Here is a 115,343-nt window from a genome sequence, read left to right on the forward strand (position 1 = left end):
AATCATTTTGATGTTTCGCCAAAAAATAATCAACATGTCGACTATTGCCAGTGGGCTAATGGCCACCAATACCGCGGCTTCACCAGACCATTGGCTAATCGCTTGTTTAGCGCGGTCATCGAGTGGTTTTAATACCGTTTCACTGTATAGGCTGACAACCTCGGCATCACTGTGGTTTTCATTTAGCCAGTTTTGCCAAGTGAGGTACTCTTGGCTGTCGTTTAAGCCCTGTAGTTTTGCCAGTTTTTCACAGTAAAACTGGGCGTTGCCACGGCCTTGCCCCTGCAGTAGCAGTTCCCCTTGTTGGTGTTGTTTTTGGTATTTTTTAAGTCGTCTTAAATTTGCCAGTTCTTTGATGAACATTGATAGCAGTGCAAGCACAATGGTGCCGCTGATTGCTGAATAGATCCCTGCTCGGATCGGAGAGCTTTGCCACAGTTCGAATAAACTTAATGTTAGTTCGCCGATGCCCATTGCCAAGGCGGCACCCACCCCATATTTTAGCCAACCATTGCTCTTTTTACTCTGTAGTTCCAATTTTATGGGCTCCAGATCTGGGGCTTCCTGCCATTGTTGTTGGTCGTCGATAACTTGTTTTGCTGCCAGTTGCTCATTACTGTCTTGCTTGGCTAAAGGGTCTAGTATTTTGGCCTGGGACTCGGCATCGAGCACCTGTCGGGGTTTGATTGACGGATTCATCGAAACTTGTCTCCTAATAGAAATTCAATGGCTTGGTCGAGTCGAATATGTGGCAGTGCCGTGTAAGGTGAACAGGCCGGAGGTTGAAAGGGACTAAACTCAAATCCTTGGTTTTGCCAAAACTGTTGTTTCGGTAAACGGTTGGGGACTTCACCGGGAAATAGCATGGTAGTCTTTTGAGTCGCTTGATCGCTTTGTAAGATCCCTTTAATTGCCGCAATGTTGACACCATTGAGCTTGGCAGTACCAGCCTGAGTCGCTTTAATTGAGGCTAAGGCCATCGTTTCGGTGTCGATCCCCTCAAATTTAACATGGCGTTTCCCGTCGGCAACTACTTCGCTAAGCAAGCTCACTAAACGAGTATGTTGCTCTGGTGTGACATGGTCTGCCTTGCTGGCAGCAAACAACAGTTTGTCGATCTTCGGTGAAAATAGGCGGCGTAACAGGCTTGATTGCCCGTAATTAAAACTGTGCAGTATTTGATTAATGGCTAACTGCATGTCGCAGAAGCTATCGTGACCGTTGTTAAGTGGGCTGAGACAATCCACCAATACAATTTGCCGATCAAACTTAATAAAATGCTGTTGGTAAAACCGTTTCACCACATGTTCTTTGTAGTACTCAAAGCGTTCCGTTAGTAAAGCCAAGTTGCTGTTTTTAACTTGCACCTTTGTACTCGCTAAATCAGGCTGAATGGGGAAAAAAGCTAAGACTGGCGCGCCCGCGAGCTCGGCGGGCAATACGAAACGGCCGGGTTGAATGTGGTGCATCCCCAATTGGCTTTTGCAGTCATGTAAATATTGGGTATAGGCCGCAGCGATATCTGCGACTTGTGTTTCGTTAGCTGTGGCGTTTACATCTAAGTGGGCCGCCTGTTGTTGCCAGTGCTCGGCGAGCTTAGCCTTACGTGAGTCTTGTAAGCCTGTATTTATATGTTCGCACCACTGCTGATAGTTCATATTGAGCAGTGGTAAATCAAGTAGCCACTCGCCGGGATAGTCGACAATGTCTAGTGTTAGATTGGCGGTGTGACTCAATTTTCGCCAAATGACGGATTGCGGTTTATAGCGTAATTTTAGACGAATTTCACTCACGCCATGAGTTGGTTTGGGCCAGCTCGGGGGTTGGCTTTGCAGCGCAGCTAAGCCACCTTGATAGTCGAAACTTGCTAAGTGGAGATGTGGCTGAGGGCTGCGTTTTGCCCCTAAAAAACCATGTTCACGAGCCAGTTTCCATAGTGGCAGTTGATGATTTTCTGCCCCTAATAATAATTGGTTTACCAAAGACGTAATAAATGCTGTTTTACCGGCACCACTGAGGCCCGTGACGGCAAGTCGTAAGTGTTTATCCATACTGAGCTTGGCTAAGTCGTCGGCTTTGGTTTTGATGTTCGATAATCGAGAATGATTCATAAATTTAGTGGCAACCGTTCATGGGCGAATATTCGGCTTAGCTTATTTGTCAGGTTTATGTCTAAAGCGTTTACTTGAACAACAGCTGTGAAGCTTAATCGACTAAGCCGTTTACATCCCAAGTGCTTCTGTTAACCAAAGTACGAGAGATTGTTTTTTAGTCAAGGGATCTCGCAAAACACACTCAACTTATTCAATATATCGGGGCATATGCGGCTTTTTCAAGTTGCCACGCCCATTGGCTAAACCATGTGACTGTGATTCAATCTAGCAAAAGTTGGTGCAGAGATGGATTAAATTTTGTTCATGTTGTGGCGGATAAGCGCCACATTTTGCAAGCTTAGTGTGCAGATGGGCTGGCTTTGACTTTGACCAACAGGATGGGGATTGCCAGTGCAGTTAAACTCGCCATAATCAAGAATATGCCACTTCCTAAGGGAGCGTATAAGGCGCTGCATAAGAAAATTAGCAACGCGGTCCCCATATTTAAGGCTATCGCCGAATATAGTGCCTGTAAGGGGATCGCTTGTTCTTTGGGGGCTTCACTCCCGATGTATTTAATTGCTGCTAGTTGAGTTAAGGCAAAGGTTAATGCATGCATCGTTTGCGATAACATCATCATCGGTAATAATTCTGCGCTGCCCAATAAGCCCCAACGGATAACGCCGCCTATTGCAGCAAATAACAACATGCTTCTTGCATCCCAACGGCGAAACCAGCGGCTACCAAAGATGAGAATGCTCATTTCAAAAATGACACCAATCGACCAGAGGTAACCGATGGTTGATTCTGAATAATCAATGCTTTTCCAATATAGCGTTCCATAGGCATAGTAGGCGGCATGGGAGCTTTGAATCAAGGTGGTCACAGCGATAAATCGTAAGGCATGTTTTTGTTTCAATACGGGCCATAAACGCCCTGCATGGGGGTTGCTACTGGTTGCTGGTTCTAACAGTTTTTCGGCAGGAGATAATAGTGAGATCCCCCACAGCACCAACAGTGAGCCTGCGGTGGCATATAAAATTAAGGAATGAGAAAAATAACCAAGTGCGTTGCCGATGATGGTGGACGAGATAACAAAAGCAATGGAACCGAATACGCGAACCCGACCATAGTCAAGCTTGAGCTGATTGACCCATTTGGTTGCGGCTGCATCTCCAAGCGGGATTAAGGTAGCAATGAAAAAGTTAGCGGCCAAGGTGAGTATTGTGAGCCAAATATAGCCCTTTAAATAAAACAGGCAAGTGACCACTAAAATGCTGGCAAAGCTGATCCAACGGATCCCTGGTAGTAGGTGATTAGCCGATTTTATGCGTGGCATCAGTACCACGTTGCCAACAAAGCGGGCGACCATGCTAAATCCAATCAACAGCCCAATTTCACTAGGGTTTAAGCCTTCACCTTCTAACCATAAGGCCCAGAATGGTAAAAAGATCCCCCATACGAAAAATAAACCTGAAAAATATAAACTTATCCAAGTTGCTGCTTTTGGATTTCTCACTTTTACCAAACCTTATACTGCTTAATGGCAGCATTATAGCGCCAATTTTTGAATAACATAGCCGCTTGTTCAATGGGAATCAGCGAGTGAATATATGGTTGTTTCCAAATTCTGATGTCTTTAGATTTTTCATCTATAATTTATTGAATTACATTGCTTTGTAACTGATATTTTGTTGAAGGGTGATTTATTTATCTGGCTTGTGCTTGAAATATAGTTTTGAAATTTTTAATTTGAAGATTTAAATCGCATCCATCAGCAAATAATTTGTATTTGGAATAGCGATGAATGCGCGCTTGTGAGCCCTGTACTCAACAGGTCGATTTGAGAGCAATTTTGTTGGTAACATATCCCTGCGAACCGTTACTTACAGACTGGTATGGTGATCCTCTGACATCGCCTGTGATAAATCTCCGCCGACTCTCATTGTGAAATTTTGGGATGGCTATTAATACAGCACTGGGGATATTTACGTTTATCATGAGCCTGAAGTTGTGATCATAATAGTCGCTTAATTCAATCCTTATGGCCGCTGTTTTCGTCGAGACTTACGCCTGCCGAGGTTTGCTTAAAATAGGGAAGTAAAGTGTGACGAAACAACCATAGCCAATCACCCAAAAGCCAACCGCGATGGAAATGACATACCGATAATCACTTAAAAAGTACCCCAAAAAGACGCGAATCACAAAGCATAGAATGATTGCGATCAATCCGAACGTCATGATTCTTCCAACCTCAATTTTTCTACCCGTATGGCCTAAAGAAACACGCGAAATCATGGATAGGATCATGGTGGCCATCGCGCCAACGGTTAAGGTGTGGATCGCTTGGGAATGATTTACCATGGTAGACACTTCTGATAAACCGTAGATGAATAAGCCGAGCGCAATGCACCAGTAACTGATGTGTAAACTCCAAACTAATGGCGTTTTGATGGTTACCCATATTTTCCAGCGAAATACCCGCACTGCATGTGCAGCGCTGGCGATAAAAAATATTGCAGCGCTCAATGTCGAAGGGAGTTTGATAAATGGTAGGCTGCTGATTAAGGCTAACAAGGTGCTGCCAATAACCACTTTTTCTAAGTAAGCAATTGGCTCCACGCGCGCTGTTTGGGTGCCGTTTGCAGTGAACATAGGGAATACGCGTCCGCCCATAATGCTCATCACTAAGGTGACTAATAACACCATCAGCGTGCTGGAATTATCGATGAATGGCTCAAGTGGTGTGACGACTTTGCTATGCATGCTGATATTGGCAATGCTCATCAGCAATAATATGGGGATAAATATCAAATTACGCCACAATCTAGCTTTTATAATTGGGTAAGCCAGTGCAGCTGTGGCTAACGGCAAAAAAGCAATATCAAGCAGTGCAATCAGCCAATGTGGTACACTATTTGGCAGCAAAAATAACCCCCTGGCAATCATCCAAACCGCAACTAAAAGTAGCAATCCAGTGCTATTTAAACTGCGTATTTTGGTCCAGGTTTGAACCGCCGTTAATAAAAAACCAATAATAATTGCAGCCACAAAACCGAATAGCATTTCATGCATATGCCACCATAAGGGACCGCCATAAACATGTAATGTCACGTCGCCAGTGAAGAATCCGTTCCATAGCAGTAAACTGAGGATACTGAACAGGGAGGCGAGGAGGAAAAATGGACGAAACGCAAGTTCTAAAAACGCCCCTGTTTGTGCTTGCCTTGGCTTGTTATTTTTGGGATCTGAAATCATGATCATCGTTAGGCTCTCAATTGAAGATCGATTGGGTATATGATTAGTGAAAGATTTAACTGGTTCTAGAATCTCGATTTAAAAGCGTCGTCAGTTGATATTGGTTATTGACGCCAAGTAAATCAGCTAAGGTATATGCATCCAAGGTTTTGAAAAAATTCTCTTGAGCTTCGGCAAAAATATTCTTCAATTGGCAACTCGGAGTAATGACACAACGATTATTTTCGCCAAAACATTCGACCAGCTTGCTGTTATCTTCCATTTCCCGAACTAGGCTACCGATGCCAATTTGATTCGTTTGACGATTTAATTTAAGACCGCCATTTTTTCCGCGGACGGCCAATAAGTGACCTTTAGCATTCAGTTGCTGAACAATCTTCATCAGATGGTTCTTGGAAATGTCGTAGCTTTGGGCGATTTCTTGGATGGTACAGAGTCGATCTTTATTGACCGCTAAGTAAATGAGTAGGCGAAGGGAGTAGTCGGTATAGCGAGTGATTTGCATGCTACGCACCCAAAATTTGAGATATATAAAGATGTATTTAAAATACATCTTTTAGTGGGTGTTTGGTAGTTTTTATTCGGAGAGTTAAGCGCCGCTTGGCGTTAGTGGCAACGAGTGCTGATAAATCGAATTGAGTTTGGGATCTTATACTCTGATATTTTTAATGTTTTGACTTTTAATTTATATACTTACCTTGTTGATGCTCTTAGTATTAGTGGTACTCATGAGTCAAAGATTTAAAGGACTAAATGTGCTGAATAATAAACGAATAATTGTTGCGATAGCAGTTTCTCTTGGCTTATGCGGATGTAGCTCCAGCGACGACAGTCACACCTCTGCGGTTAATGTGGACTTGAGAATTATAGAAACCACAGATTTACATACCAATATTATGGATTTTAATTACTACACTCATAAACAGGATCCAAGCATTGGTTTAGCGCGTGCGGCGAGTTTAATTAGTGCGGCACGCCAAGAAGTAAGCAATGCGGTGTTGGTCGATAATGGGGATTTATTGCAAGGTAGTCCAATGGGGGATTACATTGCCAGCGTTGGTTTAAGCGATACACATCCCGCATATAAGGCGATGAATACATTAAATTATGTGGTGGGCAATATTGGTAATCACGAGTTCAACTATGGTTTATCATTTTTAGAGAAAGCCATCGCGGGTGCCAATTTTCCTTATATTAACGCAAACGTTATTTGTGCGAATAAAAATGGCTGTTGGGGAAATGTTGAATTTGGCGAAAATCTGTTTAATCCCTATCTCATTCAGCAGACTTCGGTACGCGATACCCAAGGTAATCTGCACACTGTGAATATTGGTTATATTGGCTTTGTACCACCACAAATTCTGCAATGGGACAAAACCAATTTAAGTGGCGAAATAGCAGTACTTGGTATTACTCAAGCGGCTAAACAGTTTGTGCCAGCAATGCAAGCGGCGGGTGCAGACTTAATTATTGCAATCCCTCATTCCGGTATCGGTTCTAGCGAAAACCCTGGTGATCCACAGGCTGAAAATGCAACCTTTGCCTTAACCTCAGTGGCAGGGATTGACGCGATTATGTTTGGACACAGTCATTCGGTATTTCCAGCCGAACGCTATCGTGACCTGCCAAATACCGATATTGAGAGAGGTTTATTGAACGGTATTCCGGCAGTTATGCCGGGGCGCTGGGGCGATAACATTGGGATTGTCGATTTAAAGCTCACCAAGCAAAATGGTAAGTGGCTGATTCATCATTCTGAATCGCAAGCTGAGGCTCGTCCCGTTTATGATAATGCCAATAAGGTTGCGTTAGTTCGTGGTGAACAGAGTATTCGGGACGCGGTGGCGGTAGAGCACCAAGCCACAATCGATTTTGTGAGCCAGCCGATTGGTGTGGCGGCTTCAAATATGTTTAGCTTTTTAAGCTTGGTGCAAGACGACCCATCGGTGCAGATTGTGTCGTTAGCGCAAATTGCGGGTGTAAAAGCCAAGTTGCCTGATGAGCTTAGAGGGCTGCCTATTTTGTCTGCCGCTGCACCATTTAAAGCTGGTGGTCGCTACCAAGAAGGGGATGCGAGTCAGTTTGTTATGGTCCCTAAAGGGCCACTTTCTTATAGTAATGCGGCTGACTTGTATGTATATCCCAATACCATGGTGGTGCTTAAAGCCACAGGGGCGGAGTTAAAAGACTGGCTGGAGTGCAGTGCCAATCAATTTAATCAAATCGACCCAACTATTAGCACACCGCAAAACCTGATTAATCGTGAGGGCCACCCGACTTATAATTTCGATGTTATTGATGGCTTAAGATATAAAATTGATGTCACGCAACCGAGCAAGTTTGACAGTCACTGTGCACTGGTCAATGCGACGGCCAGCCGGATTGTCGAGTTAAGCTATACCGATGAAAAAGGTGTGGTGATTACTGGTCAAGCACTTGCCAACAAAGAATTTTTAGTTGCATCTAATAACTATCGAGCGTTTGCTGGCATTTTTGCGGGAACCGGTTCTGAACATGTCGTATTAGAGTTACCAGATACTAATCGTGAAGTATTAGCCGCTTATATTTCTGAGCAGTCACAGCCTAATGCCTCCGGTACTTACAAGGGCATGGTTGATCCAACAGCGGATTACAATTGGGATTTTAAAACCATTACGACGGATGTCACCTTAGATGTGCGTTTTGAGACTCAAGATAGTGAACTCGCTGACCAATTTGTGGCCGAAAATCAGCAACGTAAGATGGAAAAACTTAGCGCTGTTGATGCGATGGCAGGTTTTGCGATTTATCGAATTGACTTAAACTCTGAACCTGTTCGCCCTTAACTCGGGGAAATCCTTTGCTCATGTTATTTGCATCGTCACGTGGGTTTCTGGATTTGTAGGATTGGCCCTAGAGCTGCAGCGGTTAGCCGTTTGATATGGCTATTTATGCACTAGGGCTTGATTGAGGAGGCTTCGATAAGGGCTAAATTTTAGCGCTATTAATGTCTCGATAATCGCTCTGCCTTACATCTAACAAGCATTAATGGAGGCTGTTATGTACTCACACTTTCCAGTGAAGGTGCGAACGAAGTCGTGGTTTGAGAACAACTCTGGTAGAAAAATTAGCGGCTAGATACTTGATATGTAGCAGATACCGTTGAAGTTACCCCGTTGAAAAAATAAATCATATCGTTTTGATATATTGAGGGGGCCTTGAATCAATTGATGCAAGCTGAGTAGGCCTATTGTGAATCCGCCATCGTATCAAATTTTTCTGCAGCAAAGCTTTCCCAATAGTCATACGCTATGTACCAGATATTTCATTGGTGTATCAGCGATCGTACTGCGATCTTGTGAAAAAGGTTGCGCGAGTAAACACCGCTTGTGTCGCGGATTCAGTCTCGGTCCATGATTGTCGCATTTCCTGATGTATTTTCGCCGCGCAATGGTCAACCGCTCTTTGGTTGACCTTAATTTAACTCATCAATCGAAATATTATGTGTATTCATTTTCATATAAGTGAAGCTATGGCTCGCTTATTTAAGACCTGTTAATTGTGGTGGATATCGCCTCAACTGGCCGTTAATGGTTTAGGGGAAAGTGAGTATCGCCCTTCATTTGGTGACCCGATGACAGGTCATCAAATTGCTGTCCATTGCCGGTTTACTTTGGAGGAGCTATCCGTTTGATCCTCTCGAACTCAGAAGGTTCAGATGAACAGAGCAATTCCAAATACGATCAGAATGCCGCCAGCGAATCTTTCTATAATGTGAATGCTTCGTTTTAAATAAGTTTGGACTCTCTGTTGACCTATCATTGAGGCAACTAAAAGATCCCAGATAAACACCGCGAAAACCATCCAGATACCGGAGCAGATTTGCTGGGTCAGGGTGACCTCGCTGCCCAGAATAACCGTCATTAAGCTCATATAAAATAACGCGTTTTTGGGGTTTAACAGCGCCGAGTTAATCCCTAGCACTAATTGTTTACTAACCGTAGGAAGGCTCTGTTCCTTGGTTTTGAGAACGGCATCACTTTTTTGACTGCGGAGCAGTTTGGATCCTATCCACAATAGATAGATAGCGCCGAGGGTTTCGACAACAGAAAAAATTTGAGGGGAGTCTCGGATGCTGGTCCATCCGATGATGGCGATTGCAATGTAAATTGCGTTTCCAGCCGCGACACCGACACAGATGTATTTACTTCCTTTCAGTTTATGTCTCACGGAGTGACCAATAATCAGAAAGAAATCTTGCCCCGGGCTTAACAAGGCAACGAAATGGGCAAGAGCCAGCGCAGGAAAAGCGGTCGGTAAAAGAGTACTTAACATGATAAAAGTGACCTATAGCTAATGAATCATCGAACTATAGGTTGATTGAGTCAGGATTTATTGTCGAAAAATGACTTTAACTGCTGATATTGGCGTGGTGTGGAAGCGGTGTAGTTCACAAAAGCTCGATGCAGTTGGCTTTGATCCGAATAGCCCACTTCGCTTGCGACATCGATAATATTTACTCCTGATTTTAAGAGGTATTTGGCCTTCTCAATCCGACTATTATTGAGAAACGATTTTGGCGTAATACCGAAGCAGCGCTTGAAGTTGCGAATGACAGACTCTGTTGAACAGCCTAGTTGTTGAGATATATCGTGGTTCGAAGGCGGAGAAACCATGTTATTTAGTAAATGTTGCTTAATTTGAAGTGCCAAGTTGTTGTCAGTTTTATTGAATACAGGCGCACAGTAGAGATTTAGAATATCAAATAATAGTGAATCTATATGCGAAGCGTTGTTTTTGGTTTTATTGGTCTTTTTTAATAAAGTATTTATTAAAAAAGAAAGCTCGTTTGCGATTTTCAGATCAGTGAGTCGAATATGGGTACATGTGATTTGATCAACTTGACGCTGGTATAATGCCGAGAGTGCTTCACAGCACCAGCTTTCATCAACATAGAGCATGTGGTAGCTACGAGCGTTGCCATTGACAGGGTTACAAGCGTGAACCGCATGTGGTTGAATCAAAACCATATCACCTTGATTTAAAAGTATTTTTTTATCTTTTATCGATAGGCAAGTGGTTCCGACTTCAATCAAGCCAATAGACAATGCTGAATGGCTATGGGCTTTGTAGCCTTGCATGCTGTTGTAGGTTGTTCTTACCTCGAGATGAGGAAGCTGTTGACTGCACCAAAACTGCTGTTCGATATGACGAACGCTGCCACTCACGTGATACTTGCTCCTGAACATTGTGCTGATTGAGCCTATTTTCACCTATATCATTCTAGAGTCAACTGAATGATAAAATATGTGGGCTTATGCTGCGGCATTCAATCAACCCAATACCTACCGCTTTTTAAGCGGCAATGCAGCGCATGATGGTGCTGCATTGCTATTTTATGAAGGCTTATAAGCCTCGTTTTTCCATCCAAAGAGCCAAGTCAACAAGGCGATTAGAGAATCCCCACTCATTATCATACCAAGCGAGGATCTTAACTAAATTGCCACCAATCACTAAAGTTGAGAGGCCATCGACAATTGAAGATCGAGGATCACCTTGATAGTCACTTGAGACTAAAGGCTCTTCACTATAACCGAGGATCCCTTTTAGCGGCCCGTTTTGCGCTGCCTGTTTAAATGCGGTATTAACTTGTTCTACTGTGACCTCGGTTTTTAATGTTACCGACAAGTCGACGATGGAAACGACTGGAACTGGCACGCGAAGTGAGTAACCATTAAGTTTACCGTCTAATTCTGGAATAACCCGGCCAATCGCTTTCGCTGCGCCGCTTGAATAGGGCACAATGGATAACGCCGCCGCCCGTGCGCCACGTAGATCTTTTTCGGGCTGATCATGCAGCGCTTGGCTCGCAGTATAAGCGTGAGTGGTATTCATTAAACCGTGTTCAATTCCAAAGATTTGATGCAGAACCTGAGCTGCAGGGGCTAATCCATTAGTGGTACAACTCCCGTTACTTACCACAAAATGCTGACTTGGATCATACAACTGGTGGTTAATGCCCATCACAACGGTGAGTGCATCATTTTTGGATGGGGCTGAAATAATCACTCGTTTGGCTTTACCAAATTGAATATGCTTTTCGGCTTGCGACTTGTCAGTGAATAAACCTGTGGCTTCAATCACAATGTCTACGTCACAGCGCTCCCAGGGGATCTGCGCGGGCTCGCGTTCATTGAATACACGAATGGCTTGGCCATTGACCCAAATTGTTTCATCGTTGTTTTCAACATCGGCCGCAAGTACTCCCATTAAAGAGTCGTATTTAAGTAGATGTGCCAAGGTATGGCTATCGGTCAAATCGTTAATTGCGACGACTTGAATCCGATCATTGTTTAAGGTTGCGCGAAGAACATTGCGTCCAATACGGCCAAAGCCGTTAATGCCTACTTTTAGCATAACTATTTCCTCATCAGTGTTATTGAGGAAAATTTTAATATGGATGCGGGTGTCATAAATGACAACAAACAATCAATTTAAGACAGATTCTCTGCTGAAGGTTGGCGGATCGCGAAGCGTTCACGATAGGCTTTTGGCGTAACCTGTAGATGCCGTTCAAATACCCGTCGTAAGTTAAGGCTATTACCCAATCCGGTATCTTGGGCGATACGCTCTAATCTATCCATGCTTTGTTCAAGTTTGTCTCGGGCTGCGTTCAAGCGGATTTCTTCAATGTATTTTGCGGGGGTGATGCCCGTTTGCTTGCTAAATACTCGGGCGAAGTTACGCGGACTCATCGAGACTCGGTCAGCCAATCGTTCTATCGATAGATCATGATTGAGGTGTTCCTGGATCCAAATTTGTAGATCTCGGATTGGACCAAGCTCGGGTGTCTCAGGTAAGCGATAGCGACTAAATTGGGCTTGCCCACCGGGGCAGCGTAAAAACATCACCATTTCTTGCGCAACATCTCTTGCCAAGTGGTAGCCACAATCTTGTTCTATCATTGCTAGGGTCAAATCAAAGCCAGCGGTCACTCCGGCCGAGGTCCAGACTGGACCATCTTGAACAAACATTGGTCCGCGTTCTACGCTGACGTTGGGGTATTGTTCTGCCAGTAAATTAATTAGGCGCCAGTGGGTGGTCGCCTTTCTATGCTCCAAGAGTCCAGCTTGAGCAAGCAGTAGCGCTCCTCCGCAAATAGAGGCGGTGCGTATGGCATTAGGAGCGGCAAGTCTTAACCAATCGGCAATAATGCTACGCTCTTGTTCAATTCCCCCACGCCCTGTCACCATAATTGTATGGCGCTTGATGGTCGGGTCTAAGTCAATTAGCCGTGTGTTCGCGAGTAGCTTGAGTCCAGAATAACCATGCACAACATGATGAGACTGGGTGGTGGCGATTGTGACTTGATAAGCGATATCGCCGCCACTATCGGTGAGAAATCTATTTGCCCATTGCAAGAGATCGGCGATCCCGGTGGATTCAAATAGCATTCCACCTTCTGGGACGATAATCAGAAAGTCACGCATGATTTGTCCTTATTTGAATGAATAGACAAATATAGACGTTTTGCGCTGGTTTTGTCTAGCAGGATGGTTTTTCTTTAGTCGCTGATGTTGTGAGCAGTCTTTAGCGAAGCAAGTCAGTGCCAGCAATGCGACTGATGCGGTGGCTAAAATATATTCTGTGTTATTGGGTGAGCCGAAGCAACGGCGCCTTAGGGGGGGGATCGTTGAGGTTTAGAGCCTCATAGCGATCTAACTCATTATTTGTTCATTGTGGCTGGCTTAAATCACCGCTAACGGGGTTATGTATTTTGTAATTAGAGCCTCTAGTTACGGTACTTCATGGCTGGTTACCGACAAATTTATTCTGTGCAATAAGTTGATCACATAATGAATCAGATTGGTATAAACAGCGCATGATGGGGTATAAAGCGGTACTCAGGAAAGGAGCCATATTGACTCAATGAGTTAAATTGCGTTGCTTGTCAAAGGTAAGTTGATTCGGTAAATAAAAAGCATAATCGAACCAACGATTATGCTTCGCTTGAGAGTTGTTTAAACAACTTCAACATTGGCCGCTTGTGGGCCTTTTTGACCGTCTTCAACGTCAAATGCGACTTTCTGGCCTTCTTCAAGTGATTTAAAACCTGTTCCTAGAATCGCGCGGAAGTGAACGAACACATCAGCTCCAGATTCTTGGGAAATAAAACCAAATCCTTTTTTTTCGTTAAACCACTTAACGGTACCAGTGCTTTTAGACATCGTGTCTCCTGAAACAATTGAAATAATACTCTATTTTTTATTTTGCTTAGTATTATTAGGGCTTGTAATTTGTATATTTTATGCTCTACCTAAATAAGCGCTGTCATCATAACACACAATAATGCGGCTAAGCCTAGTGACAAATTGCCGCAAATCAAGTTTTGCTTGATAACGTTTTCAATGCGTGAACTAGTTCACGAAACGTTCGGCTATTTTCTCGTGTTAGGGCGGATGTTAGAGCGTTTTCTACTGAAATGTACTCTTAGTAAGTTAGTGAAATCATTCAACTAATGGTTTCTTCCGGCCAAAGTTAATTGTGTAAATTTAATAAAACGCTGTTCCAAATATTGTGCGTTTTCTCTTTCATCATTTAAGGCGAGTAATTGAGCTGCCACTTCCGCAGTTGCCCATTGTGTTGTGATTGAACTAGAACGTAATCCATAGTTTGAGGCTGTACTGGGATGAATCGATATCACTGGAAATTGTTCCAACCAAGGACTTTGGTGAAACATTTTCCGTGCTTCTCGCCAGCTACCATCGAGCATAATGAACAGCGGTTTTACCCCTTGAGGCAAGCTGAGTTGGTAATTGACTCGCTCTGGTGGGCAAAAATGAGCAGGAAAAACCACATAGGGCTGCCATTGCACTTGTTGGCAAAGAGTGAGTAGCTCTTGACAGGCTTCGGTTCGTTGCCAAATAAAAGCGTAAGTATCAGGGATCACATCGGCGATAAATCGCCCAGTATTGCTCGGCCGAAGCACTTCTTTATTATGCATTAGCAGAGCGAAGCCACTTTGGCTCGCCTGTAATCTGGCTTGTGCGCAGAAGCAATGTGTTTGTGGCAGCTGGCAAATAGCACAGCGGGCTCGGCGGGCACCACGGCCCACAAATTGGGTGGTGGCTGCGGCTTTGCGCTCAGCATACAATTTTAAGAAACGGTTCACGACACGCGGCTCTACGTTATTCAATCAAGGGGCGAGTATAACCGAGCTTAAATCCAAGCACTATGTTCACAAAATCGACTTAGCGAAATAAATAAAGTCGAGGATAACCAAAGTAACGTCGGATCCGGTGATGTTGAAATAATAAGGCTGAAACGAAATGAAGGAGGCCGATAGCCCCAACAACAATCGCTATTTGTAACCATGCTTGAGGCAGGCCTTCTCGTTGAATGTAGATTTGGACGACGCGGTTGATCCACTCGCCACACAATAGCAACATGCCCGCCTGATTGAGCCTTAGGCAAATAGGATGTTTTACTAAGACGCTGCATAAGCTCAATACGCATAGCAATACATAAATCAGTTGCTGTGCTTGATAAAAATGAATCGCACTGAGGAGTAAGCAAAGGCAGCAAGGGCTGAGTAATAAACGGGGATGAGAAGTCATTCAATTACTCTATTGGCTAAAAATGGTGTTGCGATTGTGAATAGCTGTTTTATTCAAAGTACTGATTTAAATCAATATATTTATGTTTACTAGCGCAGTTTTTGTGAAAGTAAGCGTTGGCTCTCACTCTAAGTCGTTCTGGTTTGGCTAGGGGGAACCGACCCGTCGCTATTTTGTGCAATCGGCTGTTGTTTGAATGCGCTATGATAAGCATTAGGGCAATATCTCAGTCGTCGTTTAATGGAGAGTTATCACGATGCGGATCTTAGTGATTGGTGCTTTTGGTACTGTTGGTCGCCAGTTAGTTCCGGCTTTAGTTGCTGCGGGGCACCAGCTGAGGGTGAGTTCTCGTGATGCCAATAAACCTTGGCCTTGGTCTGATTTGAGCTGTCAGCGCGTCACCTTAGATTTACTACAAGCCAATAGCTTGCCTTCGGCCTTGCTTGACATCGAGTTAGTCTATTACTTAATGCATGGCATGAGTGATGGGCAAAGTCACTGCGATCGAGAGATTCGCGCGGCAAGGCATTTAGCCCAGGCGGCCTCAGAAGCTAGCGTCAAGCGAATTATTTATTTGGGTAGCTTAATATCGGCTAAACCAAAATCAGAGCACATGCTAGCGCGGATTGCGACTGGCCAAGCCTTAGCGTCCACTGGTCTTGCGGTGACTGAGTTGCGAGCGGGGATCATTATTGCGCCAGGATCCGCGGCTTTTGAAGTGATGCGGGATTTAGTGGGACATATGCCTGTGGCGCTTGTCCCTCGGGCGATTGAGACCTTAACGCCGCCGATTGCCTTGAGTAACTTATTACACTATTTATTAGCTTTGGCGGAGTTGCCAGAGACCGCAGGTAAGGTGCTGGATGCGGCGGGTCCAGAATGGCTCACTTATCGACAGTTAATGTTAAAAATTGCCAAGGCTTTGGCGGCGCGGATCAAGATTATTGCTGTACCGGGCTTGCCGATCCGTTTGGCTTGCCTGGCTTTAGGCTTGATTACCTCGGTATCGCGCGAATTGGCAACGGCTCTGATTGCTGGGCTTGCTGAGCCGTTGCAAGCGAAACCCGATGAGTTACGGCGCTTAATCCCGCAACATTTATTGTCTGTTGATCAGGCAATTGCTCAGGTACTTCAAGAAGAGCGGGTGCTCTGTTATCCAAGTCGTTGGCGAGATGGTGTGCCAACTTTTCGAAAGTTTTCTCCCTTGCATGGTTTTTACGCTAAGTCAGCCAAACAGCAGCTTGTTGCCGTCGCCAGTCCGTCAGCTATTTGGCAAGTGGTGAATCTACTTGGCGGTAAGCATCGCTATTTTTATTTGAATAGCCTGTGGGCTTTACGCGAGTGGTTCGACTATATATTTGGCGGCCCCGGAAGAGAACATGGCCGAACTGATTACTTAAATCTGAATGTTGGTGAGCGGGTCGACTCGTGGACTATCTTAAGCGCCGAAGAAAATCGTTGTTTGGTGCTTGGTTTCGGAATGAAAGCGCCCGGTGGTGGTGGGATGCAAATTACTATTGAGCCGCTAGATAGTCAGCGTAGCCGTATAGAGGTGGGCTTATACTGGCATCCCGCAGGATTTTGGGGTTTGGTTTATTGGTATTTCTTTGCCCCTTGGCACCGATGGCTGTTATATGGCATGACTAAGAAAATGGCTTCGCTGGCGGAAAATAATGAGCAGGTTGAAGCGGCCTTGCGTAAATCGAAAATCCATTCAGGATCTACCGATGAAGGCCGCTTTGGCTGAATACAGATTTTGACTTTAGACCAGAACACCGAGTGCCCTAGTGATAAGCAACCGTCGCTGAAATCATTGGCGGTTGCTTATGGGGTGTCCAAATCCGATGTTTTAAGCTGCTGCTTAGAAGGGGGCTGGGTAGCGAGTTAGCACTTTACCTATATCGCTTAAGGCCCGAGAGCTAAGTGGTTTCGAAAAGGCCAAAATATCTTCTTCCAATTGCTGCATGTTGGTTGCGCCAATAATGGTAGAGGTGACTCCATCTACTTGGTCACACCAAGCCAAGGCGAGTTGCGCTGGGGTGTAGCCATGTTGCTTGGCAATCTCTACATATTCAGCAACCGCTTCGTGGCAGAGCTCGGTATTACGGAATAGACCCTTACGTTGAGTTAGTGACCAGCGACTCCCTTCTGGGCGCTGCCCATTGGCATATTTGCCAGTGAGTAAGCCTGTACAAAGTGGGGACCAGGGAAGATAGGCGATTTGTTCATGCACACAGTTCTCGATCAAATATGGCCAATCCTTGGTTTGTAGCAGGCTAAACTCATTTTGAATGGATACCATTCTCGGTAAATTATGGCTTTCGCTCAACTTAAGGTAGGTATTAACTCCCCAAGTGCTGTCGTCGGATAGACCACAATGGCGAATTTTACCCGCGTCAATACAACGTTGTAATCCTTGTAAAATATCGAGCATTTGGGCTTGGTGATCGGCCGCGTCTAACTGAGTAAATTGGATTTGATTTGGCCAGTGTTTTCCAAAGTGAGGCATTAAGCGATTTGGCCAATGTAATTGGTATAGATCAATGTAATCGGTATTGAGCCGTTGTAAGGAGGCGTCAACTGCGAGCTCAATGGCTTTTGCATTAATTGGCCCACCGTCGCGAACCCATTCAATGCCTGGCCCAGCAATCTTACTCGCGATAATCAAATCTTTACGCTGGTTTGGATTTTCTTTGAGCCATTGGCCGATGATCTGTTCGGTTTTTCCGTAGGTCTCTGCGGTTGGAGGGATGGCGTACATTTCGGCTGTATCGATGAAATTCACGCCTTGACTGATAGCATATTCAATTTGTTGATTTGCGTCTTGTTGGTTGTTTTGTACACCCCAAGTCATACTGCCTAGGCAAACTCGCGATACCGATAAATTGCTACTTCCTAGCTTCGAAAAATTCATGGATGTTCCTACATCAACTAAGTACTTAAATAATATATTACCGTATCAGAGGGTGATTAAAATAGTCTGAACTTTGGATAAAGCAATCAAGTGTTACCAGAAGGTTTTATTTTATTGTCTTTTTTACCGGTTTTATTCAAGCAAGTTTGTCTTGCCAACGCCTGGCAACCTAAGATGGGGAGGGCATTGAGGCTTGAATGAACAAGCTTCATCTCTTGCGGAGCTGAAAATGGTCCATAAAACCAGCATGACTTTTCTAAAACTAGTATGTCAGCTGAGCTAGGGGTAATATTTGGCCATTATTTGTTGTAGATAGATGTGGGCGTTTGGTGGTTCGGGCAGAAACAAGATCGTTACCGATTGATAGTATTAAGTCGAAATTTTTATCGGATTTAGCGGATAATCATGTGGTGGTGGAAGCGGCTACTGGTTCAGGGAAGTCAACTCGTTTACCTCGTTGGGCGAGTCAGTTTGGTAAAGTTTTGGTGGTGCAGCCCAGACGAATTGCTTGCGAAGCTCTGGCGGCTTATGTGGCGCAGCAAGAGCGTGTAGAACAGGGAACTACCGAAGTTGGCTATGCCATTCGCTTTGCTTCCACGCTGACCTCGACCACCGACATTGCCTATGTGACACCGGGTATTGCCTTGCATTGGTTGGCAGAAAATAACTTAGCCAATTATGCAGTGATCATGATCGATGAGTTTCATGAGCGTCGTTGGGATAGTGATTTATTACTCGCTTTAGTGAAAGATTTACCATTACGGATCGTCGTGACGTCGGCGACTTTGGAAGGCGCGAAATTATGTGATTATTTGGGAGCTAAAGCGATACAGGCCCGTGGACGCGAATACCCCGTGTCGCTCAGTTATATCGCCAAACAAGCCCATCATTTACCCGACTTACAGCATTTGACCGAACGAGTAAGCGCTTGTGTTGAACAAGCCATGCTTAAAGATGACGGCGATATTTTGGTGTTTTTACCGGGGCGCGCAGAAATTCAAGCCTGTCAAACCAGCTTGTCGGGAATCGATGCCGAAATCTTACCTTTGCACGCCACCATTAGCGCCTCAGAGCGTCAGTACTTGCTAACGGCAATCGATGGGGAGCGAGCACGCCGGGTGATCTTAGCCACCAATGTGGCCGAAACAAGTTTAACCATTCCAGCGATTAGCACGGTGATTGATTCAGGTTTAGAGCGGCGAACCAAGCAGCGGGCAGGGCGTACGGTGCTTAGCTTAGAGCGGATTTCACGAGCCAGTAGTGAACAGCGTCGTGGTCGAGCTGGCCGGGTGCGCTCGGGTCATTGTTATCGTTTGTGGGGCGAATACGCACCTTTTGAAGCGGTCACTCCACCACAGATGCAGCGTGAAGAACTGCTGGAACCGATGCTGTTTGCTGCGAGTTGTGGCAAAGCACTCACGCAGTTAGCATTTCTAGAAGCTTTACCGGATAAATCGTTACGGATCGCGAGCCAAAATTTAGCCAAAATGCAGGCTTTGGCGAGTGATAGTCAATTGAGTTCGCTGGGCAAACGACTAATGAATTTACCAATTGATAGTTATTTTTCTTATCTGGTTAATTTAATGCCGCGCGGGGCAGAACAGGAAGCAATGCTTGATTTGACTGCCGCTTTAACCATCAATCGTCGTTTGTGGCAGAAACCCAAGACGGAACATGGTTTGAAACAATTACAGCAGTGGCAACCGCTGGCTTGTGATATGACTGCAACCATCAGTTTGTTGCGTGGCCATTCTTGGCCCGAGGCGTTACAGCTGAACCTTGAAGCCTTAAAGCAAGCGAAGGAAATGGCAGAACAACTACGCAGCGTGATGGGGTTTGCCAAATTGAAACAGGCTCGGCCTTATCGTCGAGAGCTGATTATTGAGGCTTTATTAAGCGGTGCCAGTGAACAGGCTTATGTGCGCCGAGCTAAGCGTCATCAGGCGATGGGCAATGGTTATGCTGAATTACAGGTGGCTAGAGAAAGCTTATTTGATGATGAGCAGGTGGCTGCATTGGTGTTAGATCAATACAGCACGCCGGGACGTGGACTTAAGCAACTGACAAATATTGGCCTATGCTTGTTGCCAGTAAGTATTCAACAATTAATGCGGCATCAGTTAGGCGAGTTGAAGCCCAGCGGTGAGTTGGACGGACAAGGCCAGCAGTTGATGCGGCGCTATTATGCTGGTCGATTCATTGGGTCTGAATATTTGGCGCTAACGGCAGCACAATATCGCCGCTCACTTGCCAAACGGATCTTAGCTCGGCAAGAGTTGTCTTTTACTGAGCTGAGTCTACAACAAGATGTTGATGCCTGGAATTTATGGGTGAGTCTCGGTGAAAAAAATGGCGGTGGCTCCGGTGAGCCCATTGATGCCGAGCTTTGGCTAAGTGAACACTTACAGCAACTTGGACTGGAGAGCGCCGAAGATCTTTGTCTTATTGATGCTAAGGATCTCACTTTTCCGGGGATCCCCGAATGGCAACGTGCAGCATTTGAACAAGCTTTTCCTCAAAGTCTACGCTTAGCCGATCTTCGTGTGCAGGTCGAATATGAGGTTCGCGTTAAGCGAGTGACGCTTCACTATCAAGCGGGGCGACGTAAAGATGGTCCTAAACGCTGGGAGTTGCCGAGTTGGGCTGGCTGGCGGGTGTTTTACCAAAAAGCCAGTAAACGCGTTGCGTTGACTTAGGGTTTATTCATGTTATTCGCTGCTTGTTGTGAAGCGCTAGTCGATGCTTCCAAGGCAATACAGCCGATTGAGCGAGTCAATCAGCTGGGGAATCTTGGTATACCGCTTAACCGGAGGTGATGCGCTTAAGCGTCTCGTCTTTGACCACAAAATGGTGATACAAGGCGGCTAATATATGTGCCGCTAATACTAAGTATAAAACGGTTGCCGCAACCTCATGGATGGTCCCACTAATACTGTTGATGGTCGGTGATTTTTCGGCCCAACCACTAATGGTAAAAAAGTCGAAAAAGTTGATGTTATGTCCACCTGAAACGGACATGATTACGCCGGATATTGGCATGATTAACATGAGTAAATACAAGGCGTGGTGACCTAATTTGGCGAGGCTGAGCATTAACCCCATCCCCAGAGGGACAGGCGCTGCGCTGATTCTATGCCACACTATTCGCGCTAACACACATAACAATAGCAATACGCCGATGGCCTTATGCAAACCGATCATCTCCCATTTATCAGGACCTCTCTGCATTTCGTCCATGTATAAAGCAATGCCAATTTGAGCTATAAATAATGCTGCCATAAGCCAATGAAATAGCTTTGATATCATACCAAAATGGCTCGTGCTATTTTTTATCTTCATCAGTTATTTTTCCTTGAGACGGTTTGTTGATTTAATAAACAATTAATACTTGGGAGTCAAGCGGCTTGTTTGTTATATGGAACATGACGAAAGCAAAAAGCTTATGTTTATTCGATGCTTGAGCTTGTGCTAGCATGGTTGACCTTGTAATTATGGGCGGAGATGTACATTGAAACAATTTCTTGGCGTATTGCTGCTGGTTATCGTAGCGATGTTGCTAAGTCTCGTTGTCATCGACCGTTATATTTCAAAGCAAGTCGCCGGTCAGTGGTTTCGTGACATGGAACAGCTCCCTGCGGAGCCTGTGGCTCTGGTGCTTGGGACCAGTAAGTATGTAGGTAAACGGCTTAATACCTACTATCAGTTTCGTGTGGAAGCGGCAGCAAAACTCTACCATACCCACAAAGTGCGCGCATTGATCCTCAGTGGCGATAATGCCACCCGCTACTATAATGAACCTATTACCATGTTAAACGATGTGTTGCGGTTAAATGTGCCACGCGAGAATATAGCTTTGGACTATGCAGGCTTTCGAACCTTTGACTCAGTTGTGCGGGCAAAACAAGTATTCGGGCAACAAGCCTTGATTATTGTTTCTCAGCAGTTTCATGTCGAACGGGCTTTATACATAGCAAATCAATACGGTATTGAAGCCTATGGCTATGTGGTGGATGATGCGCCTTCTGAGTTTCATTGGCGAGTGCGTTTACGAGAAGTATTGGCTAGAGCCAAGGCTCTAATAGATTTACATATATTTAACACCCAGCCCCACTTCTTAGGTGACCCAGAACCAGTAAACTTACGCGGAGGTGACTCAACCCCCGAACTTTAGGACCAGTGCAATGCTTAAAAAGTTGCTTGTTGTCTTGTTGTTTAGCGTGAGTTTTTCTGTTCAAGCGAAACTTGAATCACCTTCTATTCCTATTGTGACCCCCTTTATTGTTGGTGGTTATGATGCTCCCCAAGTTTACCCGTGGATGGCGCAGGTCTTTTTAGGTAATGTGCGGTGTGGCGGGGTATTAATTGCAGAGTCATGGGTGGTGACGGCTGCGCATTGTACCTATCGGTCTTATGCTCCCAACGCCCAGGTTGCGCCAGAACAGGTTACGGTGGTGTTAGGCGGATTGCTACGAACCACTCCCCTCGATGCGCAGTCGGTGACGGTGAGTGAAATTTATCAGCATCCTCAGTATATTAGTCCCACCATGGATGGCCCCAATTTTGATTATGATATCAGTTTGTTAAGGCTGTCGGAGTTTCAACAAGGTGAATTCCCGATCATTAATCTAAATATGCTTAGTGAGAGTTCCATGCTGGGAAGTTTTATGACGGTGATTGGTTTTGGCAGAATTAATTCCGATCCTTTTCATCCGGTATATCCCGATGTATTGCAGCAAGGTAACTTGCGTTTAATCAGCCCTCAACAATGTGCTAATTATTGGGGAAGCTCAAAATTAACCGATCGAATGTTTTGCGCCTACGGCACCGATCAGGATGCTTGCGCAGGGGATAGCGGTGGTCCGGTATTTGTTAATCAAGGAGAAGACTATCGTTTACTCGGGATCGTGAGTTGGGGGAGTCTCGCTTGTCAGGGGCTCCCTGGCGTTTATACGGATATTGGGCGTGTTTGTGGTTGGATTAGCGATATTCTCAGCCAACAGGATAATATTACTATCGCTTGTGCCGAGATAGCACCTAATGCCTCGTCTGATAGTAGCGGTGGAGGCGCTGCAGCTTGGTTGCTGGTGTTGAGCTTACCGCTTTGGCTATTCAGGAGGGGGCGATTAGGTGCTAATTCACGGCGCTAAACCTTGCTATTACTGACTGCAATCACTAAAATCCTTGGCTTGTAAATTATTATTCATGCCAAAGAGTTGTACCTGTGATGCGCGTTGCCGATTTTTCTTTTGACCTTCCCGATGAGCTGATTGCTCGTTACCCAAAACAGCAACGCCGAGATAGTCGTTTACTTTGTCTCAATGGTCAAACGGGCGAGGTGCAACACCAACAATTTCCAGATTTGTTGGAGCATATTCAAGCTGATGATCTATTGGTGTTTAATAATACCCGAGTGATCCCAGCCCGTTTGTTTGGCCAGAAAGCGACGGGTGGCAAACTAGAAGTACTTATAGAGCGTGTGCTTGATGAGCATCGAGTATTAGCCCATGTTCGTGCTTCCAAATCGCCGAAACCGGGCAGCGAAATACGTTTAGCGGATGCTTTTGATGCGACGATGTTGGCCCGTCACGGCGCTTTATTTGAACTGCGTTTTGATGACTCAGCGACGGTCTTAGAATTACTTGAACAGCATGGTCATATGCCGCTTCCCCCCTATATCGATCGTCCTGACGAAGATGCCGATAAGGAACGCTATCAAACGGTTTATAACGAAAAGCCGGGCGCGGTTGCGGCCCCCACCGCCGGATTACATTTTGATGAAGACTTACTCGCACAGATTAAAGCCAAAGGCGCAGATACTGCCTTTGTGACTTTACATGTGGGGGCTGGTACTTTTCAGCCGGTGAAAGTTGAATCTATCGATCAGCATGTGATGCACTCTGAATATGCCGAAGTGAGCCAAGCGGTGGTGGATAAAATTGTTGCGACTAAAGCAAGAGGAGGGCGGGTGATTGCAGTTGGTACCACTTCGGTACGCTCTCTAGAAAGTGCAGCTAAAGATGCAAAGCTTAAAGGGCAGGCCCTGCAAGCCTACGCTGCAGAAACCGATATTTTTATTTTCCCCGGTTATCAATTTGAGCTAGTGGATGCGATGGTGACCAATTTCCATTTACCCGAGTCAACCTTAATCATGTTGGTGTCAGCCTTCGCTGGCAAAGATAACGTTAGCCGAGCTTATCAGACGGCTATCGATAACCAATACCGCTTCTTTAGCTATGGTGATGCGATGTTCATTACCAGTAAAGAAGCATAATTTAACGACAGTCGGACTGTTTATCTGACCTTGAGGCAAGTAATGAAATACCAGCTATTAGCAAAAGACGGCAAAGCTCGCCGTGGCCGTTTAGTGTTTGAACGGGGGAGTGTTGAAACACCAGCATTCATGCCTGTAGGGACTTATGGTACCGTAAAAGGTATGACCCCTGAAGAAGTATCACAAAGTGGCGCTGAAATCCTATTAGGCAATACTTTTCACTTGTGGTTGCGTCCGGGACAAGAGGTGATGCGCGCGCATGGCGACTTGCATGACTTTATGAATTGGCAGGGGCCAATTTTGACCGATTCCGGCGGTTTCCAAGTCTTTAGTCTGGGTGATATTCGAAAAATTACCGAAGAAGGGGTACATTTTCGAAACCCGGTCAATGGTGCAAAGATCTTTTTGAGTCCTGAAACGTCTATGGAAATTCAAAACGATTTAGGTTCCGATATCGTGATGATTTTTGATGAATGTACACCTTATCCTGCGACTGAAGATGAAGCCGAAAAGTCGATGTTAATGTCGTTACGCTGGGCTGCTCGTTCACGTCAGCGTCATGATGAGTTAGGCAACAAAAATGCTTTGTTTGGGATCATTCAGGGTGGAGTTTATGAGCATCTACGCGATGTTTCTTTGGAAGGTTTGACTCAAATCGGTTTTGACGGTTATGCCATTGGCGGCTTAGCTGTCGGTGAACCGAAAGAAGATATGCACCGCATTCTTGATTATGTTGCGGTTAAGGTTCCTGAAGATAAGCCTCGTTATTTAATGGGGGTTGGTAAACCCGAAGATTTGGTGGAAGGTGTACGCCGTGGCGTGGATATGTTTGACTGTGTTATGCCGACACGTAATGCGCGCAATGGTCATCTATTCACCAGTGACGGGGTGGTGAAGATCCGTAATGCACGCCATCGTGACGATACCAGTACCTTAGATAAAGAGTGTGATTGTTATACCTGTCAAAATTATTCTCGTTCCTACTTGCATCATTTAGATAAGTGTAATGAAATCCTTGGCGCTCGTTTGAATACCATTCATAACTTGCGTCACTACCAACGTTTGATGCAAGGTTTACGTGAGGCGATAGCCGACGGTAAGTTAGACGATTTTGTAGCCGCGTTTTACGCCAAGTTGGGTCGAGAAGTCCCGCCTTTGGCTGATTAATGCTCGATTGACCAGTAAAGCCTTGTTTTTGCTTGGTCAGTCTCCATTTAATAAGATAGTTGTTTTGTATCTTAGTTTTTTTAATTAGTAATGAGGGTAACAATGAGCTTATTTATTTCTCCAGCATATGCCGAAGGCGGCGCCATATCACCAGCTGGTGGTGGCATGGAATTAATTTTCATGATGGTCATCTTTGCGGTGATTTTCTATTTCATGATTTATCGTCCACAGTCCAAGCGTGTAAAAGAACATAAAAACCTAATGTCTTCCTTATCTAAGGGTGATGAGGTGCTAACTACCGGTGGTTTGGTCGGTAAAATCATCAAGATTTCTGATGAGGCGGATTATCTGCAACTGAGCTTAAGTGATGACACTACAGTCACCATTAAGCGCGACTTTGTTTCAGCGGTTCTGCCAAAAGGCACGTTGAAATCTCTGTAGTTACAAATTTGTCACTAGGGATATTATTTTGTTAAACAAATACCCGTGGTGGAAGAATTGGATGGTGATCGTTTTGATCGCCATCGGTTTTCTTTACGCCATGCCAAACTTATACGGTGAGGATCCTGCCGTACAAGTATCAGGCACTCGGGGCGCTCAAGTTGAGTTAGCCCAACTAGATGAGATTCGAAATTACCTTACGCAGCAGTCCATCGATTTTCGCTCTGTTGGCTTTGAAAATGGACTCGCTTTGGTGCGTTTGCGCAACGATGCTGACCAGCTTAAGGTAAAGAGTTTATTACATGATTTGCTTGGTGAAGATTATGTTGTTGCCCTAAACCTTGCCCCTGCAACACCCGGTTGGCTAGATGCCATTGGTGCAGGACCGCTTAAACTCGGTCTGGATTTACGTGGTGGTGTGCACTTTTTGATGGAAGTGGACATGAAAGCGGCCATTAGCAAGGCGCAAGAGGGAATGATTCAAGATTTCCGTACCGATCTTCGCGGCGAAAAATTACGTTATTCTGGGGTTCGTTCACAAGGTGAGGCTGTGGTGGTTAGTTTCCGCGATCAAGCCACTTTGGATAAAGCCGTTAGCTTCTTAAATCGCAAATATAAAGAGTATCAAATCTCTGATATTAGTGAGGGTGAACAGTTTCGTTTGAGTGCGAAAATGACCGAGCAGAAGTTGAAAGAAACTCGAGAATATGCGCTGCAGCAAAACATCACGATTATCCGTAACCGGGTAAACGAGTTAGGTGTTGCTGAACCGCAAGTTCAACGTCAAGGTTCCGATCGGATTGTGGTGCAGCTACCTGGTGTTCAAGATACTGCTCGCGCGAAAGAAATTTTGGGTGCGACAGCGACTTTAGAATTCAGAATGGTCAACGTAGACGCTGATGTTCGTGATGCGATGGTCGGTCGAGTGCCACCAGGATCGCAATTGGCGAAACGAGTTGATGGTTCACCTGTGGTGCTAAAAAACCAAGTAATCCTCACCGGCGATCATATTGTTGGCGCACAGTCAGGCTTTGATGAATACAGTCGACCTCAGGTGAATATTAGCCTCGATAGTCAAGGTGGCAGCAAGATGGCCGCATTTACTAAAGATAATGTGGGTCAATCTATGGCAACGTTATTCATCGAGTACAAGCCGACAGGCAAGAAAGATGAAGAGGGTAAGTCAATACTGAAACGTCAGGAAGAAGTGATTAACGTTGCAACTATCCAATCTCGTTTGGGACGTAGCTTCCGGATCACCGGCATTGACTCACCAGCAGAAGCTAAAAATCTAGCCTTGTTATTGCGAGCAGGCGCCTTGATTGCTCCGATCCAAATTGTTGAAGAACGTACTGTTGGGCCAAGCCTTGGTCAGGACAATATCGATAAAGGTTTCTTAGCGATTGTCTTTGGTTTGATATCCTTGTTGGTGTTTATGCCGCTTTACTATCGTAAGTTTGGCTTGGTTGCGAACTTTGCATTGATTGTGAACGTTGGAATGATTATTGGCTTTATGTCGATGATCCCAGGGGCAACTTTAACCTTGCCTGGTATGGCCGGTATTGTATTAACCGTAGGTATGGCGGTGGATGCCAATGTATTGATCTTCGAGCGTATTCGTGAAGAATTAGCCGATGGACGTAGTCCTCAGCAAGCGATTCATCATGGCTACAGTAATGCCTTATCAACCATTTCTGACGCCAATATTACCACCTTCATTACCGCAATCATTTTGTTTGCGATTGGTACGGGTGCAGTGAAAGGCTTCGCGGTGACACTTGCTATTGGTATTGCGACTTCAATGTTTACTGCTATTGTTGGCACCCGCGTGGTGGTTAACTGGATTTGGGGCGGTAAGAAAATAGACAAGCTGTCTATCTAGGAGCAACAACGTGTTTTATTTATTTAAGCCCAAAGGCACGGTGCCCTTTATGGCGCACCGCAAACCATTTATTTGGTTTACCATTTTGTTAATGGTGGCATCGGTGGCCAGTTTAGCCATTAATAAAATCAATTGGGGGCTAGATTTCACCGGTGGTACGTTGATTGAAGTTGAGTTTCAACAGCCTGCCGATCTACCCTTAGTTCGTGATGTGATGAGCAAGAACGGATATCCAGACATTGTGGCACAGTACTTTGGTTCGCAAACCCAAGTGTTGTTGCGAATGATGCCTCGTGAAGGTCTAGATAGTCAGCACTTAGGCGACAGTATCATGGGATTGCTGCGCGATCAGGTTGATGCTCAGGTGCAAATGCGCCGAATTGAGTTCGTTGGCCCAACGGTTGGAAAAGAGTTAGCTGAGCAAGGCGGTTTGGCGATTATTGCTGCGCTGGCTTGTATTTTGCTCTATGTGGCAATGCGCTTTGAATGGCGTATGGCTGTGGGGGCGGTACTCGCACTGGGACACGATGTGATTGCTACTTTAGGTTTGTTCTCCTTCTTGCAGTTGGAGTTTGACCTAACCGTGATCGCGGCCTTATTAACCGTGGTGGGTTACTCACTGAACGATACCATCGTGGTATCGGACCGGATCCGTGAGAACTTCCGTAAATTGCGTAAGGGTGATCCAGTTGAAATTATTGATGTTTCGCTGACTCAAACCTTTAATCGGACCATCGTAACTTCTTTAACCACGATTATGGTATTAATATCGTTGTTCGTATTGGGCGGTTCGTTAATTCATAACTTTGCTACTGCATTGTTATTTGGTGTGTTTATTGGTACCCACTCGTCGATATACGTCGCTAGTACGCTGGCCTTGTACTTAGGAATTAAGAAAGAAGACTTTATGCCTAAGGAGCTGGAAGAAAAAGAAGGCGCCGACCAAGACCCCATCATGTAGTCACATAAACCCGCCGCTGGCGGGTTTTTTTTAAGGAGAAAAAAATGGCTCACAATCCGCGGTTTTTAGCTTTGGTCGATGACTGTCGTCGTCGTATCAAAGAATGTGATGTGCATCAGGTAAAGCAGTGGCTCGACCAAGGTTTGGCTTTTCATTTGATTGATAATCGTGAACAGGACGAATGGCAGAAAAGCCGCATTCCGGGAGCTCAATACATGGGGCGAGGGATTTTGGAACGTGATATTGAGCAAGTGATTCCCGAGTTAGATAGTATGATTGTTATTTACTGTGGGGGCGGTTTTCGTTCGGCCTTAAGTGCCGATAATTTGGTCAAAATGGGGTATACCCAAGTCATCTCTATGGACGGCGGGATCCGCGGTTGGCGAGAAGCGAATTATCCCTTAGAGGAGTCATAAGATGTCAGCGCTTGCGACGACCATGATTTATGCCTTTGATGTTGCAGAACAGACTCATTATTACTTTGATCAAAGCGAAGCCAACCAGGCTTATGCGAAAGCTGAGTTAGCGGTGGAACACCCGGACTGGCGCGAGCCAATGACCGTTCTTGAACTACTGGAAATCAAAGATGCACTGCTGGGCGAGTTTGTTAAGCGTATCGCTTTTTTGGAGCTGCAGTTAGAGCGTGTTGAGATGGGTAGTGATAGTTTTGATTTAGATGCTGATTAGACGCGCGAAATACTTTTCCTTCATTTCAGCTAAATAACCTTGGTTAAATCGCTTCGGTAAGGCTTAACCAAGTTATTATCTTATTTTACTGCTGCCTCCCTTGGCTTATTTTTACAATGTTGTACCGATACCTGCTTTAGCATTTATTACCGACATCGAGACTTTAATATTGCCAATTTATATTCATCTGGATTGTCGTTTTTAGAGCATTTTGTCTGTTTGAAGCTAATCCTCTTGCGAGTCCCACATTAAGCCTCAATCAATATCCTTTTGGTGGGGACCCGCATCCTATCGATGGCATTTTTATGATGTTGTTTTAAATACAAATTCTATATTTCTACGAAACACCACCTGAACTGTGCGCGAAATTCGCCACTGGCTTAGCATTTGCAATGAGCGAAGGGCTATTTGAGTACCTGGTTTATGTGTCTGAATGACTTGGCTGAGAACTGCTGGATAAGCGTTTTAGCTTAATCGCAATTGGAGCTGGATGTGGTCGTAAATGAGTGTCATCTAGTATGTCGATCGCGTGATGACGCGCTGCGTTCTATCTGGAAGGGAGTCTAATATTTTCACTCTCAGCCGGTAAGGGGCCGCTCATCACTGGTGACGATGGTCGCTTGGGGGCATCTAATTGGACTCAAATGAGCAGTCTTTTAATTACTTACAAGGAATGTTGTATGGCTACTGTGTATTTTTCTTCGCCAGTGATGCGTAAGAACAAGAAAGTAACGGCGGTTGCAGGTAAGCGTGATGCGTTGCTAGGTTTAGCGGAAGATCATGGGGTGAAAATTCCCCACGAATGTAAAGATGGGCGTTGTGGCTCATGTTTGGTGGAAGTGACCCATTTAGATGGTGATCATATTAAAGGTGCTATGTTGACAGATAAAGAACGGGAGGGGCTTAAGAGTATTGGTAAACTATCTGAAAAAGATGCTGAACGTGCATCTGTGAGCGATATGCCACCAAAGTATCGCTTAGCGTGTCAGGCGATAGTGACCGATGAAGATGTATTGGTGAAGTTCACCGGAGAACCAGGAGGAGCTTAGTGCTACTGATGCTGCTAAGCGATTTGGCAGTGGGTCGAACGGTTTGAAGGATTTAAAAAACCAGTTGTGATTAACAACTGGTTTTTATTGCTCGGATATGTGTTTAAGCTTTAATTGCATCGGTTAAATGAGGACGAATGCAAGCCAACATATGTTTGAGTACCTTGGGACTTGCACAAACGACATTACCGCTTTGGTAAAATTCAGTATTACCGACAAAGTCTGTCACTATTGCGCCAGCTTCACGAGCGATTAACTCTCCTGCGGCGATGTCCCAAGGTTTTAGGTTTAATTCGAAGAAACCATCGTGGCGGCCAGCAGCCACATAGGCAAGATCAAGCGCTGCCGAACCCGTGCGGCGAATATCGCTGCATTCGGCGAAAATTGCGGCGAACATCGGCAGATAACTTTCAATGTAGTGTTTGCGCTTAAACGGAAAGCCAGTAGCTATGAGGGTGTTTTCAAGATCTTTTGCTTTGTTTACCCGCAAGCGGTAGCCATTCAGTTGAGCACCTTTACCACGAGAGGCCGCGAATAACTCATTTCGCAGGGGATCATATACGACGCCGTGTTCGGTTTTACCGCGGACACGTAGTGCAATAGAAATGGAAAAGTGAGGAATTCCTTTGATAAAATTGGTGGTTCCATCCAATGGGTCGATGACCCACTGGTATTCATCATCCTTGCCTGTACTTACGCCGCTTTCTTCCGCAATGATCGAATGATCAGGGAAAGCGTTACGTAGCGTGTCGATAATCGTTTTTTCGGCCGCTTTATCAACATTCGTAACGTAGTCGTTAGCACCTTTAGTTGTTGTTTCTATTTTGTCTAACTGTGCGTAAGCTTGAGTTACGACTTTGCCTGCGTTTCGCGCAGCGCGAATCGCAATATTTAGCATAGCATGCATGAATTACCACCAATTTGTAGAAAGAACATTAAATAACCGCCGGATTATAGAGAATCACTGAAACAAACTCAATCGATTATAGACCGTGTAGGTGAACTTTTTCCAACTGAGCCGCTACTGGCTGCTCACACAGAGGCTATGTTACAATCGGCGGCATCAAATTTAGGGTGAAGTAATCATAATGTTGGAAAATGTTCGAGTGGTTTTAGTAGGCACCAGCCATAGTGGTAATATTGGTTCTGCAGCTAGAGCTATGAAAACCATGGGGATCAGTCAGTTATATTTAGTGGCCCCGCAAGCCGAAATTGATGGTAAGTCGGTGGCCTTATCCGCTGGGGCTTCAGATGTTCTGGGCGGTACCACTATCGTTGATGAATTAGCGGATGCCGTTGCCGATTGTCAGTTAGTCATTGGCGCAAGTGCTCGTTCTCGGACTTTAGATTGGCCAATGGTCGATGGCCGAGAAGCCGGAGTTAAATTGGCAACAGAAGCACAGCAAGGTCAAGTGGCAATTGTATTTGGTCGAGAAAGTAGTGGCTTAAATAATACTGAGTTACAGCAGTGCCATTTTCATGTTTGTGTCCCAGCCAATCCCGAATACAGTTCTTTGAATTTGGCGATGGCAGTACAATTACTCAGTTATGAAGTAAGAATGGCTCATCTAGAATTACAAAATACCTATACTTCGAGCGATGTTGTCGTGGACTACCCGCATGCCGATGACTTAGAGCGATTTTATCAACACTTTGAGCAAAGTATCGCCGACAGTGGATTCATTATTAAACCTCACCCCGGTAAAGTAATGGAAAAAGTCCGTCGAATGTTTAACCGTATTCGCATGGAAAAACAAGAGCTTAATGTGATGCGTGGCATTTTGACTTCGTTCGATAAACATATCCCTAAGTCTGAAAAATAAACCTGAGTAATGCATAGGGTTTTATACTTGACTAAAACAGTAGGGTATGAAAAGATTGTGCGCAAGTTCACGCGATAAATAGGTTGATTATGCGCTTAACGTCTAAGGGACGATATGCTGTTACAGCGATGCTTGACGTTGCTCTGCATATGGAAGATGGTCCGGTTTCTTTGGCTGATATTTCTGAGAGGCAAGGGATTTCTTTGTCTTATTTGGAACAGCTTTTTTCAAAGTTACGCAAACAAGGTTTAGTGAGCAGCGTGCGGGGTCCTGGCGGTGGTTATCGTTTAGGGATGGATGCCGATGACATTGCTGTTGGGATGGTGATCCATGCCGTGGATGAGTCGATTGATGCGACTCGTTGTTTAGGCACTGCTGACTGTAAAGGGGGGAAACCCTGTTTAACCCACTCGCTTTGGAATGATCTGAGTGAGCGTATCGCCGATTTTCTGGATAACATCAGTTTAGGTGGATTAATGCGAGAACGGCAAATCGCCAATCTGGCGCTTAGTCAAGACCAATCCAAACATGTTGATACCAATACCATACAAATTAGTTTATGAGGCTTGGCTTGCGCCGAGTTGTAATGGAGAACTTTAATGAAATTGCCAATTTATCTTGATTATTCAGCAACCACTCCCGTCGATCCTCGAGTTGCTGAAAAGATGATGCAGTACCTAAGTGTCGATGGCGTATACGGTAATCCCGCATCTCGTTCCCATCGATTTGGTTGGCAGGCTGAAGAGGCTGTCGATATTGCGCGTAACCAAGTCGCCGAACTGGTGAATGCCGACCCTCGTGAGATTGTGTTTACCTCTGGTGCGACCGAATCAAATAACCTTGCCATTAAAGGTGCTGCACACTTCTATAGTAAAAAGGGCAAGCACGTTATTACCTGTAAAACAGAACATAAGGCTGTGCTAGATACATGTCGTCAGCTAGAGCGAGAAGGTTTTGAGCTTACTTATCTAGAACCAGAAAGTAATGGCATTATTGATTTGTCGAAGTTAAACGATGCGATGCGTGATGACACGGTATTAGTCAGCATCATGCATGTTAATAATGAAATCGGTGTTATTCAAGACATTCAGGCCATTGGTGAGTTGTGCCGTTCTCGTAAGATTTTATTCCATGTTGATGCGGCCCAAAGTGCGGGTAAAATTGACATTAATCTGCAAGCTTTACCAGTGGATATGATGTCTTTTTCGGCGCATAAGGTTTATGGACCAAAGGGCATTGGTGCCTTGTATGTTCAACGTAAACCACGGATCCGCTTAGAAGCACAAATGCATGGCGGTGGTCATGAACGCGGTATGCGCTCAGGCACCTTACCAACTCATCAAATAGTCGGTATGGGGGAAGCGTTTGCGATTGCCAAACGAGAAATGGCTAAAGATGAAGAACATCTTCATGCACTAAGAGACCGTTTCTGGGCTGGTATTAAAGATATCGAAGAAACCTACATCAACGGTGATTTTGAGCAGCGAGTGGTTGGTAACTTAAACGTGAGTTTTGCGTATGTAGAAGGCGAATCATTGATTATGGCCTTGAAAGATTTGGCGGTATCTTCAGGTTCAGCATGTACTTCAGCAAGCTTAGAGCCCTCTTATGTACTTCGAGCGCTAGGCCTTGATGATGAATTAGCCCACAGCTCGATTCGTTTTTCCTTTGGCCGTTTCACGACCGAAGAAGAAATAGATTATGCAGTGAAAGTAATTAATGAAGGAATTGGGCGTCTCCGCGATATGTCTCCACTTTGGGACATGTTTAAAGACGGAGTAGACCTGAGTCAGGTCGAGTGGGCACACCACTAAGCACAATCATTAACGGATTTGGAGAAATATCATGGCTTATAGTGAAAAGGTAATCGATCATTACGAAAACCCAAGAAATGTTGGTGCTTTCGAAGACAAAGAGGACAATCATATCGGTACGGGTATGGTTGGGGCACCTGCTTGTGGTGACGTGATGAAACTACAATTAAAAGTGAGTGATAGTGGTATTATTGAAGACGCGCGTTTCAAAACTTATGGCTGTGGTTCAGCGATTGCGTCAAGCTCATTGGTAACAGAGTGGGTAAAGGGCAAAAGTTTAGCTGAAGCAGAAACGCTGAAGAATACTGATATCGCAGAAGAGTTAGCCTTACCGCCAGTGAAAATCCACTGTTCTATTTTAGCGGAAGATGCTATCAAAGCGGCGATAGCCGATTATAAAAAGAAAAACGCTTAATCGATAAAGGAGCCAGTATGGCTGTATCATTAACCGAAGCTGCAGCAAGCCACGTGAGTCAGTTCTTGGGTAATCGAGGTGTCGGTAAAGGGGTGCGCTTAGGCGTGAAAACCTCAGGATGTTCAGGAATGGCTTACATTTTGGAGTTTGTTGACCAGTTAGCTGAAGACGACAAAGTTTTCCAAAGCCATGGCGTGAATGTGATTGTTGACGAAAAGAGCTTACTTTACATTGATGGCACTGAATTGGATTTTGTTAAAGAAGGCTTAAATGAAGGCTTTGTATTTAATAATCCCAATATATCCGGAGAGTGTGGCTGCGGAGAGAGCTTTAGCGTTTAAATGGAATACGCTATGAATTATTTCGAAATGTTCTCTCTAAAGCCTTCAAATCAGCTAGACCTGCAAGGTTTAGCTGCTTGTTATAGAGAGCTACAACAGAAGTTTCATCCCGATAAGTTTGTGGTTGATGACGCTGAAGCGCAAGCCCTTGCAATGCAACGGGCGACTCAAATTAACGATGCTTATCAAACCTTAAAAGACCCTTTATTGCGGGCACAATATTTGTTGAGTTTGCAGGGCGTTGAAATAGCGGGTGAGCAACAAACCATTAATGACATTGAGTTTTTGATGAGTCAGATTGAACTGCGTGAGCAGTTAGCTGAAATTGAAACTGTCAGTGATCCCGAAAAAGCAATCGAAGATTTAAGTAAGTTACTGAAACAAAAGCGAAGTGACTTGAGCTTGAGCTTTGAAAAAGCCTACAATGAGCAGAATTTTGAGTTGGCGGCCGATCTGGTACGTAAACTTAAGTTTTTTGCACGTTTGCAACAACAGTTGCTACAACTCGAAGAAAAGATCCTAGATTATTAGTCACTATGGCATTACTACAAATTGCAGAGCCTGGGCAATCGGCTGTTCCTCATCAACATAAGTTAGCCGTAGGCATTGACTTAGGTACCACAAACTCATTAGTTGCAACTGTTCGCAGTGGTAAAGCGCTGACTTTAGCCGACCATGCCGGCGATATTTTATTACCTTCGGTAGTGCGGTATCTGACGAGTAGCGTTGAGGTGGGTAAGTTGGCAAAAGCTCAAGCCGTCACCGACCCGTATAACACCATTACTTCAGTTAAGCGTTTATTAGGTAAAAGTTTGGCAGAGGTAGAGCAACAAGCTTTACCTTATCACTTTGCCGAGTCTAGTTCTCCCCAGTTACAAACGGTGGCTGGTGTGGTTGATCCGGTGCAAGTCTCCGCGGAAATTTTGAAGTCGCTGGCGCAACGCGCACGAGAATCGCTGCAAGGCGAACCCGATGGGGTGGTGATTACGGTTCCAGCCTATTTTGATGATGCCCAGCGTCAGGGCACAAAAGACGCTGCACAGCTTGCCGGTTTACATGTTCTGCGCTTATTGAATGAACCCACCGCCGCCGCAATTGCTTATGGTTTGGATAGCGGTGATGAAGGCATTATTGCGATCTATGATTTAGGTGGCGGTACTTTTGATATTTCTATCTTACGTTTATCGCAAGGGGTATTTCAGGTCTTGGCGACTGGAGGCGATTCAGCGCTTGGCGGGGATGATTTTGATGATGCCTTAGTCGAATGGATCGCTAGCCAAGCTGGGATTACTCAGCTTAGATCGGCGCAGCTACAACGTGAATTATCACGGATTGCCAATCAACTAAAAATAACTTTAAGTGATCAGTCGGAAGCAGAAGTTTGTTTGCAGATTGAAGGGCTCAACTGGCAGGGAATACTGCGCCGTGAGCAATTTGATGATCTAATTAGTGAGCTGGTGAAACGCACCATTCGCGCCTGTCGCCGTGCCTTACGTGACGCCGAGGTTGAGCTTGAGGAGGTCAGCAATGTGGTGATGGTTGGTGGTTCCACTCGAGTCCCCAAAGTACGGGGTGAGGTGGCTAATTTCTTTGGTAGAACACCCCTGACCAATATCGATCCCGATCAAGTCGTTGCCATTGGTGCTGCGATTCAGGCGGACACTTTGGTGGGCAATAAAAAAGATGACGAGTTATTGTTATTGGACGTAACGCCTTTATCTTTAGGGATAGAAACAATGGGGGGCTTAGTGGAGAAAATTATTCCGCGTAATACCACCATTCCGGTTGCCCGAGCGCAGGAGTTTACTACCTTTAAAGATGGCCAAACTGCGATGGCAGTACATGTTGTGCAGGGCGAGCGTGAACTAGTTGATGATTGCCGTTCATTAGCTAAATTTAACTTAAAAGGGATCCCGCCTTTAGCCGCTGGTGCGGCACACATTCGGGTGACTTTTCAAGTGGATGCCGATGGCCTGTTATCCGTTACAGCGATGGAGAAATCGACCGGGGTTCAATCTTCGGTGGAGGTGAAACCATCTTATGGCTTGGAAGACGAACAAGTCGTTAAAATGCTCAAAGACTCTGTGAGTCATGCCAAACATGACTTATCGATGCGTATGCTACGAGAACAACAGGTGGAAGCGGCTCGTTTTATTAAAGATATGAGTGCAGCTTTAAGCGAAAGCGGCGAGCGCTTGTTGAATGATGATGAACGACAGCAAATACAAGTAGCGATGCAGCACTTACAAGTCGTGGCCCAAAAAGAAGATGTTGCAAATATAGAACAGGCAATTAAACAGCTTGACAGTATTAGCCAAGATTTTGCTGCAAGACGTATGAATGATTCGATTAAACAGGCCTTAACTGGCCAGCAAGTAGACAGGATTTAGTATGCCTAAAGTAATTTTCTTGCCCAATCCGGACTTGTGTCCAGAAGGGGCGGTTGTAGAAGCCAAGTCAGGTGAAACGGTATTAGACGTTGCGCTGCGTGATGGTATTGATATTGAGCATGCTTGTGAGAAATCCTGCGCCTGTACTACCTGTCATGTAATTGTGCGTGAAGGTTTTGATTCTCTCGACGAAAGTGACGAGTTAGAAGATGACATGCTGGATAAGGCATGGGGTCTTGAGCCAGAATCTCGACTCGGTTGTCAGGCCGTTGTGGCCGATGAAGACCTTGTGGTTGAAATCCCTAAATACACCATTAATATGGTATCTGAACAACACTAAGGAGTCGCTTATGGGATTACGATGGATAGATACGCAAGATATTGCGATAGCGCTAGCCGAACGCTTTCCCGAGCAAGATCCGAAACAAGTGAGGTTCACCGATTTACATCAGTGGGTTTGTCAGCTAGAAGATTTTGCTGATGAGCCTCAACATAGCAACGAGCGTATATTGGAAGCGATCATTTTAGCTTGGATGGAAGAGCTAGATTAATACCTATTTGAGGTCAATCTCTGATCTGTTTGCGGGTTAAAATCGATAATAACGACCTTATAAATTTTGTAATTAGAACCAGCAATTACTTCAATTTCTGCTTTGTTACTCCCGATGTTCCGGAAGCTATGATTTGATCATTGTCTTGTCTAGTTTGCTATTTGTATCACCGCAATGGCTTGTTGTCAGATAAATAAATGAGGAAGTATAGATGACCACCGTGTTGGACGTTGTATTATGCGCGAAAGCCGCTCCTGCTCAATGGGGCAATAAAGCATTAATTAGTTTCACAGCAGATCAAGTTATCGTTCATGTCGTTTCAGAAGGCTCGACAAGGCTTCAAGATATTCAAAAAGCCGCGCGTCGCTTAGATGCCCAAGGTTTAAAACACTTGTCACTGATTGGTGACTCGTGGGATCTGGAAGCATGCTGGGCATTCTATCAAGGTTATTATAATGCTAAGCAGGACAATCAATTAGGTGTCGCGGTGCTAAGTGAGCAAGCGCAACATCAGTTTGAAGCTTTAAAAGCAGCAGCTGATTGGACGCGTGCAGTGATTAACCTTGGCCCCGCTGATATTTACCCACAAAGTTTGTGTGATTCTGCGATTGCATTTTTAACTGAGTTGGCACCAAAGCATATTAGCTACCGGATCATTACCGGTGAAGACTTGCTGGAGCAAGGTTGGGTTGGAACTTACACTGTAGGCAAGGGCAGTTGTCAGGCTCCGGCAATGTTGCAGCTTGATTACAATCCGAGTGGCGATGACGATGAACCGGTCACGGTTGCTTTGGTGGGGAAAGGTATCACCTTCGATTCCGGTGGTTACAGCATTAAGCCTTCCGATGGCATGTCGGTAATGAAGAGCGATATGGGAGGCGCTGCCACCGTAACTGGTGGCCTAGGGCTGGCTATTGCTCAGGGCTTGAATAAACGAGTCAAACTATTTTTGTGCTGTGCTGAAAACTTAGTGTCCAGTAAAGCTTATAAATTAGGCGATGTGATTAATTATAAAAATGGTGTGAGTGTTGAAGTCTTAAACACTGATGCCGAGGGACGTTTAGTTCTCGCAGATGGTTTAATTGCTGCAAGTGAAGTGAAGCCTGGTAAGATCATCGATGCCGCAACTCTTACTGGTGCTGCTAAAATGGCCTTAGGGCGTGATTATAATGCGGTATTTGGTTTTGATAAAAACTTGGTTGAGCAAGCCTTAGTTGCGGCGAAGGCAGAAGCTGAAATGGCCTGGGCATTGCCACTTGAAGATTTTCATAAGCAACAAATAAGCTCATCTTTTGCTGATATCGCGAATGTTTCTTCTGGTGAAGGGATGGCTGGGGCTTCAACTGCGGCAGCTTTTCTTGCCTATTTCGTAAAGAATGCAGATCAGAATTGGTTACACTTTGATCTATCTGGTTGTTATCAGAAATCGGCTAATAGTCTATGGGCGACTGGTGCTAAAGGCCATGGGATCCGTACTATTGCACGCTTGTTAACTGAGTAGAGCTAACTTATTATCATTGGAGTTGTTTAGCTTTCGAAGCGATTTTTTTGCGATGACGTTTCATTTAAATGAGATTGACTCGAAGAACTGTAACTATCGACATTAATGATGAGCTAACGCTACATGAATAAGCGAAAGTTGATGACGAAAGATAAACAGCCTCTAGAGGTGCTATTAATAAATTTTGCAATGGAGCTGATAAATGGCCTTAGAACGGACTTTTTCTATACTTAAACCCGATGTGGTGGCGAAGAATGCGATTGGTGCAGTTTATGCGCGGATGGAAGCTGCAGGCTTGCGTTTAGTTGCTGCAAAAATGTTGCATTTGACTGAACAGCAAGCGGCTGGTTTTTATGCCGAACATGAGGGACGGCCTTTTTATCAACCACTCATTGATTTTATGACATCCGGACCCATCATGGTACAAGTACTAGAAGGAGAGAATGCAGTGCAGGGCTACCGTGAGTTATTGGGTGCGACCAATCCCGCTGAGGCTGCCGCGGGCACTTTACGTCACGATTTTGGGACTGGCATGCCACCAAACGGAACTCATGGTTCCGACTCACCTGAATCGGCGGCAAGAGAAATCGCTTATTTCTTTGATGATAACGAAATTTGTCCAAGATAAAACGAAAGAGGCTAAGGCCTCTTTTTTAATGGAATGTTACAGGGCGTTTTATCAATATGCCCCAAGCTTAAGGATTAGCGATATTCGCTGGTAATGTGCTGTCATTATTTGTACAATTCGGCGCTTTTTTAATGGTCTGTCGTGGAGTTAGGCGATGAGTGAGACAAAAACAAATTTACTTGATTTTAACCGAGAAGGGCTGCGTCGTTTTTTCGCTGAATTAGGGGAAAAACCATTTCGTGCCGATCAAGTAATGAAGTGGATCTATCACTTTGGTGTAGATAACTTCGACCAAATGAACAATATCAATAAAACTTTGCGTGAAAAACTAAACAAAGTTGCTGAGATAAAAGCGCCGGAAATTAGTACCGAACAGCGTAGCGCTGATGGCACTATTAAATGGGCGATGTTGGTGGCAGGGCAAGAAATTGAAACGGTCTATATTCCTGAGGGTGATAGAGCAACGCTGTGTGTATCTTCGCAAGTAGGTTGTGCTTTAGAATGTACTTTTTGCTCCACTGGACAGCAAGGTTTCAATCGTAATTTAAAAGTCTCTGATATTATTGGTCAAGTGTGGCGAGCAGCGCAAGTGATCGGACACAAAGGTGTTGAAGGGAAACGGCCAATTACTAATGTAGTGATGATGGGCATGGGCGAACCATTGTTAAATTTATCCAATTTAGTTCCCGCGCTGGAATTAATGCTAGATGATAACGGCTATGGCCTAAGTAAACGTCGGGTTACAGTGAGTACTTCTGGCGTGGTACCTGCCTTAGATAAGCTAGGTGATCAGCTTGATGTTGCGTTAGCCATTTCCTTGCATGCCCCTAACGATAAGCTCCGCAGTGAAATTATGCCGATCAATGATAAGTATAATATTGAAGCATTTCTGGCGAGTGTTAAGCGCTATATTGGTAAGTCAAATGCCAACCGTGGCAAGGTTACGGTGGAGTATGTTTTATTGAATCAAGTGAATGACTCAATGGAACAAGCGCATGAATTAGCGGCCTTATTGCGCGACACACCCTGTAAAATTAATTTAATTCCTTTTAACCCTTATCCGGGCTCTCCGTTTACTAAACCGAGCAATAGTCGTGTCGATCGGTTTAGCAAAGTCTTGATGGAATATGGCTCTACCGTGGTCGTGCGAAAGACTCGCGGCGATGATATTGATGCTGCCTGTGGGCAATTGGCGGGTGATGTTGTCGACAGAACCAAAAGAAGCATGAGAAAACGGATGCAACAGCAAGAAATTTCAGTCACAATTCAATAACTAAGCTTATCGAAGGATGAATATGAAACGCTGGCTGTTTTTGCTAATACTAATGTTTTCGGTGACTGCTTGTGTTACTGAGACACGGGTAAATGGCCAAGAAGTTAACAATGACAATCGACAGCTAGATAAAGAAGCCGCGGCTAAAACTCGTATTAGTTTAGCGTTACGTTACTTACAGGCGGGTGATGCCGAACAAGCTAAAAGAAATTTAGAGTTAGCTCAACAGCTCGCGCCTAATTCGGTTGATGTATATGTGGCTCAAGCCCACTTCTATCAGCAGGTTCGCCAACCGGAGCGGGCCATCAGTGCCTATAAAAAAGCGCGCTCAATTGCCCCAAATAATGGAGACGTATTAAATAATTACGGTGTGATGCTATGTAAGCAGCAAGACTACGTGGAAGCGGATAAACTGTTTAAAAAAGCACTCGCAAATCCTGAGTATGTGCAAGTGGCTGGCACCAATGAAAATGCCGGTTTGTGCGCATTAAGTGCGGGGCATATTGATGATGCCTTAGAGTATTTCTCGAATGCCTTAGCCTATAATATTCGTCGCCCAGCGTCCTTATTAGGGACGGTTGAGATTTACTTACAAAAAAATAAACCAGAGCAGGCGCGAATATATTTGCAACGGTATGATAGTATGGCTGAAACCACTGCCGAAAGTGCATTTGCTTGGGTTCGTCTCGAAAATGCCGCAGATAACTTTGCCGAAGAAGCGCGTTGGGGCCTTACCTTGCAACAACAATTTCCGAAATCAGAACAGACAAAACGATATATAGCTAATGACTACTAAAGCAGAATTAGAGCCTACCGAGCTTAGCGAGGATATTGAAGTGCTTAGCCCCGGCCAAATGTTACAGGAAGCGCGGGTTGTGGCCGAATTAAGCCAACAACAGGTGGCGGATCGTTTAAAATTACGGATTCAAGTGGTGATTGATATTGAAGCGGATAGCTTTGACAGCGGTCTATCCACAACGTTTATCAAAGGCTATTTACGCGGCTATGCCCGGCTGGTTAATTTATCTGAAGATCTTGTCTTATCTAGCTATCAGCATTTAAACGCTGCGCAAGAACAACGCACCGAAATGCAAAGTTTTTCTAAGCGAATTAAGCAGGAAACCCATGATAGCCGATTAATGAAGTTCACCTACTTAGTGGCGTTAGGGATTGTTGCACTGTTGGTCATTTGGTGGCTACAAGAAAAGCAACTCGATCCGGTGTTTGGCTCATTGAGTTCTGAAAGTGCCAGCGTCGTTGAGCCAGCTGAATCAAATCATGTCGCTATCGAGCCAAGTAGCGTTGATGCTGAGCGAACATCAGAGATCCAAGCACCATCGGAATCGCAACCCGAAGAGAGCGGTGAGCCGTCAGAGGCTGATGCGTCAGTGATGGTTGTTAAGCAAGACACGTTAGTCTCGGAACCAAGCCCTAAACTTAGCGAGACCAATCAGCTCGCGGAAAAAGAGGATGTGGTGGTAGCGGCTAAGCCTAGCTCAGAGGCGCAAGTGCCGGCAGTGCCAGTCCCGCCGCTGAAGACTTTAGTCATGAATTTTGAAAATGAATGCTGGGTGGAAGTTCGGGACGCAAACGGTAAACGTTTAGTTGCTGCGATTAAGAAACCGGGTGATAGCTTGAAACTTAGCGGTGTTGCACCTTACAGTATTGTTTTGGGGACGGCTGCTGGTGTGAACATTCACTATGGACAAGACAAAATAGACCTTTCTTCATTTAAGCGCGGTAAAGTCGTGCGTATGAATATCCCTCAATAATTAATAAAGACCTTCGAGTATTATGAACCAGCCAAGTCCAATAAAACGTCGTAAATCAACGCAGATTATGGTGGGCAATGTTCCGGTCGGTGGCGATGCCCCGATTTCGGTTCAGTCGATGACTAATACCCGCACCACTGATGTTGATGCAACGGTTGCTCAAATTAATCGTATTGCAGCGGTAGGTGCCGATATCGTGCGTGTTTCGGTACCAACCATGGAGGCTGCAGAAGCGTTTAAGTTGATTAAACAGCGAGTATCGGTCCCACTGGTTGCCGATATTCATTTTGATTATAGAATTGCCCTTAAAGTCGCTGAGTATGGGGTAGATTGTTTACGAATTAACCCCGGTAACATTGGTAACGAGCAGCGTATACGGGCGGTTGTCGATGCAGCTAAAGATCGTAAAATTCCGATCCGGATCGGTGTGAACGGCGGCTCCTTAGAAAAAGATATTCAAGAGAAATATGGTGAGCCAACACCAGAAGCATTGGTTGAATCGGCGATGCGCCATGTGGATATTCTCGATCGATTAAATTTCGATCAATTTAAGGTGAGTGTCAAAGCCTCCGATGTGTTTCTTGCGGTTGGCGCTTATCAAGGCTTAGCGTCTCGCATTGATCAGCCTTTGCATTTAGGGATCACCGAAGCTGGTGGTATGCGCAGTGGCTCTGTGAAGTCGGCCGTGGGCTTAGGTATGTTGTTGGCGCAAGGGATTGGCGATACGCTACGGGTCTCGTTGGCTGCAGATCCAGTTGAAGAGATTAAAGTTGGTTTTGATATTCTTAAATCGCTGCGGATCCGCTCTCGTGGTATTAACTTTATTGCCTGTCCTAGTTGTTCTCGTCAAGAATTTGATGTGATTGCTACGGTCAATGCATTAGAGCAACGCTTAGAAGATGTGGTTACGCCGATGGATGTATCAATTATTGGCTGTGTGGTGAATGGGCCCGGCGAAGCCCTTATTTCTGATCTTGGTATTACAGGTGGTCATAAAAAAAGTGGCTTCTATCAAGATGGGACTCGCCAAAAAGAGCGTTTTGACAATGATAATTTGGTGGATGCGCTCGAAGCAAAAATTCGGGCTCGGATCCCCGTCAAAGATATCAGCGGTCGCTAAACGGCAAACAAATTTACCTATTGAGCGAAAGCCCCTATAATCGAGGGCTTTTAGTAGTGATTACCTGTTTTATTCGAGATTAATGTGGCTAAACAAATACAAGCAATACGAGGCATGAATGACTGCTTGCCTAACGACACACCCGCCTGGCAAAAGGTAGAGTCGGTGATTCGTGAGGTGGTGGCTGCTTATGGTTATAACGAAATTAGAATGCCAGTTGTTGAAAGTACTGAACTGTTCAAACGTTCCATCGGTGAAGTGACCGATATCGTTGAAAAGGAAATGTATACTTTTGACGATCGCAATGGTGATAGTTTAACACTGCGCCCAGAAGGCACAGCCTGTTGCGTCAGAGCCGGCAATCAAGCGGGTTTATTATATAACCAAGAACAACGGCTGTGGTATATGGGGCCAATGTTCCGCCATGAACGCCCACAAAAAGGTCGTTATCGTCAGTTCCATCAAGCGGGTGTTGAAGCCTTTGGCATGGCTTCGGCGGATATCGATGCTGAAGTTATTTTACTTTCGGCTCGTTTTTGGAAGGCTTTTGGTCTAGAAAAGCATGTTAGTTTGCAGCTGAATAGTTTGGGCTCAAATGAAGCTCGCGCTAATTATCGCGATGCTTTAATTGCTTATTTGGAAGCGCATAAAGAAGTGCTTGATGAAGACGCAAAACGGCGTATGTACGATAACCCGCTCAGGGTATTGGACAGTAAAAATCCACAGGTACAAGCGGCCTTAGTCAATGCCCCAAGTTTGGCTGAGTATTTGGATCCTGAAAGCCAAGCTCATTTTCAACAGCTTTGTGCCTTGCTCGATAATGCAGGTATTGCTTATCAATTGAATCCACGTTTGGTCCGTGGCTTAGATTATTATAATCGCACCGTATTTGAATGGGTCACTGATAGCCTTGGTTCACAAGGAACTGTTTGTGCAGGGGGCCGTTACGACGGTCTGGTTGAACAATTAGGTGGTAAACCGACGCCCGCGGTGGGTTTTGCTATGGGCATAGAACGATTGGTATTGATGCTCGAAACCTTAGATCTATTAGGTGATTTACCATCGAGTGCTGATGTTTATGTGATCAATGCTGGAGAAGCAACGCTTGGTGCGGCATTTTCATTAGCTGAACAATTAAGAGATGCGTTACCCTCAGTGCGAGTCATGAGTCACTGCGGTGGTGGTAACTTTAAGAAACAGTTTAAGCGTGCAGATAAATCCGGGGCGAGAGTGGCGCTGATCATCGGTGATGATGAGTTGGCTAATCATCAGGTTACCGTGAAATATTTACGTCAAGATATTCAACAGCAGTGCATCGCTCAAGACGAGCTGGTAGCCTTGCTTAACACAGTATTAGCATAGTTAAGGAGATACCGTGGAAATATACTCCACTGAGGAACAGCAAGTTCAAGCCATCAAAGACTGGTGGACGAAAAATGGTACATCAGTCATTGGTGGCTCCGTTCTAGGCTTAGCTGCCGTATTTGGTTGGCGCTACTACGGTGATTATCAAGTCGCGCAACAAGACGCAGCCTCTGATGCTTATCAACAAGTTGTTACTCAAGTGGCGAGTAATTCCGATGAGCTTAGCTCATTAGTGAGTTACGTAGCCGATGAAAAAGGAAATAACTACGCGGTGTTTGCGTCGTTATTATTAGCCAAAGAGTTGGTCGCAAAAGAAGATTTTGCGCAGGCCGAAGAGCAGCTTAAATTGGCTTTAGCGGGAGCTCCAGAAGAGTTAAAAGGGATGATTTATGCTCGGTTGGCGCGGGTGCAAGCTCAGCAACAGTCTTTCGATGATGCCCTTGCAAGTCTCGCCTTAATTAATGAGCCAGCCTTAAGCGCAACGGTTGAGTTAATTAAAGGGGATATCTATTTACAGAAAGGTGAACCTGAATTGGCGCGTCAAGCTTATCAAGCTGCAGTTGCGGCTGGTGCCAGTGAACAAGATCCTAGTGTCAACTTGAAATTGAATGATTTAACACAAGCCGAGGCTGCGAATGGCTAAAGCATGGCGCGGTGCTAGCTTGGCCTTGTTGTTACTTGGGTTGTCTGCATGTTCTTTGTTTAATTCTGAAGAAGATGTGGTGCAAATGTCACCAGTGCCTGAGTTTAGTAATCAGTTTAAGGTAACAAAGCAATGGGAAGTTCGAGTCGGTAGTGGTGTTGAAGGGTATTATTCTGCTTTATCGCCAGTGGTCGCCTACGACTCTGTTTTTGCAGCTGCACGCTACGGTGAAGTGCATGCCTTTGATCTTAATGGCAAGTCCCTATGGAAAATCGACTTATCTAAGCTGGAAAGTAATAATCAATTTTCTGGTAATACTCCTAACGCCCGTATTTCGGGAGGCTTAACGGCCGCTTATCAGCGGATTTATCTGGGGACCGAGAACGCCGACGTGGTGGCTTTAGATGCCCAGACTGGTGAGATAGTTTGGCAAGTTAAAGTTGCTGGTGAAGTATTAGCGAAGCCAGCCGTTGAGGATAGTATTGTGGTGGTGATGACCAGTAATGGTCATTTGATTGCATTGGATGCACACAGCGGTGAGCAAAAATGGGACACCAAGATAGATCAACCCGCTTTGTCATTGCGTAGTAAAGCCCCACCGCTGATCTCCAGTGGTGCGATTATCCTTGGCCGGAGTGATGGTAAAGTTGGTTTATATTTACTGGAAAACGGGCAGTTGATCTTTGAAACGAAGTTGGCTCAACCAAAAGGTTCCACTGAAATCGACCGCATTGTTGATGTTGGTAGTAAGCCGATATTGATTGATTCGCAGCTCTATGCTGTGGCCTATAACGGTAATTTAGTTTCGGTGAACTTACGTAGTGGCGAAGAGCACTGGAAACGCAGTTACTCCGCTTATCAAAATATTGCCTCCGCTGGTTTAAGCTTGTTTGTTACGGATGCTAGCGATACAGTCTATAGTTTAGAACGTAATAATGGTGTTGAAAACTGGGCACAATCGGGTTTAGCGTACCGTATTGTTACCGCACCAGCGATAGACGGTGATCAAGTCTTAGTGGGTGATAGTGAAGGTTATTTATACTGGTTAAATCGTGAGACTGGTGAATTTATGAGTAAGCAGTTGTTAGATAGTAGCGGCTTATACGTCGCACCTGTGGTAACCTCCGATAAAATTATTGTTCAAACACGAAATGGTAAGCTAATTGCGCTAAATCGCAGTTAAATTGTTATAATTGTGTATAAAAGGCTCATGGTGAAATCATCATGAGCCTTTGTCATCTCATCTATTCTAAAAAAGAGGCCCTTATGCTTCCTGTTGTTGCCTTAGTGGGACGTCCTAACGTCGGCAAATCTACATTATTTAATCGCCTTACACGCAGTAGGGATGCACTGGTTGCCGATTTCCCAGGGTTGACTCGTGACCGTAAATACGGCCAAGCAAAAGTGGCTGAGCAAGAGTTCATCGTGATCGATACTGGCGGTATTGATGGGGATGAAGAAGGTATCGATGCGATGATGGCACAGCAATCGTTGCAGGCCATCGAAGAAGCTGATGCGGTACTGTTTTTAGTGGATGCTCGGGCTGGAATGACAATCGCCGATGAAGCGATTGCTCACCATTTGCGTAGACAAGATAAAAAAGTATTTTTGGTCGCCAACAAAACTGACGGTATCGATGCAGATACGGCTTGTGGTGAATTTTATGCTTTAGCCTTGGGGGACGTGCATCATATTGCCGCGGCACATGGTCGTGGGGTTAATATCTTGCTGGAAGAAGCCTTGCGTCCTTTTGTGACCGAACAACATGCGCAACAAGCGCTAGAAGGTGAAGATACCGAACTCGATTTAGACAATGAATTGAGTGAAACTGAGCTCGATCAGTTAGCTCAGCAGTTTGCTGATATGCCTATTAAATTAGCGATTGTCGGCCGACCTAACGTCGGTAAGTCAACACTGACCAACCGAATTTTAGGTGAAGAGCGGGTCGTCGTTTACGATATGCCGGGCACTACGCGTGATAGCATCTATATCCCGATGCAACGTGAAGACCAAGATTATATTTTGATCGATACTGCTGGCGTGCGTAAGCGTGGCAAGGTGACCGAGACGGTTGAAAAATTTTCGGTGATTAAAACCTTGAAAGCCATCGAAGATGCCAATGTAGTGATGTTGGTCATTGACGCACAATCGGGGATTTCTGATCAAGATTTAAGTCTGCTAGGTTTTGTGCTTAATGCGGGGCGCGCGCTGGTTTTAGCGGTCAATAAATGGGATGGATTAGATAACGACCATAAGGAGCGAATTAAGAGTGAATTAGATCGCCGATTAGGGTTTATTGACTTTGCTCGAGTGCACTTCATTTCTGCATTGCATGGAACAGGCGTCGGCCACCTATATGAATCGGTACAAGAGGCTTATAGCAGCGCCACCAAACGTGTTTCAACTTCTTTACTGACTCGTATCATGCAGATGGCACAAGATGATCACCAACCTCCATTGGTTCGCGGTCGTCGAGTTAAGTTGCGTTATGCGCATGCGGGTGGATATAACCCACCAAGAATTGTGGTCCATGGTAATCAAGTGAACTCCTTACCTGATTCTTATAAACGTTACTTAATGAATTATTATCGTAAGGCGCTAGAGATTATGGGAACGCCGATCCGTGTAGAATTTAAGGAAGGCGAAAATCCATTTTCTGATAAAAAGTCAAAATTGACTTTGGCACAAGAGCGTCGCCGAAAAAAAATGCAAAGCGTGAGTAAATATAAAAAATAGCTGGAGTGAGTCATGAGTCATGAAATCGCTTGTCCTGAATGTGACGGTGAGTTAATCCCTGAACATGAACATTGGTTATGTGTTGCTTGCCATCACCGATATTTACAACGGGTCCATTGCGATAAATGTGATGCAGAATTGGAAATACTGAAAGCTTGCGGTGCGGTGGATTATTTCTGTAAGCACTGTAATGAACTAAAGTCCAAAAAGGCGATGATTCAGCGCTTTGAACGCTGTGAATAAACGAAAGGCGGTTTTTACCGCCTTTTTTATATCGTTAAATACCCGCTATGTTTGCTATGAGGTGCGTTTGGCGATGCTATGTAAAATATTTGACCATTGTTGGTAGATCATAAAATGCCCTTGTTTAGGGATGACTTTTAGTTGAGCATTTGGTACCGATGTTGCGAATCGTTCGGCGAGAACTAAAGGAATATGCCGATCAACTTCGCCATGCCATAAGCTTGTCGGAATTTGAATATCGGCAATATTAAAGCCCCAGTCTTTCATGACTCGTTGTACTTCATCAGAAAATGCGCTGCCACCCTGTATTTTGGCTTCTTTGAGGTAACGCGTAAATTTGTCTCGAAACTGCGGGCTATTAAATAACTCGACATCGGCTCCGTCCAAATCTTTGGCTAATACTTTAAACAGCTTATTCGGATCTTTGTGTAAACCTTTTTCTAAGATATTGGTAAATAGTCGGTGCATGCTGGGAAAGTCACGCGCCAATTTCATATGCATTCGGTATAGCTTGGCGGTGGCTTGATAGTCACTATCTAAAACTAGTGCATCACCAGAACTCACCATGGTGAGATGGCTAATTTTACTCGGTATTTTGGCGGCGCAACAGGCTGCGTATACTCCTCCGGTGGCATAGCCAAGTAACTCAACTTGATCAATATTTAGGTATTCGAGCAAGGCACAGAGATCTTCAGACCATTGCACAAAACTATAATTTGGATGGTAGTCGGAGCCGCCAAAACCAGGTCGATCGATGGTGATTAAACGCAGCCCGAGCTGCTTTGCTAAGTCTTGTTCATCGAAGAAGTTCTCTAAGCGACTGCCTAGAATGCTATGGCAGTAAATTACCGGTGTCCCTTTGTCGCTACCAAATTCTTGATAACATAAGCGGCGTTGATCTGGCAGGGTAAAAAACAAGGTTTGATTACTAGCGTTATGCTCGTCTAACGGGAGTAAAGCTCTACTATTTTGCGATAACATTCCCCAAGGTCCAGTAAGTACCAAGCTGGCTAACTCGCTTTGACTACTGACCCCTGTTTTTTTAAAAACCGATTTTAGCTGAGTTCGAACGGTGTTATAGCTGACGTAAATTTTGTCGGCAATATCGGATGGAGACATTCCTTGGGCAATGTAGTTTACAATCCGTGCTTCTTTTGGACTTAAGCTATAGCCTTCGGCAAAAGCGCGTAAATCTAGCTCAATATCCGGCCGTGAGGGCGAGATAAATACCACCACACTGGCATTGCGCTCCAAGGCAGGGTTTTGTAAATGATCGACAGGACTTAAGATCACCATCGTTTGAGCTGTACTTTGATTATCGATTTGGATCGGTAGCCCGCGACTACTTGACTCTCCTGGCCCCAAATTTGATAACTCTGTGACATATTGTTTCAGTAACGCTGTTGATTTGCTTTGCTGTGTGGTTAAGGTTCTGCCTTGTTGATAAAGCCCCTGCTTTAACTGAAGAGTCTCTTCGGCGAGTTCATTGGTTAATAATATTTCGTTTTGGGCATTGACTAAGATCACACCCACAGGAATGTGGTCTAACAGCGAATTTAATGAATGATTTTTTTCTTCCAGCTTATAGATGCGCTTGGCGATGTTTAACGCTTGGTTGAAGTGCTCTAGTAGCAACTGATTGCGTTCTGAATGATGGGTTTGTTCCATCAATAGGGTTGGAGAGACGGCGTTTAGCATTTGGCTTAATTTGGCTGATGAGTTGTCGTGCTCAGTTTCAACTTGAGTTCGTTGAATCTCAGGCATCATATACAGCTGTTCAAGCAGGTCTGGCCAATATTCGGGTTCTGCCGCTGCTCGGTAGATCATGCCGATTAACTGTTCCCGATTATCGACGAAGGTTAGCTCGAGTTCCTTGGTGCTATCCAGAGATTTCATATTTTTACTGCTAATTTACTTGTATTACAATTAATTGATTATATGCGATTGGCATACACTTTGCGTCTTCTTGGGTTTAGATGCTGAGTTTATTTATAGCAAAAATTTCGGCGTCTAGTTTAGCCCCTTTAATTTTAAGATAGTTTTACAAAAAAACACATCAAATTTAACGCTTCACTCATAAGTTGTGAAGCGTACGAAAGATTGTCGATAAGATTAGAGTTTGTTGATTTGTAATGATTATTTTTTCATTGGTTTGTGACTTGTGGGGTAAATTGTTCATATAAAGTGTACCTCTCTAAAACAAAGTAGACCCTGTAGCATCAAGTGTCACAAGCGCTGAAAAAAAGGATTCGCTAAAGCATTTTACTCTTTATTGAGTGGGTTTGCTTGGCGAAATATCTCTGGTTGCGTTGTAAGCTCGCTCCACGAACATGATTTGCTACAAGAGGTTAGCTGTGTTTAAGAACTGATGTTTGCTTTTCGTTGTCCATCGACAAATTGCAGCGTGACTTCGTCTCCAACTTGTAATTCGGCGGCATGATGCACGAGTTGTTGTTTATGACTTACCATTGTAAAACCTCGTTCTAAAACCCGCAGTGGGCTTAGGGCATCTAATTGTCGAGTTTTGGCGATGAGTTGTTGTTGATAACGGGCTTGTTGCTGCGTGATTATTTGTGACATATTTTTTAATAAGTTATCGAATTGATTTGCTTGCTGTGTGAGTTGTGCAGGAAGTTGGCTTTCGATAATGGCTCGACTGACTCTGTTATATCGGTAGTTAGCCTGCGCTAAGCTGCTAGACATCGCGCGCTCCAAGCGTAGTGATAGATGGTCAAACCGTTGTTGTTGTTGTTGCAATACGTGCTCAGGGGATTGTGCATAAATGCGCTGTTGTAAATTTGTCAGTTGCCATTGCTGTTGTTTCAGCAGCTGAGAATAGCGGTTGTTTAGCTGTTGGTTGAGATAGCTTAATCTTTGCTCGATGTGGCTAGCCTGTTGGCTGACGATTTCCGCTGCAGCAGAAGGGGTTGCCGCTCGTACATCGGCAACTAGATCGCTGATACTATGATCAATCTCGTGGCCAACCGCCGAAATGATGGGCAGGTTAGAGTTAAATATGCAATTGGCTAACCGTTCATCATTGAAGGCGGATAAATCTTCTTTAGAACCACCCCCACGGCCAACAATCAACAAATCAACTTCCTGACGTTGATTCGCTCGTTCGATCATGGCGCAAATTTGAATGGCTGCTTGTTCGCCTTGCACTGCTGCTGGGTAGACGATGACTTTGATGGCTGGTGCTCGTCGAGCCAGTACCGACAAAATGTCCTGTAAGGCGGCCCCTGATGCGGAACTTACCACTCCAACCGTTGACGGATACTCCGGTAGTGCTTGTTTAGCTGCTTCGGCAAATAAGCCTTGGGCGGCGAGCTTATACTTTAATTGCTCAAATGCTTGCTGGATGGCGCCATCCCCGGCGGGATGAATGGCTTCAATGATTAACTGGTAATCCCCTCGAGGCTCATACATGGTGATGTTGGCTTTCACTAGCACCTGCATTCCAGACTCGGGCTTAAAAAGTACTTTGCGATTGGTATTTTTAAACATGGCACAACGGACCTGCGACCGTGAGTCCTTCAGGTTGAAGTACCAATGCCCTGAAAATGGCGCTGAAAAGTTAGATATTTCACCTTCCAACCAAACTGTCCCCAAACAACGCTCTAGTAAACGTCTAACTTCCTGGTTTAATTGACTTACGCTGAAGACATTTTGGGTGATTTGATTCGCTTGCATCAGCGCTCTCGTGGGTAAATTGAAAATAATGTAAGAAAATAACATTTTTCAATTTACCTTGACTAGCTTTATACCTATAATCCGTCCGCAATATTTTCCCGTTTATTAACTGATTTAGGCGAATGTTGCTATGCTGAGAATTTCCAAAGAAGCCTTAACCTTCGATGATGTACTACTACTTCCTGCACACTCTGAAGTACTCCCTAACACTGCCAGTTTGGCCACTCGTCTAACTAAAGATATCAATTTAAATATTCCGATGGTTTCTGCGGCCATGGATACTGTTACTGAGGCGAGTTTTGCGATCGCTTTAGCTCAGGAAGGTGGCATTGGCTTCATTCATAAAAATATGAGTATCGAACAACAAGCCAATGAAGTGCGTCGCGTGAAAAAATTCGAAGCTGGGATTGTGCTTGAGCCGATTACGGTGACGCCAGACTTAACTTTGGGGCAGATTGCGAAGTTACGCCAAACTCATGGTTTTGCGGGCTTCCCCGTGGTGACAGAAGCTAATGACTTAGTTGGTATTGTCACAGGACGTGATTTACGTTTCGAAACCGATTTTTCTAAAACAGTTTCGCAGGTGATGACCCCGAAAGAACGTTTGGTAACCACTACCGATACTTCCCGTGAAGTGGTTGAAAAGCTAATGCACGAACACCGTATTGAGAAAATGTTGGTGGTTGACGATGCCTTTAAACTCACAGGTTTAATCACCGTAAAAGATTTTAAAAAAGCAGAGCGTAAGCCGAACGCTTGTAAAGACAGCTTTGGCCGCTTGCGTGTTGGTGCTGCTGTTGGCGCTGGTGCTGGCAACGAAGAGCGGGTTGATGCGCTGGTAGAAGCGGGGGTTGATGTCTTATTGATCGATTCATCTCACGGGCATTCGCAAGGAGTGCTTGATCGCATTAAGGCCACTCATGATAAATACCCTGACTTACAGATTGTTGGTGGTAACGTTGCCACTGCCGCTGGTGCGATAGCCCTCGCGGATGCTGGTGTTAGTGCAGTAAAGGTGGGGATTGGCCCAGGTTCAATTTGTACAACACGTATTGTTACTGGTGTGGGTGTCCCACAAATTACCGCGGTAGCTGATGCGGTGGAAGCGCTTAAAGGTCGTGATATTCCGGTGATCGCCGATGGTGGTATTCGTTTCTCTGGTGATATTGCGAAAGCCCTGGTCGCCGGTGCATCTTGTGTGATGGTGGGTAGTATGTTTGCTGGCACCGAAGAAGCGCCTGGAGAAATTGAACTTTATCAGGGGCGTTCGTTTAAATCTTACCGCGGTATGGGCTCTTTAGGTGCAATGTCTCAGGGTTCATCAGACCGTTATTTCCAAACCGATAATGCGGCAGATAAATTGGTGCCCGAAGGGATTGAAGGTCGGGTGGCTTACAAAGGTCCAGTGAAAGCGATTATTCACCAGCAAATGGGTGGTTTGCGCTCTTGTATGGGGCTGACTGGCTGCGCCACTATCACCGAACTGAATACCAAAGCCGAATTTGTTCGGGTGACCAGTGCCGGAATGGGCGAAAGTCATGTCCATGATGTGACCATTACTAAAGAAGCACCAAACTACCGTATGGGGTAGATTTTTATAGCATTACTACTCTCTAAGCACCTGCAGGTGCTTAGTTTTATCAGCCTAATGAAGTAAGTGATTATGAGCAGAGATATCCACGAACATCGTATTCTAATTTTAGATTTTGGATCGCAATATACCCAATTGATCGCCCGCCGTATTCGTGAAATAGGGGTTTACTGTGAACTTTGGGGCTGGGATGTAGAAGAAGCCGACATTAGAGAATTTGCACCTAACGGTATTATCTTAGCGGGTGGGCCAGAGAGTGTCACAGAACATGATTCGCCTCGAGCCCCCGAGTATGTGTTTAGCGCTGGCGTTCCTGTATTAGGGATTTGTTATGGCATGCAAACAATGTCTGAGCAGCTTGGCGGGAAGGTGATTCAAGGTGAAGGTGAGCGGGAGTTTGGTTATGCTCAGGTTGAGGTTATTAGCCCATCACCTTTATTTAAAGCGATTGAAGACACGGTTGCCGATAATGGTAATGCCTTGTTAGATGTTTGGATGAGCCATGGCGATAAAGTTTCGGCTATTCCTGCAGGATTCACCACGATTGCGAAAACACCGAGCTGTGAATTTGCCGCGATGATGAATCAAGACAAGCAATTTTATGGCGTTCAGTTTCACCCTGAGGTGACTCACACTCGCCAAGGTTTGCGGATGTTAGAACATTTTGTGAAAGATATCTGTGGCTGTGATGCTTTGTGGACTTCTGAATCGATCATTGAAAATGCGGTCGCAAAAATTAAGCAGCAAGTGGGTGATGATGAAGTTATTCTTGCGCTAAGTGGTGGCGTTGATTCCTCGGTTGTTGCCATGCTTATTCAGCGAGCCATTGGCGATAAACTTACTTGTGTGTTCGTGGATAACGGTTTATTGCGTTTGCACGAAGGCCAACAAGTAATGGATATGTTTGGCAATCACTTTGGTTTGAACATTATTCATGTGCAGGCACAAGATCGTTTCTTAGATGCGATGGCGGGTGAAAGTGACCCAGAGAAGAAGCGCAAAATTATCGGCCATGTTTTTATTGATGTTTTTGATGAAGAGTCGAAGAAACTAAAAAATGCCAAGTGGCTTGCCCAAGGTACGATTTACCCGGATGTGATCGAGTCTGCGGGTGCTAAAACCGGTAAGGCACATCTGATTAAATCTCACCATAACGTCGGTGGCTTACCCGATGATATGGAAATGGGCTTGGTTGAACCTTTGAAAGAGCTATTTAAAGACGAAGTGCGCAAAATTGGTCTGGAGCTAGGCTTACCCTACGACATGTTATACCGCCACCCATTCCCTGGGCCTGGTTTAGGGGTACGGGTACTCGGTGAGGTGAAGAAAGAGTACTGTGATCTATTGCGCCGTGCCGATGCTATTTTCATCGAAGAACTGCATAAACATGATTTATACAATAAGGTAAGCCAGGCTTTCACGGTATTCTTACCTGTGCGTTCAGTCGGTGTGATGGGCGATGGACGTAAGTACGATTGGGTTGTATCGCTGCGTGCTGTTGAGACTATCGATTTTATGACAGCACATTGGGCTCATTTACCCTATGACTTCCTTGGTCATGTGAGCAACCGAATTATCAATGAAGTCGATGGTATTTCTCGTGTGGTCTATGATATTTCGGGTAAACCGCCTGCGACGATTGAGTGGGAGTAGACTAAGTTATAAACAGTTAACCAGGTCTTTATAAATCAATGAAATGCCAGTCAGTAATACTGACTGGCATTTTTTATGGTGATTCTTACTCTTCAATCGTCGGCTTGGTAACCTCTGCGAATTGCCTAGCGATAATTAGTGGAACTTTGTTTCAGCTTATTCACTTTTCGCATCAACCACCAAGCGAAAATGGCGGTTTATCAGAGAAGTGTGTTCAAACGTGGCTGTCTCGCCGTTTATCTTGAGCTTTCGAGTACCATCACATAGTGCATGAACATCATGTTGTTTCCAACACTGATTAAAGTCGGCTGACACGTTTTTCAATTCATCCTCTAAGGCTTTGATATCGCTATCGTGACTTGTATTAGCATGGTCACGACGACACTGGATAATATGTGGGGGTGCTTCCTCTTCCCTATGGAGAAAAATTTCCCGCAGAGCAGGGTTAGTAAAAAGCATTGGTAATAGATTACGTCTCTCGGAAGGGCGACTCGAAACTAAACAGATGGTTGGCTGCATCGTTATAAGCAAGCACAACACACCGTTTTGCGTTTGATTTGAATATAATCATGTTGATTGGCTGGGGCATGTCTTGATGGTATGTTGCAGTGACAAGCTGAGCATGTGTACTTATCATTATCAACATAATGGGTTATTTTAATTGGCTTGTTTAAGTCCTTCTTATTTTCCGTGACCCAGCTCTAAGATTATTTTTTTTAATGCTTATTTCGTTTGTTTGTTGTTCGCGCTTTACTTTGTTGAGTCATATTTAGGGCATAAAAAAAGCCACTGCAATAGCAGTGGCTAAAAATTCTTTTTGACAGACAGGGTCAAAATTAGAAACAGGGAGTCAGCAAAAGGCTGACAAATGCAAACACAACATAGCAATCAAAGTAACTACAAATCCGGTATTTACTTAAAGGGGCCTGACGTAACACCCTGTATTATGGCGCTATGTCAGGCCCCTTCACTTGATTGCGTGTGCATAGTAGTCTGCAACTAGCCGTACAACAACAGATAATTTATAATGCAGAAAGATTAGAAAAACTTATCCGTTAATGGGGTGTAAATATGGCGCGTCGTTTGCCGCCTTTAAATGCTTTAAAAGCATTTGAGGCCGCCGCAAGGCACCTAAGCTTTACTCGTGCAGCTGAAGAACTATTTGTGACTCAAGCCGCTGTGAGTCACCAAATTAAAGCTTTGGAAGAATTTCTCGGCCTCAAATTGTTTCGTCGTAAAAATAGAGCCTTATTATTAACAGAAGAAGGACAAGGTTACTTCTTAGATATTAAAGATATTTTTATTTCGCTTACTGAAGCGACAGATCGCTTGTTGGCGCGAGGTGCCAAAGGGACGATCACAGTCAGCCTCCAGCCGAGTTTCGCGATCCAGTGGTTGGTACCGCGTCTATCTCAATTTAGTGAGATGCATCCAGACATTGATGTACGGATCAAGGCTGTTGATCTTTATGAGGGGTCCTTGAGTGAAGACGTTGATGTGGCGATTTATTATGGTCGAGGCAATTGGGCAGGCTTGCGAGCCGATAAGTTGCATACTGAGTATTTAGTGCCAGTGTGTTCACCAAGTTTATTAGTGGGAGATAAGGCGCTCACTAAACCAGAGGACTTACAATTTCATACCTTGTTACATGATACCGCTCGTCACGATTGGAAAGCCTGGTTTAAGTTAGTCGGCCTAAGACAAATGAATGTGAATCATGGGCCGATATTTTCTCACTCAACTATGGTGTTGCAAGCTGCGGTATACGGTCAAGGCGTGGCCTTGGGGCATAGTGTGTTGGCAAAGCCTGAAATAGAAGCTGGGCGTTTAGTATGTCCTTTTGAACAAGTTTTGTTGAGTAAGAATGCCTACTATATGGTGTGTAAGCCTAGTCAGGCAGAACAAGGGAAATTAGTTGCTTTTCGTGAGTGGATGATTTCGTTAGTGGAACATGAGCAGCAAGAATTCGTTAATGAAGGCTTGGTGGAAATATAAGAAAGGTTAGTCATGAAGCAATTCACTTGGCCATTTAGGGCCTTGGTCGCTGTGTCTGGTGCTTTTTGCGTGATTATGGGTGCAGGAGCCGCCCATGGTTTTAGTCGTTTTTTGGGCGCAGAGCAGCTGCAATGGATAAATACTGGCGTGTTTTATCAATTAGTTCACCTCGCGGCTGCATTGGCTGTGGTTCAGCGCCATCGATTAACGGCTCTGTTGTGGGTTGTCGGTGGTTGGTTGTTCGCGGGTAGCTTATACTGTTTAGCTTTTTTCGGTTCTAAGGTATTTGGGCCAATTACGCCTCTAGGTGGACTGATATTGATTATTGGTTGGTTATCTTTGGTTTGGTCTAGTAAGAATATGAGTTATGACAAATAGTATCATTTTATATTGTCGCACTGGTTTCGAGAGTGATTGTGCAGCAGAAATCCAGTTTCATGCGGAACAATTGGAATATTTTGGTTATGCCAAGGCTGCTGCAGAGTCTGGTTTTGTTGAGTTTAGCTGTTATCAAAATGAGCACACCATAAGCCTCTACCAAGCGATTGATTTTCGAAATTTGATTTTTGCACGTCACTGGTTTTTGGCTTTACTGGAACTGGAATTAGATGAGCGTAATCGGGTTGCATCGATATTGGCGATTGATCAGAAGTTACCACTTTGTGGCAGCTTGCGTTTGGAATATCCTGATACCAATGAAGGAAAATCTTTATCCGCATTTTGTAAGAAATTTACACGTCCCTTAGAGCATGCGCTGATAAAACACCAGTGGTTAAGTAAAACGCAGAACTTAAAGTTGCCTGCGATGCAATTGTTCTTTACGAGTGGAACCCATTGTTGGTTGGGTTATTCAGATACCCGTAACGGTAATCCGCAAGCGAATGGTATCTTACGACTCAAGTTTCCCAACCAAGCACCCAGTCGTTCGACCTTGAAGTTAGATGAAGCGTTTATGGTTTTGCTGAATGATCAAGAACGAGAACAATATTTAGAAAATGGTCAGCATGCGGTTGATTTAGGCGCCTGCCCCGGTGGATGGACCTATCAATTGGTGAGACGAAATATGTTCGTCGCAGCCGTTGATAATGGGCCAATGGCGCAGTCTTTGATGGAGACGGGTCAGGTACAGCACTTTCGTGAAGATGGTTTTAAGTTTCAGCCGGAACGCAACAATACTAGTTGGTTAGTCTGCGATATGGTTGAGAGACCAGCCAAGGTGGCTAGGTTGATGTTGAAATGGCTCGCTAATGGTTGGTGCCGTTATGCAATGTTTAATTTAAAATTGCCAATGAAGCAACGTTTTGCTGAAGTAAATCAAGATCTGAATATGTTACGTGAAGGTTTAGCCGAATTAGGATTTGAGTCTGAGGTGAGGGCTAAGCAGTTATATCATGATAGAGAAGAGATCACGGTATTTGCTCGAATTATTTGAGCTGAATTGGGACTCGTCAGAAATGTAAATATAAGCTATCTAATTGCGGTATAAAGGCAGTCTATGCTGCCTTTCATCGGTGCTCTGTGTCGCTTATAGGCGCTCTAAGATAGCTTGAGTGAATTCCTTCGTGCCTGCAATACCACCCAAGTCTCGAGTGGTTCTATCGCCGCTGGCAATCACATCTTTTACTGCGCTTAAAATGGCCGTGGCCTGCGTTTCCATACCCAAGTATTCGAGCATCTGAATACTCGCTAAAATAACCGAGGTGGGGTTGGCAATGTCTTGGTCAGCAATATCTGGGGCGCTACCATGAACGGCTTCAAAAATTGCGGCTTGTTCACCGATATTTGCGCCTGGAGCCATGCCCAGGCCGCCAACCAAACCTGCACAAAGGTCTGAAAGGATATCGCCAAATAGATTGGTTGTGACCATCACGTCGAAGCGCTCTGGGTACATCACTAAGTTCATACAAGCGGCATCAACAATCATCTCTTCCGATTCGATATCCGGATACTGCCGAGAGATTTCTCGAGCAACCTCTAGAAATAAGCCTGAGGTGGATTTCATGATGTTGGCTTTATGGATGGTGGTTACTTTCTTACGGCCTTCTCGGCGAGCTAGTTCATAAGCAAATTTTACGATGCGCTCGGCACCTTCGCGAGTCACTATACTCATGGCTTCGGCGCTGTTGCCATCTTCGCTACGTTTTTGACCCAGGCCTGAGTACATCCCTTCGGTATTTTCACGTACGGTAATAATATCTATGTTTTCGTAACGTGCTTTAGTCCCAACAAATGAACGTACTGGGCGAATATTCGCATATAGGTCGAAGTGCTTACGCATAGAGACATTAATTGAAGTGAAGCCGGTTCCGACTGGCGTGGTTAATGGGCCTTTTAGGGCAATACCATTTTGTTCAATCAGTTGTAATGATTTTTCGGGTAATAGGCTGCCATCACTTTCTAATGCGGCGAGGCCCGCATTGGCATAATCATACTCGAAACCACAACCTGCTTTGTCCATTATTGCGATGGCGCTTTCGATAATACTTGGTCCAATACCATCTCCAGGTATGACGGTGATTCGTCTTGTTGACATATATCTTCCTAATTCGTAGGTATTTTTATTATCTAAATAAGGGGAGGAGGTAACACTCCGTGTTATTACCCGAGCGAATGGGTTCGGGCAACAATGAGTTTACAATTTTTTAACTGAATACTCAAAAATATTTAGTTTCCAACACTGATTATAGGTCAGATTTCGCCCCAAATAACAACATTTTGAATGCTGAAGAGATCTTATCTCGGTAGGTTTTGATTGGTTTTAATACAGTTTAGCGCAGACTATTCTCTACAATTTACGCTGGTCTTGATTAGCAGGAAAATAATTATCGACGATCAACAGGCCTTGGGGTTATAACGTAATAGTTTCAATGAAAAACCAAGTTTTAAATCGGTTCTTAAGCTGAGCAATTTATGCGCGAGTTGTAGCTCATTAGCGTGCGCTTGAACTTTTGAGGCAAGCTTGTTATTGGTGCTGTTATCATCGAGAATCGCTTGGGTATCAGGATAATTTTTAAGTAGCGTTTGCGCACTTTTCTTACCAATACCGGGTACGCCTGCCACATTCACTCCATTGATGCCAACCAAGGCCCAATAATCGTTTAGTTGTTTGATCGCGATCCCAAACTTCTCTTCGACTTGCTCGATTGAAATATACTCCCGTCGAAAATAGTCATATAAACCGACACCAGCTGAGAGTAATGAGTAGTAGCCTTGATCAGTGGAAATAATGGTTACCGGGTAGTTAGCTGCAATTGCTTTACTGGCGAGCGTGGCACAAATGTCATCGGCCTCTTCGTTAGCCGCAAAGATTGAATCGATCCCCATATCTAATAGTTGGTCTTTTAATGTCTCCAATTGTTCAGCTAATAGCTCGGGCATTGGAGAGCGGTTTTGTTTGTATTGTGGATAAAGCTGCTCTCGCCAAGCCGAACGTTCGCCATCGAATACAGCGACAATATGGGAAGGCTGAAGGCTTGACACTATTCGTTTACAGGCGCTCGAGAGCGCCTGCTGAGTTGATTGACTTAATGAGTCGCGAGGGCTACGTTGCTGCTGAACCGCATAAATTCTACGGATTAAATTTAAAGCATCTATCACGACGAAGTGTTGACTCATTGAGGCAGTTCTCTGTCTTGTTTAATTTGATTTTTAGCGATTTTATAGCATGGCTCATAGTTGCTACCAGGTAATTTCATCCGCTGCTGTTTTACAAAATCTTGCAGTAGCTTATCTAGCATGTTCATTATTTCAGGATCACCATCGATAATGAATGGCCCATGCTCTTCGATTTGTTTTATACCTTCATCTTTTACATTACCACTCACGATGGCGGAGAACGCTCGTCGTAAATTTGCAGCTAATTCTTGGGGGGCTTGATCGTAGTGCAAATTTAACTTTTCTACGTTTTGATGAACAGGAAGAAAAGGATGTTGAAAGCTACTTTCTATTTTTAGGCTCCAGTTGAAGGAATAGGCATCACCAATAGCACGTCGATAGTCTTGGATCTTGGACATCGATGATTTGACGACTTGCGCGGCACTTGCAGGGTCGTCGATAATAATTTGATAGTGTTTCTGTGCTTCGATACCGAGAGTTTTGCCGATGAATTTGTCAATGCTTCTAAAATAAGCTTCACTAGATCTAGGTCCGGTGAGGACGATTGGTAAGGGCTGACGAGCATTTTCCGGATGCATCATAATGCCAAGTATATACAGTAATTCTTCAGCGGTTCCCGCACCACCGGGGAAGATAACGATGGCGTGGCCCATTCGAACAAATGCTTCTAAGCGTTTCTCTATATCGGGTAGAATGACAAGCTCATTAACAATGGGGTTTGGTGGTTCGGCTGCGATGATGCTGGGCTCCGTTAAACCAATGTAACGACCGTTGTTTACTCGTTGTTTGGCATGTCCAACAGTGGCACCTTTCATTGGACCTTCCATTGCTCCAGGGCCACAGCCAGTGCAGATGTTTAATTCTCGCAATCCCAATTGGCTTCCCATCTCTCGAGTATATTGATACTCGTTTTCGTTGATCGAATGTCCGCCCCAGCAAACGACTAAGTTTGGTTCAATTCCAGGGTGAATCACTCGAGCATTGCGTAGCATGGAAAAAACTAAATGGGTGATATGTGGTGATTGATTAAAATCTAAATAAGAGAGTTTTTGGATTTCATTAGAAACATACAAAATATCACGTAAAACGCTAAATAGGTGTTCTTGAATACCGCGGATAATTTCGCCATCCACAAATGCTTCTTCTGGTGCATTGATTAACTCGAGTTTTACGCCGCGTTCCCTACTAAGGACTTTAATGTCAAAGTTTCGATAGCGTTCTAAAATCTCACGGCTGCTGTCGGTTTTACTTCCCGAATTGAGTACCGCAAGGCTGCAGTTTCGGTATAGGAGATAAATATCTTTAGAGGCACTTAAAGCAAGTTGGTCGACTTCTAGTTGTGATAACAAGTTCATGCTACCAACAGGATTTATATGGGTAATCATCAACACCTCACGTCTATTTCAGGTTACTTTACCATAACAGTATAACGTGAGGAGTGGTGTTAGCTGATACTTATTTCGTATTACTTCATAAATAACTAGTTGATTAAGTTGACTTTGTCACGACCACTGCTTTTTGACTCGTATAAAGCTTGGTCTGCACGCTCGAATGCATCAAGCGGTTTATCGCTATCTTTAAAAAGGGTTGCACCAATAGAAACCGTAATTGAAACCTGTTTTTCTTTAAATCGAAAGGGCAGGGTCTTAATCTGTTCGCGAATATTGTCAAGTGGCACCATCACTGCGTCAGGTGAGATATTCGGCATCAATAAAACGAATTCTTCACCGCCAAAACGAGCTAAAAAGTCGGTATCTCGCAGGCTATTCTGCAACGCTCTGGCGATCACTTTGAGTGCTTTATCACCAGCCATATGGCCAAACTGATCATTAATTGATTTAAAGTGGTCAATGTCAATAATAGCCATGCCCAAATTATAACCATAACGCTTCCAGCGTTTGTACTCGAGCTCTAAACGTTCGTCTAAGGCTGCTCGGTTGTATACTTGAGTGAGACTATCGATGAACAATTTATGTTTGTGAGCATTGAGTCGCTTTTTATACTCTTGAGTTTCTTCTCGAACCAAACGAAGCTTTAATTCAACTTCACCAAGTTCGTTCAATAACTCAGTCGTTCGTTGTTCTAGTTGTTCTTTTTCTTTGAATACGTCGGTAATCTGAATTAAGCGATTTTGGATTGAATGCTTTAAACTATCTAAGTTACTGCTAGAGCGTACTTCCGCACCGAGCTCTAGTATACGGTCTTTTAATACGCTGTTATTTTGCTGCTGATTTTGATGGATTGACTTAGATTGACTTAGCGAGTCGACAAACTGATCGTGGGCACCGCCTAAACTTTCGTTTAAAGAGTATAAAAACTCTTGAGCGGCTTTACGTTCTTCACGACTGCCTTCGATGATGAGTTGAATCACATTGATACACAAGCTAGGCAAGTCGCTAGGTTCTATACCTACTAATAAGTCAGAACGTATCTGTGCCAGTTTGTTACCGACTTCACCGCTATAATCTAGTTCGGTGATCAAACGTTGTAAATCATCACAAATGCGAGTGTGTAAACGACTATCTAAAATACTTTCTTTCGGCTTTACAGCGGTAACATTTTCATTACTGGTGTGAGCTCCGCCTATTGAAGGTTTATTGAGTAGCGCTTGATAATAATAATTGAGTAACTGTTCGATACGAGCCTGATTATCGCTGTGAGAATAAGCTGGGCTCTGCTCTAAAAAATCAGTCAGTTTGCGGCGTAATTGAGGAGGTAAACCATTAATTCGTTTAAGTGATTCCCCCGACGTTTTGATAATTCGTTGGTTGTGAGCGAGGACCGTTTTTAAGGTCTTACTATGTTGTTTAAATAGGCCATCTAATTCGTTTTGATATTGCGAAATAGCTGACAAGTCGTCATTACTCTCAACATCCTTGATTAGTTGCTGTAGTTTATTATCAAGTTGTTCATCTAAGCCATAACAAATTTTAGAAAGGCTTGAAATTAGTTGGCTTATTGATTTCTTTTCCATTCTAACCTTTGCCTCTTGGCCTAAAACATTCTGGGTGGAGTTTTCTATATTGTTTCTCACCAACGCGAGGCGTTTCTTAATCGTGATGATATCGCTCATCGTTTAAACCAACACATCCTAGTATGCCTAATAACTGCGATTAGCATAACACGAGATCTACGACAACTATAGTTGTTGGGTCTGCAAATGTTAAGGCAAATAGTCATCTATACCTACCAATTGATTATGCTCTTATCAGTGGATGAATTCACTTTTACTAAGCCCTTGCTTATTGCCTGTTTTACATCTTGTCTTATATCACTACAGAAAAATGCAGCATGTGAACCTTTCATTGCTGTTAACTCTACCCATTGGTTCTGTTGCGTGTGAGCCGATAGTTGTTGAGCCCCTTCTAAAGCGAGCCATAAAACTTCGGTCATTCCGCTATCGTCAATTGCATCTTCGGCTTTAGTTAAAAATGGGGCAATACAAGTGCCAATCGAAATTATCAACTTAAGCTTTTGCTTTATAGCATATCTTTCTGCTTCATCAACCACCATTCTGCAAATTTGTTCAGCGGATAGTTGCTTCAAAGAGAGGCAAATGAGTAGCTGATGATCGTTGATATGTCCTAATTGATAATCTTTATCAAACTGAGTTATCAGCGCTTCAATCACATTTTTGTTGAATTCCCTACGAAGTTTAAACCCTAAGCTGTGTTGGCCAACGGTGCTGAGATGCTCAATAGATATCAGCAACAGAACTTGCGTTGATTGCGTTGATGAGAGATGTTGCTTGCGTAAATATTGTAAGGGGCTATCGCTGTTGGCTAGTTGTTGCCAACCCGTAATGGGATGCTGGTTCAGCTGTTGGTTTAGATGCCTCACTAAGGCTTTTCTTGATAACAGTTTCTGCCTAGTGATTAAGAATAAAAATAATATCATCACTGCAAAAACGCAGACTAAGACTAAGACCAGTTGCTGAAAGCTACTTTGTTGCTGTATTAAGGCTTTTTCTTTGGTCAGATCGGATAACTGTTGGGCTTGTTCAATATACTGATAGTGTTGCTTAAATTGTTCACGTTTTAGCTCGTTACTTATCTGTTGATATTGTTGGTTTAAGCTGTGGTAAATTTTAAATTCTTCTAAGGCGAGGGCGTAATTGCCATTTTTCTCGTAGGCTTCGGTGAGTAACTTGTATACTTTGCTATGGCTATTCGATAAGCCAATGGTGTTGGCTAAAGCTTCAGCTTTTTCTAGTTGTAAAATAGCTAAGCCACTCTCATGGTTGTTGATATGTAATTCGCCTAACAGTAGTAAGCTATGTAACAATTTACTGGGTTGATTTAATCGAGTAAATAATTGTCTAGCGATTTGTAGATGAACTAAAGCTGGCGTGTAGTCTGTGAATTCCATATAGGTGCTGCCTAGGCGCAGTTCAATGTCGGCCAATAGCGGTAAGTTATGATTGGCCTTTGCTATTTCTTTTGCATTTAGATAGTGCACCAGAGCTGCGTCATTGTCCTTGGCGAGCTTGGTCATATCCGCTAGTTTAGTTATTTCTTCAGCCTGTAGATCGAGATTATTGAGACTTGCGGCATCATCGATGGCATCCTGTTGAAACTGCTGAGCGATAACCAGCTCACCTTGCTCCAAATAGACCTGTGCCATATTGGCTTTGAGTTTGCTGTTGAGTAGCAAGGCTTCATTATTGTGGATGTCTTGATCATCTAACTCCGCCTCTGTTAGGTGATTGAGCGCTAATTCAGGCTGTTTATTTAACAAATAATAATCTGCCAGTAAGGCTTCAGACCACGCCCTGAGTATCGGTGATTTACTGGTATAAGCCTCTTCCTTCGCTTTTAATAGATGGTTTTTGGCTTCGTTATTTTTACCTTGGTTTTGGTAGTAAAGCGCCTGCACTTTTTGTAGTTGAAAGCGCATGTTAGATAAGGGGAAGATCTTTAGCTTTTCGATACCAGCTTGTGCTAAAGCGATATAATCTTGTGCCTGTATTGCCCATTTGGGGTCACTACTCATGGTGAGTGCTGCAATAATATAGGCTTGAGTTAAATGGGTTGGCTGTTGTTTTGCTAAGCGAATGGCATGATGAATATAGACCTGAGCTTGTTGTGGATTATTGGTGCGGTAGGCACATAAAGCGGCAATTTGATAGCGGAGTATGTCGATTGTACCTGTTGTTACCGTTTGCTCAGTGGTCGTCTCCTGTTGGTTCAGTGTTTTCGCTAAATGTTCTAGGCAATTCCTAGGGTTGGCTATCAGCTGTTGGCGTAACGGTTCTAATGTTTTAGGAACATTAATAAAGCCATTTTCATAGGCCCAGCTATTGGCAGAAAACGGCCCGCAGAGTAATACAAGGGCAAACCATAAATACGATTTTAGCGAGAAATTGGGCATTATATTACTGGCGAATTAAGCGCCAATTTCCTAGTTTTGTGCTTGCTAGGGGATCATCGCTGCGCATTGGATTAATATCTAAGCCGCCACGCCGCGTATATCTGGCATAGACTGTGAGCGTCTTGGGCTGGCAATAATGTTTTAGGTCGGTGAAAATTCTTTCAACACATTGCTCATGAAATTCATTATGTTGGCGGAATGAGACTAGATATTTTAATAAGGCTTGCTGATTGATTTTAGGCCCTTGGTAATCGATATATAAACTTGCCCAATCTGGTTGATTGGTTACCAAACAGTTAGACTTGAGCAAGTGGCTGTTAAGTGATTCATGTACGATAAGATTAGGATCTGCGGCACCTTCAAGTAAAGAAGGATCGAGTTGATAACTTAAAATTTTAATATCATCTTGCTGGTCGATATTTAGACCCGGTATCGTGCGAGTGTCGAAGGTGCTATCAATGTTGCTCAGTGTTACTTCTACTTCACCTTCGGCGCATTGCGCTAGATCGCGTCTTAGTACTTTTTCAACGGCAGAAAAGTTGGCAAAGTGGCTCTGGTTAAAGCTATTGAGATATAACTTGAATGATTTTGATTCGATCAAACATCGAGAGCTAGCCATTATTTTCACTTCAGCGACGGCTACGGTTGGAAGTCCATTCTCATTTAGCCACGAGAGTTCGTAGAGGTTCCATAAGTCATATCCCGAAAAGGGCAGTGTTTGCGCTTCTACAATATTTAATTGTTGACGATTTAATTGGCGTGGTACGCCTTGTAACAGTTGCGGTGAATAATGACTAATGTAGTCGGTCGGTTTACCGAGACTTAATCGCTCTTTTAGCTGTTCAGTGGTGTTTACAGGCTGTTTTGTCATGGTTTTATTCGATCGAATTGGTTAGGCTTAGTTTATCTTAAATCGAAACGAAACACATCAATGAGCAGTACGATATCCTCACCACTGGCCTCTATTTATGCGAAGTTTGAACAGCAATGGCAAAATTCGAGCTACCCTAAACTCGATTATGATGAACAATGGCTTTCACCATGTATTCTAAGCTCCCCTCAACAACAGCAAGTCGATTGGCACCCGGTTGTTCGGAAAATAGCTGCAGATTTTAGTGGTATCGAAACGGCTTTAGAATTGACACTACATCCAAGTATTAAATCTTTTTATGGCGATTATTATGCCTCAAGCCTGGTAGTTAATTTTCAAAATAATCGCATTGAATTAGTTCAACCGTGGAATGAGCAAGATTTCGAGCTATTGTTGGAAAATATGATAGGTCATTTACTCATGCAGCGTCGTTTAAAGCAGCCTCCAACGGTATTTATTGCGACAACTGATGACGAAATGCAAATCGTGAGTATTGATAATAATAGCGGTGAAGTGTTACTTGAGCAGTTAGGTAAGGGGGTTGAGCGCGTGCTGGCGAGCACGCTTGATGAGTTTTTAGAGCAATTGAGCTTAGCGGACTAAGATTTAAAATCCCAAGAGATATTCGATACCAAGCGGCAGCGTTCGCATTTAAAGTCTAAAATATCGTGTAGGTTTTCTGTTAATCGCCATGGCTGGTTGCAGCTGGGACAGTGACGTTGGCTTTCGGCTAATAAGCTGTCGCCGCCGACGCGATATAAATATAAGTAGGTCGGGGTCTTCGTTAAGTATTCTAGGCGCTTGCATAAATCTGAGCCGCGTTGAAATAAGCGGCTATGGGTACTACTTATTTCTTGTATAGCACTGAACTCCAATATACTGCCATTCATTTGCAATTGGTCGCAAGCAGACCAGTCTTCTTGCCATTTTATCAACTGTCGATGGTCACCATTTGCAACGGCAGGAAAGTGATAAAGAGGCATCGGTGTAAAGTGTTCTCCACAACGCAGCGGAGAACAGGTTTGTAAATAATTGGTATAGAGAATTTGCCACGAGGGGCTAAGGCAATTGTCGCTGTCATCGGCATTAATGTCGCGGCCTAATATTTTTACTTTGGGGCTGAGTAAACTTGCTTCGCTTAGGGCCTGTTTGGCGTGTTTGACCTGCTGACTCTGATAGTTTTCTTGTAGACTATCGACTTCTGGACAAAGCACTCGGACACTAAATACGGCATCTTTTAAGACTATTGGAAATTCTCGACCAATGATCTGACCGTTATAGCGCCAGCAATCAAGTAGTTGGTTAATTGCTTTTTCTGCTTGGCTAATGGTGGTATCAGCAAAGCATTCTAGCTCTATGATTGCGAGATACATCTTAGGATTTTGACTCAAGTTGATTAATACGAGTGACTAACAGCGCAAGCTGCGATTCTAAATGCGTGATACGCTGCTCCAATGATTGTCGCTCGCTTTTGTTAGTCGTTACGGGCTGCTCTATGGTGAGTTGCTTGATGATAGTCGGATCTCGTTTATAGGCATTCAATGCGGCGATAACGACTGGCATGGGTTGGCGAACACTGAGCCGAGCTTTAATCAGCGCTAAGCTGGGTTGCTTATTCTCGTCAATCAGGGATTTGATAGCTAATAGAACGATATTTTGTGACATCTTGATGGACCTTAGTGGCTGGTAGCAGGTTGGTAACTTCGCACTAACTGTTGAATCGCTGCTTGTAAATTGGTGCTGTTGTTGGGATCCCTCAATTGGGCGAGAACGAAGCTGCGTAACGAAGGAATAAACACCAGATCAGCAAAGATTTGCTGAAATAATTGGTCATCTTGTTGTGTTGCGAGAGCCTCAAGAAATATTCTGAGCTGGTGTGGCTGTTCTAAAACACGCCATAAGCGACCAGCAATGGCAATAAAGCTATGGATTGACTGGGCAGCTCCGAGCTGAGCGTTGAGGGCTTTGTTCACTATGCTGGGAACGGTACAACCCGCTAAGGCTCGAAGGTAAAGGCTCGCTAAATTCTCATCTCTTGTCAAAGTTAGAGTGTGCTGTTGTGCAATCACGTGACTGAGTTGTTGATCGATACTGGCGTGTTCCAGTAACTCTAGAGTTTTGTTTGCGACTTCCATTGGTAAGTGAGGGAAAGCCTTTGCCAGTAGTTTACTATTATCATCTCTATCGAGCCGAGCAACAATATCGGCGAGCCCCTGTAGAGCTAGCTGCGGCCATTTATCCCAAGCGGAGCCTTGTAAGTAGCCCCGTACTGACGGGTAATGTTTGGAAGGTGGCAGTGCGCAATGCTTTTTATAGAGCGCATTAAAATAAGCCAATTTTTCTTCAATCGGCTTAAAAATGTACTGGTTATTTGCTAAAGCTTGTTGTTGCTGTTGATTGGGTTGTTGGTCAAGCTGTTGCCCCAAGGCTTCAATCACCAATTGAATAAACTGGTCACGTGCCCCGAGTTGTATGAAACCTTGTTCATCAACCGGGAATTGTAAAAACCAGATATAGGGGGTATTGGCTTGCTGCTTTTGCCAGAAACATAAAGCAAATCGAGCTTGCTGTTGAATTGGCGCGGGGTAGGGTAAGTCATTAGTTTCAACTTTTTGGAAATCTTGATTATCAATCTGCTGAATTTGTCTGCCCATTTCATAGACGCGTAGTTCACTGCCGGAAAGCAACAGGATGTCACTTAGTGTGTTTGTATTATTCATAACTTAAGATTAGTTTTTGTTTTGAGTTGACGCTGTTGGCCTCAGTATCCACATTTATCTTCTTGAGAGCAATTATTGGGGAAGCTTTAGCTTATGCAGCGTTAAGCTGCCGTTCACCAGTAAGCAATGTTATAATCGCGGCTTTTAAGATTATCATTGTATGCGTTTTAAGATCAGAGAGCAGTTATTCGCCATTGAGCGCTGCTTAAAGAAAAATCAATGTTGGCAAGATTTACCGCCTCATCCCGATTTATTACAAAGCACTCAACCATTTTGTGTAGATACACTGAACTTAGAGCAGTGGCTACAGTTTATTTTGCTGCCTCGGCTGCATACTTTATTGGATGAAGGGCGCCCGCTGCCTCGCCGCATTGCTATCACGCCCTATGCCGAAGAGGCATTGAAACACTCTCCAAAGGACAATCGTGATTTGTTGTTGCTTTTGAGCCTATTTGATCAGAGTTTTAACGATGACTGAAAACCTAGATTTAAACACAGAGCTGGTTGAAGCGATCCCTTGTGAATTGACCGTGTTATATCAAGATGAGCACTATGTTGCGATATATAAACCAGCAGGCTTATTGGTTCATCGTAGTTGGATAGCTAAAGAAGCCACTCAATTTGCGCTGCAAATTTTACGCGATCAATTGGGTCATTATGTTTACCCGGTACACCGACTCGACCGTCCTACCTGTGGAGTTTTGGTGATGGCAACCTCTTCGGAGGCAGCAAAAAAATTGGCAGAGCAGTTCGCCAGTCACCGAGTATATAAAGAGTACTTAGCGGTGGTTAGAGGTTATGTGGAAGGCGAGCATCAGTTGGATTACCCATTAAAAGAAAAGCACGACAAGATGGTCGATGGAAGGGCCCAACAGGATAAACCAGCTCAGTCGGCCTTTACCTGTTATCGTGGTTTAGCTCAGGTCGAGTTACCTTACCCGAGTGGAAAATTTGCAACATCACGATATAGTTTGTTGAGTTTGAAACCTAGAACAGGAAGAAAGCACCAACTGCGTCGGCATATGCATCACCTGAGTCACCATATTATTGGTGACACCACCTATGGTGATGGGCGACATAATCGACTGTTTAAAAGCTTAGGGCACCCAGGGCTTTGGTTGATTTCTAAGCAAATTGGTTTTGTGCATCCTTATTCTGCTAAAGATATTCTGATAGAGAGTCCCCTTCCTGAGCGCTGGATTAAGCTATTTCAGCTGATGTCTTGGAATTAGTTCCATTATTATACGTGATATGCATCACAAAACGGAAAGCTTTTTTGAACCATGAAAGGGTTTTCATTGTCGCGTAATAAAATTACCACCTTTAGGGTTTTACTTTAACTTTTAGTTATAAATTTGGTTATTTGACTACTGAAAGGGTTTTCAATGTGCTTGAAAGCATTTTCAAGTGTTTTGTCGCTGACAGTCTTCAACGTGATCTAACGCAAGATTTATCGCTAAATACCTTGTTTTCAAGCCATTTTCATAAAAATTAAACTGTGATCCAGTTCAAGGTTGCGAGGGATCCTGCTCCCTATAATCCTCCTCAGTTAGCGGTTATAAGCACACTTACAAATGCGCCGTTAGCGCTTACCGTTCAAGGTAAGGGATAAGTATACAAAAGGAAAAGGATTAGATTATGAAACTGAAAACACTTGCTGTAGCAGTCGCTGCCGCAACAATTTCTTCAAGCGCCTTCGCAGTTGATTTTCACGGTTATATGCGCTCAGGTATTGGCCTTGGTGCCGATGGAGGCCAAAGCTGTTCTGTTAGCAAAACTTACGTTGGTCGTTTAGGTAATGAATGTGACACCTACGCAGAATTAATTCTAGGCCAAGAGCTATATAGTAAAGGCGGAGTTAAATTTGATTTTGGTAGCAATCTTGCTTATACATCTAACCAAAATAATGACTGGGAAGGGACGAAGACAGGTACCGGTAATAATGAGGATGGTGATACAGATATCGCCATTCGTGAAATGAACGTTGTTGCAAAAGGCGTTCTACCTTTCGCTCCTGACGCTTCTGTCTGGGCGGGTAAACGTTTCTATAAACGTAACGATATTCATATTCTTGACTTTTATTACTGGGATGTTTCAGGTCCAGGTGCAGGGATTGAAGATATCCCAGTGGGCCCTGGTAATCTGAGTTTTGCCTGGACTCGCAGTGATCGTCAAGAAGGCTTTGTAACTAAGGCAAGTCATGATAGCAACGGTGATTATGTAGAAGGTACAGGTTCTGCTCGTAACCAAAACTTGTTTGATGTTCGCTATACTGGCTTGTCGATCGGTGGTTCGAATACCCTTGACTTTGGTGTAACTTATGCTTACGTCAATAAGACTGAAGCGCAAGACGCAGAAAATAAGGGTGAAAAATCAGGTGTAATGTTAACCTCGCAGTTGACCACTGGTATTGCTGGCGGCTTTAACAAATTTGTGGTTCAGTATGGTACAGAAGGTTACGCACATGCCCTTCGTTACACTGGTGGTGGTAACTGGTATGGTTCTGAGAACAGTGGTCATGGTGGTAAGGCATATCGTGTAATTGATCATGGTGTGGTCACCTTTGGTAAGTCTGTAGATTTGGCTTACGCGGCTGTTTATGCTTCCTATGATCGCGATGATTTTGCCAGCAGCCATAATTACTGGAATGCAGTTGTGCGCCCAAGTTATAAATGGAGCGATTATCACAAAACTATTCTAGAGTATGGTTACTATGATGCCGATGATGATTCATGGGGTAAATCTAAAAACAGTAAGTTGACTTTAGCACAAGCGATCTCCGCGGGTCCTGGTTTCTGGGCTCGTCCTGAAATCCGCTTATTTGGTTCTTATGTGAAAGACCATGAAAATGATAGCTTAGCTAAAGGTAAAAACAACGAGTTTGAATACGGTGTACAAGTGGAAGCTTGGTGGTAAGGCTTAGCCGATACACTATAGTTCAAACAAACTGATATTTTATCTAGCCAGACCCTCAAAAACATATTATTTTGAGGGTCTTTTTGTTTATTTAAGGGAGTCTCTTGTGCGACATAATTGGTTTTGGATAGTAGTGGCCGCATTGGTCTTGAGTGCATGTTCCTCTAATAATGGACTTAAAGGATTGAATGTAAGTGGTGGTAGTGGTGACTATTACTATAGTCCTCAAGTTTCAAATCAACTTTTGGATTCTGCTGCTTTATGTTGCAATTCCTTAGCGGATATTGATTATAAAACTGTAGACTTTAATTATTTAGCTGATGAAGTGCTTGGGAAAGGGAGTCCTGCGTTTAATTTCGATAGTGGGAAAAGTTTTTTTCTAGCTTATAAAATTCCAAACAGTACCACAGACTTTCCAATTACGGTGTCGAGTTATATTCGTGAATCGTTATTTGCCCCAAAAGTCGTACTATTAAATAGTAATTTTGAAGTCACACGCGTGGTTCCTGGAAAGAATTTTATTTATAAACCAGCAAGAGGCTTTAGCCGCGACCGCTTGACCTCTAGTTTTTCGATCCGCCGAGCGGCTCTCCCGCAAGAAAAGGAAGAATACTTACTTATTTATACGACGGATGCCTTAAAAACGGGCAAAACTCAGATCACGCATCCAGCCAAGGTGGAGGCAGAAGCAAGAGGCAATGATATCCCTCAGATCCCTGATCCGATGCTTCCCAATGTAGCAACAGGTGTGGTTGAGGTTCAGTTTAATGTCGCAGAAAATTCGCTTAACTGGTTATCTGGACCTTTATTTAGTAGTTCCAGCTCAAATGCAACTCCCGCAGTGGCTGTTCAAGCGAATCAGAAAGCGGTTGTTAGTCAGTCTGCAGTTGGTGAGCCAGTTATTCGTGACCATCGCAGTAAGCGCCATTCTGGAATGTTGGCCGAAACCGAACTATTTTATAATCAGTTGATCCAAAAAATGGTGACTGACGGTCATATTGAAAAGGCCTTACAATTGGTTGAAGAAGCCGAATATGCTGGCTCTCAGACGGCTCGTGATACTTTTATTAAAGCAGTTAAAAATTAATAATATTCATTTATGTGGATATCGTGAGTGAGCCTAGCTCGGTTTATCGCAAAGAAACTTTTAATCTCGCTTATTGCTAAAGGCCACCGATATATGGTGGCCTTTATTTTGAGTGAGTAAAATTCCTGTTTAGCTTACCACCAGGCTTCCGCTTGTAGACCAAAAGTTAATTCATCTTTAGAGCTTGTGTCACGGGAGATCCGTTGATCAGACTTAGCGTAAGTGGCAAATGCACGTAACGCTGGGCGGGCAAATACACTTGGGCCTGCTTGCCATTGCTGCGCGAGTGTTACCTTCGCGAGTTTATTGTCTTGTTCACCGTTGGCTTTTGCCACATCTTGGAATTCAACGACGTCGTAACCCACGTCGAGGATAGTCGATAAGTGATTATTCCAGTTGTATTGTGGGCGAACACCAACCGTGAATAATGAAGATCCCTGTTGGTCGTCCTTATCGTAGTTCTCGTAGTTAACCACGTAAGTAAGGGCCAGATTCTGCTCAGAAAAGCTGAGCATACCGTGGTTCAGTATCCGGTAATAGCTGGCTTGGTTTGAGCTGGTTTCTTTATAGTTGAATCCGCTAAGTTGACCAAAAGCTCCAATTTTCGCCATTGCGTCCGTCGCATAGGTGATAGAGAGTTGATTAAAGCCACCAAAGAAGTTTTCTTGAGTATGTTCTGCAAGAATGAAGAGTCCACTGTTTTCAAAATTGTGGTTGGGCTGTTGACCTGCGAAGTCTTGACCTTGTTGGTCGCTGTATGCACCGTAAATTGTAGCAATACCTAAGTAACCATCTCGATTGGTTTGAATACCATCTAAACGTAAATCAATATTGTTACCTGAGTAATTTTCTAATCCTTCATCATTTACAATGGGTTGTTGTTTGTTGGTGAAATAAGCTTCTTCTGTATTGCGGATCCATGCGGCAGAAAGTTTTGCAAAACCAAGGTTTATATTTTCTATCCCTCCACCAGCTCCGGCATTTGCTAAGTAGTAGTAATCGATTTGATGCACGTCTCGACGTTGGTAATAACGTTTTCCGGCCCAGATGTTTGCACCAGCCAATGATTCGATCATATTTTCACCGGCAACATACATTTCGCGAGTCGCGGGGGCTTCAGCTTCCCAATCTTTTTCTTGGGCAACTGAATAAGCGAAGAGAGTATTCACCGACATCTTTTGGTTACCTTCTTCCCAAGCATTGGCTTTTAAACCTATTTCTGCATAGGTTTCACATTCGTTGCCTAAGCGGTGTTTGTAGGGCGATCCATCGGCTTGAAAGCACATTTGATCGCCTCCGGAACCAGTTGCACCAATGCCTGATCGCATATAACCGTGAAACTCAGGATTAATCGCAAAGGTTTGAGAGGATATTGTTACAGCTGCCAAAGCAAGAGATAGTGTTTTTAACTTCATTGAGTGGACCTTGTATTTTAAATAGTTAATGACGACGCGTCAGCATCCTGTGCTGAATTTTAGATCTATTGTAAAATAATATGTCGAAATACATTGTCTCAGTAGTTTGTAAATTTGTCTTGAGATCTTGCTCACACAAATAATATGAAAATCCTTTCAGTGCTGATAAATTCAAATTTTTTTGGTCATTTAATTTTTATTTTTTATTTAAAATAGATTTTTATATCAAAATTTGAGGTTTTTACTAGTGAGCTGTAGTGGCTTAGAACTCATTGATAATCGTACTTTGTTACCAAAAAAAGCTAATTTATCAACAAGGTATAAAGTCGTTACAAACTGTTACAAAATGAGGGCTTTAACTTGTTCTAAATCGCATTTTTTTGAAACGTATGCCCCTACACTTACGCCCAGAAATCGCGATAAACAATTTAGCGGTGACTTTGAAGTAAATATTTAATCTGGTAATAAGTTGGTCGTATCGTCAATTTATTACCAAGGCTATATTTTGTACAACAAACAGCCCTTTAGGAGCTTACTATGTTTAAAAATTTGTTTGCGCAAGCGCAAAAGGTAGGTAAAGCATTGATGCTACCCGTATCAGTGTTACCGGTTGCGGGTATTTTGCTAGGGGTTGGCGCAGCTGACTTTAGCTGGATGCCTCACATCATATCGCAACTCATGATGAATGCAGGTGATGCTGTATTCGGTAATATGGCGTTGCTATTCGCTGTGGGTGTTGCTCTTGGTTTTACCAATAACGATGGTGTTGCTGCGTTAGCATCTATTGTTGGCTTTTACATTATGTCCAAAACACTAACTGTTATGGCAGTGGTTATGGGCGTTGATTCTATTAATACAGGTGTGCTCGGCGGTATCCTATCAGGTGGCGTCGCAGCTTGGGCCTTTAACCGTTTCTTCCGACTCCAGCTTCCAGCGTATTTAGGCTTCTTTGCTGGTAAACGTAGTGTGCCGATTATCACTGGTTTCCTAACCATATTTTTAGGTGTTGCGCTTGCGTTTATTTGGCCTCCTATTGGAAATGGCATTGCGGTATTCTCTCATTGGGCGGCAGAACAAAACCCAACATTAGCCTTTGGCATTTACGGCATCGTTGAGCGTTCACTCATTCCATTCGGTCTTCACCATGTTTGGAACGTGCCATTTTTCTTCGAAGCGGGAACTTGTACGACAGCTTCCGGTGAGATTGCTCACGGTGTATTGACTTGTTACCTACAGGCCGATGAAGCGTCACGTGTCGCTGGTAACGGTTTTGGTCAGTTAGCGGGTGGCTACTTGTTCAAAATGTACGGTTTACCTGCAGCGGCTATTGCGATTTGGCATGCTGCTAAACCAGAGAACCGCGCTAAAGTTGGTGGTATTATGGTGTCTGCGGCATTGACATCATTTCTAACTGGTATCACCGAACCAATTGAGTTTGCATTCCTATTTGTTGCGCCATTGTTATATGCGATTCACGCGCTGTTAGCTGGTTTTGCTTTTGTTATTACTAATAGCTTAGGCATGGTTCATGGTACTTCTTTCTCACATGGTTTAATTGATTTCATCGTGTTATCAAGTAACGCTCAGAAACTTTGGTTATTCCCTGTTGTGGGTATCTGCTATGCAGCTCTTTACTATGTTGTATTCCGTGTTGTGATCGCTAAATTTGACCTGAAAACTCCGGGTCGTGAAGACGAAGACAGCGCTGAGATTGGCGTTATATCTGAAGATAAAATGTCTCAAAGTTTAGTGGATGCTTTTGGCGGTAAAGACAACATCGTTAGCTTAGATGCATGTATTACTCGCTTACGTATTCAAGTGAAATCGGTTGAGTCGGTTAATCAGCCGGCACTGAAATCCTTAGGTGCTGCTGGTGTGGTGATCGCGGGCCAAGGTGTTCAAGCCATTTTTGGTACTAAATCTGATAACCTAAAAACTGACATGGAAAGTTATTTAAAAACGGTATAAGTTTTTAAATATCTAGAAAAGGAGGCTTAGGCCTCCTTTTTATTTGATAATAAAAAGTACGCTTTGTTGGTGGTACGACCCTAACTTAAAAGACTAGGCTTCATTATGTGTTCGTCGGCTATGAATACCAGTGATCGCTATTAGATATCATCGGTTTATTCTTTAGTACTAGAGAAGTGAATTTAAGCTTGGTTGTAGACATGACGAATGGTGCAGCTCTGCTAATACCAATCTGATTCATGATATGAGCAACTAATTGTGCTGATAACGAGGCATGAAGTGCAGTCATGAGTAGCGCTAATTGTAAGATACATAACCTAGTTTGCGGTGATTTGGGCAGTAACAATGAACAGATAATGAGTTAGATTGGTATCAATCGATAAACTTGTTAATATTTTTATTTCAGCCTAAAATACAAAACGCCCGATAGAAGTGCATCGAGCGTTTATACTGAAATAAGTGCCAAGCGATAATATTAGGGGAGTTAATATTTATTGCTTAAAGTCTTTCTAACTTAGCTTCAATTTCAGCAATTTTGCTACTCACTACTTTTTCCAGATGTCGCAGCTCTGCCAGCACTTGCTGTTTGGTATCTTTTTCCTGTTGATCTCGGCGGGTGATTTTGTCTAATTCTTCAACAATAAAGCGCAGGTTGGTGTTGATTTCAGAGACATCTTTATAGGTACCACGTCCACCATCCACTAATACGGTTTTCTTTTGGCGAGGGTATTTAAACTTAACACTGCGTGTTAAAAAATCACCTTTTTCTTTATGGAAGTATATTTTTAGTGTGTCAGACATCGCTTCTTGGCGAAGGCTGTAACGCTCTATATCTGCTGGGTTGGTGATGCCAATACTTTTTAGATTGTCGTACATAGATTTTCCTTCATAACAAATCGCTAAACTGAAGACTGGAACAGCTGCCACCGCAACATACTGCAGAGCCTGTTATTAGCAGCATAGCGCATTAGGGATCAGAAGGAATCTGAAATAAGTGGTTTTTTGAATTTGATGATGAAATATTTAGATACAACCAAATGGCTGAGCGCCACTTGGTTGTATGATGGCTTAGTTATGGGCGTGCAGCGCTTCATTTAGCGCAATTGCTGTTTTATTGGTTAGGCACTCGATGGCACCACTGATACTATTACGGCGGAATAATAGGTCTGATTTACCTGCTAATTCACGGGCCTTAACGGTTCCAAGCGATTGTTTGTTTTCATCGATTAAGATGACTTTAGTTCCTGCTGTAATATATAGGCCTGATTCGATGGTACAGCGGTCACCCAAGGGGATACCTGTTCCGGCATTAGCACCAATTAGTGATTCTTCTCCTACCGCAATTACCATGTTACCGCCCCCAGAGAGGGTACCCATAGTTGAGCAACCACCACCAAGGTCGGAGCCTTTGCCAACAAATACACCAGCAGATATCCGCCCTTCAATCATGCTGGTGCCAGCGGTTCCCGCATTAAAGTTGCAGAAACCCTCATGCATGACGGTTGTGCCTTCACCAAGATAGGCTCCCAAGCGTACCCGAGAGGTCGCAGCGATACGTACCCCATTCGGCACAACGTAATCGGTCATTTTAGGGAACTTATCCACTGAACTAACTTGCAGTAACTCGCCTTTGGCTCGTGCTTCCAGTTGGCGAGCCGGTAGCTCGCTTAGGTCGATAGCGCCTTGGTTAGTCCATGCAACATTTGGCAATACCGCAAAGATACCACTTAAGTCAGTCCCATGTGGTTTGACTAAACGATGCGACAGTAAATGCAGTTTTAGATAGGCTTCTGGAGTGGACTCGGCTGCATTATCTTCCTCGAGTAAACACAATACACGAGGTTGTTGGCTACTGGCTAAAGCTTCTAAGGCACTCACTTGCGCGTTTAGCCCCAAGGATTTAGCATTGTTCAGTAGGCTAGTCATTGCTGCGTCATCAAGCTCTATTACTTGTTTTCCCGAGGTATAATTGAGCCCCTTGGTCAATTCACATACTTCTGCTTTGCTTGGGTGTAATACAGGGCTTGGGTAAAAAACTTCTAGCCATTGGCCATTTGCGTTTTTACTGCCAACACCAATGGCGTAACTAAAAAAGTCTTTAGACATGATTGTCTCCATTTATTGTTTGAGTCTGCATAAACATTATTGTTTGAGTGCTTGTTCCAGAATAGATTTAAGCTGTTGCTTTTGTTCTGGACTAAGTTTTTCCCGTTCAGCATTACTAATACTAAAGAAATCTTCGGCTTTTTCACCAATAGTGGTGATTTTAGCTGCATGAATGGTGTAATTAAAAGATTGAAAGACTGCACTGATCCGAGCCACTAGGCCAGGCTTATCCAAAGCAATGATTTCAATTAAAGTCCGTTTCCCTTTTGTGGGTAAAAATTCAACTCGAGGCGCAATAGAAAACTGTTGCACTTGTCTGGGGACACGACGTTGTTTTAGATCGATGGGCACCGCAACGTGTAATTTGGTTGCGAGTGTTTGTTGTAACAATATACCGCGTTCAACTGATAACGGTTGGCCTTCTCGGTCCAGCACCATAAAGGTATCTAATACAAATCCGTCGCGACTCGACATGATTTGAGCGTCGTGAATATTGAGGTTTTTTTGATCGAGTTCAGCAGCCACCGATGCAAATAAGTGAGGGATGTCGGGGCAGTGGATAAAAATCTCAGTACCGCCACGGGTCGCTCTGCGGCTCACTAAAACCAATGGTTGTTCGTCACTGTGGCCCCATAAATGGTCACTATGCCAAGCAATTTGCTGCGGTGTATGCCGTAAAAAGTAGTCGGCCCTAAAACGCTGCCATAGAATACGGGTTTGTTCTTCGGAATAGCCTTTTAAGGCAAGCCGTTCGATCGCTTTCTGTTGCTTATCACGGATTACGCCACGAATATCGACAGGATTTTCTAAACCACGACGCAAGGCTTTTTGAGTGGCACTGTAAAGTTCATGTAATAGCGTTCGTTTCCAACTATTCCAAGTATCATCGTTAGTGGCACAAATATCTGCAACTGTTAAGCACAATAACATATCTAAATGACGTTGATCGCGAACGGTTTTGGCAAATGTAGCGATCACTTCGGGATCATAAATATCACGTCGTTGTGCGGTCACAGACATCAGTAGATGGTGTTTGACTAACCAAGCAACGGTTCTTGCTGAGGGTTTACTAAAACCATGCGCTAAACAAAATTCTTCTGCATCAACGGCACCTAAGATGGAATGATCACCTTTACGGCCTTTCGCAATGTCATGGAATATTGCAGCCAGAACCAATAAGTCGGGGCGCTCTAGTCGAGGGTAAATTTCGCAACACAGCGGATGGACCGTTTTAGTCTCTGTGTCATTGAAGGAATGGATCTTGGTAATCAGGCGATGGGTATGCTCGTCGACGGTAAAAGCATGAAATAAATCGAATTGCATCTGTCCAACAATTCGACTCCAGGCCGGGAAATAGGTCGAAAGCACGCCGTAGCGATGCATCAAACTTAACGGTAAACCAGTGACGTTGGGATGTTTGATTAGTTGTTTAAAATAATATCGACACTCAGCATCATCTTGAAGCCAATGGGTTAAACGCCGTCTGGCCTCACGGAGCTGGCGAAGGGTCGCTGAGTAAATCCCCGTGATCTTGGGGTTTTCAGCGATGTGCAAGAACATCATGATGATTTGTTCGGGTTGTTGAAGAAACAACTGGGCATCGTTACTGTCGATGAGATTGCCACGTAGCATAAAGTGTTGGTCGACGACCCGCACATCCATGGCGGTATTACCCAAGATTGCTTCATCAAATAGCTGAAGTAGCATCTCATTGAGCTCAGATATTCGTCGTATTGTTTGGAAAAAATGCTTCATGAGCCGCTCTACAGGAGCGTTGTGTTGGCCGCTATAACCCAGTGACTTTGCGACAGCTAGTTGCCGATCAAATAGTAGTCGGTCATCACTCTTGGGTAAGTGAATATGTAAAGCAAAACGGACTCGCCACAGAAAATCACGACAGTCCTGTAACTCTCTACATTCTGCTTGAGTTAAGAAGTTTTGTTTGGTGAGCTCTTCTAAATCGCTACTGCCAAAGTGCCGGCCGGCAACCCAACAAATGGTTTGAATGTCACGTAAACCGCCAGGATTGGCTTTAATATCGGGTTCTAAAGAATAAGCATTGCCTTTGTATTGGCGATGTCGAGTCAGCTGTTCTTGTTTCTTCGCTTGGAAAAAAGAATCACTTGGCCAGAAACTATCGGCGCATACAGCTAAACAAAGTTTTTGATAAAGTGCTCTGTCACCAAACAACAATCTGGATTCTTGTAAGTTGGTGGCGATGGTGATGTCTATTAAGCCTAGCTCTAGGCATTCATCTAGCGTACGGACACTTTGTCCAACATCGAGCCGAATATCCCAAAGAAAGGTAATAAAGGCGCTAATTTTGTCTGCAATCTGACTTGCCGCAGCTTGTTGGCTAAGGATTAATATATCAATATCAGAACGCGGGTGAAGTTCTCCGCGGCCATATCCGCCTACGGCAAGCAAAGATATTGCCGACTCATCGGCCAAGCCGAAGTGCTGCCACAATTGGGTGAGTAATAAGTCCATCTTTCGCGAACGCAACAGAACCAATTCGACAACATGTACGCCTTGGTCAAATTGGTCTGTTAGGTATTCTTGTAATTGGTCAAGATACGACTTACAGCTGCTTAACGATATCTCATCTGGCTTGGGTAAGGGCGGGGATACTAACGTCGTTTCCATGACTTAACCTGTGTGACTAAAATGAATTAACACTAATACTTAATGATGCGAGGAAAGTCTTCTTCGTCTCTTAAAGTCAGCACTTCGACGCCATCATTAGTCACCAGCAGGGTATGCTCCCATTGGGCTGAATTTTTGCCGTCGCTGGTTCTTGCTGTCCAGCCATCTTCTTCATCAACCCAGTTACCTTTCTTACCTTGGTTGATCATCGGTTCAATCGTGAAACACATCCCCGGTTTTAGCACGGTACGGTCATTATTGCGGTAGTGCATAATCTGTGGCTCTTCATGAAAGCCCTCACCGATGCCGTGGCCACAAAAATTATCCACGATGCCATAACGATAATTGCCTTTTTTCAAATATTTCTGAATTGCGTTACCAATGTCGCAAACTTTATTACCTGGCTTCACCACTCTTATCGCTTGATAAAGGGCTTGTTGGGTGACGCGACAGAGTAATTTATCGGCTGGGCTAGTTTCTCCCACCAAAAACATTTGAGAGGTATCTCCGTGATAGCCGTCTTTGATCACGGTAATGTCCAGATTCACTACGTCGCCATCTTGCAAAATATGCGACGCAGAAGGGATCCCGTGGCAAACCACTTCGTTGACCGAGCTACAAATTGACTTTGGAAAGCCGTGGTAGTTTAAGGGGGCAGGTATGGCGCCCTGTTCATTGACGATATAATCGTGACAACGCTGGTCCAGTTCTTCAGTGCTGACGCCAACCCTGACGTAGGGCGCTATCATGGTGAGTACATCGGCCGCTAAACGACCAGCGACGCGCATTTTTTCAATTTGTTCTGGGGTTTTTATTACTATGCTCATGAGTTTAATAGTTGAGTATTTACCTAGGTTATGGCGTTAGTTTACCGTAAGGACACGAGGAGTTGTAGTGGCTGAGGAAAATAGCGAAAACTTCGCCTTTTTCTTTATCCATAAGGCGAATTATGGTATAAAGCGCGCCGTAAGTAATTACTCAGATTTTCGAATTTGAGCGGATGCTAACATTAATTGAATATTTATATTTTAAACACACACACACATCGACACGTTTTCCGGGGTGCTGAACAGTAATGTTTGGTCGGTAAAATGGGATGTGTGGAGGCCTAACCCCATTTGAGGAAATTATAATGGCAAACGTTTCAATGCGCGATATGCTTCAAGCAGGCGTACACTTCGGTCACCAAACTCGTTACTGGAATCCAAAAATGAAGCCTTTCATTTTTGGTGCGCGTAACAAAGTTCATATCATTAACTTAGAAAAAACTGTACCTATGTTTAATGATGCAATGTCTGTTCTTAAGAAAGTTGCATCTAAGAAAGGTAAAGTTCTTTTTGTTGGTACCAAGCGTGCTGCAGGCGAAGTGATCAAAACTGAAGCGCTTCGTTCAGATCAATTCTACGTTAACCACCGTTGGTTAGGTGGTATGTTGACTAACTGGAAAACAGTACGTCAATCAATCAAACGTCTTAAAGATCTTGAAGCTCAAAGCCAAGACGGCACTTTCGAGAAGCTCACCAAGAAAGAGGCGCTTATGCGTACTCGCGAAATGGAAAAGCTTGAGAAAAGTCTTGGTGGTATCAAAAACATGGGCGGATTACCTGACGTATTGTTTGTGATTGATGCTGAACACGAGCATATTGCGATTCGTGAAGCAAACAACCTAGGTATTCCAGTAATCTCTGTGGTTGATACTAACTCTGCTCCAGACGGTGTTGATTACATCATTCCTGGTAATGACGATGCTATCCGTGCAATTAAATTGTACCTAGGCGCAGCTGCGGATACGGTTCTTCAAGGTCGTCAAGAAGATATCGTAGTACAAGCTGAAGAAGATGGTTTCGTTGAGGAAGCTGCTGAGTAATTAATGCTTAAGCATTAATACTGAGTGAGCTTGAAGATTAGCAGGGGGCAAACTTGCCCCCTGAGTTTTATCCGATAAATAATCGAGGATCAAACAAATGGCAATTACTGCTGCCCAAGTAAAAGAACTGCGCGACCGTACTGGCGCAGGCATGATGGATTGTAAAAAAGCGTTGACTGAAACTGATGGCGACATCGAGTTAGCGATTGATAATATGCGTAAAAGCGGTGCCGCTAAAGCTGCTAAAAAAGCTGGTAACATTGCTGCTGATGGCGCAATCATTATTAAACAAGGTGCCGGTTTTGCGGCCTTGTTAGAAGTTAACTGTCAAACTGACTTCGTAGCCAAAGATGCTAACTTTACAGCGTTTGCTGAGAAGGTAGCTGAAGCTGCAGCTGCAGAAAAAACTGACATCGAGACTTTGAAAGCTAGTTTTGAAGAAGAACGCGTTCAGTTAGTGGCTAAAATCGGTGAAAATATTTCAATTCGCCGTGTTGAATACTTAGATGGTGCTCCAATTGCTTCATATCGTCACGGTGAGCGTATTGGTGTTGCTGTTACTGGTGAAGCGGATGCCGAAACGCTTAAGCACGTAGCGATGCACGTAGCTGCTTCTAAACCTGAGTATCTTTCTGCTGATGACGTCCCAGCTGACGTTGTTGAAAAAGAGAAAAAACTGCAAATCGAAATTGCCATGAACGAAGGCAAGCCTGCAGATATCGCTGAGAAAATGGTAACCGGCCGTATGAAGAAATTCACCGGCGAAATCTCTCTAACCGGTCAAGCATTTATTATGGAACCAAAGAAAACTGTTGGTGCCATTTTGAAAGAAAAAGGCGCGACTGTTGCTGGTTTCATTCGTCTAGAAGTTGGCGAAGGCATCGAGAAAAAAGAAGAAGATTTTGCGGCTGAAGTTGCGGCACAAATCGCAGCAGCTAAAAAGTAATTTTAGTTGTCGCTCAGGTTGCGGTATCATGCCGCAACCTTCTTGTATTCTTTATCAATGAGAGAACATCATCACTATGAGTACCAATCCTAAACCTGCATATCGTCGTATTCTTTTAAAACTTTCAGGTGAAGCCTTAATGGGTGAAGAGGGTTTTGGCATTGATCCCAAAGTATTAGACCGGATGGCTCTTGAAATTAAAGAGCTGGTGGAACTAGGGGTTCAAGTCGGGCTGGTTATTGGTGGTGGCAACTTGTTTAGAGGTGAAGGCCTCGCCAAAGCAGGAATGAATCGGGTTGTTGGCGATCACATGGGGATGTTAGCCACCGTGATGAACGGGCTAGCGATGCGTGACGCTCTTCATCGAAATTTTGTGAATGCTCGCCTTATGTCAGCAATTGAGTTGAATGGCGTGTGTGATTCATATAATTGGGCCGATGCTATTGGTAACCTTAAAGCGGGGAAGGTGGTTATTTTTTCTGCGGGTACTGGTAATCCTTTCTTCACCACCGATTCTGCGGCTTGTTTACGTGGCATTGAAATTGAAGCTGAAGCCGTGCTAAAGGGAACCAAGGTGGATGGGGTATTTACTGCCGATCCAGTTAAAGATCCGAGTGCAAGCTTGTACCGAGAATTAGACTACAACGAAGTCTTAGAAAAAGAATTAAAAGTGATGGACTTGGCCGCCTTCACGTTGGCTCGTGACCACAATCTACCAATTCGTGTTTTTAATATGAATACTCCAGGTAGTTTGAAAAACGTTGTTATGGGCGCTGATGAAGGGACCACCATTCATCGTATATCAAAGAACGCTGAAACAGAGTAGGGATAGTTATCGTGATTAACGCAATTAAAGAAGATGCTCAAGTTCGTATGAGCAAAAGTATTGAATCGCTTAAAACTCAGATGTCGAAAGTTAGAACTGGACGGGCTCATACTAGTCTTTTAGATGGCATTATGGTTCCTTATTACGGTGTTGATACGCCTCTAAAACAAGTGGGTAATGTGTCAACCGAAGATTCGCGAACCTTAACCGTAACGGTATTCGATGCGAGTTTGATTAGTGCGGTAGAAAAAGCGATTATGAGTTCAGATCTCGGCTTAAATCCGTCTTCCGCGGGTACCTTGATTCGCATTCCGTTGCCAATGTTGACCGAAGAACGTCGTCGTGATTTGATTAAAATTGTTCGCGCGGAAGCAGAGCAGGCTCGGGTAGCAGTGCGTAATATTCGTCGTGACGCAAATGGTGACATTAAAGACTTGCTGAAAGAGAAAGAAATCGGCGAAGATGATGATCGTAGAGCGCAGGACGACATTCAAAAAATTACTGATGCAGCGGTAAAATTAGTCGACGAGGCTTTAGCTGCAAAAGAAGCTGAATTGCTGGAAGTTTAAGCATTTTGGGATTGGAAATTAGCCGTGTCTTGGAACACGGTTTTTTTTTGTAAGTACGAGTAGTGATAATGACGGTATCCGAAGAACAGCAATTACCAATTAAAGACGCCATGCCGAAACATGTGGCCATCATTATGGATGGCAATGGGCGCTGGGCGAAACAACGCGGTAAAATGCGAATGTTTGGCCATCAGGCTGGGGTTAAGTCGGTAAGGCGTGCTGTTAGTTTAGCTTCACAATTAAAAATTCAAACCTTGACCTTGTTCGCTTTTAGTAGCGAAAACTGGCGCCGTCCCGAAGAAGAAGTGTCAAGTTTGATGAATTTGTTTTTAACTGTTTTGCAACGTGAAGTTAAAAAACTTAAAAACAATAATGTACAACTACGAATAATTGGCGATACTTCTCGCTTTAGTCAGAAACTACAACAGCGTATTGCTCAAGCGCAGAGTGATACTGCGGATAACGATGGTCTAGTGCTGAATATTGCTGCCAACTACGGTGGGCGATGGGATATATTACATGCCAGTCAGTTGTTGGCCAGGCAAGTACAAGAAGGTTCGTTGGATATCGAGGATATGACTGAGCAACGCTTTTCTGAAGTGATGGGGCTAGAAACCGCAGGCGATGTCGACTTGTTGATTAGAACTGGTGGGGATCACCGTATCAGCAACTTTTTGTTGTGGCAGGTAGCCTACGCTGAATTGTATTTTTGTGATGTTTTATGGCCAGACTTTGATGAGCGAGCATTTAGCGATGCTGTTGCCGCCTTCGTGAGTCGCGAGCGTCGATTTGGTTGCACTGGTGAACAGTTACAGGCGCAGCTTAAGAATAATCAGTTTAATGAGGGTCATTTTGCTTAAGCAACGAATCATCACCGCATTGGTATTGGCACCGCTAGTGCTTGCCGCTATTTTTAAATTGCCGCTTTTCGGTTTAGGCTTAGTATTTGCCTTGGTCATCTTACTTGCCGCGCGTGAATGGTCGCGGGTTGTTTCCGATAAAAACAATCAACGCCTTAGCTTCTTTTTGATTTTTTGCTTGGTATTTGGACTTAGTCTCTGGCAGATACCGTTAAGCTTGGTCGCTCACTCCATATGGTTTAGTGGATTGCTGGCGGTCGCCGTTATCGCTTGGTCCGCTAGCGTTTATTTATTGGCTTCATTTCCATATCGAGCAAAATTTTGGCATAACAATCATTTCTTTAAAGTCATGGTTGGCTTGATTGTACTCGTTCCGTTCTTCTGGTCGTTACTGTTTTTACGCTCTATCGACGAGGATAATCCACTTGTGGGTGGTGCTTGGGTCGTGTATGTGTTTTCGTTGGTATGGGCGGCTGATAGCGGCGCCTATTTTGTAGGTAAGCGTTTTGGTAAACGAAAACTGGCTAAAAATGTGAGCCCTAAGAAGACCATCGAGGGTTTGCTTGGCGGTTTACTGTTTGCAAGTGTTGTCACTATTGCAGCTTTGGTCTTTTTAGATATTCCCGAAGGTAAAACATTGGTGTTAGTTATCGCCAGTGCATGTACGGTGTTAGCTTCTGTTGTTGGGGATTTGGTTGAGAGTATGTTTAAACGTCAAGCAGGGATTAAGGATAGTGGCACCTTGTTACCTGGGCATGGTGGTTTGCTCGACCGGATCGATAGTTTAACGGCTGCAATGCCGGTATTTGCATTTTTCTTCCTACATTGGATGTAAGCGCTAATGACTAAAACCTTGGTTATTTTGGGTGTGACTGGTTCTATTGGTGCGAGTACCTTGAAAGTTGTGCGAGAAAATCCTAACGCTTACCAGCTGTTTGGAGTAAGTGGGGGCTGGAATGTTGCTGCAATGCTGGCTATTTGTGTTGAGTTTCAGCCTAAATTTGCAGTTATGGCTGACGCCGAAAGTAACCAGCAGCTCTGTATCGCTTTAAGAGATTTAGCGCTTGATACCGAAGTGCTTAGTGATGCTGACTCAATCGTTCAGTTAGCGGCAGAACCTGAAGTTGATATGGTGATGGCGGCCATCGTTGGTGCTGCTGGTTTGTTACCGACTTTGGCAGCAGTTCAGGCAGGTAAAACAGTCTTATTGGCGAACAAAGAAGCCTTGGTGATGAGTGGTGCCATTTTTATGGATGCTGCGCGTACTAGTGGTGCGAAAGTATTACCCGTTGATAGTGAACATAATGCCATCTATCAATGTATGCCTGAAGCGGTTCAGCAATCTCTGGGATACTGTGATTTAAAACAACAGGGTATCAATAAAATTTTGTTGACTGGTTCCGGTGGTCCGTTTCTACGTTCTGATGTTGCTATGCTTTCTAGCGTTACACCAAAGCAAGCCTGCGCACATCCCAATTGGAGTATGGGCCAAAAAATTTCGGTTGATTCTGCAACGATGATGAATAAAGGTTTGGAGTATATTGAAGCGAAACGATTATTTAATACCCAACCAAAACAAATTGATGTGATTATTCATCCCCAATCGATTATTCACTCGATGGTGCAGTACTGCGATGGTTCGGTATTGGCGCAAATGGGCCAGCCGGATATGGCGACTCCAATTGCGCATGTGATGGCTTACCCACAGCGCCAAGTTTCGGGCGTAGCGCCTTTAGATTTTTTTAGCCTTGGAGAGTTAACCTTTACCCCTCCCGACTTTTCCCGTTATCCTTGTTTGAAGTTGGCGATCGATGCTTGTTATGACAGTCAAACCGCAACCACTTGTTTGAATGCGGCCAACGAGCAAGCTGTGAGTGCCTTTTTAGCGAAACGAATAAAATTCACACAGATCGCTGACGTTGTAAGCGTTTGTTTAGATGATTTATCGTATATGGGTCAAGACTCGGAACTTTCGGTGTTACTTGAGGTCGACCAATGGGCACGAATGCACGCTGGTAAAGTGATAAAAAGGATCTGTGGATGAACGATGTGATTTGGAATGCCTCCTTTTTTGTTATTACTTTGGGCATTTTGGTTACCGTACATGAATTTGGTCACTTTTGGGTGGCTAGACGTTGTGGGGTAAAAGTTGAACGATTTTCGATCGGTTTTGGAAAGGCTCTTTGGCGGAAAACGGGTACGGATGGCACCGAGTATGTGGTTGCGCTCATTCCTTTAGGTGGCTATGTTAAAATGCTTGATGAACGTGTCGCGCCAGTCGCAGCAGAGTTTCGTTCGCAAGCTTTCAATAATAAGAGTTTAACTCAGCGTAGTGCAATCGTTGCTGCTGGACCTGTAGCTAACTTCGCTCTGGCAATTTTGGCTTTTTGGTTGATGTTTGTGATTGGTGTTCCTGCGGTTAAACCAATCTTGGGCGATATCGAAGCCAATAGTGTGGCGAGTCAAGCGGGTTTACGTGCGGGTCAGGAGATCATTGCTATTGCTGATCAGCGCACCCTAGATTGGGAGAGTGTCAACCTTGCTTTAGTGAGTCACCTCGGTAGTGACTCATTAGCCTTTAAAGTGAGACAAGCACACTCCAGCCGAGAATCTACGATAATTTTGGATACTCAGGATTGGCACTTAGATAGTCAGCAACAGAGCCCCATCCTGAGTTTAGGCCTACGGCCATATAGTCCTGAAGTTTCTTTACTGGTGGCTCAGGTGGTGAATGGTAAGCCTGCAGACCTAGCGGGGATTCAAGTGGGTGACCGCTTAGTGGCTGTTGATGGCCAAAGATTAAGCCAGTGGCAAGAGTTTGTTAAATATGTTCAGGCTAGGCCTTCACAAACATTACAATTAGAGTTGGCTAGGAATGGACAAAAGCAACTGATTAGTATTTCTCCGGAGAGTCGAGAGTATCAAGGTGTTGTCACCGGATATGTCGGTTTAGCACCAGAAGTGGCGAACTACCCAGAAGAATATCGTATTGATTTACATTATGGTTTTTTTGAATCAATTGGTAAATCCTTGGAACGAACTTGGCATTTAAGTAAATTGACCATCGTAATGATTGGTAAATTAGTGACAGGGGTTGTTTCATTAGATAACCTTAGCGGCCCAATCTCTATTGCTAAGGGTGCGGGAGCAACGGCTGATTATGGTTTAGTTTATTTTTTAGGGTTTATAGCCTTGGTCAGTATCAATTTGGGCATTATTAATCTATTTCCATTGCCGGTACTTGATGGTGGTCATTTGGTATTTTTTGCGATTGAAGCGGTGACAGGTAAACCGGTTTCAGAGCGTGTACAAGAGATAGGTTTTAGGATCGGTGCAGCATTAGTCATGGCGCTTATGGGGCTGGCTATTTTTAACGATGTTATGCGCTTATAACAAATTTAATAGGACGTTTTCTTTTCTTATGTTCAAAAAGCAGTTAGTTGTTGGACTCATTCTGGCTTGTATTACTGGTTCATCTTTTGCTGAAAGTGAATCTGCGTTTACGGTTGCAGACATTCGTATTGAAGGATTACAACGGGTTTCGTTGGGGGCCGCGTTATTACAGATTCCGCTACGTATTGGTGATGACGTTGATAGTGGGCAAATCAGCGATAGCATTAAGCGTTTATATGGCAGTGGTAATTTCGAAGATGTTAAAGTCTTTCGCGATGACCAGACCCTGATTTTTAAAGTCTTAGAAAGACCGACTGTGAGTAATATTGAATACTCAGGTAACAAAGATATTAAAACTGAGCAGTTGGAAGAGTCGTTGCGCTCTTCTGGGATCAAAGTGGGTGAACCATTAGATAAGACCAATTTACGCAATATTGAAAAGAGCCTCGAAGACTTTTATTACAGTGTTGGTAAATACAGCGCTCGGGTAACGGCCATTGTCACGCCGCTTCCACGCAACAGGGTTGACTTGAAATTTAACTTTCAGGAAGGCCTTTCAGCTGAAATTCAACAAATCAATATTATTGGCAATAAGAAATTTTCTTCAGGAGAGTTACTGAAGCGCATTAGTCTGACCGACCGAGCCCCTTGGTGGAATATTCTAGCCGATAAAAAATACCAAAAACAGAAATTGGCTGGTGATTTAGAAACGATCAATAGCTTCTATTATGACCGGGGTTATATCAGGTTTAAGGTGGACTCGACCCAAGTTGCGTTAACGCCAGATAAAAAAGGTATCTATATCACCATCAACGTTGATGAGGGCGAGATCTATAAGGTCGAAAAAGTCGAGCTTTCTGGTAACCTTTTGGATAAAGGTGACGAGATGAATGGCTTAGTGACAATTAAGCCTGACGATACATACAGTGGGGCCGAAGTGACTAAAACGGAAGACTTGTTGTCTAAGTTTTTAGGTCGTTATGGTTATGCTTATCCACAGGTGAATGTCTTTCCTGTGATAAATGACGAAGATAAAACGGTAGTCCTTAATATTAATGTTGACCCTGGGAATCGTATTTATGTACGCCGGGTTAACTTTAGTGGCAATACCATTACCAAAGATGAAGTTCTACGTCGTGAGATGCGACAATTTGAGGGCACTTGGTTATCCAGTCGTTTGGTCGAACAGTCGCGCTCGCGTTTAAGTCGTCTTGGTTTTTTTGAAACGGTAGAAGTTGAGACGGTAAAAGTTCCAGGAACCAATGATAAAGTCGATGTTAATTTCTCAGTGAAAGAGCAGCCGTCGGGCTCGTTTAACGCGGGGATCGGTTTTGGTACAGAATCCGGTCTGAGTTTATCTGCTGGGGTACAGCAAGATAACTTTTTGGGAACGGGTAACAAAGCAGGGGTTAATGTTAGTACCAATAAGTATTCGAAAAATTTCGATGTGAATTTCACCGACCCCTATTTTACCAAAGACGGGGTTAGTTTTGGTGGTCGTTTCTACTACACCGATTTTGAGGCCTCAGAAGCAGGGATCGTCGATTATAATAACGAAACAATTGGCTTGCGAGGCACATTAGGTTTTCCGGTGAATGAAGATAACCGTTTAAGTTTAAGCCTTGGACTGGAGCAAAATAAAATTTCGCAATTGAACGCTTATGCTCAGGTTCAACAGTTCTGGAATATTTATTCCAATCACCGCAATGATGATGGCTCGTTAACTTTCCTGAGTCTTGATACAACACTGGGTTGGACGCGAAATACCTTGAATAATGGTTCGATGCCCACTTCTGGTTCGTCTCAATCCTTTAATACTAAAATAACGGTGCCGAGCTCAGATGTTCAGTATTTCAAAATGAGTTTTGATACCCGTCACTTTTTCCCGATTACCGATAATCATGATTGGACCTTCTCTCTGCGAGGCAAAGTTGGCTATGGTAACGGTTATGGCCAAGTTGACGGCAATGACCAAATATTACCATTTTTTGAAAACTTCTATGCCGGTGGTTATTCAAGCCTTAGAGGTTTCCGTTCTAATTCTGTCGGTCCCCGAGCGCTATATGTAGTTGGTGCTGGTGGTAGCAATCAAATCGCAGCTTCCGAAGATTCGGTGGGTGGTAATGCGATTGCCGTCGGTAGCGCGGAAATAATTTTCCCGACGCCGTTTTTAGATGAAGCCTATATTCGTCAAGTGCGCAGCTCTGCTTTTGTCGATGTTGGTACGGTATGGGATACTGAATTTGATTATGATAAGTACAGTCAAATGCAGTGTACAAGCTATTGTGAGCGCTTTGGTGATTACTCGTCACTCGATAGGATCCGAGCGTCTGTTGGGGTATCGATTCAATGGCTCTCGCCGATGGGCCCCTTGGTATTCTCATTAGCTAAACCAATTAAGAGTTATGAGGGCGATCGCTCAGAAACGTTCTCGTTTAATATTGGCCAAACTTTTTAATTTTGATTTAGGAGTCATCTTTTGAAAAAACTAATTACTGCTGTTGCCTTAGCTGCAACGATCAGCATCCCTAGCTTTAGCGTGCTTGCTGATACCAAGATTGCTGTGATCAATATTGCAGAGGTGTTTAAGCAGTTACCACAGCGAGATGCATTACAGAAAAGCTTGAAAGACGAATTTGAAGTGCGAGTACAAGCGGTTCGTTCTTTAGAAGCCGAAATGCAGCGTTTGTATGATAAGCGTGAGAAAGATGGTGAATTGTTGGGTCAGCAAGAGGTGACCAAAATAACCCGTCAATTAGAAACCATGCAGGCTGAGTATAAAATTAAGCGTAAAAACTTAGAAGAAGATCAGCGTCGTCGCGGTGCCGAAGAGCAGCAAAAACTGATGGTTAAAGTTCAAGATGCGGTTGTTGCCGTTTCTAAATCTAAAGGTTATGACTTGGTATTGCCGTTAGATGCGACAGCCTATTCAGTTGATGCATTAGATATTACCAAACAAGTTATTCAACAAGTGAGTAAGAGCAAGTAACTATGTCTTTGAGCCTTGGCCAAATTGCTGAGCAGCTTGGCTTATCTATAAAAGGGAACGCAGAGCAAATTATTACTCGTATTGCGCCTTTTGAAATAGCCAGTGAGCAAGAAATTAGTTTTTTAACTAATGCGAAATACAAGCCTTTGTTGGCCAGTTGTAAGGCTGGTGCCTTAATCTTGAGTCCGAGCGATGCAGCGGATTTCACTGGCAATGTATTACTGAGTGATGATCCTTATGTGAGCTACGCTTTACTCGCTCAGCTATTTGATGACACCCCTCGCTGTGCTACCGGTGTTGCTGATAGTGCCGTGATTGGTGAAGACGTTCAGTTGGGTAAAGACGTTAGTATTGGCCCGAATGCGGTCATCGAAAGTGGTGTTATTCTTGGTGATGGTGTACAAGTTGGTGCCGGTTGTTTTATTGGCTGTTCTGCAAAAATCGGAGCCAATACTAAGTTGTGGCCAAATAGTTGTATTTACCACCGCGTTGAATTAGGCCGTGATTGCCTGATCCAAAGTAACACCGTGATCGGTAGCGATGGCTTTGGTTATGCCAATAAGCAAGGTCAATGGCTTAAGATCCCTCAAGTCGGTAGCGTTGTGATTGGCGATAAAGTTGAGATCGGCGCTTCCGTATCGATCGACCGAGGCGCTTTAGACAACACGATTATCGAAGACAACGTCATCATCGATAACCAAGTGCATATTGCACATAACGTGACGATTGGTTGTGGTACCGCCATTGCGGGGACCACTGGTATTGCCGGAAGTACTCATATTGGCCGTTATTGTATTATTGGTGGTGGTGTTGGTATTAATGGCCATATTAGTATTTGTGATCATGTTACGGTTACAGGTTATTCGATGGTGACTAAATCGATTAGTGAGCCAGGTATGTTCTCTTCTGGCATGCCAATCCAAGCAAATCGACAATGGCGGAAGTCGATGGCTCGTTTAACTCAAATAGACGAGATGCATAAACGTATTGTGAGCTTAGAGCGTAAATTAGACGCACAGCAAGATTAAAAACTTAGGAATAGATTGTGACCAGTAAATTAAATCGCTTAGAAATTCAAGATATTATGGAATTATTACCGCATCGGTATCCATTCCTGTTAGTTGATCGAGTCCTTGATTTCGAAGCCGGAAAAACCTTACATGCGGTTAAAAATGTGACTTATAATGAACCGTTTTTTACTGGACATTTTCCTAGTCAACCAGTGTTTCCCGGTGTTTTAATATTAGAAGCTTTAGCCCAATGTACTGGGATTCTGGCCTTTAAATCAACCACAAAACCTGCAGAAAACGAGCTTTACTATTTTGCAGGTATTGATGGTGCGCGTTTTAAAAGACCTGTCGGGCCAGGGGATGTATTACATTTGGAAGTTGAATTGTTACGTGACCGTCGAGGCGTGGGTAAGTTTAATTGTGTCGCTAAAGTCGACGATGAAGTGGTCTGTAGTGCCGAAATTATGTGTGCTCGCCGCGCTTTCAAATAGGTAGAACAAGTTATGATAGACAGTACTGCAGTCATCCATCCTAGCGCGATCATTGAGGGTGATGTAAACATTGGGGCAAATACCCAAGTGGGCGCTTTTACCATTATTCGTGGTGATGTGGAAATTGGTGAAAACTGTCAGATTGCCTCGCATGTTGTGATTAAAGGGCACACTAAAATTGGCAAAAATAACCGTATTTTTCAGTTTGCTTCGGTAGGAGAAGATTGCCAAGATCTGAAATATGCGGGTGAAGATACTTATCTTGAAATTGGCGATAATAATACCATCCGTGAAAGTGTTACGATCCACCGTGGTACAGCCCAAGATAAAAGTATCACTAAAATCGGTAACAATTGCTTATTTATGATTAACGCTCATGTTGCTCATGATTGTGTGGTTGGTAACGGTTGTATTTTTGCGAATAACGCGACCTTGGCTGGCCATGTCACGATTGGCGATAATGTTATTTTTGGGGGGCAGGCTGCGATCCATCAGTTTGGCAAAGTTGGTTCTTACGCATTTGTCGGTGGCTGCGCTGCGGTAAATAAAGACATTCCTCCTTACGTGATGGCTGTGGGTAACTACGCGCGACCAGTTGCGGTGAATACCGAAGGCTTATTACGTCGCGGTTTTAGTAAGGATGCCATTAAGGCTATTCGCCAAGCGTATAAGGTGTTGTACCGTAGTGGTAATACGCTAGAGCAAGCTTTGACCCAGATAGAGCTTTCCGCTGAGCAATTTCCTGAGGTGAAATTACTAGCTGATTTCCTTAAAGAAAACGGTCGTGGCATCGTTCGCTAATGAGGTCTATTTAAACCGATCATTATGGGGTTTGATTTGCCAAAGCCCATAATGATGACGTCCTACGAGTATCGCTCAAAAGCAAATTTGAGCATCAAAGCATCCTCCCGCACGGCATTTTAAATTCTATTCTCTATTTCTTATATATAAGACCCGGCATTGGCCTTATTCGCCTATTTATTGCACCGGTTTGCGGATCTTCAGAGAGAAGGGTTTTTAGCTGCTAATTAAACAAAAGGCTGCGACACGGTTTTAATGAAAGGAGTGGGGTCTGCTCAGAAGTGAAGCAAGTAAGCGCCTATCGATGACGATGTGCCGAGGGGCTGCTCGGAATATGCTCAGGCATTTTTATTTGCTTGTGGTATTATGCTGGCGGCTGTTTAGATGGCTTAATTTGCTTACTGTTCTAAACTATTTATTTTGCTCGCCAATGAGCCCAATATGTGAATGTTCGAGTCTTAAAAATATAACGTAATGATAAATAAAGATAATTTACACATTGCCATTGTTGTTGGCGAAGTTTCCGGTGATATTTTAGGGGCCGGTTTAATTGCAGCGCTGAAGCAGTATTATCCTAATGCTCGCTTTTCAGGTATTGCAGGGCCATTGATGCAAGCACAAGGTTGTGAGCCATTATTCGATATGGAAGAGCTCTCGGTGATGGGCCTAGTGGAAGTATTAGGACGTTTGCCGCGGATTTTAAAAATACGTAAGCAACTCATTTCGCATTATTTAGCAACACCTCCTGATGTATATATTGGAATTGATGCACCTGATTTTAATTTGGGTGTTGAACTGAAATTACATAAACAAGGGATAAAGACCGTTCATTACGTGAGTCCTTCGGTTTGGGCATGGAAGCAGAAACGAGTCTTTAAAATTAAGCAAGGCTGCAATAAGATTTTGGTATTTTTACCCTTTGAAAAAGATTTTTATCAGCGTTTTGATGTTCCCTGTGAGTTCATCGGTCATACCTTGGCCGACCAAATACCATTGGACAATCCTCAGTTGCCGGCAACTCAGCAATTGGGTTTAGACCCGCATCGTCAAGTTTTGGCCATTTTGCCGGGAAGCCGCAATGCCGAAATTGCACTACTCAGCCCGGTTTTTTTAGATGTAGCAAAACGCTTGTCGGCAGAGCTCCCCGGCTTGCAGCTTGTCGCCCCGATGGTCAACCAGAGAAGGCGCCAACAGTTTGAGTTATTGATCGCGGAACATGCCCCCGACTTAGATATTTTGTTGCTGGATGGCCAAGCGCGGATGGCGATGACAGCCGCAGATGCGATTTTGTTAGCCTCCGGGACGGCAACATTGGAAGCGATGTTGGTGAAGCGTCCAATGGTGGTGGCTTACCGATTTAAAGCGCTAACTTATCGAATCGCCAAGTTAATTGTAAAAGCTAAATTTGCCGCTTTACCTAATCTATTAGCGGATAACATGATTGTTCAAGAATTCGTGCAAGATGATTGTACCAGTGACAATATTGTTGCGGAACTCAGTCGTTTGTTAAGTGGGGATAATCGTCAATTATTGGCCAAGTTTACTCAGTTACATCAAATTATTCGGTGCGGTGCCGATCAAAAAGCAGCTAAAGCCGTGATTGATGTGATCAATAGCTAAACTCTGGCGTTGCCCTTCATTGGAGTATTCATGACACAATTTGTATATCCTTCAGGCTTTGCAGTTTTTGCTGGCGTTGACGAAGTGGGTCGAGGCCCTTTAGTGGGCGATGTGGTGACCGCAGCGGTTATCTTAGATAAGCAAAGACCGATTATGGGCTTGAATGACTCGAAAAAACTTTCCGAGAAGAAAAGAACGCAGTTAGCCGAGCTGATCCGCCAAGATGCAATATGTTGGGCTATTGGCCGTGCATCACCAGCAGAAATTGATCAACTAAATATTCTTCACGCGACTATGCTCGCGATGAGTCGGGCAGTTGCAGCCCTCTCGGTTCAGCCTGAATTTGCATTAATCGATGGGAATCGAGAGCCACAGCTGAACATACCATGTCAGGCGATTGTCAAAGGGGATGGTTTAGTCGCTGAAATTAGCGCCGCTTCTATTATCGCTAAGGTGGTTCGGGACGAAGAGATGAATCAGTTAGATTTAAAGTACCCAAAGTATCAATTTGCCAAACATAAAGGCTATCCAACGGCAGTACATTTGGCAAAATTAAAAGAATATGGCCCAATTGAAGAGCACCGTCGTAGTTTCAAACCCGTTAAAAACGTATTAGGAGATCTTTAGTTGTCAGATAGCGTTAAATCACCAGCTTTTGTGCATCTGCGGGTTCACTCCGATTTTTCTATGCTTGACGGCCTGAAAAAAGTGAAACCGATTGTTGCGAAAGCGGCAGAAATGGATATGCCAGCGATTGCGTTGACCGATCAGACAAACTTTTGTGGTTTAGTGAAGTTTTATGGCGAAGCGCATAACCAAGGTATTAAGCCAATAATCGGTTGTGATTTTTTTGTTAGATCCGATGACTTTGCTGATGATTTATTTCGCTTGGTATTACTCGCTAAAGATAATCAAGGCTATCAAAATATCACGATGCTGATTTCTCGAGCATATTTGCGCGGTCAGTTTCAAGGGAAGCCAGTGATTGATAAAGCCTGGCTTGTCGAATATGCCCCTGGTGTTATTGTTCTTTCTGGTGGGCGTCAAGGGGATGTGGGTAAAGCTTTGCTAAAGGGGAATCAGCCGCTGGTAGAAAGTTGTATCAACTTCTACCAACAAGTATTCCCTGATAATTTCTTTCTTGAATTGATCCGCACGGGTCGCTCAGACGAAGAAAATTATTTACATATGGCGGTTGAACTAGCCAGTCAACGTCAGTTGCCAGTTGTCGCAACCAATGAAGTGGTTTTTTTAGAAGAAGAGCAATTCCAACCTCATGAAGTGAGGGTTGCTATCCATGATGGCTTTGCCATCGATGATAGCCGTCGACCTAAAAAATATAGCTCTCAGCAATACTTGCGTAGTGAACAAGATATGTTGGCATTGTTTGCTGATATTCCCGAGGCTCTGCAAAATTCGGTAGAAATCGCTAAACGTTGTAACGTGACAATACGTTTAGGGGAGTATTTCTTACCTGATTTCCCGACTGGCGGTCTTCCCATCGATGAATATTTTTGTCAGGTGTCGCGGGATGGTTTGGAAGAGCGGCTTGAGTTTTTATTTCCTGATCCCGAAGTACGTAAACAGCGTCGCCCCGAGTATGACGAACGTTTACAGATTGAACTTGACGTAATTAATCAAATGGGATTTCCCGGTTACTTTCTTATCGTAATGGAGTTTATCCAATGGAGTAAGGATAACAATATTCCGGTGGGGCCGGGGCGGGGTTCTGGTGCCGGTTCTTTGGTGGCTTATGCACAAAAAATCACTGATTTAGATCCCTTAGAATATGATCTATTATTCGAACGTTTTTTGAATCCCGAACGGGTTTCAATGCCTGACTTCGATGTTGATTTCTGTATGGACCGACGCGACGAGGTGATCGACCACGTTGCTGAATTATACGGTCGTGATGCGGTATCACAGATTATCACTTTCGGTACCATGGCTGCTAAGGCGGTGGTTCGCGATGTAGGGAGGGTGCTTGGCCACCCTTATGGTTTTGTGGATCGAATTTCTAAACTTATTCCACCTGATCCAGGAATGACCTTGGCCAAAGCGTTCGAAGCGGAACCTCGGCTACCAGAACTGTATGATAGTGACGAAGAAGTTCGTGAACTCATCGACATGGCTAGGGTTCTTGAAGGCGTCACGCGAAACGCTGGTAAACACGCCGGGGGGGTGGTGATCTCACCCACCACAATTACCGACTTCGCTCCGCTTTATTGTGATGCGGAAGGTAAGAATCCCGTAACCCAATTTGATAAGAACGATGTTGAATATGCTGGTTTAGTTAAGTTTGACTTTCTGGGCTTAAGAACTTTAACCATTATCCAGTGGGCTCTGGATATGTTGAATCCAGTGTTGCAGGCAAAGGGTGAACCGCCCATTGATATTGCAGCGATTTCCACCACCGATCCGAAGTCGTTTAAGGTCTTGCAAGCTTGCCAAACCACCGCTGTGTTCCAGCTGGAATCTCGCGGGATGAAAGATTTGATCAAGCGGCTCAAACCCGATTGTTTCGAAGATATGATTGCACTGGTGGCTTTATTTCGTCCGGGACCGCTGCAGTCGGGCATGGTGGACAACTTCATCGAGCGGAAACATGGCCGCGAAGTGGTGTCTTATCCCGATGAAACTTGGCAGCACGAAAGCTTGAAGCCGATCCTCGAACCGACCTATGGCATCATCTTATATCAAGAACAAGTGATGCAGATTGCTCAGGTTCTGGCTGGTTATACGCTTGGCGGCGCAGATATGTTGCGTCGTGCGATGGGTAAGAAAAAACCCGAGGAAATGGCAAAGCAGCGCGCGGTATTTGAAGATGGCGCTATCAAAAATAATGTCGACGGCGAGTTGGCCATGAAGATTTTTGATTTGGTAGAAAAATTTGCTGGTTATGGCTTCAATAAGTCTCACTCGGCAGCTTATGCTTTAGTTTCCTACCAAACGCTATGGATGAAGACCCATTATCCAGCTTATTTCATGGCTGCGGTGATGTCGGCGGATATGGATAATACCGACAAAATTGTTACCTTAGTGGACGAGTGTAGCAATATGGGCTTGCAGTTAGTGCCGCCCGATGTAAATACAGGCTTATTTAAGTTTTCGGTCAATGAGCAAGAACAAATTGTTTACGGGATCGGCGCGATTAAAGGGGTTGGGGAAGGTCCAATTGAGGCTATTTTGGCCGCTCGGCAAGACCGACCATTTATTGATTTGTTCGATTTCTGCAGCCGACTGGACCTGAAAAAAATTAATCGTCGAGTCATTGAAAAGCTCATTATGGCTGGAGCCTTGGATAAACTTGGCCCACACCGCGCTGCGCTGATGGCGACCTTACCCTCGGCAATGAAGGCCGCTGCCCAGCAAGCCCAAGACACGGCTCGAGGCCAAGAAGATTTGTTTGGGGTGTTGACGGTTGAAGATGATGTTCGGCCTAGCTTTGTGGAACAGCCCAAATGGAGCGAAAAAGTTTGGTTGGAGGGAGAAAAAGAAACCCTTGGTTTGTATCTTACTGGCCATCCGGTGAATCGTTATATTAAAGAGTTTCGACATTATACCTCTGGCCGCTTAGTGGATATTCGTCCAACGTCTCGAGATACCACTTCTACGGTGGCTGGTTTGGTATTATCCACGCGAGTGATGATGACCAAGCGGGGCTCGAAGATGGGACTGATTCAGCTGGATGATAAAAGTGCCCGCTTAGATATTATGTTCTTTAGCGAAGCTTTTGAAACCTATCAAGAATTACTCGAGAAAGATCGCATGTTGGTGATTCAGGGACAGGTCAGCGTTGATGATTTCTCCGGAGGCATTAAAATGACAGCTAGAGAAGTCATGGATCTGTCGACGGCTCGTGAGCGTTGGATGAAGAACTTACATTTAAGCTTGTCTTGTGAGCAGCTTAGTGAAGTTTTTTGGCAACGTTTTTACACAATTTTAGAGCCTTATCGCGCGGGGACTTGTCCGGTCACGATAAGTTATGAGGGCGATCGCGCCAGCGGCATGTTAAGCTTAGGCACTGACTGGCGGATTACGCCGAGTGAAGATTTAATAGAGGCGTTGACCCAACTATTGGGACAACAGCAAGTCACCCTAGAATTTAATTAAGAATAAGATTATATGAATCCCAATTTTCTAGAGTTTGAGCAGCCGATTGCCGAGCTGCAAGCACAAATCGAAGAGTTACGTATTGTGAATGAAGATTCTGTAGATGTTGATCTACAAGATGAAATTTCTCGTTTACAGGAAAAACAAAACGATTTAACAAAAAAAATATTTTCAGATTTAGGTGCTTGGCAAGTTGCGCAGTTAGCGCGTCATCCCAATCGTCCTTATATGCTTGATTATATTGAGCATATATTCACTGATTTTGATGAATTGGCCGGTGATCGCGCTTATGCCAACGACGAAGCTATTATTGGCGGGATGGCGCGTTTGGATGGTCAACCGGTGATGGTGATTGGTCAGCAAAAAGGTCGCGAAACCAAAGAGAAAATTCGACGAAATTTTGGTATGCCAAAGCCTGAAGGCTATCGTAAAGCCCTTCGTTTAATGGAAATGGCTGAGCGCTTTAAAATGCCCATTATCACCTTTATTGATACTCCAGGGGCTTACCCGGGTGTAGGAGCTGAAGAGCGTGGGCAAAGTGAAGCGATTGCCAAAAACTTATTGGTGATGTCTGGCCTTAAGGTCCCCACGATTTGTACCGTGATTGGTGAAGGCGGTTCCGGTGGTGCTTTAGCGATTGGCGTCGGTGATCGAGTCAATATGTTGCAATACAGTACTTATTCGGTTATTTCTCCAGAAGGCTGCGCGTCTATTTTATGGAAGAGTGCCGATAAGGCTCCGGTTGCTGCCGATGCAATGGGCATTACTTCAGAACGACTTAAAGAGCTGGATCTAATTGATGACATCGTTGTGGAACCATTGGGCGGAGCACATCGTGATGTGGCAATGATGGCGCATAACCTGAAAATCAAGCTATTGAGTGATTTGGAAACGTTAATGGCTTTAGACGTTGAAACCTTGCTTGAGCAACGTTACCAGCGTTTGATGTCCTACGGTTACTGTTAACTGTTTATTGGCATTGAGCCTTAAAGGCTTCAATGCCCGTTTTTCTAGGATTAGCCGTGTCACTTTTTCGCAACTTTGAGCGGTCTTTTACTAAACTGGATATTCCATTTACCAAGGTAGTGGTCGCTTATAGTGGTGGTTTAGACTCTAGTGTATTGCTTAAACTTAGCCAGCAACTTTTCACTAAACACCCTCATATAGCACTTGTTGCGGTTCATGTGAATCACGGTTTACAACAACAGGCGAAGCAATGGCAGCGACATTGCCAAGAACAAGCTGAACTGTTCGGTGTGCCTTTTGTCGCGGAGTCTGTCGAGCTTCAAATAAAACCCCGAGAAAGTATTGAATCTGCTGCGCGAACTGCTCGTTATGCGGCATTAGCAAAACATGTTGATAGTGAGAGCTTGTTATTAACCGCACATCATGCGGATGATCAGTTTGAAACTTTGATGCTTGCCTTAAAAAGGGGGAGTGGCTTAAGCGGTTTAGCGGCAATGCCAGATTGTCGCCGTTTTGCTCAAGGACATCTATTTCGGCCTCTATTGGTTTCAACTCGCGCTGATTTACAGTGTTATGCTCAAGAATCAGACTTATCTTGGATTGAAGATCCGAGCAATCAATCGATGCAATTTGACCGTAATTTTTTACGCCATCAAGTCTTACCCGAGCTCACTCAGCGTTGGCCTCAACTACTCCAGACAGTGCAGCGAAGTGTTACCCATCTACAGGAATCTAAACACCTAATTGACGAACTTGCCGCAAGTGATATGCGAAATTGTGCGCTTGCAGACTCGATAGATTGTGCTCAATTATTACTATTATCTGAGGCGCGTTGTAAGAATGTGTTGCGATTTTGGCTGAATACCCAGAGCTGGTCTTATCCGAGTCAGGCTCAGCTGCAACAAGTAGTCGCGCAATGTCAGGCTAAAGCTGATGCTAAGGTGACGATCTCGTTGCCGCAGGGTCAGATCCGCCGATTTAAAGGGCGGCTTTATTTAGTCGATAAAGCTAGTCTATTTGAACAGTCAGAAGTAGATGTCTGGGATATGAATGCGCAACCCTGTTTGGAGTTACAAAATGGAAGTCGTTTAAGTTGGCACAAAGGTGGCCGTTTATTGCCGCCTGGTTCAGCGCAACGAGTTTCTATTCGTTTTCGTGATGAGTTAAGCATCGATAGTTTTAATTCTGCAGAGCGTCATGGGCATCGAAGTATTAAAAAATTATTGCAAGAAGCACATTTAAAACCTTGGTTGCGTAATCGCATCCCTTTTGTATTTTATGATGAGCACTTGGTCGCAATTGCCGATCTCTACACGAGTAAAGCATTTCTAGCTGAGCGTTCTGAAGGGATAAGGCTAAAATGGCAGGCGAGTCATTAAGCTACAGTATTTGTCTTTGCTTGATTGAGATAAGTTACATGGGCATTTCTGAGCGAAGCGAAGGGCCCAAGCATTTCTTTTAAATATTACTTGTCATTCATTTCGGCCCAAGACAGTTTTAGTGATAAATAATCGCAATGATGAGGCTTCAAGCGCTAGCTGCCTTGCTAGATCCGATCCCCTAAGCTATTAATTTTTTTGTGTGTCAGACTTATCTGCATAGAGCTGAGTATCGGCCTGTTGGATTAATTGCTTACTATCTAATCCTGGTGTCCAAGAACTCACACCGATACTGGCCGAAACATTATATTGGGCTAATAAAGGAGTATTTTGTAGCTCTTGATTCAAACGATTGATCACCATTCGCGCCGACTGTTCGGTCGCGGGTCTGAGTAGCATGGCAAATTCATCGCCGCCGATCCGAAAAGCTTGGTCACCGCTACGGATGACAGATTGTAACACCTGTGCAAAGCTGATGAGTACTTGATCTCCCACTGGATGCCCAAGTGTATCGTTAATTTCTTTGAACTTATTTAGGTCTAGTAGCATTAATACGAGACCTGCATCTTGTTGCTGGTTTTGCCTCGTTTGCTGTTTAATTGAGGTATTCAATGATTCGTCGAAATGGGCTCGATTACCAATACCTGTTAAATAGTCATTTCTGACTCGCTCTTGTAAGCGATTAATTTGTAAGGCATGTTTTAATGGCAATTGAAGCAACTGGACTAGTTGGCGGAGTTTTGATATCTCGCCTTGTTGAAAGGGAGTGTCACGAGTAAAGGTCGCAATGGCTAAGCTATTTTGTTTATGGTTTAGGCTAAAGCTACGATAATAGCGTTGTCCTTCAAACAGGCTCACTTGCTGTTGGATATCGTCACTCACTAGACGCAAAGCAGAAAAATTCACAAAGCGAGTTGCCATAGCGGCAAAGTTTTGCAGTAGCTCCTCTAGCTGCAAGCTTTCTTGTAGGGACTCTATAATACTCAGTTTTTGTATAGGATTTAGCTTCGCGTCATTAGGAAAATGCGATACTTTTCCATGACTTACTACTTCATTTTGCGCTAATTGTAGAGAATCCATAGTGACTTTACTCATCGTTAAATCTTTAAATCGGCGTCAATAACGCTGCTCTATTAGATATAAAGCAAATCTTGGGCCAATTAATCCTGAATAAAAGTCAAAATCTTGTCAATCTGTGCTGATGCGTCTTTATAGCCATGGTTGAGTAAGCAAGTGGTGTAGGCTTGTTCAAACATCAAAAAGCTGGTAATTGAAGAGGGTTTAGCTTGTTTAATCCCAAGAGTGGCTAGCATTAGCTTGACGCTTAAAGGGAGGTGCTGGTAATAGTTGTGGGCGAGTTGGTCAAAATCAATGCTTGGTTTAATGCTGAGGCTTGTAATCGGTCGTAAGTTTAATTGCTGTTGTTGTTGTTCGCTGAGAAGTTCGATGGTGCGATTAATTCGTTCGAGCCGCTCTAGATCTGAGTTTAAGGTGTCGGAAAAGATTGAATCCAACAAATGACCTGCAATTGCAGCGCTATTCGGCGCTAGGGGAGTCAGCATTGATGATGAGCGACGTTGTTGCTCTAAGTGGATGGTGACTATTTTATCTGCGCCTAAGTGGATGGCTGGGCTGAGGGGGCAAAGCTGATGAATCGAACCATCGCCGTAGTAATCTTGTCCTACTTTTGCAGCAGGGAAGATTAAGGGAATAGCGGCAGATGCTAGCAAGTGGGTTGTGTGGATTTGGGTCTTATGACCTAATCTTCGTGCTCGCTGCCAGTTTTGCTGAGCCTCTTCAGCTTGAAAGAATGATAGTGAGTTACCGTCTTGATAATTTGAAGCGGTAACCGCTAAGGCATGTAAATGCTTACTTGCGATATTTTGGTCTATTCGCTTGTAGTTGAGATAGTTATTGAGTAATTGTTGTAAGGGTTCGTTGTTTAACAGTGAAAATCCATGTTGACGGCCATAATCGGCATGTAAGCTTTTACAAAGCAGAGACGACAATTGTTTGGCAATCGTGAGGCCGTCAGTTTTGAATACTTGTTTACAATGAAAGTTTCGCCAAATATATTCGAGTTTTTTAACGCCAAGTCGAAAGCAAGATGCATAAACCGCTAGCGCGGTTGCATTAATCGCACCCGCTGAAGTACCACAAATAATTTGAAAAGGACTGGCGTGATTACGAGGATATTGTTCGGCAATAGCCTTGAGTACCCCGACTTGATAGGCAGCTCTAGCCCCTCCTCCTGTGAGTACTAAAGCGACTTTTTTATTGGTGTGGTTATTAGCTTTTGGATCCATAATTATATGTTAGCACAGCCATTTATAAACGTTTGTTTGGAGCATCAGGACAAACGACAATAAAAAAGCTGGCTATAGCCAGCTTCTAAAGTTTGCAGGTTGCGGATTAAAATTGTTCAAAAACTTGCTCAATGGTTACTTCAACCTTTTCACCACTGCGTCGGTTTTTGTATTCAATTACACCTTTATCCAAACTACGATCACCAATTACAATTACATGTGGAATTCCAATTAACTCAATGTCGGCAAACATCACGCCTGGGCGTTCTTTGCGATCATCAAATAATACTTCGATTCCGCGCTGTTTGGCTTCTTCATAAAGCTTGTTGGCGACTTCTTGAACCCGATGAGATTTATGCATGTTCATGGGAACGATCGCAAGGGTAAACGGCGCGATGGCTTCCGGCCAAGTAATGCCGTATTTATCATTGTTTTGCTCGATTGCTGCGGCAACGATACGCGATATGCCAATGCCGTAACAGCCCATGGTAAGGACTTGATTTTTTCCTTGCTCGTTGAGAACAGCAGCATTCATCGATTTGGCATAAGCTTCGCCTAGTTGGAAAATATGGCCAACTTCAATCCCTCGTTTAATCGAAAGTGTACCAGAACCGCAAGGGCTGGGGTCACCTTCAATGACATTGCGTAAATCAGCAACCTCTCCAAGGGCGACATCGCGATCCCAGTTAATACCAAAGAAGTGCTTATCATCGATGTTTGCTCCCGCGCCAAAGTCACTGCAGTGTGCGGCACTTCTATCGACAATTACTGGGATTGCTAAATTGACTGGACCGAGGGAGCCTGGACCTGCACCAATGACTGCTCGAATCTCTTCTTCACTGGCAAACTCTAAAGGCGCTGCAACTAGCTCAAGTTTTTCGGCTTTAATTTCGTTAAGCTCGTGATCGCCTCGAAGAATTAGCGCGATAAGTTGGTGCTCTGATGTTTCACTTGCTTTAACAATCAGGGTCTTCACTGTTTGTTCAATGTTAAGCTCAAATTGCTCTACTAATTCAGCGATGGTTTTTGCATTAGGGGTCGCAACTTCGCGCATCTCTTGACTTGGCATCGCACGCTCACCTTTAGGAGGAAGCGCTTCGGCTTTTTCAATATTGGCGGCGTAATCACTGCCATCAGAGAACACAATTGCATCCTCGCCTGACTCTGCAAGTACGTGAAATTCGTGTGAATGACTACCACCAATGCTACCCGTATCGGCTAATACGGGGCGATACTCTAAGCCTAGGCGTTCAAAAATACGACAATAGCTTGCATGCATCTCATCATAAGTCTCTTGTAAGGACTCTTCAGACAAATGGAAAGAGTAGGCATCTTTCATCAAGAATTCACGCGAGCGCATCACACCAAAACGAGGACGGACTTCATCACGGAATTTGGTTTGAATTTGATAAAGATTTAGCGGCAGTTGCTTGTAGCTATTAATCTCTTTTCGGACTAGTTCTGTGACCACTTCTTCGTGGGTTGGGCCTAATACAAAATCGCGTGAATGGCGGTCTTTAAAACGTAATAACTCGGGACCAAATTTGTCCCAGCGACCGGTTTCATGCCATAAATCACTTGGTTGAACAACTGGCATACGGATCTCAACAGAACCACTGGCGTTCATTTCTTCACGAACAATTTGTTCAACTTTAGAAAGCACTCGCAAGCCATTAGGGAGCCAAGTGTAAAGACCTGAGGCCAGCTTTCTAACCATGCCTGCACGTAGCATCAATTGATGAGATACAATCTCAGCATCACTTGGCGTTTCTTTCTGGGTAGCCAGAAGATATTTGCTAGAACGCATATCTGTCCTTTCATTTTATTAGTAGTAAATTGCGGCGATTGTAGCAGGCTAACTATTGTCTGTCAGGCCTTGTCACGTCGGTCACCGATGATTTTTGCAGGGTTTCCGGCAACAATCGCCCATTTGGGAATATCTTTGGTGATCACCGAGCCCATACCAATGACCGCATGGTCTGCAATCGTGACACCATCAATGATACAACAATTAGCACCAACCCAAACATCTTGGCCGATACGAATGCCTTTCGAGGTATTGTTTTGTTGCCAAACAGGGGTGTCAGGATGCATGCCATGATTAAAGGCGTATATTTTAACGCCATTGGCGATTCGGCTGTGGTTGCCAATGGTTACGCCCTTCTTCCCGCCATCAATTGAGCAGCCATGATTAATAGCAACATCTTCTCCGATTTGAATAGGCCCATGCAAAAAGCATTGAGCGGCCACGAAAGTGCGTGCGCCAAGTTCAATGTTTCGACCCGGTTCTGCAAATAGTTGGGCGTCGGGGGCGATGAAGCAATGTTCTCCAAAAGCAACGGTTTCCAGAGCACTTAGTTGTTGTTGTAGTTGCTGTTGCCAAGGTGTTGCCCACTCTAGGTGTTTCGCTTTGAGGTTAAAATATAACCAGGGCATCCATGCCAAACGTTGCTTATGTTGGCTCTGATAGTCGGGTGGCTTAACAGGCATACTGCACCGACAGAATAAGTAACTGCTGCGCTTCTGAAGGTAAACCGAATACCTGCCAGCGAAGGTTAAATTGGTAGAGTCTCACGCCATAAACTTTGTCATCCAGTTTAAGGCGTTTATAAGCGGGTCGCGGATCTTGCGCTAAGACTTGCTCGATGACTAAAGATTGTTCGGTGTTTATATTAAGCTGCAGCGCTTGTTGTTTCGCGGCGTCTGTCCAGCCAACAGATAATTCTGATCTGGGTTGGTTTTGTGCATAGCCTGCTTTTGCGTCGGTAACACTGTCACTATAGGGAAGGTAGGGTTTAACATCATATATTGGGGTGCCGTGAACCAAATCCCCACCTTTAAAATGTAACACTGGGGCGCTTGTATTACGTTCTACATGGCTTAGTTCCATCAGTGAAAGTCCAAGATGATTCGGTCTAAAACTTGAGCGAGAAGCCAATACGCCGACTTTTTTATTACCGCCTAAACGTGGGGGACGAACTTTGGCTTTCCAACCAGCTGAAATGTTTTGATGGAAAGCAAACATTAACCAAAAGTGACTAAACTGCTCAATTTCATCGAGCATGTCGAGATCATTGAAAGGTGCTGTAAATATCAGTTGAGTCGAGGTTGCAGTGACTAAACCGGGTTGTCGAGGGACTGAAAATTTCTCAGCGTAGGGCGACTGAATATAGCCTAAAGGCTCAATGGTCAGGCTCATAAATTCTAAATCTTGTAAGCTTTTCCGAAACAACTCAGCATCGCTAGGCATGCTGGAGGCTCATTAATGGGATAACACTGCTGAATGACGACAGCATTTGCGCCTAGTGCGGCCGCTTGTTCACGTAAATCATTACGCGCATCGACCATTTGAGGTGGCGCTTGATTGACTTTTTCTTGGCAACTCACACCTTCTATAATACCCAAGTATTCTGAATTTAAAGGGTCAATATGTTCTTCTGCGTAGATAGTAACATTGGCCGCGGGCAGATAGTTATCGAAATTTTGTTTGTCGATATTGCTGTTGAAAGAGTAATTACCGCTACAAGCTGTAGCCGTTATGGCCAGTGCGGCAAGAAATAATTGGCGCATAATCTTCCTAATAGTTATTTAACTTGAACTGAGTCATCGCTTGAGAGATTAGAGATGTACTTATTGATAATTTGAGGTTTATTATACCATCACTTTGTTGCACTTGCTGATGCTAATTATTTGTGATGAATAACTTGAAGGGTCTGGCGTTTACCGAGGAAGGGGAATGTATAAAGCTAATCTGCGTTTTCCGATTAAATCGAGCATAGCGTGGCGCAATAGTTTGCTACTGCTGACCATACTTGTCAGTTTAGCGGGTTGTCTCTGGTTTAGCCAAAGCCAAAATTGGCAACTTTCACCTAGATGGGTCATTTTAGTTGACCTTGGTATTCTTCTATCATCGTTTTTCATTAGTTTTTTATGTCGCTATTACTATCGCCGCAGCGATAGCTACTTCATGCTGGTATTTAGTCTCGGTTTCTTTACCTTGAGCGCTATAGAACTTTGTTTTTTTCTGGTTCGTTACCAACTGTTCTTTTCGTTTTCTGTTGTTAGCCATAGTCATTTAGTGATTTGGGCGGGGTTGATTTCCCGAGGGTGTTTAGCTTTTATTTTATTGACCTCGGGGATGTTAGTGCATCGGCTCTATCGGTTAGCGAACGGCGGTAAAATGAGTCCTTCAGTATTGATTATCGCCAGTGTTAGTTTTGCTTTACTTAGTATTGCCTTTCTATATGTCGTCTCTTTGCCTTTTATGCAAAGTTCATTAAGTTATTTGCAGTTACCCGCAGAGTTTGCAGTGAGCTGTGCTTTTGTTTTGCTGATTGTGTCTTATGGTGTAAGGCTACGCTGGTTAAGTGAACCGCTTGAATATGGTATCTTGATCTTCACCTGTATTCAGTTCGTTTTGTATTTCTGGGCTGCACCATCGCAACTTGCAGCTGATAATTTTATGCAACTTGTTATCGCTTTGAGTAAACTTTTTAGTTACTTGGTCGTGATTGCTGCCGTTTTTTTACAGGCTAAATCTGCTACACCGCTGAATGGCGGGACTCGGACTTTGCGCCGAGAATCTCGCTTGATCCGATTATTTGAACGTTCTCGGAACCGACAATATCCTTGGTTTGTACGGGTTAAAAACTCGCTTAGTAGTTATGTCTCTTTGCTGAGTGCTTGTTTAGTGGTGATGGGCGTGGCTAGCACCTCACTTATATTTTATTTTGCCTTTGTGTCAAGTTTAGAAAATGAACGAAAACAGCAGCTAAGTTTACATAGTTCTATTCAAGTGGAGCACTTGGATCGTCGTATCAAACTCGCTTATGACGAAATAAGTTTATTTTCAAGGCGAGATGTTTTAGTTGGTTTTTTCCAGCAACAATTTATTGAAGGGAATTTTATAAATATAGAGCCCTTATTTTGGAAACCTTGGTTACGTAGCAACATTAATAAGTTATTTTCGAGGGTGCCAGCTTTGCGAGCGGTGCATTTAGTTGTTGTGGCACAAGGTCAACAATTTGATTACCTATCGGTGGCTAAAGGAAAGACACCTGACTCACCTAAATCCTTGCTATTGCTTGCCGCACAGCAGCCTAGCGTGGTGCATGCTCAAGCTATCCGCGAAAATAATGATGATGTCTGGTCTTTGGCTAAGGCTGTGACGAAGAGCGATACGAAGAGCGATGGAAAAGTTGCTGCTATCTGGGTGTTTCAATATCAACAAAGTAGTGTGTTTAGTTTGGTATTACAAGAGCCTCCAAGCTATTTAGCCGATCATGGTTTGAGTGATTCAAATGGTGATGATTTGTTAGTTTTTGACGTTAACGGAGAGCGATTATGGCGTAAAGAACAAGTTATTGCTGTGAATGATGAATTTCAAGCTGCAGAGTATCAAAGGGTTAAGCAGCTACTGGCTTCTCCGGTGAAAAATGTCGCGGAACAAGTTATCAAATATGGCTCGTACCTTCTGAGCATCCAGCGATTAGCGTATATGCCTAACAATTCGCAAGAATATTTAGATTTGGTGCTGGTGGCTGATTACCAACGCACAATCGCTGGGTCAAAATTGGCAGCCAAGCAGGCTTTGATCGTGGCCTTAATCGTTATGGGTTTTATGGTGTTATTTGGCTGGTTTTTTGCACATACCATTGTGTCGCCGTTGCGTTATATCACGCATGCGATGTTGTTGTATGGTAAACGGAATCTTCGAGTCGTTTTACCAGAGCAATCTAATGATGAAGTTGGGGTGCTTGCGAGTACTATTAGTCAAATGATGGCAGGGATTGATAAACGAGCAGAACGGTTAAATAGCCAGTTGCAATCTTCTCGGAAAAATCAACAGCAACTCAAGCTTACACAACAAAAAGCTAAAGTCTCTACGCGAGTCAAAAGTGATTTTTTGGCGATGATGAGCCATGAAGTTCGCACACCTATGGACTGTATCGTCAATATGACTGAGTCATTGAGTTCATCGCCACTCAGTTCAGAACAGATGGAATATGTCAATACGATACGTTTGTCGAGTAAAGCCTTATTAGCCGTGGTAAATGATATTTTTGATTATTCAAAAGTTGAAATGGAGACTATGGCGCTGCGTTTAAATACCTTTAATCTGAAGTTAACCTTATCAGATGTTGTTAAGATGTTTTCCTTGCAAGCAAAGGAGAAACACATTCAACTGCGTTTAGATTATCCAGCTTCATTGCCTAGCTCATTTTTAGGCGATCAAGGGAAGATCCAGCAAATTTTCATTAATTTAGTCAGTAATGCCCTGCGGCATACTGAAGTTGGACATATTACGCTTAGTGTTCAACTTACCGAGCAGTCTACGTTAGGAGAAATGGTTGAAATCTCGGTGAGTGATAGTGGCGTCGGCATTTCTGAGGAAGCACAAGAAGATATGTTTCGCTCTTTTGCCAAGAGCGAAAATCTAAATCATCATTGTTTTGCAGACATAGGTTTAGGCTTGATGATATGCCAGAGACTTACGAGCCTAATGAATGGCGATGTAAAAATTCGCTCACGTCTTGGCTTAGGAACTGAAGTTTCGATTCATTTACCGCTCTCTAGTGTTGATAGCTATGATCAGCATTCTGTGAAGCGAACGATTGTATTGGAACGTCTATATGGGCAAGTTTTACTGATTGAAAGTGACATTGTTAAGCAGCGTATTGTTAGTCATGTTTTGAATAGTTTTGGGCTTAAAGTGATTCTCGCGAATAACGGACATGAAGCGATCGAAATGTTTAAAGGTTGGGGGACACAATTATCCTTGATCCTTATTAATTGCCAGATAGCGGATAAATCTGCCTTTCATGCAAGCTCGGTGATTCGAAACTTAGAGAGTAATACCCAACGGATCCCAATAGTTGGTTTGACCACTGATCTAAATGATGAAATGAAACAAGTTAGTATTGAATCAGGAATTGATGAAATGCTAATTCAGCCCTGTGAACGCGAAGTACTATATGGCTGCCTATCTCAATGGCTTGGTACGAATGCATCCGCGGGTAGGGTTATTCAGTCGAAAACCTAGCCAACTATTGCGTGATGTAAGCCGTTTATTGATCTTAGTCTAGCCAATTAAATAAGTAATTATCTGAACAATTGAAATAACCCATTCGCCTTTTAGTGTTGTAGAATCGGTAGTCTAGTTATTAAGATAAAGTGTATTCAATGAAACAAGCTGCAGTTTTCCTCGACCGAGATGGTGTTATCAATCATGACCATGGCTATGTATCTAAGGTTGACGATTTTGAGTTTATTGAGGGTGCAATTGAAGCGATGCAACAGCTCAAAAAAGCCGGGTGGTTATTGGTGGTGGTGACTAATCAAGCAGGTATTGCGCGAGGCTATTTCTCTGAGCAACAGTTTTTAAGCCTAACAGAATGGATGGATTGGTCCCTAGCTGATAGAGGCGTTGATTTGGATGGGATCTATTTTTGTCCTCATCATAAAGATTATGGTAGTGAGGATTACCGAATTGATTGCAATTGTCGCAAGCCAAAGCCGGGAATGTTACTTGAGGCTGCTAAAGAGTTAGGTATTGATTTGACTAATTCCTGGATGGTTGGTGATAAAGGCTCTGATTTGTTAGCCGCTAAAAACGCCGGAGTAAGCAACCGTATACTGGTGAAAGGACAATATCCGCTTAAAGCTGAAGAACTTCGGTTAGCGAGCAGCCAAGTATCATCATTGAAAGAAGCGGTGAGTATCATTCTGCAAGATGAACGCTAACAAGCATTAGGGTTACCGTGAAGGTTCCTCGTGATAATACTTAACTTGCTTGTTTTATCGACATTTTTTAGCCGGATACGCTTGCATTGTTCGATATCTGAGCAGTTAAACAAAAAACTGTGATTTTCTTCAAAAAAGGCTTGCACCGTAAGCGCGGATCCCTATAATGCGACTCCACTGACACGGCGGGCAGCACGCAATAGCGCAGCAGCAAGCGGTCAGGGTTGGTAAGACCTGAGGCTTTATCAGCGGCGGTTAAACGCTTCAAACTTTCCTTAGAAAAGTTCTTCGGAAAAGATTGAAAAAAGCGGTTGACAGTCACCGAGGATGGCGTAGAATGCGCACCTCGCTTCGCAAGAAGCAACGCTCTTTAACAATTTATCAAGCAATCTGTGTGAGCACTCACAGAGCACTAAGCGAAAAAAATTAGCTTAAGTGGACTGGAGTGACACACTGTTTTAACAGTAATAATTTCAGTATTTACTTTGAGCGAAAAAACTTTGATTGAAGAGTTTGATCATGGCTCAGATTGAACGCTGGCGGCAGGCTTAACACATGCAAGTCGAGCGGTAACATTTCTAGCTTGCTAGAAGATGACGAGCGGCGGACGGGTGAGTAATGCTTGGGAATATGCCTTTACGTGGGGGACAACAGTTGGAAACGACTGCTAATACCGCATAATGTCTTCGGACCAAAGGAGGGGACTCTTCGGAGCCTTTCGCGTAGAGATTAGCCCAAGTGGGATTAGCTAGTTGGTGGGGTAATGGCTCACCAAGGCGACGATCCCTAGCTGGTTTGAGAGGATGATCAGCCACACTGGGACTGAGACACGGCCCAGACTCCTACGGGAGGCAGCAGTGGGGAATATTGCACAATGGGCGAAA

General features: G+C 44.0%; 102 protein-coding genes and 1 rRNA gene (2 of these 103 only partly in view). 65 read left to right on the forward strand and 38 right to left on the reverse strand.

The features are described from left to right. The 5 genes from ACRRSY_RS06875 to ACRRSY_RS06895 form a co-directional block, all read right to left on the reverse strand. Nucleotides 1-699, reverse strand: the 5' portion of a protein-coding gene (locus ACRRSY_RS06875; RefSeq protein ID WP_432453927.1) for a YcjF family protein. The gene continues 324 nt to the left of window position 1, outside the view; only the first 699 of its 1,023 coding nucleotides appear in the window; its start codon is at nt 697-699; its stop codon lies beyond the left edge, outside the window. Next, entirely contained in the window at nt 696-2,111 is a 1,416-nt protein-coding gene (locus ACRRSY_RS06880; protein ID WP_432453926.1) for a YcjX family protein, read from the reverse strand. Before ACRRSY_RS06880 ends, ACRRSY_RS06875 begins: the two co-directional genes overlap by 4 nt. Before the next feature lie 340 nt (nt 2,112-2,451). Continuing rightward, on the reverse strand, nt 2,452-3,612 hold the full coding sequence (locus ACRRSY_RS06885; protein WP_432453925.1) for a 3-phenylpropionate MFS transporter: 1,161 nt from the start codon (nt 3,610-3,612) through the stop codon (nt 2,452-2,454). Between the two features lie 548 nt (nt 3,613-4,160). Continuing rightward, nucleotides 4,161-5,357, reverse strand: coding sequence for an NnrS family protein (locus tag ACRRSY_RS06890; protein WP_432464659.1), 1,197 nt, complete (start codon nt 5,355-5,357; stop codon nt 4,161-4,163). Between the two features lie 49 nt (nt 5,358-5,406). Further along, nucleotides 5,407-5,856: an RrF2 family transcriptional regulator gene (locus ACRRSY_RS06895; RefSeq protein ID WP_432453923.1), complete on the reverse strand. Its 450-nt coding sequence runs from the start codon at nt 5,854-5,856 to the stop codon at nt 5,407-5,409. A gap of 250 nt (nt 5,857-6,106) precedes the next feature. Between ACRRSY_RS06895 and ACRRSY_RS06900 the strand changes: the two genes are divergently transcribed. Beyond that, on the forward strand, nt 6,107-8,176 hold the full coding sequence (locus ACRRSY_RS06900; RefSeq protein WP_432464660.1) for a bifunctional 2',3'-cyclic-nucleotide 2'-phosphodiesterase/3'-nucleotidase: 2,070 nt from the start codon (nt 6,107-6,109) through the stop codon (nt 8,174-8,176). An 868-nt stretch (nt 8,177-9,044) separates the two neighbouring features. On the opposite strand, the gene ACRRSY_RS06905 is transcribed toward ACRRSY_RS06900, so the two are convergent. The 7 genes from ACRRSY_RS06905 to ACRRSY_RS06935 form a co-directional block, all read right to left on the reverse strand. Beyond that, nucleotides 9,045-9,665, reverse strand: a complete 621-nt coding sequence (locus ACRRSY_RS06905) for a LysE family translocator (protein WP_432453921.1) — start codon at nt 9,663-9,665, stop codon at nt 9,045-9,047. Nucleotides 9,666-9,715: 50 nt separating this feature from the next. Beyond that, nucleotides 9,716-10,471 (reverse strand): AraC family transcriptional regulator, encoded by a 756-nt coding sequence (locus ACRRSY_RS06910; RefSeq protein WP_439033351.1) that lies wholly within the window; start codon nt 10,469-10,471, stop codon nt 9,716-9,718. Between the two features lie 265 nt (nt 10,472-10,736). Continuing rightward, on the reverse strand, nt 10,737-11,747 hold the full coding sequence (gene gap / locus ACRRSY_RS06915) for a type I glyceraldehyde-3-phosphate dehydrogenase (RefSeq protein ID WP_432464662.1): 1,011 nt from the start codon (nt 11,745-11,747) through the stop codon (nt 10,737-10,739). Nucleotides 11,748-11,824: 77 nt separating this feature from the next. Then, complete coding sequence (locus tag ACRRSY_RS06920; protein ID WP_432464663.1) at nt 11,825-12,820, reverse strand: GlxA family transcriptional regulator; 996 nt, start codon at nt 12,818-12,820, stop codon at nt 11,825-11,827. A 531-nt stretch (nt 12,821-13,351) separates the two neighbouring features. Next, a complete protein-coding gene (locus ACRRSY_RS06925) occupies nt 13,352-13,558 on the reverse strand; it encodes a cold-shock protein (protein WP_432453917.1) in 207 nt (68 codons plus the stop codon). 287 nt (nt 13,559-13,845) lie between these two features. Continuing rightward, nucleotides 13,846-14,502 (reverse strand): tRNA-uridine aminocarboxypropyltransferase, encoded by a 657-nt coding sequence (locus ACRRSY_RS06930; RefSeq protein ID WP_432453916.1) that lies wholly within the window; start codon nt 14,500-14,502, stop codon nt 13,846-13,848. 79 nt (nt 14,503-14,581) lie between these two features. Beyond that, a complete protein-coding gene (locus ACRRSY_RS06935) occupies nt 14,582-14,947 on the reverse strand; it encodes a hypothetical protein (RefSeq protein WP_432464664.1) in 366 nt (121 codons plus the stop codon). Nucleotides 14,948-15,203: 256 nt separating this feature from the next. Between ACRRSY_RS06935 and ACRRSY_RS06940 the strand changes: the two genes are divergently transcribed. Further along, complete coding sequence (locus ACRRSY_RS06940; protein ID WP_432464665.1) at nt 15,204-16,694, forward strand: DUF2867 domain-containing protein; 1,491 nt, start codon at nt 15,204-15,206, stop codon at nt 16,692-16,694. A 114-nt stretch (nt 16,695-16,808) separates the two neighbouring features. On the opposite strand, the gene ACRRSY_RS06945 is transcribed toward ACRRSY_RS06940, so the two are convergent. Then, nucleotides 16,809-17,861 (reverse strand): aldo/keto reductase, encoded by a 1,053-nt coding sequence (locus tag ACRRSY_RS06945; protein WP_432464666.1) that lies wholly within the window; start codon nt 17,859-17,861, stop codon nt 16,809-16,811. Between the two features lie 329 nt (nt 17,862-18,190). On the opposite strand from ACRRSY_RS06945, the gene ACRRSY_RS06950 reads away from it, so the two are divergent. Beyond that, nucleotides 18,191-20,557, forward strand: coding sequence for a helicase-related protein (locus ACRRSY_RS06950; protein WP_432464667.1), 2,367 nt, complete (start codon nt 18,191-18,193; stop codon nt 20,555-20,557). A gap of 106 nt (nt 20,558-20,663) precedes the next feature. Here ACRRSY_RS06950 and ACRRSY_RS06955 read toward each other — a convergent pair whose 3' ends face one another. Continuing rightward, nucleotides 20,664-21,200 (reverse strand): cytochrome b, encoded by a 537-nt coding sequence (locus ACRRSY_RS06955; RefSeq protein ID WP_432464669.1) that lies wholly within the window; start codon nt 21,198-21,200, stop codon nt 20,664-20,666. Between the two features lie 169 nt (nt 21,201-21,369). Between ACRRSY_RS06955 and ACRRSY_RS06960 the strand changes: the two genes are divergently transcribed. The 10 genes from ACRRSY_RS06960 (at nt 21,370) to ACRRSY_RS07005 (ending at nt 30,319) form a co-directional block, all read left to right on the forward strand. Then, entirely contained in the window at nt 21,370-22,032 is a 663-nt protein-coding gene (locus ACRRSY_RS06960) for a SanA/YdcF family protein (RefSeq protein ID WP_432453910.1), read from the forward strand. A 10-nt stretch (nt 22,033-22,042) separates the two neighbouring features. Further along, nucleotides 22,043-23,008 (forward strand): serine protease, encoded by a 966-nt coding sequence (locus ACRRSY_RS06965; protein WP_432464670.1) that lies wholly within the window; start codon nt 22,043-22,045, stop codon nt 23,006-23,008. Between the two features lie 77 nt (nt 23,009-23,085). After that, nucleotides 23,086-24,132: a tRNA preQ1(34) S-adenosylmethionine ribosyltransferase-isomerase QueA gene (queA, locus tag ACRRSY_RS06970; RefSeq protein WP_432456194.1), complete on the forward strand. Its 1,047-nt coding sequence runs from the start codon at nt 23,086-23,088 to the stop codon at nt 24,130-24,132. A 42-nt stretch (nt 24,133-24,174) separates the two neighbouring features. Beyond that, nucleotides 24,175-25,299, forward strand: coding sequence for a tRNA guanosine(34) transglycosylase Tgt (gene tgt, locus ACRRSY_RS06975; protein WP_432453908.1), 1,125 nt, complete (start codon nt 24,175-24,177; stop codon nt 25,297-25,299). A gap of 102 nt (nt 25,300-25,401) precedes the next feature. Further along, entirely contained in the window at nt 25,402-25,740 is a 339-nt protein-coding gene (gene yajC / locus ACRRSY_RS06980; protein WP_432453907.1) for a preprotein translocase subunit YajC, read from the forward strand. Between the two features lie 28 nt (nt 25,741-25,768). Continuing rightward, entirely contained in the window at nt 25,769-27,622 is a 1,854-nt protein-coding gene (secD, locus tag ACRRSY_RS06985; protein WP_432453906.1) for a protein translocase subunit SecD, read from the forward strand. Between the two features lie 10 nt (nt 27,623-27,632). Beyond that, the gene (gene secF / locus ACRRSY_RS06990) at nt 27,633-28,583 is read left to right on the forward strand and encodes a protein translocase subunit SecF (protein WP_432453905.1); all 951 of its coding nucleotides are present in this window, start codon (nt 27,633-27,635) and stop codon (nt 28,581-28,583) included. Nucleotides 28,584-28,627: 44 nt separating this feature from the next. Next, on the forward strand, nt 28,628-28,999 hold the full coding sequence (locus ACRRSY_RS06995; protein WP_432453904.1) for a rhodanese-like domain-containing protein: 372 nt from the start codon (nt 28,628-28,630) through the stop codon (nt 28,997-28,999). Nucleotide 29,000: 1 nt separating this feature from the next. Continuing rightward, nucleotides 29,001-29,270, forward strand: a complete 270-nt coding sequence (locus ACRRSY_RS07000; protein WP_432453903.1) for a hypothetical protein — start codon at nt 29,001-29,003, stop codon at nt 29,268-29,270. 680 nt (nt 29,271-29,950) lie between these two features. Further along, nucleotides 29,951-30,319, forward strand: coding sequence for a 2Fe-2S iron-sulfur cluster-binding protein (locus ACRRSY_RS07005; protein ID WP_432453902.1), 369 nt, complete (start codon nt 29,951-29,953; stop codon nt 30,317-30,319). A 103-nt stretch (nt 30,320-30,422) separates the two neighbouring features. On the opposite strand, the gene suhB is transcribed toward ACRRSY_RS07005, so the two are convergent. After that, complete coding sequence (suhB, locus tag ACRRSY_RS07010; RefSeq protein WP_432453901.1) at nt 30,423-31,226, reverse strand: inositol-1-monophosphatase; 804 nt, start codon at nt 31,224-31,226, stop codon at nt 30,423-30,425. Between the two features lie 181 nt (nt 31,227-31,407). Here suhB and trmJ point away from each other — a divergent pair, with 181 nt between their 5' ends. The 20 genes from trmJ (at nt 31,408) to ACRRSY_RS07110 (ending at nt 48,934) form a co-directional block, all read left to right on the forward strand. Next, nucleotides 31,408-32,142: a tRNA (cytosine(32)/uridine(32)-2'-O)-methyltransferase TrmJ gene (gene trmJ, locus ACRRSY_RS07015; protein ID WP_432458983.1), complete on the forward strand. Its 735-nt coding sequence runs from the start codon at nt 31,408-31,410 to the stop codon at nt 32,140-32,142. Nucleotides 32,143-32,231: 89 nt separating this feature from the next. After that, nucleotides 32,232-32,705, forward strand: a complete 474-nt coding sequence (iscR, locus tag ACRRSY_RS07020) for a Fe-S cluster assembly transcriptional regulator IscR (RefSeq protein WP_432453899.1) — start codon at nt 32,232-32,234, stop codon at nt 32,703-32,705. Between the two features lie 36 nt (nt 32,706-32,741). Next, nucleotides 32,742-33,956: an IscS subfamily cysteine desulfurase gene (locus ACRRSY_RS07025; RefSeq protein ID WP_432453898.1), complete on the forward strand. Its 1,215-nt coding sequence runs from the start codon at nt 32,742-32,744 to the stop codon at nt 33,954-33,956. A gap of 31 nt (nt 33,957-33,987) precedes the next feature. Then, nucleotides 33,988-34,371: a Fe-S cluster assembly scaffold IscU gene (iscU, locus tag ACRRSY_RS07030; RefSeq protein WP_432453897.1), complete on the forward strand. Its 384-nt coding sequence runs from the start codon at nt 33,988-33,990 to the stop codon at nt 34,369-34,371. A gap of 17 nt (nt 34,372-34,388) precedes the next feature. Then, nucleotides 34,389-34,712 (forward strand): iron-sulfur cluster assembly protein IscA, encoded by a 324-nt coding sequence (iscA, locus tag ACRRSY_RS07035; RefSeq protein WP_432453896.1) that lies wholly within the window; start codon nt 34,389-34,391, stop codon nt 34,710-34,712. 12 nt (nt 34,713-34,724) lie between these two features. Further along, nucleotides 34,725-35,243, forward strand: coding sequence for a co-chaperone HscB (gene hscB, locus ACRRSY_RS07040; RefSeq protein WP_432453895.1), 519 nt, complete (start codon nt 34,725-34,727; stop codon nt 35,241-35,243). Between the two features lie 5 nt (nt 35,244-35,248). Continuing rightward, nucleotides 35,249-37,102, forward strand: coding sequence for a Fe-S protein assembly chaperone HscA (gene hscA / locus ACRRSY_RS07045; protein ID WP_432464671.1), 1,854 nt, complete (start codon nt 35,249-35,251; stop codon nt 37,100-37,102). A gap of 1 nt (nt 37,103) precedes the next feature. Then, on the forward strand, nt 37,104-37,442 hold the full coding sequence (fdx, locus tag ACRRSY_RS07050; protein WP_432453893.1) for an ISC system 2Fe-2S type ferredoxin: 339 nt from the start codon (nt 37,104-37,106) through the stop codon (nt 37,440-37,442). A 10-nt stretch (nt 37,443-37,452) separates the two neighbouring features. Further along, entirely contained in the window at nt 37,453-37,653 is a 201-nt protein-coding gene (iscX, locus tag ACRRSY_RS07055) for a Fe-S cluster assembly protein IscX (RefSeq protein WP_432453892.1), read from the forward strand. A 211-nt stretch (nt 37,654-37,864) separates the two neighbouring features. Next, nucleotides 37,865-39,154: an aminopeptidase PepB gene (gene pepB / locus ACRRSY_RS07060; RefSeq protein ID WP_432464672.1), complete on the forward strand. Its 1,290-nt coding sequence runs from the start codon at nt 37,865-37,867 to the stop codon at nt 39,152-39,154. Between the two features lie 202 nt (nt 39,155-39,356). Continuing rightward, nucleotides 39,357-39,782, forward strand: a complete 426-nt coding sequence (ndk, locus tag ACRRSY_RS07065) for a nucleoside-diphosphate kinase (RefSeq protein WP_432453890.1) — start codon at nt 39,357-39,359, stop codon at nt 39,780-39,782. A gap of 154 nt (nt 39,783-39,936) precedes the next feature. After that, on the forward strand, nt 39,937-41,055 hold the full coding sequence (locus ACRRSY_RS07070; RefSeq protein ID WP_432453889.1) for a bifunctional tRNA (adenosine(37)-C2)-methyltransferase TrmG/ribosomal RNA large subunit methyltransferase RlmN: 1,119 nt from the start codon (nt 39,937-39,939) through the stop codon (nt 41,053-41,055). Between the two features lie 22 nt (nt 41,056-41,077). Then, complete coding sequence (gene pilW, locus ACRRSY_RS07075; protein WP_432464673.1) at nt 41,078-41,851, forward strand: type IV pilus biogenesis/stability protein PilW; 774 nt, start codon at nt 41,078-41,080, stop codon at nt 41,849-41,851. Continuing rightward, a complete protein-coding gene (gene rodZ, locus ACRRSY_RS07080; RefSeq protein WP_432464674.1) occupies nt 41,841-42,827 on the forward strand; it encodes a cytoskeleton protein RodZ in 987 nt (328 codons plus the stop codon). The genes pilW and rodZ overlap by 11 nt, the downstream gene beginning before the upstream one ends. Before the next feature lie 22 nt (nt 42,828-42,849). Then, nucleotides 42,850-43,947 carry a flavodoxin-dependent (E)-4-hydroxy-3-methylbut-2-enyl-diphosphate synthase gene (ispG, locus tag ACRRSY_RS07085; protein ID WP_432464675.1) on the forward strand — a complete coding sequence of 366 codons (1,098 nt, stop codon included), beginning with the start codon at nt 42,850-42,852 and terminating at the stop codon, nt 43,945-43,947. A gap of 84 nt (nt 43,948-44,031) precedes the next feature. Continuing rightward, a complete protein-coding gene (gene hisS / locus ACRRSY_RS07090; RefSeq protein WP_432464676.1) occupies nt 44,032-45,309 on the forward strand; it encodes a histidine--tRNA ligase in 1,278 nt (425 codons plus the stop codon). A gap of 13 nt (nt 45,310-45,322) precedes the next feature. Next, nucleotides 45,323-45,955 carry a YfgM family protein gene (locus ACRRSY_RS07095; protein ID WP_432464677.1) on the forward strand — a complete coding sequence of 211 codons (633 nt, stop codon included), beginning with the start codon at nt 45,323-45,325 and terminating at the stop codon, nt 45,953-45,955. Further along, entirely contained in the window at nt 45,948-47,138 is a 1,191-nt protein-coding gene (gene bamB / locus ACRRSY_RS07100; protein WP_432464678.1) for an outer membrane protein assembly factor BamB, read from the forward strand. The genes ACRRSY_RS07095 and bamB overlap by 8 nt, the downstream gene beginning before the upstream one ends. A gap of 83 nt (nt 47,139-47,221) precedes the next feature. Continuing rightward, nucleotides 47,222-48,691: a ribosome biogenesis GTPase Der gene (der, locus tag ACRRSY_RS07105; RefSeq protein ID WP_432453882.1), complete on the forward strand. Its 1,470-nt coding sequence runs from the start codon at nt 47,222-47,224 to the stop codon at nt 48,689-48,691. Nucleotides 48,692-48,703: 12 nt separating this feature from the next. Beyond that, nucleotides 48,704-48,934, forward strand: coding sequence for a zinc ribbon domain-containing protein (locus tag ACRRSY_RS07110; protein ID WP_432453881.1), 231 nt, complete (start codon nt 48,704-48,706; stop codon nt 48,932-48,934). Nucleotides 48,935-48,988: 54 nt separating this feature from the next. On the opposite strand, the gene ACRRSY_RS07115 is transcribed toward ACRRSY_RS07110, so the two are convergent. Together ACRRSY_RS07115 and xseA are read right to left on the reverse strand one after the other, a co-directional pair. After that, nucleotides 48,989-50,830, reverse strand: coding sequence for an alpha/beta fold hydrolase (locus ACRRSY_RS07115; RefSeq protein WP_432464679.1), 1,842 nt, complete (start codon nt 50,828-50,830; stop codon nt 48,989-48,991). Nucleotides 50,831-51,292: 462 nt separating this feature from the next. Then, nucleotides 51,293-52,672 (reverse strand): exodeoxyribonuclease VII large subunit, encoded by a 1,380-nt coding sequence (gene xseA / locus ACRRSY_RS07120; protein ID WP_432453879.1) that lies wholly within the window; start codon nt 52,670-52,672, stop codon nt 51,293-51,295. An 85-nt stretch (nt 52,673-52,757) separates the two neighbouring features. On the opposite strand from xseA, the gene guaB reads away from it, so the two are divergent. Continuing rightward, nucleotides 52,758-54,218, forward strand: a complete 1,461-nt coding sequence (gene guaB / locus ACRRSY_RS07125; RefSeq protein WP_432453878.1) for an IMP dehydrogenase — start codon at nt 52,758-52,760, stop codon at nt 54,216-54,218. Nucleotides 54,219-54,290: 72 nt separating this feature from the next. Further along, nucleotides 54,291-55,871 carry a glutamine-hydrolyzing GMP synthase gene (gene guaA / locus ACRRSY_RS07130; protein ID WP_432464680.1) on the forward strand — a complete coding sequence of 527 codons (1,581 nt, stop codon included), beginning with the start codon at nt 54,291-54,293 and terminating at the stop codon, nt 55,869-55,871. Between the two features lie 156 nt (nt 55,872-56,027). Here the strand turns inward: guaA and ACRRSY_RS07135 are convergent, their stop codons facing one another. Further along, nucleotides 56,028-56,390 (reverse strand): MmyB family transcriptional regulator, encoded by a 363-nt coding sequence (locus ACRRSY_RS07135; protein ID WP_432453876.1) that lies wholly within the window; start codon nt 56,388-56,390, stop codon nt 56,028-56,030. A gap of 552 nt (nt 56,391-56,942) precedes the next feature. On the opposite strand from ACRRSY_RS07135, the gene ACRRSY_RS07140 reads away from it, so the two are divergent. Genes ACRRSY_RS07140 through rlmM form a run of 3 tightly spaced genes read left to right on the forward strand, consistent with a single transcriptional unit; the run spans nt 56,943 to nt 59,298 of the window. Continuing rightward, on the forward strand, nt 56,943-57,866 hold the full coding sequence (locus tag ACRRSY_RS07140; RefSeq protein ID WP_432453875.1) for a transcriptional regulator GcvA: 924 nt from the start codon (nt 56,943-56,945) through the stop codon (nt 57,864-57,866). A gap of 12 nt (nt 57,867-57,878) precedes the next feature. Beyond that, nucleotides 57,879-58,244, forward strand: a complete 366-nt coding sequence (locus ACRRSY_RS07145; RefSeq protein ID WP_432453874.1) for a DUF423 domain-containing protein — start codon at nt 57,879-57,881, stop codon at nt 58,242-58,244. Beyond that, nucleotides 58,234-59,298 carry a 23S rRNA (cytidine(2498)-2'-O)-methyltransferase RlmM gene (gene rlmM / locus ACRRSY_RS07150; protein WP_432453873.1) on the forward strand — a complete coding sequence of 355 codons (1,065 nt, stop codon included), beginning with the start codon at nt 58,234-58,236 and terminating at the stop codon, nt 59,296-59,298. The genes ACRRSY_RS07145 and rlmM overlap by 11 nt, the downstream gene beginning before the upstream one ends. Nucleotides 59,299-59,391: 93 nt before the next feature. Here rlmM and ACRRSY_RS07155 read toward each other — a convergent pair whose 3' ends face one another. From ACRRSY_RS07155 to queF, 6 genes are all read right to left on the reverse strand, one after another. Further along, on the reverse strand, nt 59,392-60,399 hold the full coding sequence (locus ACRRSY_RS07155; RefSeq protein WP_432453872.1) for an isocitrate dehydrogenase: 1,008 nt from the start codon (nt 60,397-60,399) through the stop codon (nt 59,392-59,394). Nucleotides 60,400-60,698: 299 nt separating this feature from the next. After that, complete coding sequence (gene xni, locus ACRRSY_RS07160; protein WP_432453871.1) at nt 60,699-61,481, reverse strand: flap endonuclease Xni; 783 nt, start codon at nt 61,479-61,481, stop codon at nt 60,699-60,701. Continuing rightward, on the reverse strand, nt 61,478-62,866 hold the full coding sequence (gene ppnN, locus ACRRSY_RS07165) for a nucleotide 5'-monophosphate nucleosidase PpnN (protein ID WP_432458991.1): 1,389 nt from the start codon (nt 62,864-62,866) through the stop codon (nt 61,478-61,480). Before ppnN ends, xni begins: the two co-directional genes overlap by 4 nt. 95 nt (nt 62,867-62,961) lie before the next feature. Next, complete coding sequence (locus ACRRSY_RS07170) at nt 62,962-64,554, reverse strand: GGDEF domain-containing protein (RefSeq protein ID WP_432453869.1); 1,593 nt, start codon at nt 64,552-64,554, stop codon at nt 62,962-62,964. A 113-nt stretch (nt 64,555-64,667) separates the two neighbouring features. Further along, on the reverse strand, nt 64,668-66,851 hold the full coding sequence (locus tag ACRRSY_RS07175) for a tetratricopeptide repeat protein (RefSeq protein WP_432464681.1): 2,184 nt from the start codon (nt 66,849-66,851) through the stop codon (nt 64,668-64,670). Between the two features lie 4 nt (nt 66,852-66,855). After that, complete coding sequence (gene queF, locus ACRRSY_RS07180) at nt 66,856-67,722, reverse strand: NADPH-dependent 7-cyano-7-deazaguanine reductase QueF (protein WP_432464682.1); 867 nt, start codon at nt 67,720-67,722, stop codon at nt 66,856-66,858. A 60-nt stretch (nt 67,723-67,782) separates the two neighbouring features. On the opposite strand from queF, the gene syd reads away from it, so the two are divergent. Next, nucleotides 67,783-68,325 (forward strand): SecY-interacting protein, encoded by a 543-nt coding sequence (gene syd / locus ACRRSY_RS07185; protein WP_432464685.1) that lies wholly within the window; start codon nt 67,783-67,785, stop codon nt 68,323-68,325. On the opposite strand, the gene ACRRSY_RS07190 is transcribed toward syd, so the two are convergent. The 3 genes from ACRRSY_RS07190 to ACRRSY_RS07200 are packed head-to-tail and all read right to left on the reverse strand — an operon-like array spanning nt 68,322 to nt 70,442. After that, nucleotides 68,322-69,095 (reverse strand): Zn-ribbon-containing protein, encoded by a 774-nt coding sequence (locus ACRRSY_RS07190; RefSeq protein WP_432453865.1) that lies wholly within the window; start codon nt 69,093-69,095, stop codon nt 68,322-68,324. The genes syd and ACRRSY_RS07190 overlap by 4 nt on opposite strands. Nucleotide 69,096: 1 nt before the next feature. After that, entirely contained in the window at nt 69,097-69,387 is a 291-nt protein-coding gene (locus ACRRSY_RS07195; RefSeq protein ID WP_432453864.1) for a hypothetical protein, read from the reverse strand. Between the two features lie 11 nt (nt 69,388-69,398). Further along, nucleotides 69,399-70,442 carry a DUF3549 family protein gene (locus ACRRSY_RS07200; RefSeq protein WP_432458997.1) on the reverse strand — a complete coding sequence of 348 codons (1,044 nt, stop codon included), beginning with the start codon at nt 70,440-70,442 and terminating at the stop codon, nt 69,399-69,401. A gap of 160 nt (nt 70,443-70,602) precedes the next feature. Between ACRRSY_RS07200 and ACRRSY_RS07205 the strand changes: the two genes are divergently transcribed. The 4 genes from ACRRSY_RS07205 to ACRRSY_RS07220 all read left to right on the forward strand — a co-directional run bounded on the left by ACRRSY_RS07205 (nt 70,603) and on the right by ACRRSY_RS07220 (nt 74,445). Next, the gene (locus tag ACRRSY_RS07205; RefSeq protein ID WP_432458998.1) at nt 70,603-70,920 is read left to right on the forward strand and encodes a YqcC family protein; all 318 of its coding nucleotides are present in this window, start codon (nt 70,603-70,605) and stop codon (nt 70,918-70,920) included. Then, complete coding sequence (gene truC / locus ACRRSY_RS07210; RefSeq protein ID WP_432464686.1) at nt 70,913-71,674, forward strand: tRNA pseudouridine(65) synthase TruC; 762 nt, start codon at nt 70,913-70,915, stop codon at nt 71,672-71,674. Before ACRRSY_RS07205 ends, truC begins: the two co-directional genes overlap by 8 nt. Nucleotides 71,675-72,080: 406 nt before the next feature. Beyond that, on the forward strand, nt 72,081-73,358 hold the full coding sequence (locus ACRRSY_RS07215; RefSeq protein ID WP_432464687.1) for a maltoporin: 1,278 nt from the start codon (nt 72,081-72,083) through the stop codon (nt 73,356-73,358). Nucleotides 73,359-73,464: 106 nt separating this feature from the next. Then, nucleotides 73,465-74,445, forward strand: a complete 981-nt coding sequence (locus tag ACRRSY_RS07220; protein ID WP_432464689.1) for a MalM family protein — start codon at nt 73,465-73,467, stop codon at nt 74,443-74,445. 134 nt (nt 74,446-74,579) lie between these two features. Here ACRRSY_RS07220 and lamB read toward each other — a convergent pair whose 3' ends face one another. Continuing rightward, nucleotides 74,580-75,860 carry a maltoporin LamB gene (gene lamB / locus ACRRSY_RS07225; RefSeq protein WP_432464690.1) on the reverse strand — a complete coding sequence of 427 codons (1,281 nt, stop codon included), beginning with the start codon at nt 75,858-75,860 and terminating at the stop codon, nt 74,580-74,582. A gap of 537 nt (nt 75,861-76,397) precedes the next feature. On the opposite strand from lamB, the gene ptsG reads away from it, so the two are divergent. After that, entirely contained in the window at nt 76,398-77,828 is a 1,431-nt protein-coding gene (ptsG, locus tag ACRRSY_RS07230; protein ID WP_432453857.1) for a PTS glucose transporter subunit IIBC, read from the forward strand. Nucleotides 77,829-78,326: 498 nt separating this feature from the next. Here ptsG and ACRRSY_RS07235 read toward each other — a convergent pair whose 3' ends face one another. The 4 genes from ACRRSY_RS07235 to map all read right to left on the reverse strand — a co-directional run bounded on the left by ACRRSY_RS07235 (nt 78,327) and on the right by map (nt 83,407). Further along, on the reverse strand, nt 78,327-78,704 hold the full coding sequence (locus ACRRSY_RS07235; RefSeq protein WP_432453856.1) for a DUF3461 family protein: 378 nt from the start codon (nt 78,702-78,704) through the stop codon (nt 78,327-78,329). A 192-nt stretch (nt 78,705-78,896) separates the two neighbouring features. Further along, nucleotides 78,897-79,934, reverse strand: a complete 1,038-nt coding sequence (gene dapD / locus ACRRSY_RS07240) for a 2,3,4,5-tetrahydropyridine-2,6-dicarboxylate N-succinyltransferase (RefSeq protein ID WP_432464691.1) — start codon at nt 79,932-79,934, stop codon at nt 78,897-78,899. A 36-nt stretch (nt 79,935-79,970) separates the two neighbouring features. After that, a complete protein-coding gene (gene glnD / locus ACRRSY_RS07245) occupies nt 79,971-82,580 on the reverse strand; it encodes a bifunctional uridylyltransferase/uridylyl-removing protein GlnD (RefSeq protein WP_432464692.1) in 2,610 nt (869 codons plus the stop codon). Nucleotides 82,581-82,612: 32 nt separating this feature from the next. Next, entirely contained in the window at nt 82,613-83,407 is a 795-nt protein-coding gene (gene map / locus ACRRSY_RS07250) for a type I methionyl aminopeptidase (RefSeq protein ID WP_432453853.1), read from the reverse strand. Nucleotides 83,408-83,712: 305 nt separating this feature from the next. Between map and rpsB the strand changes: the two genes are divergently transcribed. The 18 genes from rpsB (at nt 83,713) to tilS (ending at nt 104,410) form a co-directional block, all read left to right on the forward strand. After that, nucleotides 83,713-84,447, forward strand: a complete 735-nt coding sequence (gene rpsB, locus ACRRSY_RS07255; protein ID WP_432453852.1) for a 30S ribosomal protein S2 — start codon at nt 83,713-83,715, stop codon at nt 84,445-84,447. A 97-nt stretch (nt 84,448-84,544) separates the two neighbouring features. Continuing rightward, nucleotides 84,545-85,393 (forward strand): translation elongation factor Ts, encoded by an 849-nt coding sequence (tsf, locus tag ACRRSY_RS07260; RefSeq protein ID WP_432453851.1) that lies wholly within the window; start codon nt 84,545-84,547, stop codon nt 85,391-85,393. A 76-nt stretch (nt 85,394-85,469) separates the two neighbouring features. Next, complete coding sequence (gene pyrH, locus ACRRSY_RS07265; protein ID WP_432453850.1) at nt 85,470-86,219, forward strand: UMP kinase; 750 nt, start codon at nt 85,470-85,472, stop codon at nt 86,217-86,219. 11 nt (nt 86,220-86,230) lie between these two features. Further along, nucleotides 86,231-86,788: a ribosome recycling factor gene (frr, locus tag ACRRSY_RS07270; RefSeq protein WP_432453849.1), complete on the forward strand. Its 558-nt coding sequence runs from the start codon at nt 86,231-86,233 to the stop codon at nt 86,786-86,788. Between the two features lie 68 nt (nt 86,789-86,856). Further along, nucleotides 86,857-87,648 (forward strand): polyprenyl diphosphate synthase, encoded by a 792-nt coding sequence (gene uppS / locus ACRRSY_RS07275; RefSeq protein ID WP_432453848.1) that lies wholly within the window; start codon nt 86,857-86,859, stop codon nt 87,646-87,648. After that, on the forward strand, nt 87,641-88,483 hold the full coding sequence (locus tag ACRRSY_RS07280) for a phosphatidate cytidylyltransferase (RefSeq protein ID WP_432453847.1): 843 nt from the start codon (nt 87,641-87,643) through the stop codon (nt 88,481-88,483). The genes uppS and ACRRSY_RS07280 overlap by 8 nt, the downstream gene beginning before the upstream one ends. Nucleotides 88,484-88,489: 6 nt before the next feature. After that, nucleotides 88,490-89,692: a 1-deoxy-D-xylulose-5-phosphate reductoisomerase gene (ispC, locus tag ACRRSY_RS07285; RefSeq protein WP_432464693.1), complete on the forward strand. Its 1,203-nt coding sequence runs from the start codon at nt 88,490-88,492 to the stop codon at nt 89,690-89,692. After that, nucleotides 89,689-91,041 (forward strand): sigma E protease regulator RseP, encoded by a 1,353-nt coding sequence (rseP, locus tag ACRRSY_RS07290; RefSeq protein WP_432464694.1) that lies wholly within the window; start codon nt 89,689-89,691, stop codon nt 91,039-91,041. Before ispC ends, rseP begins: the two co-directional genes overlap by 4 nt. 28 nt (nt 91,042-91,069) lie before the next feature. Further along, a complete protein-coding gene (gene bamA / locus ACRRSY_RS07295; protein WP_432453844.1) occupies nt 91,070-93,499 on the forward strand; it encodes an outer membrane protein assembly factor BamA in 2,430 nt (809 codons plus the stop codon). Between the two features lie 21 nt (nt 93,500-93,520). Next, nucleotides 93,521-94,030 (forward strand): OmpH family outer membrane protein, encoded by a 510-nt coding sequence (locus ACRRSY_RS07300; RefSeq protein ID WP_432453843.1) that lies wholly within the window; start codon nt 93,521-93,523, stop codon nt 94,028-94,030. A gap of 2 nt (nt 94,031-94,032) precedes the next feature. Continuing rightward, nucleotides 94,033-95,058 carry a UDP-3-O-(3-hydroxymyristoyl)glucosamine N-acyltransferase gene (gene lpxD, locus ACRRSY_RS07305; RefSeq protein ID WP_432462860.1) on the forward strand — a complete coding sequence of 342 codons (1,026 nt, stop codon included), beginning with the start codon at nt 94,033-94,035 and terminating at the stop codon, nt 95,056-95,058. A 17-nt stretch (nt 95,059-95,075) separates the two neighbouring features. Next, a complete protein-coding gene (fabZ, locus tag ACRRSY_RS07310; RefSeq protein ID WP_432459006.1) occupies nt 95,076-95,531 on the forward strand; it encodes a 3-hydroxyacyl-ACP dehydratase FabZ in 456 nt (151 codons plus the stop codon). A 12-nt stretch (nt 95,532-95,543) separates the two neighbouring features. After that, nucleotides 95,544-96,332 carry an acyl-ACP--UDP-N-acetylglucosamine O-acyltransferase gene (lpxA, locus tag ACRRSY_RS07315; protein ID WP_432453840.1) on the forward strand — a complete coding sequence of 263 codons (789 nt, stop codon included), beginning with the start codon at nt 95,544-95,546 and terminating at the stop codon, nt 96,330-96,332. 474 nt (nt 96,333-96,806) lie between these two features. Continuing rightward, nucleotides 96,807-97,952, forward strand: a complete 1,146-nt coding sequence (gene lpxB, locus ACRRSY_RS07320; RefSeq protein WP_432453839.1) for a lipid-A-disaccharide synthase — start codon at nt 96,807-96,809, stop codon at nt 97,950-97,952. Nucleotides 97,953-97,982: 30 nt separating this feature from the next. Further along, a complete protein-coding gene (gene rnhB, locus ACRRSY_RS07325) occupies nt 97,983-98,579 on the forward strand; it encodes a ribonuclease HII (protein ID WP_432462861.1) in 597 nt (198 codons plus the stop codon). A gap of 60 nt (nt 98,580-98,639) precedes the next feature. Beyond that, a complete protein-coding gene (gene dnaE / locus ACRRSY_RS07330) occupies nt 98,640-102,065 on the forward strand; it encodes a DNA polymerase III subunit alpha (protein WP_432461102.1) in 3,426 nt (1,141 codons plus the stop codon). Between the two features lie 12 nt (nt 102,066-102,077). Then, complete coding sequence (gene accA / locus ACRRSY_RS07335) at nt 102,078-103,031, forward strand: acetyl-CoA carboxylase carboxyl transferase subunit alpha (RefSeq protein WP_432462862.1); 954 nt, start codon at nt 102,078-102,080, stop codon at nt 103,029-103,031. Nucleotides 103,032-103,087: 56 nt separating this feature from the next. Then, the gene (tilS, locus tag ACRRSY_RS07340) at nt 103,088-104,410 is read left to right on the forward strand and encodes a tRNA lysidine(34) synthetase TilS (RefSeq protein ID WP_432462863.1); all 1,323 of its coding nucleotides are present in this window, start codon (nt 103,088-103,090) and stop codon (nt 104,408-104,410) included. Nucleotides 104,411-104,599: 189 nt separating this feature from the next. On the opposite strand, the gene ACRRSY_RS07345 is transcribed toward tilS, so the two are convergent. The 6 genes from ACRRSY_RS07345 to rcsF form a co-directional block, all read right to left on the reverse strand. Next, entirely contained in the window at nt 104,600-105,505 is a 906-nt protein-coding gene (locus tag ACRRSY_RS07345) for a GGDEF domain-containing protein (RefSeq protein WP_432462864.1), read from the reverse strand. A gap of 65 nt (nt 105,506-105,570) precedes the next feature. Then, nucleotides 105,571-106,716: a patatin-like phospholipase family protein gene (locus tag ACRRSY_RS07350; protein WP_432453834.1), complete on the reverse strand. Its 1,146-nt coding sequence runs from the start codon at nt 106,714-106,716 to the stop codon at nt 105,571-105,573. Nucleotides 106,717-106,822: 106 nt separating this feature from the next. Beyond that, entirely contained in the window at nt 106,823-108,523 is a 1,701-nt protein-coding gene (locus ACRRSY_RS07355; RefSeq protein ID WP_432462865.1) for a proline--tRNA ligase, read from the reverse strand. A 62-nt stretch (nt 108,524-108,585) separates the two neighbouring features. Continuing rightward, nucleotides 108,586-109,206 carry an acyltransferase gene (locus tag ACRRSY_RS07360; RefSeq protein WP_432462866.1) on the reverse strand — a complete coding sequence of 207 codons (621 nt, stop codon included), beginning with the start codon at nt 109,204-109,206 and terminating at the stop codon, nt 108,586-108,588. Continuing rightward, on the reverse strand, nt 109,196-109,966 hold the full coding sequence (gene tsaA, locus ACRRSY_RS07365; RefSeq protein ID WP_432462867.1) for a tRNA (N6-threonylcarbamoyladenosine(37)-N6)-methyltransferase TrmO: 771 nt from the start codon (nt 109,964-109,966) through the stop codon (nt 109,196-109,198). Before tsaA ends, ACRRSY_RS07360 begins: the two co-directional genes overlap by 11 nt. Continuing rightward, nucleotides 109,921-110,286, reverse strand: a complete 366-nt coding sequence (rcsF, locus tag ACRRSY_RS07370; RefSeq protein ID WP_432453830.1) for an Rcs stress response system protein RcsF — start codon at nt 110,284-110,286, stop codon at nt 109,921-109,923. The genes tsaA and rcsF overlap by 46 nt, the downstream gene beginning before the upstream one ends. Before the next feature lie 166 nt (nt 110,287-110,452). On the opposite strand from rcsF, the gene ACRRSY_RS07375 reads away from it, so the two are divergent. The 3 genes from ACRRSY_RS07375 to ACRRSY_RS07385 form a co-directional block, all read left to right on the forward strand. Continuing rightward, nucleotides 110,453-113,758 carry an ATP-binding protein gene (locus tag ACRRSY_RS07375; protein WP_432462868.1) on the forward strand — a complete coding sequence of 1,102 codons (3,306 nt, stop codon included), beginning with the start codon at nt 110,453-110,455 and terminating at the stop codon, nt 113,756-113,758. Between the two features lie 140 nt (nt 113,759-113,898). Further along, nucleotides 113,899-114,459: a D-glycero-beta-D-manno-heptose 1,7-bisphosphate 7-phosphatase gene (gene gmhB / locus ACRRSY_RS07380; RefSeq protein WP_432453828.1), complete on the forward strand. Its 561-nt coding sequence runs from the start codon at nt 113,899-113,901 to the stop codon at nt 114,457-114,459. Between the two features lie 501 nt (nt 114,460-114,960). Next, nucleotides 114,961-115,343: ribosomal RNA gene (locus tag ACRRSY_RS07385) — 16S ribosomal RNA — on the forward strand; it runs 1,160 nt beyond the window's last position.

Source organism: Agarivorans sp. QJM3NY_33 (assembly GCF_050870865.2).
GTDB lineage: Bacteria > Pseudomonadota > Gammaproteobacteria > Enterobacterales > Celerinatantimonadaceae > Agarivorans.

Coding starts and splice junctions, on each gene's coding strand:
- xni (WP_432453871.1), bottom strand. CDS start 61,481: ATGAGTCAACACTTCGTCGTGATAGATGCTTTAAATTTAATCCGTAGA.
- ACRRSY_RS07115 (WP_432464679.1), bottom strand. CDS start 50,830: ATGAAATCTCTGGATAGCACCAAGGAACTCGAGCTAACCTTCGTCGAT.
- suhB (WP_432453901.1), bottom strand. CDS start 31,226: ATGCATGCTATGCTAAATATTGCGATTCGCGCTGCGCGAAACGCAGGC.
- iscA (WP_432453896.1), top strand. CDS start 34,389: ATGGCTGTATCATTAACCGAAGCTGCAGCAAGCCACGTGAGTCAGTTC.
- ACRRSY_RS07350 (WP_432453834.1), bottom strand. CDS start 106,716: ATGGATCCAAAAGCTAATAACCACACCAATAAAAAAGTCGCTTTAGTA.
- queF (WP_432464682.1), bottom strand. CDS start 67,722: ATGACAAAACAGCCTGTAAACACCACTGAACAGCTAAAAGAGCGATTA.
- ispG (WP_432464675.1), top strand. CDS start 42,850: ATGAACCAGCCAAGTCCAATAAAACGTCGTAAATCAACGCAGATTATG.
- bamA (WP_432453844.1), top strand. CDS start 91,070: ATGTTCAAAAAGCAGTTAGTTGTTGGACTCATTCTGGCTTGTATTACT.
- guaB (WP_432453878.1), top strand. CDS start 52,758: ATGCTGAGAATTTCCAAAGAAGCCTTAACCTTCGATGATGTACTACTA.
- hscB (WP_432453895.1), top strand. CDS start 34,725: ATGAATTATTTCGAAATGTTCTCTCTAAAGCCTTCAAATCAGCTAGAC.
- lpxD (WP_432462860.1), top strand. CDS start 94,033: ATGTCTTTGAGCCTTGGCCAAATTGCTGAGCAGCTTGGCTTATCTATA.
- ACRRSY_RS07145 (WP_432453874.1), top strand. CDS start 57,879: ATGAAGCAATTCACTTGGCCATTTAGGGCCTTGGTCGCTGTGTCTGGT.
- ACRRSY_RS07135 (WP_432453876.1), bottom strand. CDS start 56,390: ATGCAGCCAACCATCTGTTTAGTTTCGAGTCGCCCTTCCGAGAGACGT.
- guaA (WP_432464680.1), top strand. CDS start 54,291: ATGAGCAGAGATATCCACGAACATCGTATTCTAATTTTAGATTTTGGA.
- dapD (WP_432464691.1), bottom strand. CDS start 79,934: ATGTCTAAAGACTTTTTTAGTTACGCCATTGGTGTTGGCAGTAAAAAC.
- ACRRSY_RS07375 (WP_432462868.1), top strand. CDS start 110,453: ATGTATAAAGCTAATCTGCGTTTTCCGATTAAATCGAGCATAGCGTGG.
- rlmM (WP_432453873.1), top strand. CDS start 58,234: ATGACAAATAGTATCATTTTATATTGTCGCACTGGTTTCGAGAGTGAT.
- pilW (WP_432464673.1), top strand. CDS start 41,078: ATGAAACGCTGGCTGTTTTTGCTAATACTAATGTTTTCGGTGACTGCT.
- syd (WP_432464685.1), top strand. CDS start 67,783: ATGAGCAGTACGATATCCTCACCACTGGCCTCTATTTATGCGAAGTTT.
- ACRRSY_RS07140 (WP_432453875.1), top strand. CDS start 56,943: ATGGCGCGTCGTTTGCCGCCTTTAAATGCTTTAAAAGCATTTGAGGCC.
- accA (WP_432462862.1), top strand. CDS start 102,078: ATGAATCCCAATTTTCTAGAGTTTGAGCAGCCGATTGCCGAGCTGCAA.
- ACRRSY_RS07345 (WP_432462864.1), bottom strand. CDS start 105,505: ATGAGTAAAGTCACTATGGATTCTCTACAATTAGCGCAAAATGAAGTA.
- trmJ (WP_432458983.1), top strand. CDS start 31,408: ATGTTGGAAAATGTTCGAGTGGTTTTAGTAGGCACCAGCCATAGTGGT.
- pepB (WP_432464672.1), top strand. CDS start 37,865: ATGACCACCGTGTTGGACGTTGTATTATGCGCGAAAGCCGCTCCTGCT.
- rodZ (WP_432464674.1), top strand. CDS start 41,841: ATGACTACTAAAGCAGAATTAGAGCCTACCGAGCTTAGCGAGGATATT.
- ACRRSY_RS07110 (WP_432453881.1), top strand. CDS start 48,704: ATGAGTCATGAAATCGCTTGTCCTGAATGTGACGGTGAGTTAATCCCT.
- iscR (WP_432453899.1), top strand. CDS start 32,232: ATGCGCTTAACGTCTAAGGGACGATATGCTGTTACAGCGATGCTTGAC.
- uppS (WP_432453848.1), top strand. CDS start 86,857: ATGACGGTATCCGAAGAACAGCAATTACCAATTAAAGACGCCATGCCG.
- bamB (WP_432464678.1), top strand. CDS start 45,948: ATGGCTAAAGCATGGCGCGGTGCTAGCTTGGCCTTGTTGTTACTTGGG.
- ACRRSY_RS06940 (WP_432464665.1), top strand. CDS start 15,204: ATGCGGATCTTAGTGATTGGTGCTTTTGGTACTGTTGGTCGCCAGTTA.
- gmhB (WP_432453828.1), top strand. CDS start 113,899: ATGAAACAAGCTGCAGTTTTCCTCGACCGAGATGGTGTTATCAATCAT.
- ACRRSY_RS07205 (WP_432458998.1), top strand. CDS start 70,603: ATGCGTTTTAAGATCAGAGAGCAGTTATTCGCCATTGAGCGCTGCTTA.
- ACRRSY_RS07155 (WP_432453872.1), bottom strand. CDS start 60,399: ATGTCAACAAGACGAATCACCGTCATACCTGGAGATGGTATTGGACCA.
- ACRRSY_RS07190 (WP_432453865.1), bottom strand. CDS start 69,095: ATGTATCTCGCAATCATAGAGCTAGAATGCTTTGCTGATACCACCATT.
- rnhB (WP_432462861.1), top strand. CDS start 97,983: ATGACACAATTTGTATATCCTTCAGGCTTTGCAGTTTTTGCTGGCGTT.
- truC (WP_432464686.1), top strand. CDS start 70,913: ATGACTGAAAACCTAGATTTAAACACAGAGCTGGTTGAAGCGATCCCT.
- ACRRSY_RS06965 (WP_432464670.1), top strand. CDS start 22,043: ATGCTTAAAAAGTTGCTTGTTGTCTTGTTGTTTAGCGTGAGTTTTTCT.
- iscU (WP_432453897.1), top strand. CDS start 33,988: ATGGCTTATAGTGAAAAGGTAATCGATCATTACGAAAACCCAAGAAAT.
- ACRRSY_RS06995 (WP_432453904.1), top strand. CDS start 28,628: ATGGCTCACAATCCGCGGTTTTTAGCTTTGGTCGATGACTGTCGTCGT.
- dnaE (WP_432461102.1), top strand. CDS start 98,640: ATGCTTGACGGCCTGAAAAAAGTGAAACCGATTGTTGCGAAAGCGGCA.
- ACRRSY_RS07200 (WP_432458997.1), bottom strand. CDS start 70,442: ATGAATAATACAAACACACTAAGTGACATCCTGTTGCTTTCCGGCAGT.
- ACRRSY_RS06905 (WP_432453921.1), bottom strand. CDS start 9,665: ATGTTAAGTACTCTTTTACCGACCGCTTTTCCTGCGCTGGCTCTTGCC.
- ACRRSY_RS06935 (WP_432464664.1), bottom strand. CDS start 14,947: ATGACTTCTCATCCCCGTTTATTACTCAGCCCTTGCTGCCTTTGCTTA.
- rpsB (WP_432453852.1), top strand. CDS start 83,713: ATGGCAAACGTTTCAATGCGCGATATGCTTCAAGCAGGCGTACACTTC.
- lamB (WP_432464690.1), bottom strand. CDS start 75,860: ATGAAGTTAAAAACACTATCTCTTGCTTTGGCAGCTGTAACAATATCC.
- lpxA (WP_432453840.1), top strand. CDS start 95,544: ATGATAGACAGTACTGCAGTCATCCATCCTAGCGCGATCATTGAGGGT.
- xseA (WP_432453879.1), bottom strand. CDS start 52,672: ATGTTATTTTCTTACATTATTTTCAATTTACCCACGAGAGCGCTGATG.
- ACRRSY_RS07355 (WP_432462865.1), bottom strand. CDS start 108,523: ATGCGTTCTAGCAAATATCTTCTGGCTACCCAGAAAGAAACGCCAAGT.
- tsaA (WP_432462867.1), bottom strand. CDS start 109,966: ATGCCTAGCGATGCTGAGTTGTTTCGGAAAAGCTTACAAGATTTAGAA.
- ACRRSY_RS07005 (WP_432453902.1), top strand. CDS start 29,951: ATGGCTACTGTGTATTTTTCTTCGCCAGTGATGCGTAAGAACAAGAAA.
- rcsF (WP_432453830.1), bottom strand. CDS start 110,286: ATGCGCCAATTATTTCTTGCCGCACTGGCCATAACGGCTACAGCTTGT.
- ACRRSY_RS06925 (WP_432453917.1), bottom strand. CDS start 13,558: ATGTCTAAAAGCACTGGTACCGTTAAGTGGTTTAACGAAAAAAAAGGA.
- ACRRSY_RS07235 (WP_432453856.1), bottom strand. CDS start 78,704: ATGTACGACAATCTAAAAAGTATTGGCATCACCAACCCAGCAGATATA.
- ACRRSY_RS07170 (WP_432453869.1), bottom strand. CDS start 64,554: ATGAGCGATATCATCACGATTAAGAAACGCCTCGCGTTGGTGAGAAAC.
- map (WP_432453853.1), bottom strand. CDS start 83,407: ATGAGCATAGTAATAAAAACCCCAGAACAAATTGAAAAAATGCGCGTC.
- ACRRSY_RS07360 (WP_432462866.1), bottom strand. CDS start 109,206: ATGCCTGTTAAGCCACCCGACTATCAGAGCCAACATAAGCAACGTTTG.
- fdx (WP_432453893.1), top strand. CDS start 37,104: ATGCCTAAAGTAATTTTCTTGCCCAATCCGGACTTGTGTCCAGAAGGG.
- tsf (WP_432453851.1), top strand. CDS start 84,545: ATGGCAATTACTGCTGCCCAAGTAAAAGAACTGCGCGACCGTACTGGC.
- ACRRSY_RS06955 (WP_432464669.1), bottom strand. CDS start 21,200: ATGAAGATAAAAAATAGCACGAGCCATTTTGGTATGATATCAAAGCTA.
- lpxB (WP_432453839.1), top strand. CDS start 96,807: ATGATAAATAAAGATAATTTACACATTGCCATTGTTGTTGGCGAAGTT.
- ppnN (WP_432458991.1), bottom strand. CDS start 62,866: ATGATTACCCATATAAATCCTGTTGGTAGCATGAACTTGTTATCACAA.
- rseP (WP_432464694.1), top strand. CDS start 89,689: ATGAACGATGTGATTTGGAATGCCTCCTTTTTTGTTATTACTTTGGGC.
- ACRRSY_RS07195 (WP_432453864.1), bottom strand. CDS start 69,387: ATGTCACAAAATATCGTTCTATTAGCTATCAAATCCCTGATTGACGAG.
- ACRRSY_RS07215 (WP_432464687.1), top strand. CDS start 72,081: ATGAAACTGAAAACACTTGCTGTAGCAGTCGCTGCCGCAACAATTTCT.
- ACRRSY_RS07025 (WP_432453898.1), top strand. CDS start 32,742: ATGAAATTGCCAATTTATCTTGATTATTCAGCAACCACTCCCGTCGAT.
- ndk (WP_432453890.1), top strand. CDS start 39,357: ATGGCCTTAGAACGGACTTTTTCTATACTTAAACCCGATGTGGTGGCG.
- queA (WP_432456194.1), top strand. CDS start 23,086: ATGCGCGTTGCCGATTTTTCTTTTGACCTTCCCGATGAGCTGATTGCT.
- ispC (WP_432464693.1), top strand. CDS start 88,490: ATGACTAAAACCTTGGTTATTTTGGGTGTGACTGGTTCTATTGGTGCG.
- ACRRSY_RS06945 (WP_432464666.1), bottom strand. CDS start 17,861: ATGAATTTTTCGAAGCTAGGAAGTAGCAATTTATCGGTATCGCGAGTT.
- ACRRSY_RS06910 (WP_439033351.1), bottom strand. CDS start 10,471: ATGCAAGGCTACAAAGCCCATAGCCATTCAGCATTGTCTATTGGCTTG.
- ACRRSY_RS06890 (WP_432464659.1), bottom strand. CDS start 5,357: ATGATCATGATTTCAGATCCCAAAAATAACAAGCCAAGGCAAGCACAA.
- glnD (WP_432464692.1), bottom strand. CDS start 82,580: ATGGAAACGACGTTAGTATCCCCGCCCTTACCCAAGCCAGATGAGATA.
- hscA (WP_432464671.1), top strand. CDS start 35,249: ATGGCATTACTACAAATTGCAGAGCCTGGGCAATCGGCTGTTCCTCAT.
- ACRRSY_RS07175 (WP_432464681.1), bottom strand. CDS start 66,851: ATGCCCAATTTCTCGCTAAAATCGTATTTATGGTTTGCCCTTGTATTA.
- ptsG (WP_432453857.1), top strand. CDS start 76,398: ATGTTTAAAAATTTGTTTGCGCAAGCGCAAAAGGTAGGTAAAGCATTG.
- ACRRSY_RS06880 (WP_432453926.1), bottom strand. CDS start 2,111: ATGAATCATTCTCGATTATCGAACATCAAAACCAAAGCCGACGACTTA.
- ACRRSY_RS07070 (WP_432453889.1), top strand. CDS start 39,937: ATGAGTGAGACAAAAACAAATTTACTTGATTTTAACCGAGAAGGGCTG.
- pyrH (WP_432453850.1), top strand. CDS start 85,470: ATGAGTACCAATCCTAAACCTGCATATCGTCGTATTCTTTTAAAACTT.
- yajC (WP_432453907.1), top strand. CDS start 25,402: ATGAGCTTATTTATTTCTCCAGCATATGCCGAAGGCGGCGCCATATCA.
- ACRRSY_RS07000 (WP_432453903.1), top strand. CDS start 29,001: ATGTCAGCGCTTGCGACGACCATGATTTATGCCTTTGATGTTGCAGAA.
- ACRRSY_RS06920 (WP_432464663.1), bottom strand. CDS start 12,820: ATGCGTGACTTTCTGATTATCGTCCCAGAAGGTGGAATGCTATTTGAA.
- ACRRSY_RS06895 (WP_432453923.1), bottom strand. CDS start 5,856: ATGCAAATCACTCGCTATACCGACTACTCCCTTCGCCTACTCATTTAC.
- gap (WP_432464662.1), bottom strand. CDS start 11,747: ATGCTAAAAGTAGGCATTAACGGCTTTGGCCGTATTGGACGCAATGTT.
- iscX (WP_432453892.1), top strand. CDS start 37,453: ATGGGATTACGATGGATAGATACGCAAGATATTGCGATAGCGCTAGCC.
- tgt (WP_432453908.1), top strand. CDS start 24,175: ATGAAATACCAGCTATTAGCAAAAGACGGCAAAGCTCGCCGTGGCCGT.
- der (WP_432453882.1), top strand. CDS start 47,222: ATGCTTCCTGTTGTTGCCTTAGTGGGACGTCCTAACGTCGGCAAATCT.